This is a genomic window from Rhodococcus sp. TAF43 (genome assembly GCF_052113525.1).
Taxonomy (GTDB): Bacteria; Actinomycetota; Actinomycetes; order Mycobacteriales; family Mycobacteriaceae; genus Prescottella.
The window spans coordinates 1-115343 of sequence record NZ_JBFRDL010000007.1 but is presented as its reverse complement, the minus strand read 5'-3'; the positions used below and the strand labels follow the sequence as shown (position 1 = coordinate 115343).

Sequence of the window (115343 nt, the reverse complement as noted above, 5' to 3'; positions counted from 1 at the left end):
ACCAGTTCGGCCACCACGTCGGCCGCCGCGTCGACGACGTCGGCTGCATCCGCCGCGGCCCCGTCCACGGAGGTCCTGCAGGCGCAGCTCACCACGTTCTTCGATCCCAACGCCGCCGCGACCGCGAAGGCCGCGGTGGTCGAGAACGGTGAGCAGCGCGCCGCACTGCTCGAGCAGCTCAATGGTGTTCTCGCCGGTTACCCGCTGACCGCCGAGGTCAAGGAGGTCACCGTCGAGGGCGGCACCGCGACCGCGGTCACCCAGATCGCCGGACCCCACGGCGGGGCGCCGGTGCCCGTGACCTTCACGCAGAAGGACGGCGCGTGGGTGATCTCGGACGCCAGCACCTGCGAGATCCTCGGCATGGGCAAGGTCAGCTGCAGCTGACCTTCCGGCGGGCTCCCCGCATTCGCTGAAGGGACCCTTCGTGCGCTGACAGCGCACGAAGGGTCCCTTCAGTCGGTTCAGCCCTTGCTGGGGCGGCGCTGCGGCTTGGGTGTCACGGTGCCCTCCGCGAGGCGGCGGGCGGTGACGAGGAACGCGGTGTGGCCCTGCATCCGGTGTTCCGGACGCACCGCGAGGCCGACGACGTGCCACCCACGCACCATCGATTCCCACGAACGCGGCTCGGTCCAGCACTCCTGCTCACGCATCGCCTCGACGACCTTCGACAGCTGGGTCGTGGTCGCGACGTAGACGACGAGCACGCCGCCGGGAACCAGCGCCTTCGACACGGCGGGCAGCACATCCCACGGGGCCAGCATGTCCAGCACGACGCGGTCGACCTTGCCGTCGACGTCGGCGTCGTACTGCGCGAGGTCGGCGATGGTCAGGTCCCAGTTCTCGGGCCGTCCGCCGAAGAAGGTCTCCACGTTCCGCACGGCGTGCTCGGCGTGATCCTCGCGGACCTCGTACGAGATGACCTTGCCGGTCGGCCCGACGGCCCGCAGCAGCGAACACGTCAGCGCGCCCGAGCCCGCCCCGGCCTCGAGGACCCGGGCGCCCGGGAACACATCGCCCTCGTGCACGATCTGCGCGGCGTCCTTGGGGTAGATCACCTGCGCGCCGCGCGGCATCGACAGCACGTAGTCCGTGAGCAGGGGCCGCAACGCCAGGTACGGCGTGCCGTTGGTGGACGTGACGACGGTGCCCTCGTCGGAGCCGATGAGGTTGTCGTGCAGGATGCCGCCGCGGTGCGTGTGGAACTCCTTGCCCGGTTCCAGGACCACCGTGTACTTCCGGCCCTTGGCATCGGTGAGTTGGACGCGGTCACCGACCTGAAAAGGTCCGCTACGTCCCAGTCCGCCTGATGCCATCTCGCGCCCACTCCATTCGTTCGTCCGGCCGACACCGTGTCAGACCCAGCGCATAGCCTGCCAGGTGTGAGCATCACCGTTCCGACGCCCCCTGCCCCCGACGGCCGCGCGGTCGCGCAGTCGCCGGATCGAGGGGCGGTTCGCAGACCGGCGCTGTCACCGTCGCGGGCGAGCGACTTCAAGCAGTGCCCGCTGCTGTACCGCTTCCGCGCGGTCGACCGCATCCCCGAGGCACCGTCGAAGGCACAGGTGAGGGGCACCGTGGTGCACGCGGCTCTCGAATCGCTGTTTGCGCTGCCACGCGCCGATCGGGTGCCGGAGCGGGCGCGCGAGCTGGTGGAACCCGCGTGGGAGCGCATCCTCGAGTCGTCGCCCGATCTCGCCGATCTGGTCGGCCCCGCCGAGCGCGGGCAGTTCCTCACGGAGGCACGGCGGCTCGTGTCCGGGTACTACAAGCTCGAGGATCCCACCCGGTTCGATCCCGAGTCGTGTGAGCTCCGGGTGGAGACCGAGCTCGACGACGGTGTCCTGTTGCGCGGGTTCGTCGATCGCATCGACGTCTCACCGACCGGTCTGCTGCGGGTGGTCGACTACAAGACGGGCCGGGCGCCGTGGGAGATGGGCGAGTCCAAGGCGCTGTTCCAGATGAAGTTCTACGCCCTGGTGCTCATGAGGACGCGCGGCATCGTGCCGGCACAGCTGCAGCTGCTGTATCTGGGCGACGGTCAGGCGCTGACGTACCAGCCGGAGGAGGACGAGCTGCGCCGCTTCGAGCGGACCCTGTCGGCGATCTGGAGGGCCATCCTCGACTCCGGGGCCACCGGTGACTTCCGCCCCAATCCGGGGCGATTGTGTGATTGGTGCAACCATAAGACGCGTTGCCCCGCCTTCGGAGGAACACCGCCCCCGTATCCGGGCTGGCCGGTTCCCGCGGAGGAAAGTTCGGAGTTCGAGGAGACAGTCGAGTGAGTGATCAGGCCTACTACATCCCGTTGGGACGCACCGGAGACGGCGCCGAGCTCTTCGGGTCGACGCCGCTGACGGCGAGCACGTGGGCCGACACGATGCAGCACGGCGCGCCGCCTTCGGCGCTGCTCGTGCGGGCACTCGAGCGCTGCGGCGACCGGCCCGACACCCGCCTGACCCGCGTCGTCGTCGAGATCCTGGGACCGATCCCGATCACCGACATCGAGGTCCGCTCGTGGATCGAGCGTCCCGGCAAGCGCGTCGAGCTCGTCGTCGCGGAACTGTGGGCGGCGGGACCGGACGGGACGGCCCGCGCCGTCGCACGCGGCACCGGCTGGCGCATGGAGACGGTGGCCACCACCGCCGTCGTACACACCGCGGACGCTCCCCTGCGTCCGGTGTCGGAGGCGCACGAGGTCGAGCTGGGTGGCCCGTTCTGGGGCACCGGATTCGTCAAGAGCCTGGAGTGGCGCTGGCTCGCCGAGATCGGCTGCGAGGGACCCGGCCAGATGTGGGCGCGCCCGATTCCCGTTCTGGTCGAGGGCGAGTCGCTCACCCCGATCCAGCGGCTGTTCACGATCGCCGACGTCTCCAACGGTGCCGGTGCCAAGATCGACCCCGCGGAGTGGACGTTCCTCAACACCGACCTGACGGTGCACCTGTTCCGCATCCCCGAGGGTGAGTGGATCGGGCTGTCGTCGGAGACGTCGTACGGGCCCGACGGTGTCGGCATGTGCGCCGGCGTCATCCACGACGAGACCGGCGCGGTCGGCCGCATCAACCAGACCCTGCAGATCCGCGCCCGTTAGACCCGGCAACGCCGACGGCGGTGGCTCCCGGTAACGGGGGCCACCGCCGTCGGCGTTCGGAGCAGCGTCAGAAGGCGCGGCAGGACCGGATGTCGGACGCCAGGATCGCCTTCGCGCCGAGGTCGGCCAGCTCGTCCATGACCGCATTGTGGACCTTGCGGGAGACCATCGCACGCACCGCCACCCAGTTCTCGTCGGCGAGCGGCGAGAGGGTGGGCGACTCGAGACCGGGAGTGACCTTGACCGCCTGCTCGAGCACGGCCTTGGGGCAGTCGTAGTCGAGCATCAGGTACTGCTGGGCGAACACGACGCCCTGCACGCGCGCGATCAGCTGGTTGCGGGCCTTGTCGTTGCCGTCGGAGCCCTGACGTTCGATCAGGACACCCTCGGAGTCGCACAGCGACTCACCGAACGCGACCAGGTTGTGCTGGCGCAGGGTGCGGCCGGAGCCGACGACGTCGGCGATCGCGTCGGCGACACCGAGCTGGATCGAGATCTCCACGGCGCCGTCGAGGCGGATGACGGTGGCGTCGAGGCCGCGGGCGGCGAGGTCGGAGCGCACCAGGTTCGGATACGACGTCGCGATCCGCAGTCCGGCGAGATCCTCGACGGCCCAGTCCTTTCCGGCCGGGGCGGCATAGCGGAAGCTGGAGCGGCCGAAGCCGAGCGCGAGCCGCTCGTGGACGGGTGCGCCCGAATCGAGCGCGAGGTCGCGGCCGGTGATCCCGAGATCGAGTTCACCGGATCCGACGTAGATCGCGATGTCCTTGGGGCGCAGGAAGAAGAACTCGACGTTGTTGGTGGGATCGAGGACCGTCAGGTCACGCGAATCGGTACGGCGACGGTATCCGGCCTCGGCCAGAATCTGGCTGGCGGATTCCGAGAGCGATCCCTTGTTGGGCACTGCTACGCGCAGCATGTGTGGTGGTCCTTCCGAGAGGATGGGTGCAGGGAGACGAGGCCGAATTCAGAGATGACGACGGCGAGCCGTCACAGATGACGACGGCGAGCCGTCACAGATGTCGGTACACGTCTTCGAGCTTCAGACCCTTGCCCACCATCAGGACCTGGACCCAGTAGAGAAGCTGGGAGATTTCTTCGGCGAGGGCTTCGTCGCTCTCGTGTTCGGCGGCGATCCAGACCTCGCCGGCCTCCTCGAGCACCTTCTTGCCCTGCGCATGGACACCAGCGTCCAGCGCAGCAACGGTGCCGGATCCCTCAGGGCGGGAGGCGGCGCGCTCGGTCAGCTCGGCGAACAGGGATTCGAAGGTCTTCACGGGTATCGATTGTCTCACGTGACATCGAACGCCCCGCACTCAGTACTCCAGCGTGCGCCGGCTCTCGAAACGTCTGGGCTCCCCGGTCAGCGGATCGTCGAACTCGAGGCTGCGCGCCAGCAACCGCAGCGGGTCGGTGAAGTCGTTCGGGTCGCGGCGCCGGAACTCGGGATAGAAGTTGTCGCCGACGATCGGAGCGCCCAGCGAATTCAGGTGCAGGCGCAGTTGGTGGGTGCGGCCGGTGCGCGGCCGCAGCCGGTAGCGCGCGAGGTCGCCGCGACGCTCGACCAACTCGATCAGTGTCTCGGAGTTGGGCTCCCCCGGCTCCTCGGACGCGGTGAGTTCGCCGTGCACCTTGCGGATTCGGCTGCGCACGGTGCGTGGGAACTCCCCGTCGGCGAGGGCGGGGGCGATGGCCTCGTACGTCTTGCGCACCCGCTGCTTCTCGAACATCTCCTGGTAGGGCCGGCGCAGCGCCGGATCGGCGGTGCACAGCAGGACACCCGCCGTCATCCGGTCCAGCCGGTGCACCGGCACCAGGTCGGGCAGCCCCAGGTCCCGGCGCAGCCGCACCACGACGGTCTCCCGGATGTGCGCGCCGCGCGGGATGGTCGCGAGGAAGTGCGGCTTGTCGACGACGACCAGCCCGGCGTCGCGGTGCAGCACGTCCACCGCGAATGGCACCGGGACCTCGGGCGCCGGCTCACGATAGAAGTACACGAACCGCGTCGGCTGGTACGGGGTCGTGTGGTCGACGACCCGTCCGTGCTCGTCCACCACCTCGCCCGCGCCGAGGCGGGTGTGCCAGTCCTCCCCGGGATGATGCCCGAGCAGGTAGTCGACGACCGTCACCGACGGCTGCCCGGCCGGCATGCGGATCCGGTCGGGTCCGAGACCGTCCCGGACAGGCAGCGGCGCGCGTGCCATCGTCAGCGACGTCTCACGCGTCGGGAACGCACGTCTCGCACACGAGCGTCAGCTGACGACCGTTGACGTCCGGGTGGTTGCGGTACCGCGACGTGGGTGCGTCGCAGACCGTGCACTTCCCGAGTGTCACAGCGCGATCGGTGAAGTCGAGGTTCATCCGCTTGTCGAAGACGTACAGCGATCCGTCCCACAGGCCCTCGTCGCCGTAGGCCTCGCCGTAGCGGACGATCCCGCCGTCGAGTTGGTAGACCTCCTCGAAGCCCCGGTTGCGCATCAGCGCCGACAGGACCTCGCAGCGCACGCCGCCCGTGCAGTATGTGACGACCGGCTTGGACTTGAGGTGGTCGTAACGCCCGCTGTCGAGTTCGGCGACGAAGTCGCGGGTGGTAGCGACGTCGGGAACCACCGCGTTGCGGAACCGCCCGATCTCCGCCTCGAACGCGTTGCGGCCGTCGAAGAAGACGACGTCGTCGCCGCGACTGCCGACCAACTCGYGCAGCTCGTTCGGCGACAGATGGGTACCGCCGCCCACGACACCGTCGGCGTCGACCTTCAGTTCGTCGGGCGCCCCGAAGGTGACGATCTCGGGTCGGACCTTCACCGACAGCCGCGGGAAGTCGTCACCGGTGCCGTCGGACCACTTGATGTCGGCGCCGGAGAAAGGCGCATACGACCGGGTGCCGCGCACGTACCGCTTGACGTCGGCGATGTCGCCGCCGACGGTGGCGTTGATCCCGTGCTCCGAGATGAGGATCCGGCCCGTGAGGTTGTTCGACGCGGCGAGCGTGTGCTGCCACAACCGAATCGCCTCCGGGTCGGCGAGCGGCGTGAACCGGTAGAACAGAACGATCTTCGGCGTCGCCACGGCTACCCGATCTCCTGCCGGTGCAGCGCGTGCAGGTCCGACTCGGTGAGCCCCTCGAGGGTGGTCCGGAAGATGCGCCGGGGCGATTCCGGGACCGTCGTGAGCGACGGGATCACCAGGACGGTGCAGCCGGCCGCGTCGGCGGCGGCGGCACCGGTGGGCGAATCCTCCACCGCGAGGCAGTCGGCGGGCTCGACACCCAGCAGCTCGGCCGCTCGCAGGTACGGCGCGGGGTCCGGCTTGCCGGCCGGCACCTCGTCGCCGCACACCGAGTGGTCGAAGTGCCCGCGGCCGAGGGTGTCGAGCGCGAACTCGCACAGTTCCCGGTCGGTGTTGGTGACCAGCGCCGACCGCAGCCCAGCCGACCGGACGGTGCGCAGCGCCTGCTGCGCACCGGGACGCCACGGCAGACCGGCAGCGAACAACTCGCCCATCCGGCTGTACAGCCATGCCTTGGCGTCGGCGAGCGCCTCCGGGTGCGGGTCGAGGTCGAGCGACGCGAACACCGTGGTGAGCGCGTTCAGGCTGGACGCCCCGATGGTCGCGAGCCGGGTCTCCTCCGACATCGGGCCACCGAGGTGCAGCGACAACTCCTTGACCCCGATGTCCCACAGGTTCTCGGATTCGAGCAGTGTGCCGTCCATGTCCCACAGGACCGCCCGCAGGGTCCCGACCGATGCCGATCCTGACCGATCAAACATTGAAGTACTTGGCCTCCGGGTGGTGCAGCACGAACGCGTCGGTGGACTGCTCGGGATGCAGCTGGACCTCCTCGGACAGCTCGACGCCGATGCGCTCCGGCTCGAGCATCGCCACGAGCTTGCGGCGGTCCTCGAGGTCGGGGCAGGCGCCGTAGCCGAACGAGTAACGCGCGCCGCGGTATTCGAGCTTGAAGAAGTCCTCGACGTTCGACGGGTCCTGCTCGGCGATGTTGTGTCCGCCCGGCAGGATCAGCTCCTCGCGGACCCGGCGGTGCCAGTACTCGGCGAGCGCCTCGGTGAGCTGGACGCCGATGCCGTGCACCTCGAGGTAGTCGCGGTAGGCGTTGGCCGCGAACAACTCGTTCGCGAAGTCCGCGATGGGCTGGCCCATCGTCACCAGGTTCATCGGCAGCACGTCGACCTGCCCGTCCTTACGCGCGTCCTCACGCGAGCGCACGAAGTCGGCGATGCACAGGAACCGGTCACGCTGCTGACGCGGGAACGTGAACCGGAAGCGTTCGGGTGCATCGGGGTCGGGCGACTCGAGCACGACCACGTCGTCGCCCTCGGAGACCGCCGGGAAGTACCCGTACACGACCGCGGCATGCGCGAGAACGCCCTCGGCGGTGAGCCGGTCCAGCCAGTAGCGAAGGCGCGGACGCCCCTCGGTCTCGACCAACTCCTCGTAGGTCGGTCCGTCGCCGGCGCGCTGCCCGCGCAGACCCCACTGGCCGAGGAACAGTGCGCGCTCGTCGAGCAGTCCCGAGTACTCGGACAGCGAGATGCCCTTGACGATCCGGGTGCCCCAGAACGGCGGTACGGGGACCACGATGTCGTCGGCGACGTCGGAACGCTCCGGCACCTCCACCGGAGTCTCGGACGCCTTGCGCTTCTCCGCGATCCGCTTGGAACGCTCGTGGCGCTCCTTGCGCTCGGCCGCTTTCGCCTTGGCCGCCAACGCCTCCGGGCTGTCCGGGGCCGGGCCCTCGCCGCGCTTGACGGCCATGATCGTGTCCATCAGGTGCAGGCCCTCGAACGCGTCACGCGCGTACGACACCTCACCCTCGTACACCTCCGACAGGTCGTTCTCGACGTACGAGCGCGTCAGCGCCGCACCGCCCAGGAGCACCGGGAACTGCTCGGCGACGCCCCTGGTGTTGAGTTCCTCGAGGTTCTCCTTCATCACGACCGTCGACTTCACCAGCAGACCGGACATGCCGATGACGTCGGCGCGCTTGTCGAGGGCGACGTCGAGGATGGTCGCGATCGGCTGCTTGATGCCGATGTTGACGACCTCGTATCCGTTGTTGGACAGGATGATGTCGACGAGGTTCTTGCCGATGTCGTGGACGTCGCCCTTGACGGTGGCGAGCACGATCCGCCCCTTGCCGTCGTCGCCGGTGGACTCCATGTGCGGCTCGAGGTACGCGACGGCCGCCTTCATGACCTCGGCGGACTGCAGCACGAACGGCAGCTGCATCTGACCGGAGCCGAACAGCTCGCCGACGGTCTTCATACCCGAGAGCAGGGTCTCGTTGATGATCTCGAGCGGCGGACGCTCGATCATCGCGGTGTCGAGGTCGGCCTCGAGGCCGTTGCGCTCACCGTCGACGATCCGACGCTCCAGGCGCTCGAACAGCGGCAGGGCCGCGAGTTCCTCGGCCCGCGACGCACGCGCCGACGCGGCCGAGACCCCCTCGAACAGCTCCATCAGCTTCTGCAGCGGGTCGTATCCCTCGCGGCGACGGTCGTAGACCAGGTCCAGTGCGGTCTCGCGCTGCTCCTCCGGGATCCGCGCCATCGGCAGGATCTTGGAGGCGTGCACGATCGCGGTGTCGAGGCCGGCCTCGGTGCACTCGTGCAGGAACACCGAGTTGAGCACCTGGCGCGCGGCCGGATTGAGGCCGAACGAGATGTTGGAGATGCCGAGCGTGAAGTGGACGTCGGGGTGCCGCCGCTTGATCTCGCGGATCGCCTCGATGGTCTCGATGCCGTCGCGGCGCACCTCCTCCTGACCGGTGGAGATCGGGAACGTCAGCGCGTCGATGATGATGTCCGACTCCGCCAGACCCCACGTCGTGGTGATGTCCTCGATGAGACGCTCGGCGATGCGGACCTTGTGCTCGGCGGTGCGAGCCTGACCCTCCTCGTCGATCGTCAGCGCGACGACGGCCGCGCCGTGCTCCTTGACGAGCCTCATGATCCGCTGGTAGCGCGAGTTCGGACCGTCGCCGTCCTCGTAGTTGACCGAGTTCACGGCACACCGGCCGCCGAGGTGTTCGAGTCCGGCCTGCAGGACGTTCGGCTCGGTGGAGTCCAGCATGATCGGCAGCGTCGACGCCGTCGCCAACCGGCTCGCGAGAGCGGACATGTCGGCGGCGCCGTCACGGCCCACGTAGTCGACGTTGAGGTCGAGCATGTGCGCGCCGTCGCGCGTCTGGTCCTTCGCGATGTCGAGGCACTTCTGGTAATCCTCGGCGATCATCGCCTCACGGAATGCCTTGGAGCCGTTGGAGTTGGTGCGCTCGCCGATCATCAGGATCGACGCATCCTGGTCGAACGGGACGGCCGCGTACAGCGACGACGTACCGTCCTCCGGCTGCGGACTGCGCTGTGCCTTCTCCACCAGACGGACCGCGTCGGCGACCTGACGGATGTGCTCGGGCGTCGTGCCGCAGCAGCCGCCGACGAACGACAGCCCGAACTCGCTGACGAACCCGGACAGCGCGACGGCCAGTTCCTCTGCCGTGAGCGGGTACTCGGCGCCGTTGGGGCCGAGCTGCGGCAGACCCGCGTTCGGCATCACCGACACCGGCAGCGTCGAGTGCCGCGACAGGTGGCGCAGATGCTCGCTCATCTCGGCGGGGCCCGTCGCGCAGTTCAGACCGATCATGTCGATCCCGAGCGGCTCGAGCGCGGTCAGGGCCGCGCCGATCTCGCTGCCCAGCAGCATGGTGCCGGTGGTCTCGACGGTGACGTGGGTGATGATCGGGAGGCGGCGGCCGAGCTTCTCCATCGCATGTTGGCTGCCGATGATCGCGGCCTTCACCTGGAGCAGGTCTTGGCAGGTCTCGATCAGGATTGCGTCCGCGCCACCCTCGATCATGCCGAGCGCCGATTCGGCGTACGCGTCGCGCAGCACCGCGAACGGCGCGTGACCGAGGGTGGGCAGCTTGGTGCCCGGCCCCATCGAGCCGAGCACGAATCGGCCCATGCCGTCGCGGCCGGGCCCCATCTCGTCGGCCACTTCACGGGCGATGCGGGTGCCCCGCTCGGAGAGATCGCGGATGCGGTGGGAGATGTCGTAATCGGCGAGGTTCGGCAGATTGCAGCCGAAGGTGTTGGTTTCGACCGCGTCGGCGCCGGCTTCGAAGTACGCGCGATGGATGTCGCGCAGCACGTCGGGGCGAGTCTCGTTCAGAATCTCGTTGCAGCCCTCGAGGCCGAGGAAGTCGTCGAGAGTCAGATCCGCGGCCTGCAACATCGTGCCCATGGCGCCGTCGCCGATGACAACGCGCTGTTTCAGCGCATCAAGCAGGGCAGAGTGGAATGGTGCAGACATGCCGTCCAGAGTAGTGGGCGGCTCGACGGTGGCTGGTCGTAGGCTGGGTAGGTGAGTTCACCCGAGTTCCCCGACACCACCGAATCGGACGATACCGACGCGGACGTGCCGACCCTGCGCGATCCCGTGTTGATCGCCGCGTTCGAAGGCTGGAACGACGCAGGCGACGCCGCGAGCGGCGCCGTCGAGCATCTCGAGCTCACCTGGGACGCCAAGCCGCTCGCCGAACTCGACTCCGAGGACTACTACGACTACCAGGTGAACCGGCCTATCATCCGGCAGGTCGACGGGGTCACCCGCGAGATCGTGTGGCCCACCACACAGTTGTCACTGTGCTCCCCTCCGGGCAGCGATCGGGACGTGCTGCTGCTGCGCGGCATCGAGCCGAACATGCGCTGGCGCAGCTTCTGCGACGAGTTGCTCGAGTTCGTCGACGAACTCGGCGTGCACACCGTCGTGATCCTGGGTGCGCTGCTCGCCGACACCCCGCACAGCAGGCCGGTTCCGGTGACGGGCACCGCACACAGCGTGGAGGCCGCCGAGCACTTCAACCTGGAGCAGACCCGGTACGAGGGACCGACCGGCATCGCTGGGGTCCTACAGGACGCGTGCGTCAAGGCCGGAGTCCCGGCCGTGTCCTTCTGGGCCGCGGTCCCCCACTACGTGTCCCAGCCGCCCAACCCGAAGGCCACCATCGCGCTGTTGCAACGTGTCGAGGACGTCCTCGACATCGAGGTCCCGCTCGGCGATCTGCCGAACCAGGCGGAGGACTGGGAGGAGTCCATCTCCGAGATGACCCGCGACGACGAGGAGATCGCCGAGTACGTGCGCACCCTCGAGGAGCGCGGCGACGCGGAGACCAACATCTCCGACGCGATCTCGAAGATCGACGGCGACGCGCTGGCCGCGGAGTTCGAGAAGTACCTGCGCCGTCGCGGCCCCGGCCGCTTCGGGGCGTGACCGGGGAGACCGCCCAGGGATTTCGCACGCGGCTTCAGCTATCCGCGCTGTACGCCGGCGGATTCCTGGGCCCGTTCGGCGGTGGCGTCGTCACGTCGATGCTCCCGGAGATCGGCGACGACCTCGGCGTGGATGCGTCGGCCGCCGCGACGTCGTTGACGGCGTATCTGCTGCCGTTCGCTCTGGTCATGCTGGTTTCGGGCACCCTCGGCTCGCGTTGGGGCCGGATGCGCACCGTCCGCATCGCGTACGGGGTCTATCTCGCGGCATCGGTCGCGTGCTTCGCCGCACCCACGTTGGAGTTGTTCCTCGGCGCCCGCGTCCTGCAGGGCTGCGCCAACGCCTTCACCACGCCCCTGCTGCTGGCGACCCTGGCCGCGATGACACCGCAGAACAGACTCGGCCGCGCCCTCGGCGCATTCGGGGCACTCCAGGCCGCCGGGCAGACGAGCGCACCGCTGATCGGTGGTCTCGCCGCGGAAGCGAACTGGCGCCTGGCCTTCCTCGCGATCGCGGTCGTCGCCGGACTGCTCGGCGCGCTCGGCCTGCCCGACGCCGCCCGGAACATCCCGGCCGACACCGGCGCCCGCCTGCGCGATGCACTGCGCCCGGAGGTACTGCGCGTCGGCGTCGTCGCGCTCCTCGGGTGGGGAGCGCTCGGCGGTCTGGGGTTCCTCCTGGCATTCCGGGCCGAGGACGTATTCGGCATGAGCCCGGCCGTCCGGGGCCTGCTGCTGACCGGGTTCGGTGTCGCCGGGATCCTGACGGCCCGTCCCGTCGGATTGCTGATCGACCGCATCGGGGCCCGCCGGACCGTCGTCGTCGGCGCCCTCGCCGGCGCCGCATTGGTCGCGACTGCCGGCACCGTCGGCCTGGCGGCCGTCGCCGCCGTCGCGTGGTTCTTCGCAGGCATCGCATCGCAGTTCCTGCTGGTCGGCGTCAACGCCGCCGTCCTCGGTTCCCAGGGCGGGAACCGCGGCGGTGCGGTTTCGGTGGTGCAGTCGCTGCGGTTCTCGGGTGCCGCCCTCGCGCCGCTCGCGCTCACTCCCCTGTACGCGGTCCACCCGAGCGCGAGTTTCCTGCTCCCGGCACTCCTGCTGGCCGTCCTGCCGCCCCTGTTGATGCCGCGGACGCCGAGGAGCGACTGACCCCGTCCACCCGCGCTCCCCGTCGTTGATGGCGTGCTCCCAAGTCGGCGTCGATCGCGAAGGACGCGCACACGGGTACGGGTTCCGAAATCCCCACGATTCCGTCCTTCACCGACTTCTACGCCCGGGGCCCGCACTGGGCGCGGCCCCACACACCGGTGGCCGCCGTCCGCCAACCAAACAGCCTTTCCTCACCGAAACCATCTCCGCAGCTGCGTCTTTCGTAAACGAAACGCGGCGGTTCGAGTGCTAGCGCCGTCCCACGGCCGGGCCGCCCCCTTCGCTCGGCGCGTCCCGGCCGTCGTGACATTCGGGACCACTCCCCTGGGCTGCTGGACCGCGCCTCCTGTTTCGTGACGGATCTCAGCCGAATGCGAACCGCTGAGAGGACCACGCCCGCACCAATGTTCGAGTGCGGCGAAGGATCGTTCGACGACGTTGCAGGGGCGCCGCACCGTCCCAGCACCCAGTAGAGCCTGGGCGTGCCCGACGCGAGATCTGCCAAGACCCGAGCGCGGGACATCGACCGCGCGCAGACCTGCAGCTTGCTCGACGCCGCATACGCCGACGGTCAGCTCAGTGCCGAGGAGCACGAGTCCCGCACCGCGACGGCGATGCACGCGACGACTCTCGGCGCCCTGAGCGCGCTGACCAAGGACCTGCAAATCCCCGATCATCTCCTCGATGCCGCGACCGCATCCGAGGACCCGGCCGGCCACCCTCACCGCCGTCGCCGCGGCCTTGTTGTCGCTGTGACAGCCGTTGTCGCGATGATCGTGGCTGCCCTCGCCCGCGTGTTGTTCGGTGGGGGGGCACTGACGCCATGGGCGCCGACACCGCATCTCCCGTGTCGAGCAGATCCGACCCGAACGTGGCCGAGCCGATCGACACGCTCACCGCCGACGGCATGCGCGAGTTCCTGCGCCGGTTCGAGCTGAAGTTCGGTGACCTGACCGCCGACGATGTCGATCTGTACAGCAAAGACGCTGTGGTCGCGAGGATGACCCCCCGACAGCCGACCAGCTTGCAGAGGTGGATGTTCACCGGCACCGCCGGGTTCGAGCCGTGGACCCCGCCCTCGATCCGGGATCAGGACCAGGAGACGGTCGATCTCGCTCAGCTCGACGTCGACCGCATCGGCGATCTCATCGAAAACGCCACCAGTCTCGTCCGCCTGCCCAGCGGCCACATCGATCGCGTCGCGATCCGCGCCGACCACTCCCGGCCGGGCGTCACCGAGCCTCGCGTCACGGTGTACGTCGTGGACACCGACGTCGCCAAAGGGAACGTGACAGCGACACTCGGCGGCGAGGTCGTCGACGTCCAGACCGCCTGACAGCCGGGATCGCGCGGCGGGACGTTCCCAGGGATCTCGGTCCCTGGCAGACGATCCGGCAGCGCGACCGCCTACGGCGTGGCAGGCCGCAGTGGCCGCTCGGGCGTGATCCTCCAGCGGACCGGCACGACCGAGCCCGTGCACTTTCGGATTTTCCCTCGATTCCGTCCCGCACCGATCTCTGTCGCGACACGCGCCCCCGATTCCGCTTTTCTTCCGGTTCCGTTGTGCACAGAGTGACTACTGTTGCGGATGTGACCCTGACGGACGTTGCACCGAACCCGCGGCCCGAACGCAGCATCGACATCTATCGGCGCGCCCTGTCCTGGTTGGAGGCGCAACTCCCCCACGGGTGGACGGTGTCGGCGGACCGCCCCCGCTCCCCCGCCGCACCGAATCGACTGCTGATCACGGCACCGGACGGTGAATCCGTGTCCTACGCGATCACCGCATCCAAGGGCGTCCTGAGTGGTGATGTCGCCCGGATCGCGGCCGAACTCTCCGACAGCGACCGCGGATTCGTCTGCGCGCACTACCTCTCCGAACCGGTGCGCCGCCAGCTGGACGGCCACGGTCTGTCGTACGCGGACGCCACCGGGAACCTGAACCTGGTCGCGGACCGGCCGGCGATCTGGGTCCGTAACCGCGGCGCCGACGCCGATCCGTGGCGCGGGCCCGGCCGTCCGTCCGGGGTCCTCACCGGCGAGCCGTCCGAGCGGGTGGTTCGGGCGCTCGCCGATCACGTCGGCGAGATCTCGGTGCCCGAACTGATCAAGCTCTCCGGAGCGTCGACGGGGGCGGCCTACCGGGTGGTCGAGGTCCTCTTCGAACGGGAACTGCTCACCCGTCTGCCCCGAGGCCCCATCACCGACGTTCGCTGGCCGCACATGCTCCGCGCGTGGGCCGCCGACCGCAAACCCTGCGCCACCCGAAGTTTCGCCGCCCCGAACGGGCTCGACGAACTACGCGCGCGGCTCGCGTCGGGCAACGGCGACCCGGCCTATGCGGTGACCGGGATCGGCGCCACCGACTATGCGTCGGCATCGGTGCTCGAGCTCTACGCCGACGACGTCGACGCCTTCGCGGCCGCGCTGGACCTGCGCCCGATCACTGGCGGGGCCGACGTCGTGGTCGCGACGCCGTGGTCGGCAGCGGTTTTCGACCGGATACAGTATCGCGACGGGCTGCGCTGCGTCGCGCCGAGCCACGCGTACGCCGACCTGGTGGCGGGCCCGTTCCGTCATCCCGACGCCGCGGAGTACCAGCTGACCGCGCTCACCGCGGACGAATCCTGGCGCCGGCCCGTGGGGCGCGGCCGGTGACCGGGGCGGTGTGTTCGCTCGCGACCCGAACGACGCCCTAGGCTGTCACGGTGAGCGATTCAGGTGACCCTCGCACGTCCTCCGGCGGTGATTTCGCCGTGCGCGAGGACCGGCTGCGGCTGTTCTCCTTCACGACCGCGGAGAAACGCGCCGAGTACCTGTGGGTGCTCCGCGCCTTCGACCACGCGCGTGCCAACTACGTCGTCCTGTTGCACGCCGGTGAGGTCGCGGAGATCCTGGGTCGGATCTCCGGCGACGACCCGGCCGCAGCGCTGACATCCACCGAGATCACCCCGCTGCTGGAGCAAGTGCACACGTGGGGCGTGCTCGAACGCAGCTACGACGGCAGTCGCGCCTCAACTCTCGCGGAGTACCGGAACCGTCATTTCGTGTACCAGTTCAGTCAGGCCGGCTACCTGGCCTTCCGCGCCGTCGAGGATCTGCTCGGTGCCCGGCTCGAGGATGCGACGCTGTCTCGACTGGCACTGCCGGATCTCCTCGCCGATCTCGAGGAGCTCGCCGAAGCCAACCGTCGCGGCGACGGGGATCTCATCTACCGCAAGCTCGCCCGGCTGGACTCCACGCTCACCGACATGGCGGCACGGGCGGCGCAGTTCTATCTCATGCTCGGCGACCTGGTGCGCACCACCGAGATCACGCCCGAGGCGTTCCTGGCACACAAGGACGCCCTGTTGAGCCACATGCGCGAGTTCAGCTCCGACCTGGCGCGGTACGCACCGAAGCTGCGCGCGGCCATCGAGGCGGTCGAGGCCACCGGCATCGCGTCCCTCATCGCGCGGGCGGCGGCCAGCGACGATCGCGTCTTCCTCTCCCGCGAGGAACGCGAATCCGATTGGAACGCACGCTGGTCGGGCCTGGCCCAGTGGTTCGTCGGGGTGTCGGGTCCCAGCGAGTCGGATCGTCTGAGGGAGGGGACGATGAGCGCGATCGCCGCGGTGTTGTCGCTGTTGCGCCGGGTCACGGAGACCCGGCGGGGCGGCGTGAGCCGCGAGAGTCAGCTGCGGCACCTCGCCGGGTGGTTCGCTGCCACTCCCGACGAGGATTCGGCGCACGCCCTGTTCCAGCTCGTCTTCGACCTCGGACGCCCGCGGCACCTGTCGATGGTGCATCCGGATGCCGACATCATCCCCGACTCGCGGTCGTGGTGGGACGCGACGCCCGTCGAGATCTCGCGCACGCTCGCCGAGACCGGTCGCGCCGCGCAGCCGGGCATGCCGTCGCGGGTCCAGCGCAACGAGGGCAGCATCCGACGACTTCGCGAGGAACAGTTGGCAGCTCAGCGTGCCCGCGCCGTCGCGGCGTCGTCGCTGGCCGCGTCCGGAGCCTACGACCGGGTCCTCGACGCCGACGAGACCGACGTGCTGCTGAGCCTGCTCAATGCCGCGCTCACCGCGCGAGTGCCGGTCAGTGGCACCGTGCCCAGCTCGACGGGGTCGGAGAACGGTGTCCGGCTCACGCTGCGCCCGCACGGCGAGACGACGGTGGTGCAGACCGTCCGTGGCCGGCTGCATCTCGACGGACTGCAGGTGAGCGTGCAGTGAGGTCTCGTTCCGTCTCGCCGCTGGACCTCGACTCGTACCAGCGGGCCGCCCGGGTGATCCTGTCGAATCACCTGGTGACGCAGACGTATCCCGACCGACTCGCGCTGCCGCTGCTGCGGCGGTGGGCCACCGAACTGCGCGACGACCTGCTCGACCTGTTCGGATATCGGCTCGAGGTCACCGAGACCACCGCCCGCCTGTTCACCGTCGCGGACCGACTCGAATCGGGAATCCCGGCACGCACCGCCAACGACCGGACGTTCGACCGGCACCGCTACGCCTACCTCGCCTTGGCGCTCGCGGCGCTCGGCCGGGCCGGCAACCAGATCACCCTGTCGGAGTTGGCCGACCACGTCGCCGCCGAGGCCGCGCAGGTGCCCGGCGTGACGCTGTCCACCGACCGGGCCGCCGACCGCGACGCGTTCGTCGATGCCGTCGGCTGGCTCGCGGCCCGCGGCGCGATCGTCCTCGCCGACGGCGACGCCGGCGGCTGGGCGTCCAATCCCGATGCGGGCGAGGCTCTCTACGACATCGACCGGTCGGTCGTCGTCGCCTTGTTCCGTCCGCCCCGCGCACTCCAGCACCTGACCTCGGTCCGGACGTTGCTCTCGGGTGAGAAGGCACCGCAGGACGACGACCTGATCGGCCTGCGCACCGGAGATCCCCGCGAGACCGCACGGCGGATGCGACGGGCCCTCGTCGAGCGGCCGGTGGTGTACGCGGACGAACTGACCGACGACGAGCGACTGCAGCTCGCGCTGCCCCGCACCGCCGCCGATGTCGAGGAGCTGACCGGACTGGTCGCCGAACGCCGGGCCGAGGGGATCGCGATGATCGACCCGTCGGGCCGCATGTCCGACATCCGGTTCCCGAGCACCGGCACCGTCTCCCAGGTCGCGCTGCTGCTCGCCGGCGAGATGGCCGATCGGGTCCTCGACCTCGACGCGCCCGGTCTCCCGCGCCGCCCGCTGCCCGAGTCGAACCAGCGCGAGGTGATCGCCCGACTCGACGCGGCCATTCCGAGCGCGGGAATCTTCGAGGAGCTCGCCGAGCACATCGATCCTGCCGACCACGACGACGACACCGACGAAGGCGATCGACCCGAGCCGGCGTTGTACTCGATGCTGGACGACGCCTGGATCGCGGCGGCCGTCGACGAGTTGGTGCTGCGCTTCGGGCGCACCTTCGCGGCGCAGTGGCAGGCCGACCGGCAAGGATTGAAGCGCAATGCGATCGCACTGCTCCATCGCCTGCAGTTGATCCGGGTGGTCGACGGTGGTGTCCTGGTGCTGCCGACGATCGCGCGGTTCCGCGGCGTCGTGGTCAACATCCGGGACCGCACCGCCCAGTCCGAGCTGTTCGACGAACCCGTTCCCAGCGAATCCCACGAGAACGCACCCGTAGAGAAGTAGAGGCATCTTTCGCATGGCACACGCGCGCTTCAAGCCGACCCGCGCCGGGATCGTCAACCTGTGGGACTACCGCGACCAGGAGTTCTCGTTCGCGGACGGGCGTCTCGTCCTGCGTGGACCCAACGGTTCGGGCAAGACCAAGGCGCTCGAGGTGCTGTTCCCGTTCGTCTTCGACGGCCGCATCGAGCCGCGCCGCCTGAACCCGTTCGCGGGTGAGGAACGCACGATGAAGTCGAACCTGCTGTATCGAGGCCAGGATTCGGCGCATTCGTACGTGTGGATGGAGTTCGCGCGCGGCTCGCAGGACGACCCGGAGGCCGTCACGGTCGGAATCGGAATGCGCGCGAGCCGCCAGAACGACAAGGTCACCCGCTGGTACTTCGTCGCGGAAGGCCGCGTCGGCGTCGACTTCTCCCTCCTCGGTAGCGACGACCGGCCGCTGACCAAGAAGCAGCTCGCGGAGCAGCTCGGCAGCGACGCCATCACCGACCGTCCTGTCGACTACCGAGCCGCCATCGACGCCCGGCTGTTCGGGCTGGGCACCGAACGCTACGACCAGCTCATCAACCTCATCCTGACCCTGCGCCGCCCGCAGCTGGCCAAGAACCTCGACCCGAAGGGGCTGTCGCAGGCCCTCACCGACGGCCTGCGCCCCCTCGACGAGCAGCTGGTGCTCGAGGCGGCGCGTTCCTTCAGCGACATGGAGGAGGTGAGTCGCGCGCTCGAGGGTCTCGCCGCCGCCGACCAGGCCGCGCACAGCTTCGTGACGGTGTACTCGAAGTACCTGAGCCAGCAGGCCCGTACCGACGTCGAACAGGTCTCCCGGCGCATCGAGTCGGTGGAACGAGCGAAGACCGTGCTGGACGAGGCCGTCGCACTGCAGACGTCCCGGCAGGAGGAGCGGCTGCTCGCCGAGGGTCGGTTCACCGCCGCCGAGCGCGCCCTCGAACAGGGCCGCGCCGACCTCGAGACGCTGCAGCGGTCCGGGGCCTACGAGGGCAAGCAGCAGCTCGACGACCTGGCTGCCGCCGTCGCACAGCTCAAGTTGTCCACCGAGCAGCAGGCCGACAAGGCACGCCGGGCGCAGGCGACGCTCGAGCAGCGCACGGACGAGGCCACGCGGGCATCGGATTCGGTGAAGCGGGCGACTGCCGAGCTGGTGCGCGCCGAGGAGCAGCTGGCCGAGGCCGCCGAGCAGGCCGGCATCGTCTGGAGCCCGCTGCCCGACGGGGCGCGGTCGGACCAGATCACCACCGCGGTCCGTGGACACGCCGAGGAACGCGATGGCGACGTCCGCGCGGTCCGGGCGGCGCTCGCCACGGTCGACAAGGCCGGCACCGAACGAGCGCGGGCCGATCGCGCCGCCGACAAGGGCCGCGAACTGCTCGAGGCGGCGCAGGCGGCGGTCGCCGAGGCCGAGGCCACGGTCGCGTTGGCGCGGGCCGATTGCGCCGCCGCGCTGCGGGCCTGGTGGACCGAGCATTCGGCGGAGTACGCCTCGATCGGGGTGACCGCCGACGTGTTCTCCGCGCTGGACACCGCGCTGTCGCTGGCCGGCGAGGACGACTCCCCCAGCCTCACCACGGTGCTGCACGAGCGGACGCAGTCCGCCCTCGACGACCAGCGCGCGCGGCGGCGGCACGCCGTGACCGAGCAGGCCGCGGCCACCGAACGGATCGCCGCGCTGCGCGCCGACCGCGATCGCGTCGCGGCCGAGAAGGACGATGCCCCTGCGCGATTCGCGTTCCGTACCGGCGATCGGAGCGAGCTGTCCGGGGCCCCGCTGTGGCGGCTGGTGCGCTTCGCGGACGGCGTCGAGCCCGCGGTGGCCGCGGGCGTCGAATCCGCGCTGGCCGCCGCGAACCTGCTCGACGGCTGGGTGTCGGCCGGAGACAGTGCGCAGCCGGACGCCGAATCCGAGCAGTTCCTGGTGCCACTGTCCGAGGCCCTGCGGCCGCAGGGCCCGACCCTGGCCGACGTCCTCGAGGTGGAACCCGATGCCGGAGTCCCGGAGGAGGTGGTGCAGGCGATCATCGAGTCCATCGCGCTCGACGGCGCCGGCGCCGCGAGCGCCGGCGCCGTCGGAGTAGGGGTGGACGGCCGGTTCTGGCAGGGCGTGCAACGCGGCCGCCACGTCAAGGCGGACGCCGAGTACATCGGCACGACCGCACGGAAGCGGCGCCGAGCACAGCGGATCGAGGAGATCGCACAGGAAATCACCGAAACCGAGGCGCGGCGCGACACCGCCCACGCCGAGGAGTCCGAGACGACCGCGCTGCTCGACCGGATCTCGACCGCCGGGAAGTCGCTTCCCCGCACGTCCGGGGTCCTCGCCGCGATCAAGAAGCTCACCGAAGCCGCCGGCGCGCTCCGCAGCCGGTCCGAGTCCACCGCGAGCGCCGGCGAGGAACTCGATCATGCGATCGCGGACCATACCGCCAAGGACAAGGAGCTCCGCGCGGTCGCCGTCGCACATCGCATGTCGCACCAGGCGCGCGACATCGACGCCGTGGCGGCCTCGATCCGGCACTTCGAGAGTCGGGGCGAGCAGCTGCTGCGCTGCCGTCGCGAGCAGGAGAAGGAACTCGAACTCCACCGGGAGGCCGTCGACCGGCTCGAGGAGGCCCGCGGTAACACCGAGGAGTTCGTCGAGGAGGCTGCAGTCGCGGAGGAAAACTACGCGCAGCAGATCTCGCGTCTCGAGACGCTCCGGGAGGCCCTGGGCTCGAGCGCCGAGCAGATCGATGCCGACCTCGAGCAGGTTCGCGCCCGGATCGAGGTCTGCAAGACCGAGCAGCGATCCGCACGCAAGGCCTACGACGCGGCCGTCGAGCAGATCGGCAAGGCCGAGGGCGCCCACAGCGCCGCAATCGAGGCGCTGCGCAGCGCGCTGACCGAGACGCGCACCGATGTCGACCGCCTCGCACCCTATGCGCGACGCGATCTACTCGATCTTCTCGGCGTCGAGGGCTCGCACTCGTGGCCCCAGAGCAGTGCCGCGTGGCTCACAGCCGACCAGCTGGTGTACCGGATCGCGACGGAGGGCGACGTGGAATCGCCGATCCTGCCGCCCGAGGTGGACGCGCTGTACCGCGCGATGGATGCGGCGACCGCCTCGGTGAAGACCAGCGAGAACGCCAAGAAGGCCACCCGCTCGGCGCTCACCGCGGCGCTGCAGGACTTCGACGCCCAGCTCGCGGCGGCCGGACAGGACTATCGCCTGCAGTGGGACGCACCGGACGGTCTGACAGTGGTCCGCGTGCAGGACGACCAGGGCTACTCGTCGATCGGCGAGTTCGCGACCCGGATCGCCGCGGCCCGCCAGGACCAGGAGGTACTGCTCACGGACTCCGAGCGCCGCATCCTCGAGGACGCTCTGCTCACCGGACTGGCACAGCAGATCCACGAGCGCACCGCCGACGCCCGCGACCTGATCGCCCAGATGGGCGCGGAGATGCGCGAGCGGCGCATGTCGTCGGGCAGCACGATCGGCGTGCACTGGGTCCTCGCCGACAACCTCGACGACAGCTCGCGAGCCGTGTCCAAGCTCCTCGACCGGGCCCCGTCGGCCCTGAGCGCCGACGAACTGGCGACCGTCCGGGCGCACTTCGCGGCTCAGGTGCGGATCGCCCGCGCCGCCCATCCCGAGCGGTCGTACCCGGAGATCCTCGCCGCCGCGCTCGACTACCGACGGTGGCGGGTGTTCTCCTTCACACTGATCGGCGGCGACGGCAGCGAGGACCGCCTCACCGTCGCCCGGCACAGCGCACTGTCCGGCGGTGAACAGTCGGTGTCGCTGCACCTGCCGCTGTTCGCCGCGGCACACGTGATGCTCTCGTCGGCCGATCCGCACTCACCGCGCCTGCTCGGCCTGGACGAGGCGTTCGCCGGTGTCGACGACAACGGCCGCAGCGAACTGCTGGGGCTGAGCGTCCAGTTCGACCTGGACCTGTTCATGACCGGATACGACCTGTGGATCACCTACGGCGGTGTGCCGGGGTGCGCACACTACGACCTGGCGCACTCGACCGCCGAGCAGAGCGTCAGCGCCGCGCTGCTGGTGTGGTCCGGCGGCGAACTGCTGGCCGAGCACGACGGCAGTGATCTGGCCCGGGCACTGGGGTCACCGATGCGGCGACGCGTCCCGGCCACCGCGGAGGGCGGCCTCGAATTCGCCGAGGTCTAGTCGGGCGAATGCGGCTCACCGGGCGGGGAGAAGACGAATCCGACCGGTGGCCGTCATCGTCGAATGAACCCTTTACCAGCGAATTATCGGCATGTCCCGTACCGACACGCCGATCGTTTTGTGATCTGCGCCACAACCCGAGCCCAGAGTGACCCTCGCCTCTATGACTTGAACATTCCGTGTAACGGCCTGTTATCTGGTTGTGACATTGCCGTGACCACCGAGTGATCTTCGGTCTCGATCTCGTAGACCACTGCCGATTCTACCGGTGCTCACGCCCGACGTGGCTGCCCCGTTGCAGCCCCAAGCCGGAGCAGAGCCTTGCACACCTCCCCTGAATGCACTTCCGAAAGCACGCCCGACCAGACGACGTCCACCCCACGTAGCCTTATGTCACGAGTCCGCATCGCCGGTCTCGCCACCGCGACCGTCGCCGGACTGTGTGTCGGCAACCTCGCGATCGGACCAATCGCATCCAGCTCAGCAGAGACCCTGCCGACACCGGCCGCAGCGGTGCAGTTCCTCGACACGACCAACCTGCGGAAGGCGCTCGACCTTCCCGAATCGACCTCCGCGGCGGCCCCCGTCGCCCAGGCCCGTGTCATGCCGGCCCTCGGGTCGGCCGATCCGGCCGCGCCGCCTGCACCGGCGGCCGCGCCGGTCGCCCCCCCGGTCGCACCGGCGCCACCCAGCCCCGCATCGGTCACCCTCGACGAGCTCGTGAGCATCGTTCCGCAGGTGGCGCCCGACCAGCTCGCACAGTACGTCGCGCCGCTCAACGAGGCGCTCGCCAAGGCGGGGATCGACACCCCCGTCCGCAAGTCCGCCTTCATTGCCCAGCTCGTCGTCGAGTCCGACTCCTTCCGTACGTTCGAGGAGTACGCCTCGGGCCGCGCCTACGAGGGCCGTGCAGACCTGGGCAACTTCGCGCCCGGCGACGGCGAGCGGTACAAGGGTCGCGGCGCGATCCAGGTGACCGGCCGGCACAACTACCAGAGCGTCAGCGACTACCTCGGCATCGACTTCGTCGCACACCCCGAGTTGATGGCAACGCCGGAGAACGCGTTCGAGACCGCCGCGTGGTACTGGCAGTCCCGCAACCTCAACGCCACGGCGGACACCGCCGGCATCGAGCAGGTCTCGCGGGTCGTCAACGGCGGAACCCACGGCCTGCCGCAGCGCATCGACAGCTTCATGCGGGGACTCGCCGTCCTCCACTGACCCACCCATGAACGAAGCCCTCTTCCGACTACGAACGGGGGCTTCGTTCGTTCCGTGAGTAGGCGCTCCGCCCCCGGGTGGGTAACACCCTCGCTTGAAAGTTCGGTCAACCGAACTCTATAGTGCGTATACGCGAACCGACGTGGTCGGTGCTCGCGGAATGCCCCGGAGAATTCAGCGAGCGGAGTCCAGTGAGCACCGAGACCGACGCATCCGCCGCACGGCGACGCAAGGGCGGCGGTCTCCGCTCCGCCGCCCTGCTCGGGCCGGCGTTCGTCGCCGCCATCGCCTACGTCGACCCCGGCAACGTCGCGGCGAACCTCACCGCGGGCGCGAAGTACGGCTACCTGCTGATCTGGGTGCTGGTCCTCGCGAACGCCATGGCCGTGCTGATCCAGTACCTGTCGGCGAAGCTGGGCCTGGTGACCGGACGGTCGCTGCCCGAGATGCTGGGCCAGCGCCTCCGCAAGGGCAACCGCCGGGCCTTCTGGCTGCAGGCCGAGGTGATGGCGGCGGCCACCGACCTCGCCGAGGTCATCGGCGGCGCCATCGCCCTTCATCTCCTGTTCGGCCTGCCCCTGTTCGTCGGCGGTCTCGTCACCGGCGTGGTCTCGATGGTCATCCTGTCGATCCAGTCCCGCCGTGGACAACGCACGTTCGAATTCGTGGTCATGGGCCTGCTCGCGATCATCACGATAGGGTTCCTCACGGGCCTCGCGTTCACCGATGTGTCGGGCAAGGAGGCCGTCGCCGGACTCGTCCCCCGATTCGAGGGCGCCGAGACCGTCCTCCTCGCGGCGAGCATGCTCGGTGCGACGGTCATGCCGCACGCCATTTACCTGCACTCCGCGCTGGCCCGAGATCGCCACGGCGCCGCCGGACACGGGCCCCGTCTGCGTCGACTGCTGCGTGTGACCCGCTGGGATGTCTCCGGCGCCCTCATCATCGCGGGCGGCGTCAACATCGGCATGCTGCTGCTCGCCGCGTCCGCCCTGCGCGGCGTCCCCGGCACCGACAGCATCGAGGGTGCTCACGCCGCGATCCAGGCGGCGCTGGGCCCCGGTGTCGCGGTGGTGTTCGCGATCGGACTGCTCGCCTCCGGTCTGGCCTCGACCTCGGTGGGGTGCGCTGCCGGATCCGAGATCATGCACGGACTGCTGCACGTGCGGATCCCCGTCCTCACCCGCCGGGTCGTGACGCTCATCCCCGCACTGATCGTGCTCGGGATCGGGGTCGATCCCACGTATGCACTCGTCATCAGTCAAGTCGTGCTGAGCCTGTGCATCCCGTTCGCGCTGGTGCCCCTGGTGCGGATGACGTCGGATCCCGAACTCATGGGGCCCGAGCGCAACGCGTCGGCGACGACCGCGCTCGCCTGGGTGTCCGCGGGTCTGATCATCGCCCTCAACGTGGCCCTGCTGTGGCTCACCGTCACCGGATCCGGCTAGGCCGCGGGCCGCTCACGGCAGCGTCCACACCACCGTCGTCAGGAGCCAGAACACCGCGGCCGCGAGGGTGAGGAAAGCCACCGACACCACGAGGCCGAGAGTGTCGATCCGCCGGTCGGTGTGGTCGCCGGGTTCGAGCCAGAAGTGCAGCGCGCGCGTGACGATCGGCATCACGACCCACGTGAGCAGGCCCACCGACGCGATGTTGCCGATCAGCAGGCTCAACCACAGCGGCGCCGCGGGCCACACCTCGTCGATCGTGATCGTCAGCACCACGACCAGCGGATAGAGACCGACGAGCACCGACATCGCGGTCTTCCAGGACGGCACGGGCGCGACTGCGCCACCGGGAGACGGGAACCACGACCCGTACGGGTTCGGAATGGGTCGCAGGCTGAAGTCCCGGAACTCTCGCCCCTCCGCGAGCAGCGTGGCCCGCTCCGGCGACCCGAGCCAACGGTCCAGGTCGGTCTGCGAGTCGAACGTGAACAGGATCGYCCATTCGTCCTGGACACCCGGGATCGGCGCATGCAGTTCGGAGCCCCGGAACCCCGGGAAGCGCTTCTCGGCCTCGGTGATTCGCCGCTGCCACGACAGGAACTCCTGCTCTCGACCGGGCACCGGCGGATGTGCCACGACGACGGTCACCGTCTCCCGAGCCTCGTCGTCGACGAGCACGTGTTGGGTGGGCTCCCGCTCGAACAGCGGGCCGGCGCGGGAGACGAGGTCGCGGCGGTGTTCGCTGCCCAGCCAACGTTGCAGATTGGCCACCGAGTCGAACCGGTAGACGACCGACCACTCGTGCCCACCGTCCGCGGGCCGGGCGATCTCCGTCCCAAGGAATCCGTCGAATCCTGCTGCCGCCGTGTCGACTTCGTGCTGCCAGCGCCGAAAGTCCGGCTCGCGGCCGGACCGGAGCACGTGGGTGACCACCACGGTCGCCGGGGCGCGACGTGGCGATCCGGCATCCGAGGCGACCATCGCGGTGACGGCTCAGTAGGGGTGCTTGTCGGACTTCTCGGACCACACCGCGTACGCGGCCGCCCCCAGATCCTGACGCACCTGTTCCATCTTGATGGATCGCTCCCCGTACGGACGGGTGAAATCGTCGTACTGGAACGCATCGTCGAACCCGATGGCGGTGGTCGCGGCCAGGTCGCTCGCGAAGTACATCGCGTCCAGGCGGGACCAGTAGATCGCGCTCATGCACATCGGGCACGGAGCACCGCTGGTGTAGATCTCCATCCCCATCAGCATCCGGGCGCGCTCGGGAACACGATCCGGTGAGCCCTCGGGGCGCGGAACCAGTTTCAGCGTCGACTGGTCGAGATGCTCGGCCGCGATGCTCGGAGCCTCGGCATTGAGCACCAGGACCGCCTTGCGGATCGCCTCGATCTCCCCGTGCGCGGTGACGTCACCGGTCAACAGCACCCGGTTCTGACCGCGCGCCACGATCTCACCGTCCTGGGAGATCACCGCGCCGAAGGGGCCACCCCAGTTGTTCGTCACCGACTCGATCGCGAGCCGGCATGCCTCGTTCATGAGTTCGTCTGGTGTCATGGCCGTTTCGCCTCCGGAGCGTCGCAGTACCCCTTCCCACAATTTACCGAGCCGGTGAGCCTCACCACACGACTTCGGCGCCGATCAGGGACGCGAACTGCCCAAATGCGCCGTTCCCGGCACCGCCTCGCGACCGCCGACGACCTGACACCGCAGCGCTCCGGGTGTGTACTGGGTACACCCGCTGCCGATCGAGCCGAGGTGAGCGCAGATGCCGGTCTGGCGATTGCGAGACTTCCAGAACGACGACCTGGATCAGGCGATTCAGGTATGGGACCAGAGCCGGTCCCCCGGGTCCCCCGAGCCCGTCTTCACCCTCGCCGAGGTGATGGCGGCCGCACGTGCCGGTCAACCGGCCGTGGTGGCCGCCGTCGGCGACGAACTCGTCGGCATGGCTGTCGCGCAGGTCCACGGCGAACGCGCGTGGATCCTGCTGGTCGCGCTCGGATCCCGCTGGCGCAACCGCGGCATCGGCAGCGCGCTGCTCGCCAACCTGGAACGTCGGCTGCGCAGCGCCGGCGCCCATCGGATCTCGGCGGTCCTTCCGGAGGCCGCGACCGGGTCCGCCGCGTTCGAACACTCCGGGTACCTCCGCCGCGACGGACTGGTCTACTACGAACTGCTCGAGCCCCTCGGCCCGGACAAGACTCTGCTGAGCGAACTGGGTGGCCGGGTGATGCCGAACGGGTTGTGGCAGACGATGTCCGGAATGGAGGACGTCAAGGCGGTCATCGAGCGGCGGATCGTCTCGCCGCTCGAAAACCCGGACCTTGCAGACCAGTACGGCGTCCAGCCGCCGAAGGCGGTCATCCTCTTCGGCCCGCCCGGTACCGGAAAGACCAGCTTCGCCAAGGCCATCGCGTCCCGGCTGGACTGGCCGTTCGTGGAACTGTTCCCCTCCCGCCTGGCCGCGACGTCCGAGGGCGGCCTGGCGGCGTCGCTACGCGAGGTGTTCGCCGACCTCGCCGAACTCGACGAGGTCGTGGTGTTCATCGACGAGGTCGAGGAGATCGCCAGTGCCCGAACCGGACTCGCCACCAGCCCGGCACACGGCGTCACCAACGAACTCCTCAAGCTGATCCCGGCATTCCGGGAAGCGGAGCGTCGGTTGATGGTGTGCGCGACCAACTCGGTCCATTCACTGGACTCCGCGTTCCTGCGTCCCGGCCGATTCGACTACGTCATCCCCGTCGGACCGCCCGACGCGCCCGCACGCCGCGCCGTGTGGCAGCGCTACCTGGGCGCGTCAGCTGTCCACGTGGACCTCGACCGACTGGTCGAGGCCAGCGAACTGTTCACCCCCGCCGACATCGAGTTCGCCTCCCGGAAGGGCTCGCAGGCCGCGTTCGAACGCGAGGTGTCCGAACGCTCGGGCCGGCCGGCCACCACCGAGGACTACCTCGCGGCGATCGCCGACACCCGGCCGACACTGACCACCGAGATCCTCACCGAGTTCGAGGAGGACCGGGAACGATTCACGCGGCTGTGACCGCGCTCAGCGCAGGTCGACGCCCAGCAGCGCGTCGACCGCCGCCGCGAGTGCGGCCGGCGCGGACTCGTCCGGTCCACCGTGATCGAGTGCCCGGCGGGCCCAGCCGTCGATCGCATCGAGCGCCTTGGGCGTGTCCAGGTCGTCCGCGAGATGCTGCCGCACCCGGGCGATCGTGTCCTCCGCCGAGGGTGCGGACTCGACCACAGCGGCCTTGCGCCACAAATCCAGCCGGGCCTGCGCCTCGGCGAGCACCTGGTCGGTCCACGCCCGGTCGGTCCGGTAGTGGCCCGACAGCAGACCGAGCCGGATCGCGGCCGGATCGACACCCTCACCGCGCAGCTTCGAGACGAACACCAGGTTGCCGCGGCTCTTCGACATCTTCTCGCCGTCGAGCCCGATCATGCCCGTGTGCACGTAGTGGCGCGCGAAACGCTCCGTGCCCGTGGCGGATTCCGCGTGGGCCGCCGAGAACTCGTGGTGCGGGAAGATCAGGTCGCTGCCGCCGCCCTGGACGTCGAAACCGGACCCGATGCGGTTCAGCGCAATTGCGGCGCACTCGATGTGCCAGCCGGGACGGCCTGGACCGAACGGCGACGGCCACGACGGCTCGCCGGGGCGCTGCGCGCGCCACACCAGGGCATCCAGCGGATCCTGCTTGCCCGGGCGGTCGGGGTCGCCGCCACGCTCGGCGAAGAAGTGTTCCATGGTGGCGCGGTCGTAGCCGGACTCGTACCCGAACTGCGCGGTGGCGTCCGCCCGGAAGTACACGTCGGGGTACTCGGGGTCGTCGACGATGTACGCCGCACCGGATGCGACGAACTTCTCGACCAGCTCCACGACCTCGTTGATCGATTCCACCGCGCCGATGTAGTCGCGCGGGGGCAGCACCCGCAGCGCCTCCATGTCCTCACGGAACAGCGCAGTCTCCCGCATGCCGAGCACGATCCAGTCCTCGCCGTCGCGTGCGGCCCGCTCGAACAGCGGGTCGTCGACGTCGGTGACGTTCTGGACGTAGTGCACATCGTGACCGGCGTCCCGCCAGATCCGGTTCACCAGGTCGAACGTCAGATAGGTCGCGGCGTGCCCGAGGTGGGTCGCATCGTACGGCGTGATGCCGCACACGTACATCTTCGCCACCTGACCGGGAGTGACCGGCCGGACTTGCCGGTCCGCGGTGTCGTAGAGCCGGAGGGCCGGGCCCTGACCGGGCACGGACGGGACAGCGGTATCGGACCAAGACTGCATGGGCACGAGCCTAGTGGACCGGTGTTTCCGTACTCGCAGCCGCCGCAGATCGCTGGAATGCTGTTGTAATGAATATATGCTCGTCCTAGGATGGGAGTGTGACCAGGACAAATCCCCGGCGCTACGACTCCCCGTTACGCCAGGAGATGGCCGGGCGAACCCGCGATGCCGTGCTCGCGGCGGCAACACGACTGTTCGTCCAGCGTGGGTGGTCCGGTACGTCGATGCGCGACGTGGCGGCCGAGGCGGGGTGCGCGATCGAGACTGTGTACAGCAGCGTCGGCAACAAACGCGCACTGCTGAAGGTCGCGCTCGACATCGCCGTAGTCGGTGACGACGATCCGGTGCCGCTACTCGACCGCGCCGAGTTCCGCGCCATCGGCCAGGGCGGTCTCGCCGAGCGTGCCGCGGCGACCGGCCGATTCACGGCCTGGATCTTCCGACGGACCGCGCATCTCGACCGCGTTCTGGCTCATGGCGCGTCCAACGACGCCGAACTCGCCGAACTCCTCGCGAAGAACCACGCCGACCACCGTGACTCGGTGGAGGCCCTGGCCACCGCGTTGGCTCGTAGACCAGTGACAGCGACCGAGATCGACGGGCTGACCGCGGTGCTGAGCAACGAGGTCTACCTCCGGCTCACGGATGGGTCCGGATGGTCCGACCAGCACTACGAAACCTGGGTGGCCGAGACCGTCGTCCGGCTGCTCGACCTTTCTGAGGAGTAGCCATCATGAACGCCGGAACAGACCTCGAAGGACCGGCTGACACCCGTGTCATGGGAATCGTGCACTCCGCTCTCCGGCGTGATCTGGCCCGAGCGCGGGACACGCTCACGAGCTGGCCCGCGCCCTTCGATGCGCAACGTATCGCGATCGCGGACCACCTGCTGTGGATGATGAAATTCCTCCATCACCACCACGAATCGGAGGACAACCACCTGTACCCGCTCGTCCGGCTGCGCAACCAGAAGGCGTACCCCCTGCTCGACGAGATGAACGCCGACCACCGGTCCATCGTCCCGGCGATGCAGCGCGTGGAGGAAGTGGCCGGCGCATACCGTGATTCGGCGGAGGCAAAGGATGCCACCGTTGCAGCGATCGACCGGCTGAGCGAGCTGTTGCTGCCGCACCTCGAGCGTGAGGAGCGTCAGATGATGCCGATCGTGTCGGCGACGATCACCGAGGCCGAGTGGCGGGAGTGGGACGAGGAATTCAACATCAAGCCGCTCGGTCCGATCGAGTTGTTCGACGAGGGGTTGTTCATCGTGGACGACGCCGAGCCGGACGACCGGCGGGCCATCGTGCAACTCGTGCCGGCGATCCCGCGCTGGCTGATGCTCCACGTGATGATCAAGCGCTACCGGCGGGCGGCGTTCCGACGGTGGCGATCGGCGGAGTTCTCCCCACTGAAGTCACCACTCGGCGGCCGCCACGAGGTGACGACCTCGGCGTCCCCGGAGGCGGTCTGGAACGTGCTCGCCGACGTGACCCGAGTCCGCGAGTGGAGTCACGAGTGCCACGCCGCACGGTGGCTCGACGGGGTTTCGGCCGCATCGGTCGGCGCGCGGTTCCGGGGCAGCAGCAAGGCCGGATTCGTGCGATGGAGCCGAACGTGCACCGTCACCGAACTCGACGCTCCCCGCCAGATGGTGTGGGTGACAGACGGCGGAATCTACGGCGACAACACCGAATGGCGGTTCGTGCTCGAGCCGACGGATTCGGGAACCCGGATCGTGCAGTCCTATCGAATCATCAACCTGCCGACCTGGTTCGACCGGACGATTTCGCTGACGGTGCCTGCCCACCACGATCGCAGTGACGCACTACAAGGTGACCTGGTTCGGCTGGCACGACTGGCCGATCGGGAGGACGCGTCGCGAATCGGCCCGAACTGAGCGTCGGATACCGCTGGAACCGTCGGAACCGTTGGAACGACTAGAACGCGGGCCAGGGAATGGGCCGGGATCCGACGGGATGTGGCATCACCGGTGCCGCGACCAGCGCCCGCGCACGGTCGCGGAGAGCGTCGACCTCACGGGCCGTGATGTGCCGGGCGAGGACGGCCGGGAACACCTCGCCCTCGAGCCGCTCCGCGAACCCGGCCACGTCGGCCATCAGGTCGTCCCCGATCGGCGAGCCCGCCCAGCCCCACAGGACCGTGCGGAGCTTGTTCTCCTCGTGCAGGCAGATGCCGTGGTCGACGCCGTACACCGACCCGTCGACCCCCTCGAGTGCATGCCCGCCCTTGCGATCGGCGTTGTTGAGCAGGATGTCGAGGACCGCCATCCGCTGCAGCCGGGGATCGTCGGCGTGGATCAACGCCACCTCGGTGCCCTGGACGTCGAGGGCACGCAGCACCTCGAAGAAGCCGGGCGGCACCTCCTCGGGAGGGCAGATGTCCACCAGATCGAGCTGCCCGCCCGACTCGGGGTGACGGTCCGGGGTCTCGACCCACTGCTGCACCATGCCGGGGCCGAACGGACCGTCGCGCAGGATCGTGCGGGGGATCACGCCCCAGCCCAGCTCCTCCGAGATCAGATACGACGCCACCTCGCGGCCCGCGAGCGTGCCGTCCGGGAAGTCCCACAGCGGGCGTTCACCCCGGATCGGCTTGTACACGCAGCGCACCGACCGGCCGTTCGTGGACGCCTCACACACCAGCGTCGCGTTACTCGCGTGGACGATCCGACCGACCAGCGTCAGTTCACCGTCCGCGAGCAGTTCGCGGGCCGCGGGATCCGACGGGTCGATCGACACCGCAGTCAGAGCTCTTCTCCGAACTCGACGGACGAATCGAATCCCGCAATCCGCCGGTATCCGTTGGTGCGAATGCAGACGTGGCCGTCCGCGGTGAGTGGCTCGCCACACAGCGGGCACGGGGCACGACCCGCGGCGACCACGCGCTCGGAGCGCAACGCGAACTCGCGCGCCTGGATCGGGGTGAGGAACACCCGCACGGCGTCGGGGCCCTCCTCCGCATCATCGAGGACGACCGATTCGTCGAACTCCGTCTCGCTGACCGCGAGCAGTTCGACGACGACGGACTCCGCCTCGGCATCCCAGCCGAGGCCCATCGTGCCGACCCGGAACTCGACGTCCAGCGGTGTCAGGAGCGGGCTGAGGTCACCGAGCTCGCCCGCCTCGGGCGGCACCGCGGTACCGAACCGCCGGTGGACCTCCTCGAGCAGGAGACCCATCCGATCGGCGAGCACCTGGACCTGCTGCTTCTCGAGCAGCACGCTCACCACCCGCGCGTCGTGCACGGCCTGGAGATAGAACGACCGGTCGCCGGGTTCGCCGACCGTCCCCGCAACAAATCGATCAGGGGTGCGAAAAACATGTATCGCGCGTGGCATTGCACCTCCTCGAATTCTGCGTACCGCTTCATTATCCGCCCTACTGTCCCAGCGGCCGATCATTGCCGACCTCACCGCCGGGCACCGACTCCTGCGCGTCGTGTTTCCCGCCGCCGGCGCCGTTCAGGCCGGCGAGGTCGCTCCCGGTGTCGTTCATCCGCAGGACGAACGGTCGRGTCGCCGTGTACCGCACGATGCTGATCGATGCCGGCTCGGTGACGATGCGCTGGAATCCGTCGAGGTGGCTGCCCACCGCGTCGGCGAGCACCGACTTGATCACGTCGCCGTGGCTGCAGGCGATCCACACGACGTCCCTGCCGTTCTCCTCGGCCAGGCGCCGGTCGTGTTCTCGCACCGCGGCCACCGCACGGGCCTGGACCTGCGCCAACCCCTCACCGCCGGGAAAGACGGCGGCCGACGCGTGCTGCTGGACCACCCGCCACAGGGGTTCCTCGACAAGGTCCTTCAGGCTCCGGCCGGTCCACTGTCCGTAATCCACCTCGGCCAGTCGCTCGTCGGTCCGCGGCGTCAGCCCCCGGTCGATCGCGAGCGGGGCGACGGTCTGCTCGCACCGCAGCAGCGGCGACTGCACGATCTCCGCGATCGCGACACCCGACAGCCGGTCGATGAGCCCCTTGGCCTGCTCGACCCCGACGTCGTCGAGTGCGACGCCCAGCGAACGACCGGCGAGGGTGCGCGAGGTGTTCGCCGTCGAACGTCCGTGTCGGAGCAGGATCACCGTCATGGGCTACAGCCTAATGGCGTCCCGCTCCGACACCGGTCACGTCGCCGAGACCACGCCGGTCGCGAGCAGTGCCAGCACGACGACACCGAGCACGATGCGGTAGCCGACGAACCAGTACATCGAGTGGTTCACGACGAAGCGGAGCAGCCAGGCGATCGAGGCGTACCCGATGGCGAACGCGATCAACGTCGCCACCAGCAGCTGCGGCCCGGACGCGATCAGCCCCTCCCCCTCCGGCTCGAATGCGTCGGGGAGACTGAACAATCCGGAGGCGACCACCGCGGGGATCGCGAGCAGGAACGAGTAGCGAGCCGCGGCCTCACGGGTGAGGCCGAGGAACAGGCCGGCGCTGATGGTGCCGCCGGAGCGCGAGACGCCGGGGATCAACGCGAGTGCCTGTGCGGAACCCATGATGATGCCGTCCCGGGCGCGCAGGTCCTCGATCGGCCGGGTCTTGCGCCCGTAGTACTCGGCGGCCGCGATCACGAGCGCGAAGACGATCAGCATCGTCGCGATCAGCCACAGGTTCCTTGCGCCGGTGCGGATCTGGTCCTTGAACAGGAAGCCGAGCACACCGACCGGAATGGTGCCGATGATGACGTACCAGCCCATGCGGTAGTCGAGGTCGCCGCGGTGCTCTGCATGGAACAGTCCGCGGAACCAGGCCGCCACGATGCGGCCGATGTCCCGGGCGAAGTACAACAGAACCGCGGCCTCGGTGCCGAGCTGTGTGACCGCGGTGAACGACGCACCGGCGTCGGTGCCGAAGAAGATCTCCGAGACGATCCGCAGGTGGCCCGACGACGAGATCGGCAGGAACTCCGTGAGCCCCTGCACCGCGCCGAGAACGATCGCCTGGAGCCAGGTCATGGCCTCCCCGATCACGCGAGGGACCCCGGGCCACTCGCGTCGAGTGAGGTGCGGCGGATCAGGTTGCGGGCATCCGTATTACACGCGTGTGGTCCAAGTTTCACCGGACAGACGGTACCCGGCGTGGCTGTACTCGGCGCGCCGTGCGCGCTACTAGTGTTCTTCACACCGGCGGGCGTTGTCCTGCCGGTGAAGTCAGCTGAAACATCCGGTGTCGAGACGTGGGCGGTTATGGAATACAGAGCGGTGGGAACGAGCGGTCTGCGCGTGTCGAGGCTCGGGCTGGGGACCCTGCACTGGGGTCGGGATACCGACGGTGACGAAGCTGCGGCACAGCTGTCCGCGTTCGTCGATGCCGGTGGCACCCTCGTCGACACCTCGCCCGCCTACGGCGACGGGAAGGCCCAGCGCCTGCTCGCGGAACTGCTCGATGACGTGGTGCCCCGCGAATACCTGATCCTCGGTGGTAGCGCCGGAATCAATCCGTACGCGCACAACGGGCAGCGCGTGGACTGTTCCCGCCGCGGTCTGCTCGCGCAGCTGGATTCGACACTGCGCGAACTCGGCACCGACCACCTCGACATGTGGCAGGTAGCGACGTGGGATCCGCTGACCCCGGTGGACGAGGTCGCGTCGGCTCTCGACCATGCGGTCAGCAGCGGCCGCGTCCGATATACGGGGGCCCGCGGCTACCTGGGCTGGCAGCTCGCGACCGCGGCGGGCTATCGCGGGCCGGGGCGACTGGTCGCGACCCAGGCCGAGTACTCGCTCCTCGCCCGCGGTGTCGAGGAAGAGCTGCTTCCCGCCGCGGCTCATCACGGCATCGGCGTGTTCGCCGCGGTTCCGCTCGCGGGCGGCGTCCTCACCGRCAAGTACCGGGACGGGATCCCGGCCGATTCGCGCGGCGCGGACGAGCAGCACGCCGCCGAGGTCCGCAGCTACCTCACGGAGTCCTCGGTCCGGGTGGTCGACGCGGTCCTCACCGCGGCCGACGGTCTGGGCACGTCACCGCTCGCGGTGGCACTCGCATGGGCGCGGGACCGGCCCGGTGTCGCGAGCGCGGTGGTCGGCGCACGAGATCTCGCCCAGCTCACCGGCGTGTTGTCCGCCGAGGAGCTCGAGTTGCCGGCGGCGATCGCATCGGCGCTCGACGACGTCAGCGCCTGATCGGTCGAGCGTCCAACTTTCGATTGATTCAGGGTGATTAGTGACGACAACGATCGCGAGGATAGGCTAACCTCGTAGCCGTTGTGTCTGACGAATGTCATCGTGAAGGAGATCACATGGACGTGCTCGACCAGGGTACCGAGGCCGGCGAGCTCGCCGGTTTCGCCGAGCGCATCAAGACCGAGACCGATGCGGCTCACCGCGCCACCGAGCAGTCCCGATTCGTGGGCGATCTCCTCGCCGGCAAGCTCACCAAGGAGGGCTTCGCGGCCCTACTGGCACAGACCTACCTCGTTTACGAGGTGCTCGAGCGCGCCGCCGACACCCACGTCGCCGACCCGATCGCTGCGCCGTTCATCGCTCCCGAGCTCGTCCGCCTGCCGGCCCTCGCGGCCGACCTCGAGTTCCTACTCGGCCCGGCCTGGCGYGACCAGCTGGTCGCGACTCCCGCGACCGCGGCGTACGTCGCGCGCCTCGAAGAGGTCGCCTTCACCTCCCCGGCCGACTTCGTCGCGCACCACTACCTGCGCTACATGGGTGACCTGTCCGGCGGTCAGATCATCCGACGCATGCTCGAGCGCGCGTACGGCTACGAGGTCGACGGCCTGCGGTTCTACATCTTCGACCAGATCGCCAAGCCGAAGGTGTTCAAGGACGAGTACCGCGCCAAGCTCGATCAGGCACCGCTGTCCGCAGACGAGCAGGCACGTTTCATCAGCGAGGTCAACCTCGCGTACGGCCTCAACGGCGGCCTGTTCGCCGATCTCGAGGCCGATATCGATCGCTACCTTGTGAAATGAGATCTGCGCTCTCCCGGCTCCTCGTCGTGGCCGCCTCGGCCGCGACCGTAGTCTCACTCGCGGCCTGCACGTCCGTCGCGACCGACGAAACCGCGCAGCACGGCCAGACCACCGCGGTGGTCGCCGACGCCGATCCACGACCGGTTGCGGACAGCCCGACCCCGCAACTTCCGGTCACGGTGCGCAGTTTCGACGGTGTCGACGTCACGATCAACGATGCCAGCCGGATCGTGACGGCCGACCGATACGGCACCCTGACCGAAACGGTGTTCGCACTGGGTCTCGGTGACAACGTCGTCGGTCGCGACACTGCATCCGGTTTCCCGGCCGCGAAGGACATCCCCAACATCACCCCCGGCGGACAGGCGATGAATGCCGAGGCGATCCTGAACCTGTCCCCGACCGTGATGCTGACCGACACCAGCATCGGCCCCAAGTCGGTACAGGATCAGCTCCGCGCTGCCGGGGTTCCGGTCGTCTACTTCGATCCCACCCGCACCCTCGAAGGTGTGCCGGGGCAGATCACCGCGGTGGCCGCGGCGTTGGGCGTGCCCGCACAGGGAGAGCAGCTCGTCGCACGGACCGAGCAGGAGATCGCCGACGCGAAGGCGTTGGTTCCTGCCGGTTCCGAGGCGCTGAAGATCGCGTTCCTCTACATGCGTGGTCCCTCGATCACGATGCTCGCCGGACCCGGTTCCGGTGCCGACTCGCTGATCGAGGCGCTCGGCGCCACGGACGCGGGCACCGCTTCGGGCCTGACCAGCGAGTTCGTCCCGATCACGAGTGAGGCCATGATCGCGGCGGCACCCGACGTCATGCTGATGATGAGCGGTGGCCTCCAATCCATCGGTGGAGTCGACGGCCTGGAGAAGGTTCCGGGTATCGCGCAGACTCCGGCCGGCCAGAACAAGCGGGTCGTGGACATGTCCGACACCATGCTGCTCAGCTTCGGCTCCAACACCGGCCAGGTGCTGGCGGCGCTGGCCGAGGCGATCTACCACCCCGACGCGGAATGAGTACCTCGGTAGCCAGCCGGCCCCGGGTGCGGCCCGGCACGGTCATCGTCGGGCTGGTAGTCCTGCTGGCCGTGCTGGCCCTCGCGTCGGCCTGCATCGGTCAGGTGCCGACCAGCCCGGCCGAGGTCCTGGGCAGCGTCCTGCACCGCATCGGGCTCGACATCGGACCGATGCCGTCGCATCCCAGCGGCGAGGTGACGCTGTGGCAGGTGCGGTTCCCGCGCGTGATCCTCGCGATCCTCGTCGGCGCGGCGCTCGGCTGCTCGGGAGCCCTCCTGCAGGGCGTGTTCTCCAACCCGCTCGCCGAGCCGGGCGTCATCGGCGTCTCGGCCGGCGCCGCGGTGGGTGCCAGTGCCGCGATCGTGCTGGGCGGCGCATTCACCGCCGGACCGGCCGTCGCGGGCTCCGCCTTCGTGGCGGGACTGATCACGACCACCCTCGTCTACCTCCTCGCCCGTTCCGGCGGCCGAACCGAGGTGGTCACCCTCGTGCTCACCGGCGTCGCGATCAACGCGTTCGCCGGAGGACTCATCGCGTTCTTCACGTTCGTCGCGAGCCCCGCTGCCCGCGACCAGATCGTGTTCTGGCAGATGGGCAGCCTCAACGGCGCCAGCTGGAACGCCGTCGCGATCGTCGCCCCGATGGCGATCGCGGGCATCGCCGCGTCGATGCTGATCGCCCCGAAACTCGACCTGCTCGCCCTCGGCGAGAGCGCGGCGCGGCACCTCGGTGTCGACGTCGAGAAGCTGCGACTGATCGCGATCGTGATCGTCGCGGTGCTGGTGTCGTCGGGCGTCGCGTTCACCGGCATCATCCTGTTCGTCGGCCTCGTCGTACCGCACGTGATGCGCATGCTCGTCGGCCCCGGGCATCGACTACTACTGCCCGCGAGCGTGCTCGGTGGCGCAGTGGTCCTGCTGGCCGCCGACCTCGGCTCCCGCACGCTCGTGGACAACGCCGACCTTCCGCTCGGCATGCTGACCTCGCTCGTGGGTGGACCGTTCTTCTTCTGGCTCCTGCGCCGCACCCGTTCCCGTCAGGGCGGGTGGGCGTGATGGGCTCGATGATCGACCGCACCCGAAGCCTGTTCGGCCGCGCCACCGACGTCCCCGCGCGCACCGAACGCGGCGCCGTGACGATGCGGGCCACCGGGATCAACGTCGAGCGGGGCGGACGCACCGTCCTCGACGGCGTCGATCTCACGGTCCGCTCCGGTGAGGTGCTCGCACTGGTCGGCCCCAACGGCGCCGGCAAGTCCACGCTGCTGGCGGCGCTGTCGGGCGACCAGGCGGTCGCGGCGGGCACCGTCGAACTCGACGGCAAGCCGCTCGGCGACTGGACACCGTCGGACATGTCGCGCCGGCGCGCTGTGTTGCCGCAGCAGCACACCGTGGGGTTCTCGTTCACCGCCCGCCAGGTGGTCACGATGGGGCGCGCGCCGTGGCAGCGCACCGGGCGGGACACCGACGACGACAAGGTCATCGACGAGTGCATGGACATCTGTGACGTCCGACACCTCGCGGACCGGCCGTTCAGCGTCCTCTCGGGCGGCGAGCGTGCGCGCGTCGCACTCGCCCGTGTGCTCGCGCAGGACACCGAGACCGCCCTCCTCGACGAGCCCACCGCGGCCCTCGACCTGGGTCACCAGGAGTCCGTGATGCGCATCGCCCGCGACCGGGCGGCCGACGGTGCCGCCGTTGTCGTCGTGCTCCACGACCTGGGACTGGCCGCGGCGTACGCCGACCGGATCTGCGTCCTCGAGAACGGCCGTGCGGCCGCCGACGGACCACCGGCCGAGGTGCTCACCGAGGAGTTGCTGTCCCGCGTCTACGGCCATCCGGTCGAGGTGTTCAGGCACCCCCGGTCGGGCGCCACGCTGGTGCTCCCGCGCCGGGACGGCACACCGGCCGCCGGGGAGTGAGTGTCGTACGCCTCACGTCCGGGGTGACTCGGATTCCGGCCGGTCCGGTCGATCATGGATGCTAGAAGGCGAGCACACACGCACCACACGGCAGCACTGCTGCAGCATCCGAGGAGCACACCCATGCGAGTACCGGCACCGCGCATCACCGCTTGCACGATTGGGGCTGCCGCGTTGCTGTTGCTCACCGGGTGTTCGTCCGAGAAGAACGCCGACGACCTCAAGACCATCGAACCGGCCACCGCGGCGGTCTCCCCCGCCGGCGCCACCCCCGCCGGTGCGGTGCAGAACCTCGGTCGGCCGATCGACGCGATCACGTTCGACCCCACGTCGAACACCACCGCACTGCTGACCGACGGCAGCAGCAAACTGTTCACCCTGAGCGCCACACCGGACGGCGGTGGCGCGCCCCGCGAGATCCCGATCGACGGTGTCGCCGCGCAGATGACATCGGCCCCCGAGGGCCGACTCCTGCTGCCCATGAACGGCCGCGTGCAGATCGTCGACCTGAAGGCGGGGGGCGTGTCGTCGTCCGTCACCGTCGACGGCGACGCGCGCTCGGCTGTCTTCCTGCCCGACGGCAAGCTCGCGGTGGGCCTGGCCAACGGCCGGATCCAGATCGTCGACCCCTCCGGATCGGTCTCCGAGACGATCTCGGGCCTGGCCTCCGTCGACGCGCTCGCGCTCACCAAGGGCGACCTCAGCGCACTGGATCGCCGCCAGACGTCGCTGACGCAGATCGACCTCGACGACGCGGACCTGGGCCTGGCCCTGCGCGCCGGCGAGGGCGCCACCCAGTTGATCACCGACGAGCACGGCCGGATCCTGGTCACCGACACCGCCGGCAACGAACTGCTGGTGTTCACCACCGACCCGCTGATCATGCGCCAGCGGTACCCCGTCGCGAACGCCCCGTACGGGATCGCCTACGACGAGCGGACCGATCTCGTGTGGGTCACGCTGACCGCCAGCAACAAGGTGGTCGGCTACGATATCTCGACCGGCATCCCCGTCGAGAAGGTCCGCTACGACACCGTCCGCCAGCCCAACTCTGTCGCGGTGGACACCGCCACCGGCACCCTCGTCGTCGGGTCCGCGGTCGGCGACGGACTGCAGACGATCCCGCTCGCGGCGGGGTGATCCACGGTGACGTCCAGGTCGCAGCGGCGCAGCGGGATTCCCCGCGAATGGGAGACGGACTCCGAGGAGTTCGAGTACATTCCGCTGAGCCTGCCCCGTGACGTCACCCGGGTGAGCGCGTCGATGCGACTGGCACTGCAGGCCGAGTTCGGCGGCTGGGAGCTCTCACGCGTCCGCCTGTACACCGACGGCAGCCGTCGGATCCTGCTCCGCCGCCGCAAGACCACCCATCACATTCCGGCACCTGGAATCTAGGGAGATTCGTGTACCACCTGCTTCTGCGTCTGATGTTCCGGATCCCCCCGGAACGCATCCATCACCTCGCGTTCGCCGCGATGCGGGTCGTGACGCGGTTCGCGCCGATCCGTGCACTGGTCGCCAAGGTGCTCGTCGTCGACGATCCGGCACTGCGCACCACGGCGTTCGGCGTCGACTTCCCGGCACCGGTCGGGCTTGCCGCCGGGTTCGACAAGGACGCGACCGGCGTCGACACGTGGGGACCGATGGGCTTCGGCTTCGCCGAGGTGGGCACCGTCACCGCTCAGGCCCAGCCCGGCAATCCCGCGCCGCGCCTGTTCCGTCTGTCCGACGATCGGGCACTGATCAATCGGATGGGCTTCAACAACCACGGCGCCGGCAATGCCGCGAACTACCTGCGGCACCGCCGCGGTGACGTACCGATCGGCGCGAACATCGGCAAGACCAAGATCGTTCCCGCGGAGGAGGCGGCCGGCGACTACACCGCCAGCGCGCGTCTGCTGGGACCGCTCGCCGACTTCCTCGTCGTCAACGTCAGCTCCCCCAACACCCCCGGGCTGCGCGACCTGCAGGCCGTCGAGTCGCTGCGCCCGCTGCTGCAGGCGGTGCTCGACACCGTGCACATCCCGGTGCTCGTGAAGATCGCACCCGACCTGTCCGACGAGGACGTCGACGCCGTCGCCGATCTCGCCGTCGAACTGGGCCTGGCCGGCATCGTCGCCACCAACACCACGATTTCCCGCACGGGCCTGCGCACCCCGCAGTCGCGGATCGAGGAGATCGGCGCGGGCGGCCTGTCCGGCGCCCCCGTCGCGCGGCGTTCGCTCGAGGTGCTGCGCCGTCTGCACGCGCGGGTCGGCGACAGGCTGGTGCTGATCTCGGTGGGCGGCATCGAGACCGTCGATCAGGCCTGGGAACGGATCCTCGCCGGGGCGACCCTGGTCCAGGGCTACACCGGCTTCATCTACGGCGGGCCGTTCTACGCCCACAAGCTGAACAAGGGCCTGGCCCGGAAGGTCCGCGAGGCCGGGTTCCAGTCGATCCGCGACGCGGTGGGTGCCGGCGCCCGCACGTAGTACCCCGGATTCCACGAGCAGGGCCCGTCACCGATCGCGGTGACGGGCCTGCTGTGTGCCGGTCTACTTCTGCTCGTACGTACCGGTGATGACGGCACGCGCGATCGCGTGCGAGAACAGGTTGAAGCCCAGGAATGCCGGCGTCGAGTCGGGTGTGACGTCGAGGTGGTCGACGTCCACCGCATGGACCGCGAACATGTAGCGGTGCGGCCCGTGCCCCTGCGGCGGCGCCGCGCCGAGGAACCGCGACAGACCGCCGTCGTGGTGCAGCGAGACGGCGCCCTCGGGCAGCCCGGAACCGGTCTCGTCGCCCGCATCGGCGCGCAGCGACGTGGTGGTGACGGGGATGTTCGCGACCGCCCAGTGCCAGAAGCCCGACGCCGTCGGAGCGTCCGGGTCGAGCATCGTGATCGCGAAGCTCTTGGTCTCGGGCGGGAACCCGGACCACGACAGCTGCGGCGAGATGTCGTGTCCACCGGCCCCGAAGATCCCGCTGACCTGATCGTTCTTCAGCGGGGCGCCGTCGGTGACGTCGTCGGACGTCAGCGTGAAGGACGGCAGGTCGGGCAGTCCGTCGTACGGATCGTGTGCCATGTGAATCCTCTCCCAGATCTCGGGTACAGCGGGTCAGCTGTGTAGCAGGAAGTGTTCCATCACTCGGGTGCCGAAGTGCAACGCGTCCACCGGCACCCGCTCGTCGACGCCGTGGAACAGCGCCGCGAAGTCCAACTCCGGCGGCAGCCGCAGCGGCGCGAAGCCGAAGCAGCGAATCCCCAGGCGCGCGAACGCTTTTGCGTCGGTGYCCGCCGACAACATGTACGGCACGGTGCGGCCGTTCGGATCGTGCGCGAGCACGGCGTCGTTCATAGCGTCCACCAGGTGGCCGTCGAACGTCGTCTCGTACGAATCGAGCTTGGTGATCCACTCGCGCGTGACGTTCGGCCCGATCAGCTCGTCCACCTCACGCTCGAACGCGGCCTGCCGGCCGGGCAGGACGCGGCAGTCGAACACGGCCTCCGCGGTCTGCGGGATCACATTGGCCTTGTAGCCGGCCTTGAGCATCGTCGGGTTCGCGGTGTCGCGCAGCGTCGCGCCGATGATCCGGGCGATGCTGCCGAGTTTCGCCAGGGTGCCGTCGATGTCGGGCGAGTTCGGGTCGAAGTCGACGCCGGTCTCCTCGGAGAGGACGGTGAGGAACTCCGCGACCGAATCGGACATCACGAGGGGGAAAGTGTGGTTGCCGAGCCGGGAGACCGCGTCGGCGAGGATCGTCACCGCGTTGTCCTCGTGCAGGAACGATCCGTGGCCTGCGGTGGCCTTGGCAGTGAGCCGCATCCAGCCGAGCCCCTTCTCGGCCGTCTCCACGAGATACAGGCGGCGTTCCGTGCCGTCCGCGCGCGGGATGGTCAGCGAGAAGCCGCCCACCTCCCCGACCGCCTCCGTGACGCCCTCGAAGAGATCGGGCCGGTGATCGACCAGCCACTGGCAGCCCCACTTGCCGCCGGCCTCCTCGTCCGCGACGAACGCGAACAGGATGTCCCGCGGCGGCACGGTGCCCTCGGCCTTGAACTGGCGGGCCAACGCCAGCATCATCCCGCACATGTCCTTCATGTCGACCGCGCCACGGCCCCACACGTAACCGTCCTCGACGGCCCCCGAGAACGGGTGCACGCTCCAGTCCGCGGGCTCGGCGGGCACGACGTCGAGGTGGCCGTGCATCATCAGCGTTCCGCGCCCGGGATCCGCACCGCGCAGCCGCGCGAAGACATTGCCCCGCCCGGGGGCACCGGATTCGACGTACTCGGTCTCGTACCCGACCTCCTCGAGCTTGGACTGCACCCACAGGGCGCAGTCCCGCTCGCCCTTGGTGGTCTCGAGTTCGCCGGTGTTGGAGGTGTCGAACCGGATCAGCGCGCTGACGAGGTCGACGACCTCCGATTCGGCGCGACTCACGGGCTGTGGTGAGGACACTGCTTCTTCATGTGATGGCACCTCACTTTCCTACCACCGTCGCAGCGACAGCACGTGCAACCATCGATGCCCGCTTTTGGTCCAAAACCCTCCTCTGACCAGGCGATTTTGGACCTGGCGAAAGATCGGATAATCTTTCCAGGCACCCGGAGAACGGGGCAAAGAGAAAAACAACTGAACAGCTTGCAACAACGAGTCCGAGTGGCGGAATGGCAGACGCGCTAGCTTGAGGTGCTAGTGTCCTATTAACGGACGTGGGGGTTCAAGTCCCCCCTCGGACACTCTGAGTTGAGACAGACGAGAAGATCCCCGGTACCTGGTTTTCCAGGAGCCGGGGATCTTCTCGTTTCTGTGTACTCCTCGGTGCCACTGTCGTTCGGAGCCACTCTCGTTCGGAGCCACCGTCTTTCGATCACTCCGTACACGTTCCCGCGAACTCGTCTCAGTGGCGCATCGCCCCCATCCGCATGCTCGCCCGATCGGCCGTCGCCAGTTCCCGCACCGCGAGGTCCTTCGCACACACCAGCAGCGATCCGAGCGCGCTCGTCCGCGGGAAGGTCAGTTCGGTGTGATTGACGTTGTCGTGGTCGTCGGCGCCGTCATAGACCACTGTCGAGCCACGGGCCAGCCACCGCTTGACGTCCACCACGGTGGGCAGATGCCCCATCGTGCGCAGGTAGAACGACTGCAGCAGCGCCACGACGCCCAGCACGACCGGTGTCGCCTGACTGGCCCCGTACTGGATCGACTCACCGGTGTCGTTGAGGATGCCCGACGAGGTGATCGGCGATCCCGGTGCGAAGGTGTCGGTCGCACACGGGCCACCGACGGTCCGGTGCAGTCGCTGCGTGAACGGCGTGAGGCGGTCGGAGTCCGACGCGAACGCCTTGGCGCCGTCGCGGTAGCGGAAGCTGCCCTCGTCGGCGTCGTACACCGCACCGACGCTGATCGTCTGGCGGAACACCGCCGGGTAGCACATTCCCTGCATGCCGCCGTGTGCGTAGTAGTCGTTGCCGGCCGCCACACAGCAGCACACGCCCTCGTCGGTGAGTTCCTGCAGCAGCGCCCCGATCGCGTCGCCGGGCATGTCGGTGTCCGTCGTGCGGTTGTCGGACGCACCGGTCGCCAGGCACAGCGCCGAGATCCCGAGCGACGCGCGCCGGTCGAGGACCCAGTCCAGTGCGTCGCGGATGTCGGCGAAGCGACCCGTGCCGTCGTTGGCGAGGACCTTGACCGGCACCACCCGCGCGTTCGGTGCGATTCCGGTGTGGATCCGTCCCGCACAGGCGATGCCCGCGACGGAAGTGCCGTGTCCGTTCCCGTCGGTGATCTCGGCGGGATCCCCGCCGTAGTCGGAGGTGAAGTTGCGGCCCGGAACCACTCGTCCCGCGAAATCGACGTGTGTGGAACGCAATCCGGTGTCGAGCACCGCGACGGTGACGCCGGAGCCCGACACGTTGAAGTCGCGTCGCGCCTCGGGTGCGCGTACCAGCAGATCCACCTCGGTCAGTTCCGGAAGAAATGGGCCTTCCTTCTGCAGTGGCGACTCGACCGGCACCACCGATTCCGCGTGCAACATCTCGAATGTGCCGACGGCGGAGGCCGTCGACGCGCCCGATCGGTCCGATCCGGGTTGGCCGGACCCGTTCGACTTGCTCATTGTCCTCACCCTCCTCGAGTGTCATCTCTCGAGCGGGGGACTGCCCCGGGGGCACTCCCCCTGGTACTTCACATGCTCCTCTGACGAGGGCACGGTGTCACCAGCACAGCGGCCGGAAGAGCCCGATCGAGTACTCGGTAGACTGATCCGTCGACCACCCGCACGGGATCACGCACACGCGCACGAGATCAGGACTGAGTTACCTACCGATGGCACAACCGATGACGGGTATCGATCCCGCCGATTTGGACATCTGCATGCGGGTGCTGTCGGAGGCATCCGCGCTCGACGCGGACCACCCCGACTCGGTCGCGCTCCAGCGCGCGGTCGGCAACCTGTTCAAGAAGCTCAAGCGCCGCCGTCGCGTCGAGACGCGGGACGCGGTGTCCGAGGCCGATCGGGCCGTCGTCGCGGCCACCGCCACGGGCTCACCCGACAGGATCGACGACGAGACCGCAGGGATTGCGCTCACCTCCAGCGCCGCCGGCGCGACCGCCGGGACCCTCATCCGCCCGCGGCCGTGCTACATCTGCAAGCAGCGGTACACACAGGTGGATGCGTTCTACCACCAGTTGTGTCCGGAGTGCGCGGCCCGCAGTCACGCCAAGCGTGACGCCCGCACCGATCTCACGGGGCGCCGCGCCCTGTTGACCGGCGGACGCGCCAAGATCGGCATGTACATCGCGCTGCGGTTGCTGCGCGACGGCGCCCACCTGACCATCACGACGCGATTCCCGAACGACGCCATCCGCCGCTTCAAGGCGATGGAGGACAGCGCCGACTGGATCCACCGGTTGCGGGTCGTCGGCATCGACCTGCGCGATCCCGCCCAGGTGGTCGCGCTCGCCGATTCCGTTGCCGCACAGGGTCCGCTGGACATCCTGATCAACAATGCCGCGCAGACGGTCCGCCGCTCCCCCGGCGCCTACAGCGCGCTCGCGGAGGCCGAGTCCGGCGCGCTGCCTGCGGGCGAACTGCCCGACGTCGTGACGTTCGGCAAGACCAGCGAGGCACACCCGGCGGCCCTGGCCGGATCGCTGTCGACGGCGACGCTCGCCTCGGCCGCGAACCTGTCGGCCGCGGAGGTCAGCTCGCTCGCGCTGGTCGCCGGTTCGGCGACACCCGCCCGCATCGAGCGCGGCGTCGCGATCGACGCGGGCGGCCTGCTGCCCGATATCGCGCACACCAACAGCTGGGTGCAGACGGTCGAGGAGGTCGACCCGATCGAGCTTCTCGAGGTGCAGTTGTGCAACTCGGTCGCCCCGTTCATCCTCGTCTCGCGGCTGCGGCCGTCGATGGCGGCGGCGGCGGCGCGGCGCAAGTACGTGGTGAACGTCTCCGCGATGGAGGGCCAGTTCAGCCGCGCATACAAGGGTCCGGGCCACCCGCACACCAACATGGCGAAGGCCGCGCTGAACATGCTCACCCGCACCAGCGCCAAGGAGATGCTCGAGGACGGCATCCTCATGACGGCGGTCGACACCGGCTGGATCACCGACGAGCGCCCGCACTACACGAAACTGCGACTGGCCGACGAGGGCTTCCACGCCCCGCTCGACCTGGTGGACGGCGCGGCGCGTGTGTACGACCCGATCGTGCAGGGTGAGGCGGGCGTCGACCTGTACGGGTGCTTCCTCAAGGACTATCAGACCTCGCCCTGGTAGCCACTCACTCCCACGCACGACCCCGAAACTCGGGCCGACGGGCGCACGTCACACCTGAATCGCGACGTGTGCCACACGGTGCTTCGGCGGCCGAGCGGCGATACTGGACGGGCACTGTTTCACTCGTCTGGGAGGCTCCATGGCCATTGCCGTTGCATACAGCGATACTCCGGAGGGGCGCGTTGCGATGGTGTACGCCGCACGCGAGGCCATGCAGCGTCGCGAGCAGCTCCTGGTGTTGCACATCCTCGACGACGCCGCAGGAGACGGTGACGTCGAGGCAATGCGTGCGTCGGTGCAGACCGTTCTCGACAACGGCGGGGTGGGGGGATCTCCGTGGGAGTTGCGGACGGGCGAGCACAGCGGCGACCGTGTCGGCGCTCTCGTCGACCTGGTCTCCGACAGCGGCGCAGGATTGTTCGTCGCGGGCAGCAAACGGATGTCGCCGATCGGCAAGTTCCTTCTAGAACGGTCGCTGCAGCGCCTACTGCTGGAGGTCGACGTGCCGATCCTCGTCGTCAAGGAACCGCAATAGCACCCAATAGCACCGCAGTAGCACCGCAGGCAGCTCGACCCGCAGTAGCCTGAAAACCGAGTGGTCCCATCCCGACGTCGGGAGGTGTCGCGGTGCTGTATCGATTGTTGGCCGATGCCACGGTGGTGGTCCACCTGGCATTCCTCGGCTATGTCGTGGCCGGCGGCTTCCTCGCGTGGCGGTGGCGCCGCACGATCTGGCTGCACGTCGCCGCGGTCGCCTGGGGTTTCAGCACGGTCCTGGCCGGCCTGGAATGTCCGCTCACGAACCTCGAGAACTGGGCCCGGCAGCGGGCCGGTGACCAGCAGTTGCCGTCCACTGGGTTCATTTCCCACTATCTGACCGGTGTCGTGTATCCCGAGAATGCCGTGGGATTGGTCCGCGGCCTGGTCGCGGCGTGCGTGATCGCGTCGTGGATCGGGTACGTCGTCCTGCGGCGTCATCGCTCGGGGTGGTGGCACGCGCCGGTGTGATGTACGCCGCACAAATCATTACCCACGAGTAGGGTCGTCGGCATGACAGCTGCCCCGCGAACCCGCGATCTCGACGTCGTCGTCTACGGAGCCACCGGCTTCGTCGGCAGGYTGGTGGCCGAGTACCTGAGCGAACATGCGCCCGCCCGCACCCGCATCGGGCTGGCCGGCCGCTCGATCGACCGGCTCGAACGGGTTCGCCGCCAGCTGGGACCGGCCGCTGCCGAGTGGCCCCTGCTGCTGGCCGATGCCGGTGACGACGCTTCTCTCCGCGCCCTCGCCGCCGCCACGCACGTCGTCGCGACGACGGTCGGCCCGTACGCCAAGTACGGTCTGCCGCTCGTCCGGGCCTGCGCGGAGGCCGGCACCGACTATGCCGACCTCAGCGGCGAGACCCTCTTCGCGCGCGACAGCATCGACCTGTACCACGACACCGCCCGCGCGAGCGGCGCGCGGATCGTCCACTCGTGCGGCTTCGACTCGATTCCCTCGGACCTGGGCGTCCACGTCCTGCATCGTCAGGTGGAGGCCGACGGCGCCGGAGAGTTGACCGACACGACGCTGGTCGTGACCTCGATGAGCGGGGGTGCCAGCGGCGGCACGATCGACTCGGTCCGCACCCAACTCGACGTCGTCAAACGCGACGCCACCTTGCGGCGCATCGCCGCGGCGCCGTATTCGCTGAGCCCGGACCGCGCGGCCGAACCGGACCTCGGTCGCCAGTCCGACATGGCGGTCGTCCGCGGGTCGGACATCGCGCCCGGGCTGGAGGGCTGGAAGGCACCGTTCTTCATGGCGTCGGCCAACACCCGCGTCGTGCGCCGCACCAACGCCCTCGCCGATTACGCGTACGGCAAGCAGTTCCGCTACCGCGAGGTGATGAACGTCGGGTCGTCGTTCGCGTCACGGGCGATCGCGGGCGCAGTGGCGGTCGGCATGGGCGCGGCCGTGGCCGGGCTACTGTTTCCGCCGACCCGGTGGCTGCTGGATCGGGTACTGCCGAAGCCCGGCGAGGGGCCGAGCGAGAAGGCCCGGCGCAACGGCCACTTCACGATCGATCTGTACGGCGACACGACGACGGGCGCTCGTTACACGGCCCGTGTCGCCGCCGAGGGCGATCCCGGGTACGCGGCGACGGCGGTGATGTTCGGCGAATCAGCCCTGGCGCTGGCGTTGCAGCGCGACGACCTCCCGGACAGGTCCGGTGTGTTGACGCCGGCGACGGCGCTGGGCGACGTGCTGGTGACGCGACTGCGGGACGCCGGATTGGTCATTCGGGCGCAGCGCGCCTGAGGCTCAGGGGCCGCTCGGCGCCTGAGCCGCGGCCGCACGGCCCGTGAGGTCCGACAGGGCCAGCCGGTGTCGCGGCGGCCTGTCGAGCACCATGGTCCTGGTCACCGTCTGATCCGCCGCCACGTGAAGCAACTCGCCCGGACACAGCGACTCCCAGTCCGGATCCTCGTCCATCTGCTCGGTGGCGACCACCACCGCGGGCAGCGACGCGAGGGCCCCGGACCGGGCGCGGACGGTGCCGGCCGTGCTGGCCTGTTCGAGGTGTCGGCGCCCGCTGGACCCGCCGGGTCGGCGCCGCAGGACCAGCAGGTCGTGCGCATCCGGGTACCGGAACGCCCACAACTCGTCCGCAGTCGCGAGCACGAAGTTCAGCGCGAGCATCCGGAGGTTGTCGGCGATCCACCCGGTCGCCGCCGCGATGCCGGCCGCGACGTCACCGCCGTTCTCGTCGATGCGCCGGGTGATCAGCGCGAAGAACCGCTCCGAGTCGGTCTCGCCCCTGACGAGATCGCGGTAGTCACCGAGTTCGGCCTCGAGCTCGGTCAGGTCCTCGATCACCCCGTTGTGCGCGAACAGTCGTCCCTGCTGCTCGAACGGGTGCGTGTTGACGGCGTCGTTCTCTCCGGTCGTGGCGTACCGCACGTGCGCGACGAACGTCTCCGACTCGCGCTCCCTCGCCTCGCGCGCGAACTGCCGGTCCCGGTACGCCGCGAGGGGTTGCTTCTCGACGCGAGGCAAACCGTCCGCGGTGAACGTGCCGAGGCCGGTACCGTCCGGCATGCGCCTGCTCTGCTCCGCGAGGCTGTCCTCGGCGTCGAGCAGCCAGAAGGTGGCGATGACGCGGTGTGGGGCCGCGGACAGTCCGAACAGTCGACACATGGCCGTCGTCCTCCTCGTCTCGAGGCCGGGTTTCGACCAGTATGAACGGGCACACCCGCGCGGCGTGCCCGTTCTCCCGTCAGAACTCCATACCGGCGTCCGCCCCCATCTGCATCGTGGTGTTCGCCCCGTCGAGGGCCTCGCGGATGATGTCCGCGTGACCCGAATGGTGGGCGGTCTCGCGCAGGATGTGCAGCAGCACGCGGCGGGCACTCCACCACTGACGTTCCGGCGCCCACGGAGCGGTGGGCAACGGCACCTGCAGATCGAGGTCGTCGAGCGACGCAACCACCCGCTCGGTCTCCTCCACCGCCGCCCGGTACTCGGCGAGCAACCCGGAGATCGACTCGCCCTCGGCCATGAAATATGTCTCCATCGCGACCTCCATGTCGAACTCCGCGGTCTCGTCCCGTTCGACGATGTTCCGGACCCAGTTCCGCTCCATCCGCGAGACGTGCTTGATCAGGCCCCCGAGCGTCAGATCGCTGACAGTGCTGCGCGCCCGGGCCTGTTCGTCGTCGATGCCGCGGACGGTGATGAGCAGACTGTTGCGCTGGTCCGCAAGCATCGCGAGGATGTCGGCCTTCTCGCCGGCGGTGGGGGTCGTGGAGTTCCCGGTCATGTCTGTCGCCCTTCGGTCGTGTCGGTGAAGCTCGATGAGAACCACGCTACGAGCAATTACGGACAACTACGGTCCGCAATCTTGGGACGCGGCTCAGGAGTCGCCGCTGCCGGGAGACGGCGCCGCGGGTCGCAGCGCCGACGCTCGGCACGGACCGTACGCTCGCGACAGTGACCACCCACTCGGACGAGTATCTGTCCGCACGGCTGCCCGCGCTCGACCTGGCGCACCTGGCGGTGTCCCGGTTCGCCGCCGCGGCCGACGGACTGAGGGCCGCAGTCGGGCTCCCGGTGTCGCCGTACCGACCCGCTCCGGACCGGATCGCAGCGTCGTTCTCCGGGGACAGGATGTTTCGCCGCGACGGGCAGCCGGTGGAGGGGTTCGCCGAGTTGTCAGGATTCTTCGCGACCGCCGACGGCTGGGTCCGCACGCACGCGAATTATCCGCATCACCGGGCGCGCCTGCTCACGGCGCTGGCACTGCCGGACGACACCACTCGCGCGAGCTTCGCCCGCCGGGTCGCGGAGCTGTCGGCCACCGACATCGAGGACACCGCTGCGGCCGCCGGCGCGATCGCGGTGCGCGTGCGCAGCGAACGGGAGTGGGCGTCGTCGGAGCCCGGAATCGCCGCCGCCGCGGGCGATATGGTGGGCGTCCGAGTCCGCCGCGATCACGGCCCGGCCGCCCCGACTGCAACGCCGTCCGCCCCGCTGTCTGGGGTCCGGGTCCTCGACCTGACCCGCGTCATCGCAGGCCCGGTGGCCTCGCGCTCGCTGGCCCTGCTCGGCGCCGACGTCCTCCGGATCGATCCGCCGCAGCTGCCGGAGATCGAATGGCAGCATCTCGAGAACGGGCAGGGGAAGCGCTCGGCGCTGCTCGACCTGCGGAATCCTCAGGGGCTCGCAACCTTTCGGGATCTGGTGTCGGGCGCAGACGTGCTGCTCACCGGTTACCGGCCGGGCGCCATCGAGGCGCTCGTCGGGGACCTCTCGGAGGTTCGTCCGGGCCTGGTCCGGGGCCGCGTCTGCGCGTGGGGGCACGCCGGGCCGTGGGCGGGGCGTCGCGGATTCGACAGCATCGTCCAGGCAGCGTCGGGCATCGCGTTGATCGAGGGCGACGGCCGACCGGGCCCGCTGCCCGCGCAGGTGCTCGACCACGCGTCGGGGTATCTGCTCGCCGCCGGTGTCCTCGACGCCCTGACCGGGCGCCTCGCCGACGGCGCGGGACGGGACATCGACGTCTCCCTCGCGCGCACCGCCTCATCGCTGCTCGACGCCCCCGGACGCCGGGAGGCCGCTCGGGCCGCCCAACTTCCCGGACCGGACACGGTCGTGAGCCACGGCGGAATCACCACGGCACGACCGGTCCTTGCCGGGTTCGACGACTACCCGTTCCCGGCGAGAACGTGGGGTGCCGACGAACCGCGCTGGTGATCGCGGTCCGCCGCCTGCACGCCGAGCACGATCAGCACCTGCGCGGCGATGTAGGTGAGCATCACCCAGAACCCCTCGACCGGCGGAGAAAACCAGTCCGCGAACGCGCCCAGCGCGATCATGCCGTCAGACACCAGGAACAGTGCGCCGCCGACCGCGACCAACCGGTTCACCCCCGCAGCGAGGATGGCCATCGCACCGAGCGCGGAGCCGTAGAGCAGGGCCGGCACCAGCAGCGGGCCGGCGCCGGGCGCGCACGCCAGGACCAGGAACCCGACCGCGACGAGGTACCCGACGGTCGACCAGCGGCGACGACCCCACACCTCCGCGCGCCCGTACGGCGCGAACGCCGCGATGTAGGCCACCTGTGCCAGCAGGAAGAATCCGACCATCAGCAGGAACGAGAGGTCGCCGTCGGCGAGATCGGGAGCGGTGTCGCCCAGCCACGAGAAGCCCAGCGCGACGAGGGTCAGCACGACCAGTCGACTGCGTCTGGGGGCGGCAGACCCGCCCGTCCCGAGCCACAACGCTCCCGCCAGCACCGGCATCAGGAACCACTGGGTGACGTCTGCGACCCGCTCCCGGTCGACCAATTGCGCCGACAGGTGCACGATCGCCAGCAACCCGAATACCACCCACACGAACCGCACCGCACGCTGCCGAGGAATCACGCCGTCATGCTAGGCGGCCGCATCCGGCCGGACACGAGTTTGTCTCGCATCCAACCGGATTCCGCGAGAATGGGGACGTGACCATACACAGCTACGTCCTCGACGTGACCTGGACAGGCGATCATGTGGTCGCCCCCGAGAACTGCTTCATCGCCCGATCCGTCAATTTCCCGGTCCATCACCGGGAAACCGTCACGGCCGGTTCGCGATGACCCCGCCGACCCGACTGATCGTCGACGTCGACACCGGGATCGACGACTCGGTCGCGCTGCTCTATCTGCTGGCACGGGAGGACGCCGACATCGTCGCGGTCCTGTCGACCGCCGGCAATGTCCCGACCGCGCAGGTCGCGGCCAACAACCTGGCGTGGCTGGACCTGTGCGGGCGCCCCGACATCGAGGTCGCGGTCGGCGCCAACGGCCCCCTGAAGATCCCGCTGCGCACCACCGAGGACACCCACGGCCCGCAGGGCATCGGGTACGCGGTCCTGCCGCCGTCCACTCGGGCCCTGTCCGAGCGTTCCGCCGCGCAGGCGTGGATCGAACTCACCCGCGAGAATCCCGGCGAACTGGTCGGGCTCGTGACCGGTCCCCTCACCAATCTGGCGCTCGCGATCCGCGCCGATCCCGAACTCCCCCAGCGGCTCCGGCGGCTGGTCGTGATGGGTGGGGCCTTCCAGCACCCGGGCAACACCACGCCGGTCGCGGAGTGGAACATCTCGGTCGACCCCGAGGCGGCCGCCGAGGTCTTCGCGGCGTTCTCGTCGGTGCCCGAGGACCGTGCCCCGATCGTCTGCGGCCTCGACGTCACCGAGCGGATCGAGCTACGCCCCGACCATCTGCGTCGGCTGGCCGAGCTCGCCGACAGCACACCGGTCGAGCTCATCGGCTCCGACGACGCCCCGGACGCCCGGTCCACGACGTCGAATCCGATCGTGCGACACCTGTCTGACGCGGTGCGCTTCTACTTCCAGTTCCACCGCGACCACGGACAGGGTTTCATCGCGCACATGCACGATCCGTTCGCCGCCGCCGTCGCGCTCGATCCCACGATCGCCCGCTATCGCGCCGCCACGGTGGACGTGGAAACCGAGGGGCGGATCACCCGCGGGCAGACCGTCGCCGACTGGCACGGATTGTGGGGAAGGTCTCCCAACGCGGCGATCACCTGGGAAACCGACGCGGACGCATTTCTCGACGACTTGATCCTCCGTCTCGCCGCCTTCGCACGCACCGTGACACCCCCGGGGAACCGAACCGACCGGTAGCTCGACACTGGTACGGTTTCGTCGATCTGGAAGAGCGTCCAGTCCGCACAGCGACCGTGCGCTCGACCGGATCGTCAAGTCGGGAAAAGGCGGTTCACGTGGTAAGACAGGCACGCGCTGTGGCAACACGGCAACAGATCATCACCGGAGCGGCTCGAATGTTCGAGCAGTCAGGATTCGAAGGAGCGAGCCTCGGCGACATCGTCGACGGGGCGGGAACCACCAAGGGTGCGCTCTACTTCCACTTCCGGTCCAAGGACGAACTCGCGAGGGTCGTCATAGAGGAGCACCATCGAACGTCGATCGACACGGTCGATGCGATCGCAAACACCGGTGCGGGCTCACTGCGACAACTCGTGATGCTGTGTCACGAGATGGCCCGGCAGATAGTGCACGATCCGATCGTCCGCGCGGGCACGCGGCTGACACTCGAGTTCAGCGGAACTGCGGACGCCCCGGCCCAGCCATACATCGATTGGATCGCGAGCGCGCAGAAACTCATCGAGTCGGGCATCGCCCGGGGTGAGATCCGCGGGACCGTCGATCCTCCCACGCTGGCCCGCTTCATGATCGGGTCGTTCACCGGCGTCCAACTCGTATCCCAGGTCCTGGCACGCCGCAGAGACATCGAGCAACGCATCGACGAGATGTGGGGATACCTGCTGCCGAGCATCGCGACCACCCAGGACGCGGCCGAACTCGCCGAGGTCCGCGTCGCGCGGTGGACACCCCCGGCCGAAGCAGTCACGGCAACAGCGGATCCGTCCGTCGACGTCTGAATCAATTCACACACCGCCCGGGCCCCGCATCGTGATCGGCGATGCGGGGCCCGTGCGGATCACACGTATCGGTGCGACACTCCGGGACATGGAACAACACATCCACTTCGTCACCCTCGCGACGCCCGACCTCGACGCGGCGCGCGCGTTCTACTGCGGCGGACTCGGGTGGGAACCGCTGTTGGACGTGCCTGGGGAGATCATCTTCTTCCAGACCGCGCCGGGGATGGTCCTGGGACTGTTCGACGCGGAGAAGTTCCGTGAGGACATCGGCCGGCCCGGTACCCACGTCGCCACATCGGGGATCACGTTCTCGCACAACGTCGCCGGACCGGAAGCGGTCGATGCACTGGTCGCCGCGGCGGTCCGCGCGGGAGCGTCGTTGATCAAACACCCGCAGCGCGCGGCGTTCGGCGGCTATCACGGACACTTCGCCGACCCCAACGGCGTGATCTGGGAGATCTGCCACAACCCTGGCTGGAGTATCGATTCCGAGGGACGGGTACGGCTGACCACCGACATGTGAGACGGAAACGACGAGGGCTCCACACCGTCGGACGGTGTGGAGCCCTCGTCGTGGTTCCGACTGCGGGACAGCGTTACTCGGCGCCGTCGAATGCCTCGAGGATCCGGTGCGCAGCGAGAGCCGCGGTGAGCGACCCCTCACGAACCTGGTCCTCGACGTCGCCACGAATCTTCTTCACCCGCGCGTTCGAGTCGAGTCGGCGCAACAGCTGGTCGTGCACCATCGACCACGTCCAGTCCACCTGCTGCTGATGCCGCTTACGCTCGAGTTCACCGGCGTCGCCGAGCACCTGGCGGTGCCGGAGCACCTCGTCCCAGAACTTGTCGACGCCGATGTTCTCGAGCGCACTCATCGTCAGCACCGGCGGCTTCCACAACGCGTCGTGCGGATAGATCAACCGGAGTGCACCGGCCAGTTCGCGAGCCGCGACCCGCGCCTCGGTCTCGTGCTTGCCGTCGGCCTTGTTGACGGTGACGATGTCGGCGAGCTCGAGGACACCCTTCTTGATGCCCTGCAACTGGTCACCGGTCCGGGCGAGGGTGAGGAACGTGAACGTGTCGACCATGTTCGCGACCGTCACCTCCGACTGCCCGACACCGACCGTCTCGACGAGAATCACGTCGTAGCCGGCCGCCTCGAGCAGAACCATCGTCTCGCGGGTCGCCTTCGCGACACCGCCGAGGGTGCCCGATGTCGGGGACGGCCGGATGAACGCGTTCGGCTCCACCGACAGGTTCTGCATCCGGGTCTTGTCGCCGAGGATCGAGCCGCCGGTGCGCGTCGAGGACGGGTCGACCGCGAGGACGGCGACCTTGTGCCCCAACGAGATCAGGTGCATCCCGAGCGCTTCGATGGTCGTCGACTTGCCGACACCGGGAACACCCGTGATGCCTACCCGGATCGCGCTTCCGGCGTGCGGGAGCAGGCCCAGCAGCAACTGCTGCGCCTGCTCCCGGTGATCGGCCCGGGTGGACTCGACGAGGGTGATGGCCTTGGACACATCACTTCGCCGGCCCTCCAGGACCGCGTCACCGAGCGCAGCCAGATCGAGCGGCGGACGGCTAGTCGGCGGCAATCGGATCGTGTCCCAACTGCTCCGACAACTTCTGCAACAGACCGATGGCCGCATCCGCCAGGACCGTGCCGGGCGGGAAGATCGCCGCGGCACCGGCCTGGTACAGCTCCTCGAAGTCGCCCGGCGGGATGACGCCGCCGACGACGACCATGATGTCGGGGCGACCCACCGCAGCGAGGGCCTCCCGCAGCGCCGGCACCAGCGTGAGGTGACCGGCGGCGAGGGAGGACACACCGACGATGTGGACGTCGGCGTCGGCCGCCTGCTGGGCGACCTCCTCGGGGGTCTGGAACAGCGGTCCCACGTCGACGTCGAAGCCGAGGTCGGCGAAGCCCGTGGAGATGACCTTCTGGCCGCGGTCGTGGCCGTCCTGGCCCATCTTCGCGACGAGGATGCGGGGACGACGTCCCTCGTCCTCGGCGAACTTCTCGACCAGTTCGATTGCGTTCGAGATGTTGCTCACCTTTCCGGCCTCGTCCCGGTACACACCGCTGATGGTCCGGATCTCGGCCTGGTGGCGCCCGTACACCTTCTCGAGCGCGTCGGAGATCTCGCCGCCGGTCGCCTTGGCGCGGGCGGCGTCGATGGCGAGAGCGAGCAGGTTGTTCTCCATGCCGCCCTCGGTGGACGCCGCGGCGCGGGTGAGCTCCGCGAGAGCCGCCTGGGTGGCGGCCTCGTCACGCTCGGCGCGCAGCTGCTGCAGCTTGGCGATCTGCTCGGCACGCACCTTGGTGTTGTCGACCTTGAGGACCTCGATGCTGTCCGGCTCGTCCGGCACGTACTTGTTGACGCCGACCAGCGGCTGCCGGCCGGAGTCGATGCGGGCCTGGGTGCGGGCCGCGGCCTCCTCGATGCGGAGCTTCGGGATGCCCTCACCGATGGCCTGCGCCATGCCGCCGGCCTCCTCGACCTCGGCGATGTGGGCGCGGGCCCGGTTCGCGAGTTCGTTGGTGAGCCACTCGACGTAGTGCGAGCCACCCCACGGGTCGATCGGACGGACCGTGTTCGACTCCTGCTGGATCAGCAGCTGCGTGTTGCGGGCGATGCGGGCCGAGAAGTCGGTCGGCAGCGCGATCGCCTCGTCGAGCGCGTTGGTGTGGAGCGACTGGGTGTGGCCCTGCGTCGCGGCCATCGCCTCGACACACGTGCGGCCGACGTTGTTGAACACGTCCTGCGCGGTGAGCGACCAGCCGGAGGTCTGCGAGTGGGTACGCAGCGACAACGACTTGGCGTTCTTCGGAGCGAACTTCTCGACCAGCTCGGCCCACAGCAGACGCCCGGCGCGGAGCTTGGCGACCTCCATGAAGAAGTTCATGCCGATCGCCCAGAAGAACGACAGGCGCGGCGCGAACTTGTCGATGTCCATGCCCGCGTCGAGACCGGCGCGGATGTACTCGATGCCGTCGGCGAGCGTGTAGGCCAGCTCCAGGTCGGCGGTCGCACCGGCCTCCTGGATGTGGTAGCCCGAGATGGAGATCGAGTTGAACTTCGGCATCTTCGCCGACGTGTACGCGAAGATGTCGGAGATGATCCGCATCGACGGCTTCGGCGGGTAGATGTAGGTGTTGCGGACCATGAACTCCTTCAGAATGTCGTTCTGAATGGTTCCGGCCAGCTGCTCGGGAGCGACACCCTGCTCCTCGGCCGCCACGACGTACAGCGCCAGGATCGGCAGCACCGCGCCGTTCATGGTCATCGACACCGACACCTGCGACAGGTCGATGCCGTCGAACAGCTGACGCATGTCGAGGATCGAGTCGATCGCCACACCGGCCATGCCGACGTCACCCTGCACGCGCGGGTGATCGGAGTCGTAGCCGCGGTGCGTCGCGAGGTCGAAAGCGACCGACAGGCCCTTCTGACCGGACGCGAGGTTGCGGCGGTAGAACGCGTTCGACTCGGCGGCGGTGGAGAAGCCGGCGTACTGGCGGATGGTCCACGGCTGGTTGACGTACATCGTCGGGTAGGGGCCGCGCAGGAACGGGGCCGCACCCGGGTAGCTGCCCAGCGGGTAGCCGTCGGCCTCGGCGGCGTCCCGGTCGGCCTTGGTGTAGACCGGCTTGACGTCGATGCCCTCGGGCGTCGACCACACCACCTGCTCGGGGGTGTAGTTGTTCGCCGTCGCGAGGTTCTCGATGAGCGCCTCGGTCTGCTCGGAGGTGGGTGCAGCCGGCTTCGGGAACTGCGGGTCCGTCAGCGCGACGTCGGCGAAACTGCCGATGACGTGCTGCACCTCGTTCGTTGTCACTTCGATGCTCCCAGTCACTTGTTGTCGCCGCCGATTGCGTCGAGCAGGCCGGACAGCGCCGTCACTGCATCGATGCGAGCGGTAAGGAATCCGTCGGGACGCTGAGCGCCCTCGACGTCAGCGAAGATCTTCTCGGGACCGGCCAGCAGCACCTGCTCGATGCCGGCCTCCCGCAGTGCGGCCACGGCCGCCGCGCCCTGCTCCGCGTAGCGCTTGTCGGTGCCGCACAGCACCGCGATGCGGGCTCCGGACTCCTTCACCGCCGGTGCGATGCTGCCGTCTCCGGCGTCCAGCGGACCCGGGTTGATCGCCTCGATACCACCGGAGGCCAGGAGGTTGGATGCGAACGTGGACCGTCCGTTGTGCTCGGAGACGGGCCCCAGCGGCGCCAGGAACACCTGAGGCCGTGCGCCGTTCGCCGCGAGGAACGCATCGGAACGATCGCGCAGCGACTCGAACGCCGCGGCGTAGCGGGCCACCGTGGCACCGGCCTCGGCAGCGCCCGCCGGCAGCGGGGCCTCAGCGAGGTTCGGGAACTCGTTGACACCGGTGACGGCGGTCTTGCGGTGCGCGATGTCGGAGTCGCGGGCAGCCTTGGTGGCGGCGATGCGGTCACCGATCACGCCGGAGCCGATCGCCGCGGAGTAGCCGCCGACGGTCTCGATCTGCTGGAAGAACTCCCACGCCTTGGCCGCGATCTCCTCGGTGAGGTCCTCGACGTACCAAGAACCGGCGCCGGGATCGAGCACGCGCCCCAGGTGCGACTCCTCGAGCAGCAGCAGCTGGGTGTTGCGGGCGATGCGCGCCGAGAACGACTTCGACACGCCTGCGGCACCCGCGGGCAGTGCAACGTCGAAGGGCAGCACGGTCACGGAGTCGGCGCCGCCGACACCGGCACCGAACGCGGCGAGCGTCGTGCGGAGCATGTTCACCCACGGATCGCGCTGCGCCATCATCGCGGCGGAGGTGACCGCGTGCTGCACCGCGCCACCGAACTCGGAGGCACCGCACACCTGCGCGACGCGGGCCCACACCTGGCGGCCGGCGCGGAACTTCGCGATGGTCTGGAACTGGTCGTCGGTGGCGGCCAGGCGGAACTCGAGCTGGCCCAGGGCCGCCGAGATCGTCAGACCCGCGTTGGTGAGCGCCCGCAGGTACTCGACGCCGGCCGCGACGGCCGCACCGAGCTCCTCGGCGTCACTCGCACCGGCGTTGTGGAATGCGGTGCCGTCGACGGTGATCGCGCGGATCGACTCGTCGCGGCCGGCCGCGGTCTCGGCGAGCGAGACGGCATCCGACAGCTCGACGCCCGCGGCGCCGGTGAACGCGTCCGTCAGCGGTGACGCACCGAGACCGGCCCGCACCTGGGCGCGGTCGGTGACACCGTCACCGGCGGTGGCGCGCTGGTCGAGCAGGGCGAAGAGCTGCTGTGCCGCGGCGGCGGTGACGGCACCGGCGTCCAGCGTGAGCGGCGCCAGATCCAGCAGCACACCGGTGAGCGCGAGGTCGAGCGCGGCGACGGGAAGGTTCTGGCCGCCGAGCGACAGCCGCACGGCGCTGACGCCGTTCTCGAGGCCGTCGAGGATCGCGCGGTTGACCTCGGCGGCGTTCTGCGTGTCCTGACCGAACTGGGCACTGACCAACCAGCCGGCGTTGACGTCGCGGCTGGCATCGGTGCCACGGACGAACGGGAATTGTCCGGGCAGCGGCGACTCGGGAAGCTCGTCACGTCCGGTGTACAACGGCGAGATCGTCACACCGTCGTAGGTGGTCGTCTCGAGAAGCTTCTGCGGTTCCGGGCCCAGCTCGGCGGCGTCCACTCGACGGGACTTGGCGAGCACGCCGGCCACGGCCTGCTGCCACTCCGAGTAGGCGCGCGCGGCGTCCTCGGCCTCTGAAGCTGGTGACACGGGGCGGCTCCCTCTCACTCTCACGTGCGATCGCTCATGGCGACCGGTCTTCCAATCGGGCAAAACAATCGGGCAAACAAATGGGACGATTGTCGTCCTCTGACCTGTGATGCTAACCGCATCCTCGTGGCCGCTGACGTGAGGACCACCCGACGTTCGTTAGCCTCGGCTCATGAGCGTTGCGAACGTGCTGGAAGAAGGCGTGTCCGTCACTCCCCAGAGGTTGTTCCGGATGCGTCCGCCGCAGCGCCTGGACGGGTTCAACCGGCTCACGATGGACATCGAAGGGCTCGACTCCTGGGCCGCCTCCCCCACCGCCACGCTGGGCATTCTCGTCGACGACATCCTCGGATTCAYGCTGTGGGACCGGCGCGGCGAACGCAGCGGACTGGTGACCGCGGACCTGTCAGTGGATTTCGTCACACCCACCGGGTGGCACGGGCCCGAACTGCACGCCGACGGCCGGGTCGTGGCCGTGACGGCGGACGGTGGCACCAGCTCGACGGAGATCCGCGACAGCGCCGGCACGTTGATCGCGACCGGCACCGCGTGGGGAAACTTCGTGGACGCGGGCACCGATCGCAGCGCGACGGTGGTCCGCCCCCTCGCAACGGCCGCCTCGGTGCCGGCCGCGTCGGTCGCGCCGCTCGTCCGGATCGGTGGCCGGATCGAGCGCGACGGTGAGCATCCGCGGCTGATCGTGCCGCCGAACCAGGCCCTGGCCAACAAGCTCGGCGTGATGCACGGCGGGATCCAGGCCTGCGCGATCGATCTGATCGGCAATGCCGCCGTCAGCGCACCGGATACGCCGATGCACACCGCATCGCTGCGGATCAACTTCTTCCGGCCTTCTCCCGTCGACGCCGACCTCGTCTTCACTGCGGAGGTGATCCGTGCCGGTCGCGCGGTCGCGGTCGCCCGGGTGACGAGCACCGACGCGGACGGACGCGTGTGCGCGGTCGCCACCGTGACGTGCCGCCGGCCGAGTCGATAGCCGGGCAGACCGACGGAAACCAGGTCGAGCGCGGGTATCCTGGCCGATTGTGATTGCGCGACTGAGGGATCCCCGGCTCCTCGCTGCCCTCGTCGGCCTGGCGGTGCTGTTCGTCGCCGCCGCGATGGTGCCGCACCCCTCGATCGACCAGGTCCGGACGTGGTCCGAGTCGGTCGGGCCGATCTTTCCGCTGATCTTCTTCCTCGTGCACGTCGTCGTGACGGTGGCCCCGGTCCCCCGGACCCTGTTCACGATCAGCGCCGGTGTCCTGTTCGGTGCGGCCACCGGCATCGCCGTGACGGTCGCGGCGACCACGATCAGCGCGGTGTTGGCACTGCTGCTGGTGCGTGCAATCGGCCGGGACGCCGTCGCCGCCCACCTCACGCATCCTGCGGTCCGTGCCGTCGACCTCCGCCTGGAACGCCGCGGTTGGCTCGCGGTCGGATCGCTGCGACTGATCGCGCCGATCCCCTTCTCGGTGATCAACTACTGCTGCGGGGTGTCGTCGATCCGCACGCTCCCGTACACGGCCGCCACGATCGTCGGCATCTTGCCCGGCACGGTGGGTGTCGTGCTCCTCGGCGATGCCCTGACCGGCGAGGCGAATCCGGCGATGCTGGTGCTCTCGGCGGTCTGCATCGCGGCGGGCGTCGCGGGGTTGATCCTCGACGCGCGGACTCCGGTATCGCCACCCCCCGAGTCGGTCAAGGATTGAGACTGGACTTCGTAAAGTAAAGCTTTGAAGCTTGATCTTCCGGTTTCAAGCTCTTAGCCTTGCTCTATGTTCGTTCTGACCGTGGATCAACGGGGCAGCCGACGCGACATCGACCGCGTCGGTCCATTGCTCGCCGATCTCGGGAACCGACGCCTGCTCCGCCCGTTCGAACGCACCGCCGGCGACGAGGTCCAGGCCGTCGACGACGACGCTGCCGCCGTGGTCGACCTCGTGCTGGACCTCGTTCGGCGAGGTCATTGGAGCATCGGAATCGGTATCGGGATCGTCGAGGAACCGCTGCCGACCCAGACGCGGGCCGGTCGCGGGCCGGCGTTCGAGGCCGCCCGGGTGGCCGTCGAACGCGCGAAGAAGGCCCCCGGCGGCGTCGCGGTCGAGGCGGCCGACCCGGATGCCGCCGCCGACGCCGACGCGGCACTGACCCTCGTCGCGCTACTCGTCTCGCGCCGCTCCCCACAGGGGCACGCCGCGGTGTCGCTCATGGAACGCGGCCTCACGCAGGCCGAGGCCGCCGCCGCACTCGGCATCAGCAAACAGGCCGTATCCCAGCGACTCACCGCCGCGGGCTGGCAAGCCGAGGTTGCGGGCCGCCGACTGACCGAGCGACTACTCCGGAAGGCCGATCGATGACCGTACTCAGCCTGACCCTGATCGGGGTCGCCGCGCTCGTGGGGACCGTCGCGGGCCGCCTCGCGGCGTCGTCCGCGCACTCCGGGGCGGTCGTCCGGATCGCGCCCGTGGTCGCCGTACTGGCGCTCGGCGGTGCGGCCGTCGCCGCGACGGGCGCGCCCCCGGTCACGGGGTTCGCACTCGCCGCGACCTACGTCCTGACGGTGACGGCCGCCGCTACCGGCGGCGCGCCGATGGTATTGGCGGCCTTCCGGTTCGCCCGCCGCCAGCCCGACGCCGGTCCGGAACCCGACGACGGCCCGCTCCGCGGCGGCCGGGTCATCGGTCTCCTGGAACGGGCCGCAGTCGCCGTTTCGATCCTCGCCGGCTGGCCCGAGGGCATCGCGATCGTCCTCGCGGTGAAGGGCCTCGCCCGCTACCCCGAACTGCGCGAACCGCACGCGTCGGAGCAGTTCATCATCGGCACCTTCACCAGCGTGCTGTGGGCCGTGGCCGCCGCCGGTGTCGGCCGGGCGCTGTTGACCTGAGGCCACAGGCTCCGTCCGAGCAGCGACCTGTCCCGAGGCTTCGCGACAATCGCGCTGCCGTAGCGCCCGCGCCGGCAGCGAAAGGTCAGAGGAAGGTCAGAGGAAGGTCATTGTCGACATTCCACCGAGCTCCCGGTGATTGAATCCCTGCCATGGAGATGATCGATACCGGACGAATCCGGCTCGGGGTGGATCGCCGAGGAGAGGGCCCGCCCGTCGTCCTGATCGGCGGCACGGGAATGCCTCCCGTCGCCTGGGACGTTGCCGGGCTGACCCCAGCCCTCGTCGACCACGGCTTCGATGCCATCGCCTATGCATCTCGGGGCGTCGTACCGAGCGAGGCACCGTCCGCGAGTTGCACGGTCGAGGACCTCGGCGACGATCTGCTGGCCCTCATCGCCACCCTCCATCTCGACCGCCCACCCGCACTGGTCGGCTACTCGCTGGGCAGCTTCACCGCCGAACACCTGCTCGCCACACAGCCGGAGCTCTTCGCCGCCGCAGTCCTCATCGCCGGCCCCGGTCCGACCACGCCCCTCCTGCATGCCGTCGTCAACAGCGAATCGACCCTGATAGATCAACTGGGCGCTCTGCCTGCGGACGTGATGACCATGCAGACCCTCCTGACGGCACTGCCGCCCACAGCACTGGCCACAGCGTCGCCCATGGTCGAACAGTGGGCCGCCATGTCCGCCTATCAGAGTGCGCAGTGGACGTCGAGCGACGGCGAAGTCGCCCAGGCACGTGCGTCTCACGCCTGGCTCCGAGACCACGGCCGGATGGACCGGCTGCCGAAGATCGCCGTTCCGGTTCTTGCCGTCGCCTTCGAGTTCGATCCACTGCTCGGTCCGACCCAGGCCCGAGCGGCAGTGGAACAGATGCCCCTTGCCGAACTGTGCGTCGTCCCCGACGCCGGGCACGGCGGCGTCATGACCCACGCTCACTATGTCGTGCCCCGAGTGGTCGAGTTCCTCGGCACCCACCTCCGATGACGACAATCGCCCCGATGGCCGATGCCGCGACGTGCGTGCGTCGCTCGACAGGCCCGCGGCCGCGTCACCGCGGCACGGCCTACTCCTTGCCGGGAGGCAATTCGCCGGGCTCGTCGGTGCCGCCGAGCAGGTGTTCCTGGGTGAGCGGGCTCTCGACGGGCGTCCGGGCGACGGCCTCCGCCGCACGGACCGCCCGCTCGACGGCCGGGTCGGTCTTGGTCTCGAACCAGCTGGCCACCTCTTCCGAGTCGTCCTCGGGCCGCGGCAGGTCCTCGTCCTCGGTGCGGGTGGGCTCGTAGCGGAAGACACCGTCGTCGCCCGGTGCGCCGAGAGTCTTCGCGAATCCCTTGAGGGCGTCACCGAAGTCGCTCGGGACGAGCCAGACCTTGTTCGCGTCGCCCTGCGCCATCTGCGGCAGCGTCTGCAGGTACTGGTACGCGAGCATCTCGGGGGTGGGCTTGCCCGACTTGATGGCGGCGAACACCTTCTCGATGGACTTGGCCTCGCCCTGCGCCTGCAGGTACTTCGCGGCGCGCTCACCCTGCGCCCGCAGGATCCGGGACTGACGCTCACCCTCGGCCCCGAGGATCGAGGCCTGCTTCGCGCCCTCGGCGGCGAGGATCTGGCTCTGCTTCGCGCCCTCGGCGGTCTTGATCGACGACTCGCGGTGGCCCTCCGCAGTGAGGATCATCGCGCGCTTCTCGCGGTCGGCCTTCATCTGCTTTTCCATCGACTCCTGGATCGACGGCGGCGGATCGATGCTCTTGAGCTCGACCCGCGCGACGCGCAGACCCCAACGTCCGGTGGCCTCGTCGAGGACGCCGCGCAGCTGACCGTTGATCGAGTCGCGCGAGGTCAGCGTCTCCTCGAGGGTCATGCCGCCGACCACGTTGCGGAGGGTGGTGATGGTGAGCTGCTCGACGGCGGCGATGTAGTTGCTGATCTCGTACACCGCGGCCTGCGGGTTGGTCACCTGAAAGTAGACGACCGTGTCGATCGACAGGGTCAGGTTGTCCTGCGTGATGACCGGCTGCGGCGCGAACGACACGACGCGCTCACGCAGATCGACCTTGGCCCGGATCCGGTCGACGAACGGGATCAGGAACGTGAGCTGACCGGACACGGTCTTGACGTAGCGGCCGAGCCGCTCGATCACGGCCGCCTCGGCCTGCGGCACGAGGGCCACCGACTTCGCGACCACTACGACGACGAGTACGACCAGTACCGCCAGAACTATCAGTGCTGCCATGTCTTCTACGGTCCCCTCCACACGACGGCGGTCGCGCCGTCGATCTCCATCACCGTCACAGTCGTGCCCGGCGGATACACCTCGGTGACGTCGAGTGGACGCGCCGTCCACACGTCACCGTCGAGCTTGACCTGCCCGGCGTGCGCCCCGACCTCCTCGAGGACGAGCGCCTGTTTGCCGGCCAGCGCGGCCGCATTGGTCAGTTTGAGCGGTGGAGCTTCGAAGCGCCGCAACAACACCGGGCGCACCCCCAAGACCAGCGCGACCGAGACGACACCGAACACGATCGCGTCGACCCACACCGGGAAGTCGGTCACCGCGCTGAAGCCGGCCGTCGCCAACGCGCCACCGGCGAGCATCAGCAGGAAGAACTCCCCCGCCAACGCCTCCGCAGCCGCCAACAACACCCCCGCCACCAGCCAAATCAGAGCTGCCACGCCACCATCTAACCAGAACTCGGGACGCGGCCGCCGGGACCGCGGACCCGGCTGTGGATCAATCGACGGTGACGAAATCGACAAGCCGCTCGACGGCACCGATCAGCGGGGCCTCGAGATCCCGGAAACTGCTGACCGCGCCGTAGACGCGGCGCCACCCGTCCTGCGGTGTGCCCCAGCCCAGCGCGTCGCACACACCGGTCTTCCAGTCCTGGCCGCGCGGCACCGTCGGCCACGCGTCGATCCCGACCGCCTTGGGTCGCACCGCCTCCCACACGTCGATGTACGGGTGGCCGGTGACCATCACGTGCGGCCCGAGGCCCTGCGTCAGCCGCTCCTCCTTGGAGCCGGTGACCAGATGGTCGACGAGCACACCGACCTTGCGTCCCGGACCCGGCTGGAACTCGACCAACCGGTCCGCGAGGTTGTCGAGCCCCTCCAGATGCTCGACGACGACGCCCTCCACGCGCAGGTCGTGCCCCCAGACCCGCTCGACGAGCGCGGCGTCGTGGACGCCCTCCACCCAGATCCGGCTGGGCAGCGCGGTGCGGGCCCGCAGGCCCTCGACCCGCGTCGAACCGGACGCCGAACGCTGCGCCGCCGCGTTCTGTTGCTGCTGCGGCGCGGGACGGACGAGGGTGACGTGCCGACCGTCGATGAGGAACGCGGCCTCGCGCATCGCGAACAGCCGGGTGCGCCGGGCACCGTCCTCGAGTCGGACGAAGTCGCCGTCGTAGGTGCGTTCGAAGCCGACGACGGCCCCGCAGAATCCGGTCGACGCGTCCTCGACCACCAGGTCCCGTTCCGCCGCCACCTTCGGGATCGAGGGCTTCCGGGTCCGGGGGTGGCCGGCGTAGATGTCGCCGTACTTGTTGCTCGCGTTCACGGCACTTCACGCTATGCGAGCAAGGCATGCGCGCGCCGGTCGCCACGCCGTCCTATGCTCGTTAACCGTGAGTTCCCCCAGCGCGACGCTGACCGTGTGGGCCGGTTCCTGGCTCGCCGGCGACAGCGCCCCCGACGACGTGATCGACGCCCTGCACCAGTGGGCGCCGATGCACATCGTCGGCGCCTCCGACGCCGCAACCGCGCAGTCGACCGGGCTCGACTGGCCGGGCGTTCAGGACGGCGCGGGGCCGCTCCTGCTGCGCATCGTGCGACAGGGCACCGCGCCCGCGGGGGCCGAGGTGCGTCTCGTCCTACCGGCACCGGGTGACGTGCGCGGCCTGCCCGCCGGCACCGGCTTCGCGCGGGCGGCGCTCGACGCCGGCGAGGGCGTGATCGTCGGCGAGACCGGGCATCCGGGAACCGGCCTCGTGCCCGTGATCGAGGGACCGGACGTGCTGCGGTGGACGGTCTTTCCGATAGCGACGGTGCCGCCGGCGGCCGACTACACGGGACTGGGCGAGGCCGAGTACGCGATGCGCGAGGCCATCCGCGGCGCCGCCGACGCACTGCTGCGCCTGTCGTCGGTGCAGACCGGCCGCGCCGACGGCGATCCCCGCCGGCGCATCGCCGAGGCGCTCGACGACCGCGCGCACCATCGGTACCCCGACGCGATCCCGACGCGGGCGTTGCGCATCCTCGACTCCGCCGACCAGGTGGCCACGATTCTCGCTGTCGCCGAGGACGATTCACCCACCGAGGCACCGTCGGCGTCCAGCGCCGCCGCCCGCGAGGAACTGTTGCGCCCACTGTGGGCCGCGGTCCGTTCGGCCCGGGTGGCCGCGGTGTCCGCGTGCGCGGGGTCGGCACACCGGGCCTGACCGCTCCGAGACGGCCCCGAGACGGCTCAGTCGTCGCGGTGGTTCATCACGATGTGCCGGTCGATCCGCACGTGCTCGTCGAGGGTGGGGTATCGCAGGCCGGTGTCGCGACCGTAGTCGTGGTGCCGCAGCCAGGCGTACACGTCGCCCCACAGCCAGATGCCGCCGGAGACGGTGTTGAACGGCACCGGGAACGGGGTTCCCTTCTGCCGCACGCCGCGCACCCACTGCCCCACCGCCTGGCGGGTGACCCCGGCACGGTCGGCGACGTCCTGCCGGGTCACGAGATCCGGATGGGTGCGCAGCGGACGCACCCCCCGCGCCGCCAACTGGTCCACCAGGCTCATGCCGGCGGTCGCGCAGCGCATGCCCTCGGTCGTCACCGTCAGCAGCTGCAGCCCCGAACGGTCGTCGACGCGGCCGCCGAACTCCTCCGCGATCGTCGCCTCCCGCGAAAGTGTCAGCAGCGGAACGATGAACGAGAATTCGAAGCGGTGATAGAGGGTGTCGTGCACCCGCCCAACATAGCCCTCCACATCCCGCGTTTCCATTCGGAAACGCGCCTGCGGGTCCGGCGTCAGCGACCCGTCGGACGACGCGCCGGCGCGCAGCACTCGGTGGCGCAGGGCAGCCCGTCCACGGTGGCGCCCAGCAGCGGCTCCCGTCCGAGCCGAGCCGGCACCGTGCCGGTTCGCCGCTCCTCGACCAGCGCGCGCACCATCCGAGCGAAACGCGGATCGGTGCCCGGCGTCGCGACCCGGACGAACTCGATGCCCAGTTCCGCGGCCTTGTCGCGGGCCTCGGTGTCGAGGTCCCACACCACCTCCAAGTGGTCGGACACGAACCCGACCGGGCACACGATCACCGCCGGGGCACCCGCGGCGGCCACCGTGTCGAGGTGATCGCAGATGTCGGGGTCGAGCCACGGCACCTGCGGCGGACCGGACCGCGACTGCCACACCAGGTCGAAGTCGTCGACGCCGACGGCCTCCGCACACAGGCGGGCCGCCTCGGCGACCTGCCGGCTGTAGAGATGCCCGCCCTCGGCCGGGGGCCCGGCGGCGGCATCGGCGGCGATCGGAACCGAGTGCGCCGTGAACACCAGCCGCGCGCGTTCCCGCACGTTCCCCGAAAGCTGCTGTCGCGCAACGCGGATCGCGTCGGCGAAGGCCCCGATCAGGAGCGGATGGTCGTAGTACTGCCGCAGCTTCGCGAGCGTCGGAGCGTCGGCGCCGACCGCCGCACGGGCCCGGACGATGTCCTCGTGGTACTGCCGGCAGCCGGAGTACCCGCCCCAGGCCGACGTCGGGAACACCAGCGCGGTGCGGACACCGTCGTCACGCATGCGTGCGACGGTGTCCTCCACCATCGGGTGCCAGTTGCGGTTGCCGAAGTACACCGGCAGATCGATCCCGGCGACGCGCAGATCCGCCTCGACGCGCTCGATGATGTCGCGGTTGAGCGCGTTGATCGGCGACACCCCGCCGAAGTGCATGTAGTGCTCGGCGACGGCGTCGAGTCGCTCGGGCGGGATCCCCCGGCCCCGGGTCACGTTCTCGAGGAACGGCCGCACGTCCTCGGGCTTCTCGGGCCCCCCGAACGAGAGCACGAGTAGTGCGTCGAACTCCGTGTCCTGCTGACCGCTCATGCCCTCATTCTCGTCCGTCGCCGAAACACCGCCGTGGACGGGTCAGCCGACCACCGCGTGGAAGCCGCCGTCGACGTAGATGATCGACGCGGTGGTGCCGGGCAGCCAGTCCGAGAGCACCGTGCACACGCTCTTGGCGACGGGGGTCGGGTCGTCGACGTCCCATCCGATCGGCGCGGCACTGTCCCACGCGGTGTTCAGCTTGTTCAGCTCCGCTCCGGCGCCCGTCGCGTCGCCGGCGATGGCCTTCGCCGCCAGCGTCTTGACCGGCCCTGCCGCAACGAGATTGGAGCGGATGCCGCGCACGCCGACCTCCTTGGCGACGTACCGGTTGACCGCCTCGAGCGTGGCCTTGGACACACCCATCCAGTTGTAGAACGGCATCGCACGGGACGGATCGAAGTCCATGCCGACGATGGACGCGTTGTCGTTGAGGACCGGTAGCAGCGCCTTGGCAAGCGAGGCGTACGAGTACGCGGAGATCTCCATCGCCTTGGAGATGTCCGACCACGGTGCGTCCAGGAACGGGGCACCCAGACCCGAGCGCGGCGAGAAGGCGATGGAGTGCACGACCCCGTCGATGCCCTCGGGCGCCAACTCCCGGACCCGGTCGGCGAGCGTCGCGAGATGCTCGTCGTCCTGGACGTTCAGCTCGACGGCCGGCGGCACCGGCTCCGGCAGACGCTGCGCGATGCGATCGATCAGCCGGAGCCGGTCGAACCCGGTGATGATCACCTTCGCGCCCTGCTCCTGCGCCACCTTCGCGACGTGGAACGCGATGGATGCGTCGGTGATGATTCCGGTGACGAGAATGGTCTTGCCCGCGAGCAGTCCGCCCATGTTGCTTCTCCTGTAGATGAAAGTCTGTGGGTGCGTGATGTTTCGGGAGGGCCTAGTGGCCCATGCCCATGCCGCCGTCGACCGGGATCACGGCACCGGAGACATACGCGGAGTCCTCGGAGGCGAGGAAGCTGACCACCGCGGCGACGTCCTCGGCCTTGCCCAGGCGCTGCAGCGGGATGAACTTCTTGGCGGTGTCGCGCAGGTCCTCCGACAGTTCCGCGGTCATGTCGGTCTCGATGAAGCCCGGTGCCACCACGTTCGCGGTGATCGACCGCGACCCCAGTTCACGGGTGATCGACCGCGCCATGCCGATGACGCCGGCCTTCGACGCCGCGTAGTTRATCTGGCCTGCCTGGCCGGCGAGGCCGACGACCGAGCCCAGGAAGATCATCCGTCCCCAACGGGCGCGCAGCATCGCCCGATTGGCGCGCTTGGCGCATCGGAAGGCGCCGGTCAGATTGGAGTCGATGACGCGCGAGAACTGCTCCTCGTCCATCCGCATGAGAAGCGTGTCGTCGGTGATGCCCGCGTTGGCGACCAGGACCTCGACCGGACCCTGATGCTCCTCGACCTCCTTGAACGCACGGTCGATCGACTCCGCGTCCGTCACATCGCACTTGACGCCGAACAGGCCCTCCGGCACACCCGACCCGCGGTGAGTGACGGCAACCTTGTGCCCGTCCTCCAGAAGGCGCTGCGCGACGGCCAGGCCGATGCCGCGGTTGCCTCCGGTCACGAGCACGGAACGGGACGGGGAGCTGGATTTCGACATGCGATCAACCTATCTGTTCGGTTGCCGGTTTCGGGCGGAGGTGGACGAATTCGACGTAACGGACCAGATCAGGGCAGGCGCTGCCGCAGCACGAGTGCCGTCGCGAGTCCCGCCGCGCTGAAGAGCACGCCGAGGACGAGCCAGGGTCGACTGGCGTCGCCGCGGGCGTTCTCGAAACCGATCTGCTCCTCGAGCGTGTCGTACACGTCGCGTAGTTCCTCGAGGCTGGACGCGGTGAAGAAGTTGCCGCCCGAGAGGTCCGCGATCTCCCGCAGCGAGGGATCGTCCACCGGCACCGGGATGCGGTCGCCCTCGATCTCGACGGTGCCGTAGCTCGTACCGAACGAGATCGTGGAGATCGGCACGCCCTTGTCCTTCGCCTGCCGGGCCGCGGTGAACCCACCGCGCGGGTCGTCGGGGCTCTCCGGCACGGTCTGCTTGCCGTCCGAGAGCAGCACGATGCGGGCGGGCGGCGCCTGCTCGCTGCCGCCGAGAACCGCTGCGAGCGTGTCGATCGACTGCAGCGAGGTGAAGATCGCCTCACCGGTCGCGGTCCGTTCGCTGAGCTTCAGGTTGTCGATCGCGGCCTTGGTCTCGTCGCGATTCGGCGTCGGCGACACCAGAACCGATGCGGTGCCCGCGAACGCGACCAACCCGAGGTTGATCCCCGGAGTCAGGCCGTCGGCGAACGACTTCGCCGCCTCCTGCGCGGCCGCGAGACGACTCGGCTCGACGTCGGTGGCCTTCATCGACAGCGACACGTCGATCACCAGCACCACCGTCGCGCGGTTCCGCGGGACCCGCTTGTCGGCGGTCGGCCCGGCGAGCGCGACGGTCAGGAAGACCAGCCCGACGAGCATCAGGGCGATCGGGATGTGCCGGGTCCGGTTCGGCCGGTTGGGTGCGACCTTCTCGAGCAGCTCCATGTTCGCGAAGCGCAACACGTGCTTCTGGCGGCGACGCTGAATGACGACGTAGCCCGCGGCCAACCCCGCCACGACCACCAGGAACAACAACCACCAGGGAGAAGCGAACTGCGACAGGCTCATCCGCGCGCCGCCCGGGTCCCGGGAGCGCCGTAGCTGTGCCGACGGGAGGTGACGAACCGCACGACATCGGCGATCCAGTCCCGATCGGTACTCAAGCTCAGTCGTGGTGCCCCGCAGCGTCGCAGCGCGGCCTCCACGTCGTCGCGATGCGACTGCGCGGCGCGCGCGAAGTCGGCGCGCAACCGGGGTGTCGTCGAGAACTCCCGCGTCCGACCCGATTCGGGGTCGAACAGCACGACGTCGCCCGCGTCGGGCAGCGCCGTATCGCGCGGGTCGAGTACCTCGACGCCGAGCAGTTCGTGCCGGCCGGACAGGGCGCGCAGCGAGCGCTCCCAGTCGATCGGCCCCAGGAAATCGCTGATGACCACGGCGAGACCGCGTCGGCGCTCCGGGCGGCGGAGCGACTCGAGCGCGCCGCGCAGGTCGCCGCGGACACCGTCGGCGGCGTGCGGGGTGGACGCGATGCGCCGGAGCATCGCCTGCGCGTGGACGCGGCCCCCACGCGCCGGAATCCGCACCGTCCGATCCCCGGTGGCGACGATGGCACCGATCCGGTTCCCGCTGCCGCCGGCGAGGTAGGTGATGGCCGTGGCCGCGGCCACCGCGAGGTCGCGCTTCTCGCACCCGACGGTTCCGAAGTCCAGACTCGACGACAGGTCGACCACGAGCCACGTCTCGAGCTCCCGGTCGGCGACCGTCTGCCGGACGTGCGGATGGGTGGTGCGGGCGGTCACCGACCAATCCATCTGGCGCACATCGTCACCGGGTTGGTACTCGCGGGCGTCGCCCGGTTCGGAGCCCGGACCGGGGATCAGACCGAGGTGATCGCCGTGAAGCACCCCGTCCAGGCGTCGGCGGACGGTCAGTTCGAGGGTCCGCAGGGCGGCGGTCAGTTCCGGGTCGCGCAGCGATCCGGAGCGGAACGACGGCACTGCTCCCGCGCGACGGGTCACTGTTGCTGCGTGCCCGACGAGGACAGGTGCGCGGGCTCGAACGCCGGCGGTGCCACCGGCGCAACCGGCTGGGCGCCGACCTGCGGCAGCCCGACGGTCTGCAGCACCCGGGTGATCACGTCGTCCGGCGACACCTCGTCGGCGAGCGCGTCGTACGACAGAACCAGACGGTGGCGCAACACATCCGGAATGACTTCGAGCACGTCCTGCGGGACGACGTAGTCGCGTCCGCGGAGCAGCGCCAGGGCGCGGGACGCGGAGATGATGCCGAGCGTCGCGCGCGGCGACGCCCCGTAGGCGATCCAACCGGCGACGTCGTCGAGGCCGAACTGTCGAGGCGTGCGCGTCGCGGCGATCACACGGACCACATAGTCGACCAGCGCGTGGTGGACGAACACGGTGCTCGCGACCTTCTGCAGTCGGACGAGTTCGTGCGCGTCGAGAACCTGATGCGGCTCCGGAGCGGCGACGCCCATCCGGTAGACGATCTCGCGCTCCTCCTCCACCGACGGGTAGTCGACGAGCACCTTGAACAGGAAGCGGTCGCGCTGGGCTTCCGGCAACGGATAGACGCCCTCGTTCTCGATCGGGTTCTGCGTCGCCATCACCAGGAACGGCTCGGGCATCGGATACGTCTTGCCGCCGATCGACACGTGGCGTTCGGCCATGACCTCGAGCAGCGCCGACTGCACCTTCGCGGGTGCGCGGTTGATCTCGTCGGCGAGCAGGAAGTTCGCCACGACCGGGCCGAGCTCGGTGTCGAACTGCTCGCGGCCCTGCCGGTAGATGCGGGTACCGATCAGGTCGGTGGGCACGAGGTCCGGGGTGAACTGCACGCGGGAGAACGATCCGCCGACGACCTTCGCGAACGTCTCCACGGCCAGCGTCTTCGCGACGCCCGGAACGCCCTCGAGCAGCACGTGCCCCTTGGCCAGCACGCCGACGAGCATGCGCTCGACCAGGCGGTCCTGCCCGACGATGACTCGCTTGACCTCGTAGATCGCCCGCTCGAGGGTGTGCACGTCACGAGCGAGATCGGACGCCGGCGCCCCCGCGCTCGCGTGCGCTCCCTCCGAGCCGGACCCAGCTACCGCGCCGTCACGTGAGGTCACCAAGAATCCCCGCTTCCACCTAGATCGTTCTCATCGACTCGACTGTCCGCTCAACTATTCCAGGTGTCACCCGTTCCCCGCACGCAGGCGAGGTGACCTAGGACACCATACGGACAGCGTAGGGCGTCATCCCGTCCCACCGCACCGGCGAGACCTTCACGATCGACCCGGACTGCGGCGCCTCGAGCATCTGCCCGTCGCCGAGGTAGAGGGCGACGTGCTGACTCGCGTTCGGGCCGTAGAAGATCATGTCGCCACGACGCATGTCCGACGACGCCACCTGGGTGCCCGCCGTGTACTGATATCCGGTGTAGTGCGGCAAGGAGATTCCGACACCGGCGAACGCGTAGATCATCAGTCCCGAGCAGTCGAATCCGACCTTGTCGAAGTCGCCGAAGCTGTCGGCGACGCCGCCGTCGCGGATGCCCAGTGTCGGGCCGCTGGCGTTCCCGCCACCCCACGCGTACGGGACGCCCAGCTGCGACATGCCGCGGTCGATCACCGTCTCGATCGCCGCGCTCCCGGTGACGGCCGGAGACATCGGGCGAGGCTGGGACTGGGCCGGTGGCGTCCAGCCGGAGTCCCCGTCGTCGATCTGGGTGTGTGGGCGCTCACCGTCCGCCAGCTGGGCCGCCCGCTCGTTCGCCGCGCGATCCTCCGCGGCCCGCCGCGCGGCCTCGGCGGCGGCAGCAGCGGCGGCGGCAGCGGCTGCTTCCTCCGCCTGCCGCTGGTTGTCCCAGTTGATGTACGCCTCGCGCTGGCCCTGCAGTCCGGCAACGTTGCTCCGGGCGGCGTCGAGCTGCGCCTGGGCCGAATTGCGGTCGGCCTCGATCCGAGCCTTCCGGGTGGCCTGTTCCTCGAGCGCACTCCGGGCCGAGACGATCGCCTGTTCCGCCTCCGCCTTCTTCGACTCGGCCTCGCTTGCCGCGGCGTCCGCGCGCTGCTTGGCCTCGCGGGCGGCGGAGTCCCGGTTGGCCTGCTCGGTCCGCGCCCGCTGCAGGTTCTCGAGAACCGCCCTCTGGCTCCCCGACAGCACCCGCATGATCTGGGCGCGGTCCAGGATGTCGTCGGGCCCCTCGGCACCGAAGTACGACGACAGCGACGCGACGTTGCGCCCCTTGGTGTAACTCGACACCGCGTAGTCGGTGAACCGCTTCTGGGCCTGCTCGATCTGCGTTCCGGCGTCACGAAGGGCCTGCTGGCTCTGCGCCACCATGCCGCCCGCGGCATCCGCGGCGTCCCGAGCGCTCTGCAGGTCGACGAGGGCGCGATTGACGTCCTCGCGCTTGATCGCGACCTCGTCGTCGAGCCGCGACAACTCCTGGTTCGCGGTGGCCACTCGGTTGATGAGGTCACCCACCTGGACGACGCCCTCCGAGACCTGCGCGTTGCCGCTCTGGATCTCGGCATCGGACGGATTGGGCGGTGGCGGCGGCACGGCGGCCGCGATGCCCGGTGTCCCCGCTACCAGCGCGCCGACGATGCTCACACCCAACACGACTCGGGCGAACCGTGAACGCGTCCGCGAGAAGCCCGGACGTCGCACGCCACCGCGTGAACTCCTAGAACCCCTCCGCCTCACAACACCCTCCCTAAGGCTGTGACCGGGCCGGCGGCTTGTCCGACCCGTGCGGGGAGGTACGCCGACGGCACCGCCGGCGACGCGCAGATCGCGTGACGGCACAACGGTCACGCGAATCGTCACATCACTCTCGCGACACTTCTTCCCCAAAAAGTGCCATTGGCACCGTACGACACTTTGCGCTCTCTGGTGAACTCTTGTCACAAATGACGTGGACGTAATTCGACCTGGGGAAATGGCGCGAATACGCCGAATCGACGGCCCTCGCGCAGGTACGGGCGGTCGGGACGGTGGGTGGGAGTTCGGGCGGCGAACGCCGGGCGTCAGCGGGCGGCGCTGTCCCCGTCGGAATCGGCATCGGCGCCCACGGCCGGACCGGACGGGGCAGACGCGGGGGCGGGTCCACGGCGCGACTTCGCGAAGTAGGAGACCCCGCCCACCAGCACCACCACCAGCACCAGGAGGGCGGTGACGAGGCCCCACGGCGTACCGGGCTCGGTGATCTCGTCGACGAAGTTGTTCGCCGACTCGACGGGGTTACCGGTGTACGTGCGGTCCTGCGCACCCTCGAGCACGACCCGGCTCACGGTGTCGCTGTAGGTGCCGGGCGCCGACGGTCCGAGCACCAGCACCGTGCCGCCCTCGGTCTGCCCCACCTCGGTCGCGAGGTCCCGCAACTGCTCGGATCGGCCCGGATCCTTGTCCACGACAACGACACTGAGCTTGATCCCGTGCTCCTCGGCGCGGATCACGACGTCGCGCAGACCCTCCACGTCCGATGCGGGCGCCGAGACTCCGTCGTCCGCGAGGTCCGCGAGCACCGAGTCGACGGAGACGCCATCGGGAATGGTGGCGACGAGCGGGAGCAGGGCATGCGCGATAGGAGCAGACATCTCTCATCCGGGTTCGGTGACGAAGGGCAAGCGTGCACTGCACAGTACGTGACGGCCCGCCGCCGAGACCGCCTCGTCCGTTGCGCCCGCGCGCCGACTGCGTGAGGATTGGACCGACGCGAGCAGGCCCGTCAGCCTCGGCCGGAACTCGGCAAGACCCTGCAGTCTCACAGGACAAGCGTACTGTTAGACTCGTTTGGAGACGCCCGCGGAACTGTCGGGTTCGGTCCGCCGACCGAATCGGGCCCTGTTCGCGTGCCTCGCTTCAGCCGTCGACACAGCCCCGTCGACGGCGAACCTCAAAGACGAGTGGAGCTGACGTGACCACCAGTATTGATTCGTTCGGCGCCAAGGGAACGCTCGAGGTCGGAGACAACTCGTACGAGATCTTCCGCCTCGCGTCCGTCCCCGGCACCGAGAAGCTGCCCTACGCACTGAAGGTTCTCGCCGAGAACCTGCTGCGCACCGAGGACGGTGCCAACATCACCGCCGATCACATTCGCGCCATCGCGAACTGGGACCCCTCGGCGCAGCCGAGCGTCGAGATCCAGTTCACCCCCGCGCGCGTGATCATGCAGGACTTCACCGGCGTGCCCTGTGTCGTCGACCTCGCCACCATGCGTGAGGCCGTCACCGCCCTCGGCGGCGACCCGAACAAGGTCAACCCGCTCTCCCCGGCCGACATGGTCATCGACCACTCGGTGATCCTCGACGTCTTCGGCCGCGCCGACGCTCTCGAGCGCAACGTCGACCTCGAGTACCAGCGCAACGGCGAGCGTTACCAATTCCTGCGCTGGGGCCAGGGCGCGTTCGACGACTTCAAGGTCGTCCCCCCGGGCATGGGCATCGTGCACCAGGTCAACATCGAGTACCTGGCACCCACCGTCATGACCCGCAACGGTCAGGCATACCCCGACACCTGCGTCGGCACCGACTCGCACACCACGATGGTCAACGGCCTGGGCGTGCTGGGCTGGGGCGTCGGTGGCATCGAGGCCGAGGCTGCCATGCTCGGCCAGCCGGTCTCCATGCTGATCCCGCGCGTCGTCGGCTTCAAGCTGACCGGTGAGATCAAGCCCGGCGTGACCGCGACCGACGTCGTGCTCACCGTCACCGACATGCTGCGCAAGCACGGCGTGGTCGGCAAGTTCGTCGAGTTCTACGGTGCGGGCGTCGCCGAGGTGCCGCTGGCCAACCGCGCGACCCTGGGCAACATGAGCCCCGAGTTCGGTTCCACCGCAGCGATCTTCCCGATCGACGGCGAGACCATCAACTACCTGCGTCTGACCGGACGTTCCGAGGAGCAGCTCGCGCTCGTCGAGGCGTACGCCAAGGAGCAGGGCATGTGGCACGACGCGGACCACGAGCCCGCGTACTCCGAGTACCTCGAGCTGGACCTGTCGACGGTCGTGCCGTCGATCGCCGGCCCGAAGCGTCCGCAGGACCGCATCCTGCTGTCGGAGTCGAAGGACGCGTTCCGTCGCGACATCGTCACCTACGTCACCAACGGTGCCGAGGCTGCGCACTCCGCACTCGACGAGGCCGTCGAAGAGTCCTTCCCGGCGTCCGACCCGGCCTCGACGGCCGGTGTCTCCGACGTCGCCTCGGTGATTCCGTCGGCCGCCAACGGTTCGCACGGACGCCCGAGCAAGCCGGTGACGGTGAAGACCGAGCGCGGCGAGTTCGTTCTCGACCACGGCGCCGTCGCGGTCGCCGGCATCACGTCCTGCACCAACACCTCCAACCCGTCGGTCATGCTCGGCGCCGCTCTGCTCGCCCGCAACGCGGTCGAGAAGGGCCTCGAGACCAAGCCGTGGGTCAAGACCAACATGGCGCCCGGCTCGCAGGTCGTCTCCGACTACTACGAGAAGGCCGGCCTGTGGCCGTACCTCGAGAAGCTCGGCTTCTACCTCGGTGGCTACGGCTGCACCACGTGCATCGGTAACACCGGTCCGCTGCCGGAGGAGATCTCCAAGGCGATCAACGAGCACGACCTGTCGGTCACCGCGGTGCTCTCCGGCAACCGCAACTTCGAGGGTCGCATCTCCCCCGACGTCAAGATGAACTACCTGGCGTCACCGCCGCTCGTCATCGCGTACGCGCTGGCCGGCACCATGGACTTCGACTTCGAGACCGACGCGCTGGGTCAGGACCAGGACGGCAACGACGTCTTCCTGAAGGACATCTGGCCGTCCGCGCAGGAGATCGACGACACCATCAAGTCGGCCATCAGCCAGGACATGTTCCGCAAGTCCTACGCCACGGTCTTCGCAGGCGACGAGCGCTGGCAGAACCTGGCCACCCCGGAGGGCGATACCTTCGCGTGGGACGAGAAGTCGACCTACGTCCGCAAGGCGCCGTACTTCGACGGCATGACGATGGATCCGGCTCCGGTCACCGACATCTCGGGCGCCCGCGTGCTCGCGCTGCTCGGCGACTCGGTCACCACCGACCACATCAGCCCGGCCGGCCCGATCAAGCCCGGTACCCCGGCCGCGCAGTACCTCGATGCCAACGGTGTCGAGCGCAAGGACTACAACTCCCTGGGCTCGCGTCGCGGCAACCACGAGGTGATGATCCGCGGCACGTTCGCGAACATCCGGCTGCGCAACCAGCTCCTCGACGACGTCTCGGGCGGCTACACCCGCGACTTCACCCTCGAGGGTGGCCCGCAGGCGTTCATCTACGACGCGTCGCAGAACTACCAGGCCGCCGGCATCCCGCTGGTCGTGCTGGGCGGCAAGGAGTACGGCTCCGGTTCGTCGCGCGACTGGGCCGCCAAGGGCACCAGCCTGCTCGGCGTCAAGGCCGTCATCGTCGAATCCTTCGAGCGCATCCACCGCTCCAACCTCATCGGCATGGGCGTCGTCCCGCTGCAGTTCCCGGCCGGTGAGTCGGCAGGCTCGCTGGGCCTGGACGGCACCGAGACCTTCGACATCGCGGGCGTCGCGAAGCTGAACGAGGGCGTCACCCCGGAGACGGTCAAGGTCACCGCGACCAAGGCGGATGGGTCTCGTACAGAGTTTGATGCGGTCGTCCGCATCGACACCCCCGGTGAGGCGGACTACTACCGCAACGGCGGCATCCTGCAGTACGTGCTGCGCAACATGATCCGGGGCTAGTCACCTGATCGTGTGATCCCGGTTCCCCGGGATCACTCAGCGCGTTGACGGCGGGCTCGGGACGTCAGTCTCGGGCCCGCCGTTGCAGTTTCGTACGAAAGGATGTCGGCTGTGCCCAAGGTCAGTGAAGACCATCTCGCGGCGCGGCGGAGCCAGATTCTGGACGGGGCCCGCCAGTGCTTCGCGCAGTACGGCTACGACGGCGCCACCGTGCGCCGGCTCGAGGAAACCACCGGGCTCTCGCGCGGTGCGATCTTCCACCACTTCAAGGACAAGGACGGACTGTTCCTCGCCCTTGCCCACGAGGACGCCAAACGCATGGCCGACGTCGTCGCCGAGGGCGGTCTGGTCCAGGTGATGCGCGACATGCTCGCGTCCCCCGAGCAGTTCGACTGGCTCGGCACCCGACTCGAGATCGCCCGACGGCTGCGCACCGACCCCGAGTTCGCCCGGGACTGGACCCAGCGCAGCGCCGAACTCACCGAGGCCACCGTCCGCCGCCTCGAACGGCAGAAGTCGGCCGGACGCCTGCGCGACGACCTGCCTACCGACGTTTTGCTCGACTACCTCGACCTGGTGCTCGACGGTCTCATCGCCCGAATCGCCTCCGGCCACGGCGGCGAGAACCTCTCGGCCGTGCTCGATCTCGTCGAGGAATCGGTGCGTCGCAGAGATACCTGAACCGACTCGTCCCTTCATCAGCTGCGGGCGTTCGCGCGTAACCGGCCCGCCGCCGGCCGAGATCGAGTGATACTGCGTCATGGCTACTGATCGCCGACCGCGGCACAACTGGGGAACGGCCGGCAATGGGCACGGGCTACTCGTGGTCTTGGACCAGTCCGGGAGTTGCAATGCGTGACGTGAAGGAGTTGGCCCGCGCCGAGCGGACCCAACTCGCGACTCTCCTGCATTCACTCACCCCACAGCAATGGCAGACGCCATCGTTGTGCGCGGGCTGGAGCGTCCGCGACGTCGTTGCCCACATGCTGAGCTACGAAGAGATGGGCCCCGGCGGGGTGGCGAGCAGGTTCGCTCGCGGTTGGTTGCGATTCGACCGCGCCAACGCGATCGGGCTGGACGACTTCGCAGAGCACAGCCCACACCAACTGCTCGACTTACTGGATCGCAGCCTGCAGCCCCGAGGACTCACCACCGCATTCGGGAGCCGAATCGCGCTCGTCGACGGCATGATCCACCAGCAGGACATTCGTCGGCCGCTCGGCCTCCCCCGGGATATCCCCGCCGAGGCGCTCGTGCCCGCTCTCGACTTCGCGCGCATCGCGCCCCCGATAGGCGCACACCGACGGATCCGGGGCCTTCGATTGGCGGCAACAGACCTGGATTGGACCGCGGGAAGCGGACCTGAAGTCCGCGGCCCCGGCGAGGCCCTGCTCATGTCCATCGCCGGACGCGGCGATGTCGCGAACGAGCTCGAGGGCCCCGGCCTGGCGACGCTGCGAGTACGGCTCGGCGGTTCCTCATCCGGCCGCCCACCGGCAAACGTCTAGCGGGCCATTCCTGGATGGACGTCGGCGTTGTGTGTGGGTGGCGACCCGGCGGGGATCCGTAGGCATCCGTGTCGAATGGAAACGGCGGCCTCCCCGCGGAGTCCAGTTACAGCCTCGCGCGACGACGTAGCGGTGGCGCACCGAACAAGAACCATGCTTCAGGAAATGGTAACGGGACCCGTCGTTCCGGTGACTGTCCACTGTCCGGCGATGCGCTCGAGGACGTAGGTGAGCCCGATTCCGCAATCGATGCCACACCATAGTCGTACGCCGGCGTGGGCCCTCCCGTCGTCCTGTCGCTGCGTCGGATCGAGCTCGATGATGACTCCGTCGTTCTCGACGCCAGTCAAGCCTTGTCTTCCGACATCTGCCCGCTGATCAGGGCTTGCAACGAACTCGACAGAGGGAAGATCGCCGGACTGTGCGGTGATGTCGTTCTTCAGGTCGGTGTCGAACTGCGAACCGTCGACGACGTAGACGTACCCGACCGGCGACGGCGATCTCGCGAAGGGATTGTCGACGAGAACCAGTTGGTGCAGCGCAGCGGAGTAGAGCTGAGATTCCTCACTCGGCGGCGAGGATACGGGCGAGTCGAGCCCATCACCGCCCGTACCGGTGCTCGCGCAACCGGCCACGGCGGCAGCGAGCAGCAAGGACGCAGCTACAGCCCGCATACGCATGATTCGGACAGTACATACCGCGGACCTTCAAGCTGGCGATTTTCCGTGATACCGCAAGCCCTCGCCGGACGGCAGAATCTCGCGGACCGGCCGATCGAAACTCGAATCCCTGTTGGGTCCGGCTGGGCGGATTCCACCAGAAGCTCCCCGATCCGGCAACAGCCTGGTCAAACAGTCTTCTTACGCCGGTTCGGCCCACCGCGCCGCCGCAGTGTCACGTCCGCCTCGACGAGCACGTTGTGGATGAACCCGTACGAGCGGCCGGTCTGTTCGGCGAGGGTGCGGATGCTTGCACCGGCTTCGTACTGGGCTYTCAGTTCGTCGCGGAGTTTGTCACGCGATTCCCCGGTGATTCGGGCCCCCCGGGAAACCCCGCCGGAAACCCCGCCGATCCCCGTGCTCTCCGCCATGACATCCTCCGGTCAGCTGAGCGAGCCCCGGTTTCCAGGCTAGATCACCGATCGACGCGTGATCAACAAACCGAAAACTCGCTCAGCCAGCGGGGATGGGACGAATCAGGCGAGCTGGATGAGTTCGAGGTACTCCTGGGACCAGTGATCTTCCTGCCCATCAGGCAGCAGGATGACCCGCTCCGGGTTCAGTGCCTCGGCGGCGCCCGGATCGTGCGTGACGAGGACGACGGCACCCTTGTAGCTGCGCAGCGCGTCGAGCACCTGCTCGCGCGAGATCGGGTCGAGGTTGTTGGTCGGCTCGTCGAGCAGCAGCACATTCGCCGCCGACGACACCAGCCCGGCCAGCGCCAGACGCGTCTTCTCACCACCGGACAGCGTGCCGGCCGGCTGCTCGAGCTGCGGCCCGGTGAACATGAACGCGCCGAGCAGGGAACGCAGTTCCTGCTCCCCGGTGTCGGGGGCGGCGTGGCGGATGTTCTCCCACACGGTCGCGTCGTCGTCGAGGGTGTCGTGTTCCTGCGCGAAGTAACCGATCTTCAGCCCGTGACCGGGCACCAGCTCGCCCGCATTGGGCGTTTCGGTGCCCGCCAGGATGCGCAGCAGCGTCGTCTTGCCGGCGCCGTTGAGCCCGAGCACGACCACCCGGCTGCCACGGTCGATCGCCAGATCGACACCGGCGAAGATCTCCAAGGAGCCGTACATCTTGGTCAGGTTCTCGGCCATCAGCGGTGTCTTGCCGCAGGTGGCGGGCTCCGGGAAGCGGATGTGCGCGACCTTGTCGTCCACCCGTACCTCGTCGCGCGGGCGTCGAGGTACTTCTTCCAGCCCATGTTGTAGATGTCGGCCTCGCCGCGCACGGCGTCGAGGAACCACACCCGGTTCACGACGTCGTTGAGCAGGTCCACGTCGTGACTGATCACGATCAGGCCGCCGTCGTGGTTCTGCAGGAAMCCGCGCARCCACGTGATCGAGTCGGCGTCGAGGTGGTTGGTGGGCTCGTCGAGCAGCAGCGTGGTGTTCGACTTGCCGCCCGAGCCGTCCGAGGCGGCGAACAGGATCCGSGCSAGYTCCACGCGGCGGCGCTGACCACCGGAGAGGGTGCGCAGCGGCTGCTCCAGGATGCGATCCGCCAGCCCGAGGCTGTTGCAGATGCGGGCCGCCTCGGACTCGGCCACATACCCGCCGAGGGCGGAGAACCGGTCCTCGAGCGAACCGTACTTGCGCACGGCCTTGTCACGGACCGCGTCGTCGACGGCCTCGGCCATGATGGTCTGCTGCTTCTCCATCTTGCGCATGATCTCGTCGAGACCCCGCGCCGACAGCACCCGGTCCTTCGCGAGGACGTCGAGGTTGCCCTCCTTCGGGTCCTGCGGCAGGTACCCCAACTCGCCGCTGCGGATCACCGCACCCGCGTAGGGTTCGCCCTCACCGGCCAGGATGCGCAGGGTGGTCGTCTTCCCGGCACCGTTGCGCCCCACCAGACCGATCCGGTCCCCGGCCTGCACACGCAACGCCGAACCCGGGGCAGACAACAGCGTCCGCACACCGGCACGAACTTCGAGGTCGGTGGCGGTAATCAAGCAAAACTCCCTAGGTGAGAAAAGGCGGGACGGCCCCGAAGCGCACGCACTGCGCCATTCGGACGTCATCGTGCCCGCGATAGAGCACAAGAACCACCGATTTTACCGTGACGCGGGATTGTCGCCACACCGCGGTGCAGTGAGTCGGCTAACGTTCGGCTCCATGACACGTGCGAACGATCTGCAGGGACGCAACGCCCTCGTCACCGGCGCCAGCCGAGGAATCGGCAAGGCCATCGCCGCGGAACTGCTGGGGCGCGGCGCCAACGTCGTGGTGACCGCGCGCAAACCCGAACCGCTCGAGGAAGCGGCCGCGGACCTGCGCGCCCTCGGGCACGCCGGCAAGGTCATCGCGATCGTCGGGAACTCCGGCGACGCCGACGCCCGCACCGAGGCCGTCGCCCGCACGGTGAGCGACCTCGGATCGATCGACATCCTGATCAACAACACCGGCATCAACCCGGTCTACGGCGCGCTGATGGACGCCGACCTCGACGCCGTCCGCAAGATCTTCGACGTCAATGTCGTCGCCGCCCTCGGCTACGTCCAGGAGGTGTACCGGGCCTGGATGGGCGAGCACGGTGGCGCGGTCGTGAACCTCGCGAGCGTCGCCGGCATCCGCTCGACCGGCGTCATCGCCGCGTACGGCGCCTCGAAGGCCGCGCTGATCCGGCTCACCGAGGAACTCGCGTGGCAGCTCGGGCCGAAGATCCGGGTCAACGCCGTCGCCCCCGGCGTGGTGAAGACCAAGTTCGCGGCGGCCCTCGTGTCGGCCGGCGAGGATCAGGCGTCGTCGGTCTACCCGATGAAGCGGCTGGGAACCCCGGAGGACGTCGCCGGCCTGGTCGGTTTCCTCGTCTCCGACGATGCCGCCTGGATCACCGGCGAGACCGTCCGCGTCGACGGCGGACTGCTCGCGACGGGCGGGCTCTGATCCCTACGTTCTCCGCCGATGTCGCGGTGGTGGGCCTCGGTCCCGCCGGCCGCGCCCTCGCCCACCGCGCCGCCGCCGCCGGGCTGCGGGTGGTGGGTGTCGACCCGACGCCCGACCGACCGTGGACGCCCACCTACGCGGCCTGGGTCGACGAACTGCCGTCCTGGCTGGATTCGTCGGTGTTGCGTGCCCGGGTGTCCCGACCCCGGGTGTGGACGACGCGCGAACGGAGCCTCGACCGCGCGTACGCCGTGCTCGACAACTCCGCCCTGCATGCGCGGCTCGGATTCGATCGCGTCGTTCGCGGGGTAGCGGCCGAGATCGGCCCCGGCACGGTCACGTTGCGCGACGGCACGGAGATCCGCGCGGCACGGGTGATCGATTCGCGCGGCCTGCGCCCCGATCCGGCGCTGGCGGAGCAGACCGCGTTCGGGATCGTGGTGTCCGAGGAGGTCGCGGCCCCCGCGATGGCCGGGGCCTACGGCTGGTTCATGGACTGGCGCCGCGATAACGGCACCGCGCCGGACGATCCGGCGTCGTTCCTCTATGCCGTCCCCCTCGGTGCCGACCGGGTGCTGCTCGAGGAGACCTGTCTCGTGGGACGGCCCGGGTTGCCGCTCGACTCGCTGCGCACGCGACTCGAGACCCGGCTGCGTAACCGCGGCGTCGAACTGCCCGCCGCCGCGCCGGCCGAACGGGTGCGCTTTCCCGTGGAGGCTCCACGCGGTGGGTCCGCGGTGGCCGCGTTCGGTGCCCGAGCAGGACTGGTCCACCCGGGCACCGGCTACAGCGTGGCGGCGTCCCTGTGCGCGGTCGACGACGTGGTCACCGCGCTCACCACCGGCAGGGACCCCACAAAAGCACTGTGGCCGTTACCCACCCGAGCCGTCCGAACCCTGCGCGAGGTGGGGTTGCGGGCGCTGCTGAGCCTCGATCCGGCATGCACCGCCGCGTTCTTCGAGGCCTTCTTCGCCCTGCCGGTGGACCGGCAGCGGGCCTACCTGTCCGGACGTGATCAACCCGCGGCCATCGCCGCGGCGATGTGGGAGATCTTCCGGAAGGCACCGCCGCCGATCCGTCGGACGCTGGCGGCAGCCGGCGTCCGACGGTCGTGACTCAGGACCCGAGCGAGCCCGTCGGGATCCACGACGGCAGCCGGCCGAGGGAACCGGTCACGGTCGGCGCAGCCTTGGGCAGCGGGGCGCCGTCGAGGTCGGCGGGCTGGGCGATGCCCAGGTTGTCGAGGACCGTGGGAGCGACGTCGGCGATCGTGTACTCGTCGTCGGCGACGCCGGCCTGGTAGCCCGCACCGCACGCGATCACGAACGTCGTTGCTTCCTCGGCACTCTGGCCGCCGTGGCCGCCGTTCGGCTTGTGGCCGTGGTCGGAGGTGACGATGATCGTCCACTTCTCGCCGGTGACGTTGCTGCGCGCGTCGACCGCGTCGACGATCTTGCCGACCTCGGCGTCGACGCGCTCGAGGGCCGGCGCGTACTCCGATCCGACGGTGCCCGAGGAGTGTCCGGCGCCATCCACCTGGTCGAGTTGGGTGAAGACGAAATCCGGACCATTGGAGGCGATCTCCGCGGCGACGGCAGTCGCGGTGGCCGCGTCGGCCGCGGCCTCGCTGCCGGCACCCGGGGTCGTCACGACGACGTCGGCCTTGGGCGTGCCCGATCCGGCGATGGTGGCGATGCCGCCCCTGGTCGAGATCGAGGCGGTGCGCAGTTCGGGCTTCACCTGCTCGATGCGGGTGAAGGCCGTCGGGTACCGGTCGTAGCGCGAGCCGTTGAACGAGTTGTCGACCACACCGTGCTTGGTGTGCCACACGCCGGTGAGGATCGTCGACCACGACGGACCGGAGATCGTCGGGTGACCGAGGATCGACGACTGCCCGCTGGTGCCCTCGGCGATCAGCCGATGCAGGTTGGGGGTGTTCGCGTCCTTGACGTAGTCATCGTGCCGTCGAGTCCGATGACGACGGTCTTGGTGACCGACGGCGTGGGCGCGGCGCTCGCGGTACCCGCTGCGCCGACGACACCGGCCGCGACGGCACCGGCGGCGAGGAGGAGGGACAGGGCCTTGGGGGATGTGATGTTGTTAGTCACAACGAACAGCCTGAATCGGACTAGACCAATTCTCCCGACGCCGGACGGACTGTTCGTCCACTGTTCGACGGGCGTTCGCCGCCGACGCCGCGACGACACCTGCCTGTCGGTCCGACGTCGCCGAAATGTCTCGAGATGGTGATGATCTTCTCGGCGGAGCCGACACCGTGCCCCGATCTGGGCAATAGTGGGTTCCATGCGATCAATCTGGAAGGGTTCCATCGCGTTCGGGCTGGTCAACGTGCCGGTCAAGGTGTACTCCGCGACGGAGGACCACGACATCCGCTTCCATCAGGTCCACGCCAAGGACGGCGGACGGATCAAGTACAACCGGGTGTGCAGTGAATGCGGCCAGACGGTGCAGTTCGCGGACATCGACAAGGCCTACGACTCCGACGACGGCGATCGCGTCATCCTCACCGACGAGGACTTCGAGAAGCTGCCGGCGGCCGAGCAACACGAGATCCCGGTGTTGCAGTTCGTGCCCACCGACCAGATCGATCCGATCCTGTTCGAGAAGAGCTACTACCTCGAGCCGGACTCGGCCACACCGAAGGCGTACGTGCTGCTGGCGAAGACACTCGCGAAGACCGATCGCACCGCACTGGTGCACTTCACCCTCCGCCAGAAGACCCGACTGGCGGCACTGCGGGAACGGGACGGGGTGCTGGTGATCCAGACACTGCTGTGGCCCGACGAGGTCCGCGCGGCCGCATTCCCATCCCTCGACGACGCCGAGGACCCGAAGGCCAAGGAACTGAAGATGGCCGGCACGCTCGTCGAGAGCATGGCCGAGGACTTCGACCCCACCGAGTTCACCGACGACTACCAGATCCAGCTCCGCCAACTCCTGGACGACGCGATCGCCAGCGGTGGCAAGAAGGTCATCCCCGCCGCCGAACGGGCCGAGGCAGGCGGCGAGGACGCCGAGGTGGTCGACCTGGTCGCGGCCCTGCAGCGCAGTCTCGAGGCGGCCGGCGAGGACGTCAAGCCCTCACCCGCGAAGAAGGCGGGCCGCAAGCGGGCCTGACGCGTCAGTCGGCGAACGCGTCCAGATAGCGCCGCGTCATCGCACGCTGCACGAGACGTGCCACCGGGTCGCCGACGCGGGTGAACCAGCGGCCGGGACGCGAGAACGCGGTGATCGTCGCGACCACCGCGCCGTCGGCGTGGCGTTCGACGCAGAACCGCTCCTCCCCCGACTCGGGATGACCGGTCAGCGTGCCGTACGCGAATCCGCGACGGTCGGGCTCGTCGACGACGTAGATCACGCGGCACGGGATCGTGAAGCCGAACCACCGCAACTCGACGGTGGTGCCGGGCACCGCGATCGGCGACTCGGCCTCCACCCGTAGGCCTGCACGCCGGTGGACGTCCCAGCCCATCAACGCGTCGGACGCGGCGAGGAAGGCATCCTCGCCGCGTCCGATGGCGGTCGATTCCCGCAGGTGTCGGTAGCCGGCCGGCAGCTCTCCGGCGGTGGCACCGACCTCGCGGTAGGTCAGTCCCCGGGAATCCCGGGCCAACCCGCTAGACCGTGAAGCCGAGCGCGCGCAGCTGCTCGCGTCCGTCCTCGGTGATCTTGTCCGGGCCCCACGGCGGCATCCAGACCCAGTTGATCCGCAGCTCGTCGCACAGGCTGCTGTTCACCAGGGCGCGCTTGGACTGCTCCTCGATGACGTCGGTCAGCGGGCAGGCCGCGGAGGTCAGCGTCATGTCGAGTAGGACGACGTCGATGCCGTTCTCGTCGATCTCCTTGAAGTCGTAGACCAGGCCGAGGTCGACGACATTGATACCGAGTTCGGGGTCGACGACGTCACGCATCGCCTCCTCGAGCTCGTCGAGGCGCTCCGGGGTGAGCGATGCGCCGTACTCGGCACCGCTCTCGGCCTCGGTCGCCGCGTTCTCGGGCTGGGCCTGCTCGGCCTGCGTCTCGGTCATGATGTCTGTCCTCCGGTTCGAGCAAGGTCGTCTTCGGGATTGCCGTCGACTATTCGAACAACGGCGTCCTTGAAAGCCATCCATCCCAGCAGCGCGCACTTCACGCGCGCCGGGTACTTCGACACGCCGCTGAACGCGATGCCGTCGCCGAGCACGTCCTCGTCACCCTCGACGGTGCCCCGACTGCTCACCATCTCGCTGAACGCGTCGACCGTGCGCAGCGCCTCATCGAGGGGCATACCCACGATCTGGTCGAACATCACCGACGTCGACGCCTGGCTGATCGAGCAGCCCTGGCCGTCGTAGGAGATGTCTGCGACGACGGGCCGGCCGTCCTCACCCTCCGACAGGTGCGCGCGCAGCGTGATCTCGTCACCGCACGTCGGGTTCACGTGGTGCACCTCGGCGCCGAACGGATCGCGCAGACCGCGACCCAACGGGTGCTTGTAGTGGTCCAGGATCACTTCCTGGTACATCTGCTCCAGACGCACGCTCAGGCTCCTCCGCCGACACCGAAGAAGTCCTGCGCCCGCCGGATACCGGCGATCAGCGCATCGACCTCGTCGAGGGTGTTGTACAGCGCGAACGACGCCCGCGCGGTGGCGGCGATGCCGAACCGCTGGTGCATCGGCCACGCGCAGTGATGGCCGACGCGGACGGCCACGCCGTCGTCGTCGAGGACCTGGCCCAGGTCGTGGGCGTGGATCCCGTCGACGAGGAACGACACGGCAGAGCCGCGGTCGATTCCGTCCGTCGGGCCGACGATGCGGACGCCGGGAATCCCGGCGAGCCCTGCGAGCGCTGCGGTGACGAGCTGATGCTCGTGTGCCGCGATGGCATCCATGCCGATGTCCTCGAGGTACTTCACGGCGGCACCGAGCCCGACCACCTGCGACGTCATCGGCACACCGGCCTCGAAGCGCTGCGGCGGGGGCGCGTACGTGCTGCCCTCCATCGTCACGGTCTCGATCATCGAGCCGCCCGTGATGAACGGCGGCATCGACGCCAGCAGCGCGCGCTTGCCGTAGAGGACGCCGACGCCGGACGGGCCGAGCATCTTGTGTCCCGAGAACGCCGCGAAATCGACGTCGAGAGCGTGGAAGTCGACGGCGATGTGCGGCACGGACTGGCATGCGTCGAGCACCGTCAGCGCGCCCACGGCCTGCGCCCGCCGGACCAGCTCGGTCACCGGCGAGATCGCACCGGTCACGTTCGACTGGTGCGTGAACGCGACGACCTTGACCTTGTCGGTCAGCTCGAGCGAGTCCAGGTCGATGCGCCCGTCGTCGGTGATGCCGTACCAGCGCAGCGTCGCGCCCGTGCGGCGCGCAAGCTCCTGCCACGGAACGAGATTCGCGTGATGCTCGAGCTCGGTCACGACGATCTCGTCGCCCGGGCCGACGACCCGGGAGAACCGGTCGTCACCGAACACGTGCGCAACCAGGTTGAGCGACTCGGTGGCGTTCTTGGTGAACACCAGCTCGTCCGCGTCGGCGCCGACGAACGACGCGATTGCACTGCGGGCACCCTCGTACGCGTCGGTGGCCTCCTCGGCCAGCTGGTGCGCACCGCGGTGCACCGCGGCGTTGCACGTGGTGAGGAAGTGCCGCTCGGCGTCGAGCACCTGGACCGGACGCTGCGACGTGGCACCGGAGTCCAGGTACACCAAGGGCTTTCCGTCGCGCACGGTACGTCCCAGGATCGGGAAGTCTTCCCGGATCCTGGTGACGTCCAGCGCTGCCGCCGTGGTGGTCATCCGAACTACGCCTCTGCCCCGGACGCTGCAGCCTGGGTGAACCGCACGTAGCCGTTGGTCTCGAGCTCGTCGGCGAGCTCGGCGCCACCGGACTCGACGATGCGGCCGTTCACGAACACGTGCACGAACTCGGGCTCGATGTAGCGCAGGATCCGCGTGTAGTGCGTGATCAGCAGGATGCCGCCGTTCTCACGCTCCTTGTAGCGGTTGACGCCCTCGGAGACGACGCGCAGCGCGTCGACGTCCAGGCCGGAGTCGGTCTCGTCGAGGATCGCGATCCTCGGCTTGAGCAGACCCAGCTGCAGGATCTCGTGGCGCTTCTTCTCGCCACCCGAGAAGCCCTCGTTGACGCTGCGCTCGGCGAACGCGGGATCGATCTCGAGCTCGACCATCGCCTCCTTGGCCTCCTTGACCCAGTGGCGCAGCTTGGGGGCCTCGCCACGGACCGCGGTGGCAGCGGTGCGCAGGAAGTTCGACATCGACACGCCCGGAACCTCGACCGGGTACTGCATGGCCAGGAAGAGACCGGCGCGGGCGCGCTCGTCGACGCTCATCTCCAGGACGTTCTCACCGTTGAGGGTGATCGAACCGGAGGTCACCTCGTACTTGGGGTGGCCGGCGATCGCATACGACAGGGTGGACTTGCCGGAGCCGTTGGGGCCCATGATCGCGTGGGTCTCACCCGAGCGGACGGTGAGGTTCACGCCCTTGAGGATGTTGATCGGCTCGGCGTTCTCGTCCGAGCTGGCGACGTTGACGTGCAGGTCCTTGATTTCGAGAACCGAGTTTTCAGGGGTAGACATTCGATTTCCTCTGGGAAGTATCGGCGGAAAGCTGGAGGCGGGCCCGGATCAGGCGCCGACGGCGGCGAGTTCGGCCTCGACCGCGGCCTCGAGGCGCTCGCGCACCTCGGGAACGGCGATGCGGTTGATGATCTCGTGGAAGAAACCACGCACCACCAGTCGCCTCGCCTGGTCCTCGGGAATACCCCGGGCGCGCAGGTAGAACAGCTGCTCGTCGTCGAAACGTCCGGTCGCGCTGGCGTGTCCGGCGCCCACGATCTCGCCGGTCTCGATCTCGAGGTTCGGCACGGAGTCGGCGCGCGCGCCGTCGGTGAGCACCAGGTTGCGGTTGAGCTCGAACGTGTCGGTGCCCTCGGCCTCGGCACGAATCAGCACGTCGCCGATCCACACGGTGTGTGCGTCGGGCTTACCGGAGGCCGGATCGCCCTGCAGCGCACCCTTGTACACGACATTCGACTTGCAGTGCGGCTGCGAGTGGTCCACCAGCAGGCGCTGCTCGAAGTGCTGACCGGCGTCGGCGAAGTAGAGGCCGAGCAGCTCGGCRTCGCCGCCGGGGCCCGCGTACTTGACCGTCGGCGTGATCCGGACGAGGTCGCCGCCCAGGCTCACCGAGGTGTGCCGCAGCACCGCGTCCCGGCCGAGCATCGCGTGGTGGGCCGCCGCGTGCACCGCGTCGTCCTCCCAGTCCTGGACCGCGACGACGGTCAGCGACGAGCCGTCGCCGAGCACGAACTCGACGTTCTCCGCGTAGGTTCCGCTGCCCTTCTGATCGAGGACGACGGTCGCCTTCGCGAAGGTCTCGAGGCGGATCTGCAGGTGACCGAACGCCACCTGGCCCTCACCGGGTCCGGTGACGACGATGTTGATCGGCTCCGCCACCTCGGTCTCGCGACCGACGGTCACGACGGTCGCCGTCTCGAACGACGAGTACGCCTGCGCGGCGACTCGATCGAACGGGACGCCGCCCTGGCCGAGGCGGGCATCGTCACGGCCGACGGTCTCGACGGTGACGTCGCCACCGGTGACCTCGACAGCGGCCGAGCCGGATGCGACGGCGGTGCCGTCGTGCAGACCCCGCAGCCGGCGCAGCGGGGTGAACCGCCACGCCTCGTCGCGTCCGGCGGGCACCTCGAACGCATTCACGTCGAACGAGGTGAAGACCTCACCCTTGTTGGTTGCGGGGGCGACGTTCTCGCCGGCCACCGCACCCTGTACTCCCGTCACGGGGGTGCTCACTAGCCCACCGCCCCTTCCATCTGCAGTTCGATCAGGCGGTTGAGCTCGAGGGCGTACTCCATCGGCAGCTCCTTGGCGATGGGCTCGACGAACCCTCGCACCACCATGGCCATCGCCTCGTCCTCGGTCAGACCGCGGCTCATGAGGTAGAACAACTGGTCGTCGCTGACCTTCGACACCGTCGCCTCGTGGCCCATCGTCACGTCGTCCTCGCGGACGTCGACGTACGGGTACGTGTCGGAACGGCTGATCTGGTCGACCAGCAGGGCGTCACACTTGACGGTCGCCTTCGACCCGTGCGCACCCTTGTTGACCTGGACCAGGCCGCGGTAGGACGCGCGGCCGCCGCCGCGGGCGACGGACTTGCTGACGATCGTCGACGACGTGTGCGGCGCCAGGTGCAGCATCTTCGCACCCGTGTCCTGGTGCTGGCCCTCGCCGGCGAACGCGACGGAGAGAACCTCGCCGCGGGCGTGCTCGCCCATCATCCACACGGCCGGGTACTTCATCGTGACCTTGGAGCCGATGTTGCCGTCGATCCACTCCATGGATCCGCCGGCCTCGACCTTGGTGCGCTTGGTCACCAGGTTGTAGACGTTGTTCGACCAGTTCTGGATCGTCGTGTAGCGGCAGTGGCCGCCCTTCTTGACGATGATCTCGACGACCGCGGAGTGCAGCGAGTCGGACTTGTAGATCGGGGCCGTGCAGCCCTCGACGTAGTGCACCGAGGCGCCCTCGTCGACGATGATCAGCGTCCGCTCGAACTGACCCATGTTCTCGGTGTTGATCCGGAAGTAGGCCTGCAGCGGGATGTCGACCTTGACACCCGGCGGGACGTAGATGAACGAGCCACCGGACCAGACGGCGGTGTTCAGCGCGGAGAACTTGTTGTCGCCGGCCGGAATGACCGAGCCGAAGTACTCCTGGAAGATCTCCGGGTGCTCGCGCAGACCGGTGTCGGTGTCGAGGAAGATCACGCCCTGAGCCTCGAGATCCTCACGGATCTGGTGGTAGACCACCTCGGACTCGTACTGCGCGGCGACGCCGGCGACCAGGCGCTGCTTCTCCGCCTCCGGGATGCCCAGCTTGTCGTACGTGTTCTTGATGTCCTCGGGCAGGTCTTCCCAGCTCTCGGCCTGCTTCTCGGTGGACCGCACGAAGTACTTGATGTTGTCGAAATCGATGCCGTCGAGGTTCGAACCCCAGTGCGGCATGGGCTTCTTGTCGAAGGTCTTGAGCGCCTTGAGGCGGATGTCGAGCATCCACTCGGGCTCGTTCTTCTTCGATGAGATGTCCCGCACGACGGCCTCGGACAGACCTCGCTGTGCACTGGCACCGGCGGCGTCGGAGTCCGACCAGCCGTAGCCGTAATTGCCCAGCGAGGCGATCGTCTCTTCCTGCGTCAGTGGCGCCTCGGGTGTCACCTGGTCTGATGTGACGGTCATGCGAGCTCCTTCCGGAGTCTTGGTACGTACCGGTGAGAGCTGGACACCGGCAGGGAGAAAATCGAGATCATCTATTCGGTCGTTCGGGGTAACGCGAGCGGGACATGCGTGGTGCAGGCGCAGTCCCCGTTGGCGATGGTCGCCAACCTCTGCACGTGTCGGCCGAGCAAGGCGGCGAACGCGGCCCGTTCCGCCTCGCACAGTTCGGGGAACTCCTCGGCCACGTGCGAGACCGGGCAGTGGTGCTGGCAGATCTGCACCCCGTTGCCGACCGGACGGATCGAGGCGGCGAACCCGGCCGAGGTGAACGCCTCCGCGATCTCCTCGGCGGTGGACTCCACCTCCTCCGGCYTGTCCTCGGTCACCGGCGCGACGTCGCCGACGATGGACTGCACCCGACGTCGGGCGAAGTCCTCGATGGCCGCGTCGCCACCGATCTCCCGCAACTGCCGCATCGCGGCACCGGCGAGGTCGTCGTACGTGTGGCCGAGCTTGCCCCGACCCGCTGCGGTGATCTGGAACAGCTTCGCGGGACGGCCACGACCACGCTGCCGCCAACTGGCGGCACTCGCGGCTTGCGCCTCACCCGCATCGATGAGCGCATCCAGATGCCGTCGGACACCGGCCGCACTGAGACCGAGTCGCACGCCGATGTCGGTGGCCGAGATCGGCCCCTCCTCGACGAGCAATTGAACGACCGCCGCGCGAGTGTGTCCTTCGTGTGCACCGGCAACGGACACCGTGGAACCAGCGGAGGACGACGCAGTCACGTGAGCTGCGCTTTCTCCACTCGAACGTCGAGCCGCTTCCGATTTCACAACACCAGTGTGACGGAATTAGGCCCAGCGGTCCACGAAGGGTTGCCTGTGTAACGGGCGCCACACCGATTCGGCCGGGTCGTCGATCCGCCGTGACCGAAGTCCCCCGCCCGCCCCGCTACGCTGCACCGTGTGCCGCAGACCGAGATGGACAACGAGTCGGACGCCCCGGCCCGATCTCGGGCCGAGCGGGCGACGACCTTCGCCAAGCGCGCGCTCGGGATCGACGGGCGTTCCCCCCGCCCGTCGGTAGGCGACGCCCTCCACGGCGACGAACCGGAGTCGCCAGGTCTCAACGCCCGCGAGAACCGCCAACTGCACCACATCCGACTCTTCGGTGCGACCGGCGCAGTATTGATGGCCGTCGGCGCGCTGGGCGCGGGAGCGCAACCTGTTCTGCAGAACCCGGTCCAGGGCCTGCGGATCCTCGGCCTGCCGGCACGTATGCCGAGCGCGACCCTGAGCATGGCGATGACGGGCACCGTCATGGTGGTGCTGGCCTGGCTGCTGCTCGGCCGATTTGCGGTCGGAAACATCCGCGGCGGCCGAGCGCCCCGACAGCTCAGCCGGTCGCAACTCGACCGCACCCTTCTATTGTGGGTGATTCCCCTCACAGTCGCTCCGCCGATGTTCAGCCGCGACGTGTACTCCTACCTCGCGCAGAGTGAGATCACCGCCCGCGGCCTCGATCCGTACGAGATCGGACCGGCCGGGGCACTCGGCGTCGATCACGTCCTCACCCGGACCGTGCCGAACATCTGGCGTGAGACGCCGGCGCCCTACGGTCCCCTGTTCCTCTGGATGGGACGCGGAATCACCTACCTGACCGGCGACAACATCGTGGCCGGGATCTTCCTGCACCGCATTCTCGCGCTCGCCGGTGTCGCGCTGATCGTGTGGGCGCTGCCCCGCCTCGCCCGCCGCTGCGGCGTCTCCGCTGTGAGCGCGTTGTGGCTGGGCGCGGCGAACCCACTGGTGCTGTTCCACCTGGTCGCCGGCATCCACAACGAGGCTCTCATGATCGGCCTGATGCTGGCCGGCGTCGAGGTGGCCCTGCGTGCTGTCGACAGCGTCCAACCGATCCGGGGCCGGGTCCTGCTCCTCCTGCTCGCGGGCGCGACGCTGATCGTGTTGTCCTCGACGATCAAGATTCCGTCGCTGCTGGCACTCGGTTTCGTCGGCATGGCCCTGGCCCGGCGGTGGGGCGGCAACCTCAAGGCACTGGTGTCCGCTGCGGCCATCCTCGGCGCGGTGACCATCGCGGTGACGGTGTTCGTCAGCGTCGCGAGCGGACTGGGCATGGGCTGGACCCAGACGCTCGGCACCGCAACGGAGGTGCGCAGCTGGATGTCGATCCCGACGTTGCTCGGACTGGGAACCGGTCTCGCGGGCGTCCTGCTCGGCCTCGGCGACCACACCACCGCTGTGCTCAGCCTCACACGACCGATCGCGTCGCTGATCGCCGCCTTCATCACGGTCCGCATGCTGATCGCCGTCCTAGTCGGACGAATCCATCCGGTGGGGGCGCTCGGCGTCTCGCTGGGCGCGATCRTCCTGCTCTTCCCCGTGGTGCAGCCCTGGTACCTGCTGTGGGCGGTGATCCCGCTGGCCGCGTGGGCCACCCGGCCCATCTTCCGTATCCCCGCGATCGCCTTCTCGTCGTTCGTCAGCGTGATCTTGATGCCCAACGGCGCCGAGTACGAGCCGTTCATGATCGTCCAGGCCGCCATCGCGACCGCGGTGACGAGCATCGCCCTGATCGTCCTGACACGGAATCAGCTGTTGTGGCGGGCGCAGCCCGGACCGCCGGCTCAGACTGATCCGGCCGGGGCTTAGGCTGGTTCCTCGTGATTGTCAGAGCGTCGAACACGACGTCCAACAGGGGCGGTCCCGCCGTGCGACTCGAGGGCGTGGTCAAGTCGTTCGGCGACCTGCGCGCGGTCGACGGACTCGACCTCACGCTCGAGTCCGCGCAGGTACTTGCCCTGCTCGGCCCCAACGGCGCCGGCAAGACCACGACCGTCGAAATGTGCGAGGGCTTCGTCTCCCCCGATGCCGGGTCGGTGCGCGTCCTCGGTCTCGACCCCATCGCCGACTCGGCCGCCCTGCGCCCGCGGATCGGCGTCATGCTCCAGGGCGGCGGCGCCTACCCCGGATCGAAGGCCGGGGAGATGCTCGACCTCGTGGCGTCATACTCGGCCGACCCGCTCGATCCCGAGTGGCTCCTGAAGAGCCTCGGATTGCAGGACGCGCGCCGGACGCCGTACCGACGACTGTCCGGTGGCCAGCAGCAGCGCCTCGCGCTCGCATGCGCACTCGTCGGGCGCCCCGAGCTGGTGTTCCTCGACGAACCGACCGCCGGCCTGGACGCGCAGGCCCGTCTGCTGGTGTGGGAGCTGATCGACGCCCTGCGCCGCGACGGCGTCAGCGTCCTGCTGACCACGCACCTGATGGACGAGGCCGAGGAACTGGCCGACGAACTGGTCATCATCGACCACGGGCAGATCGTCGCGTCCGGTACACCGTCCGAGGTCACCCGGACCGGGGCCGAGGGCCAGCTGAGCCTCGTCGCGCCGCCCGGTCTCGACCTCGAGCGTCTGCGCGCCGTCCTGCCTGCCGACTACCAGGCCCTCGAGCGCACTCCCGGCAACTACGCGGTGCGCGGCACCATCGATCCGCACATCGTCGCGGCGGTCACGTCGTGGTGTGCCGGACAGGACGCGCTCGCCACGGAGATCCGGGTGGACCAGCGCCGACTCGAGGACGTCTTCCTCGAACTCACCGGACGGGACCTGAGGGGATGAGCGTGACGCACCACGACCGCCTGGCCGACAACCGATTCGCCGACGGTACCTTCACGCCGCGCCCGCAGCCGGCGCCCGCGGCCCGCATGCTCGCCGCACAGACCCGGCTCGAGCTCACGCTGCTGCTGCGCAACGGCGAGCAGTTGCTCATCACGATGTTCATCCCGATCACCCTGCTGATCGGTCTGACTCTTCTCCCCGTCGGCGACTTCGGCGACGACCGCGTCGACACCATCGTCCCGGCCGTGATGATGGTCGCGATCATGTCGACGGCGTTCACGGGGCAGGCGATCGCGGTCGGCTTCGACCGGCGCTACGGCGCGCTGAAACGACTCGGGGCCACTCCCCTGCCGCGCTGGGGCATCATCGCGGGCAAGAGCGCGGCTGTCGTCATCGTCGTCGCGATGCAGTCCCTCCTGCTCGGAGCCATCGGCTTCGCCCTGGGCTGGCGGCCCGAGGTGCTCGGACTGCTCCTCGGCGGCGTCGTCATCGCGCTCGGCACGGTCACGTTCGCGGCGCTCGGCCTGTTGCTCGGCGGCACGCTGCGCGCCGAGATCGTTCTCGCCCTCGCCAACATCCTGTGGTTCGTGATGGCCGGTGTCGGCAGCGTCATCTTCGCCGATCAACTGCACAGTGGTGTCCGGATCGGCGCGCAGCTCATCCCGTCTGGGGCGCTGGCGCAGGCCCTCGAGGACGCGACCACGGGCAGCATCAACGTCATGTGCGTGGCAGTGCTGGCGGTGTGGGCGGCGGTGGCCGGTTTCGTCGCGACCCGCACCTTCAAGTTCACCTGACACGAGTATTCGTGCATTCGGCTCGTGTCGGGCGAAACGCTCCCGGCACCGACCGTCCGGTACCACAATGACCGTCGTGACTGCTTCCCTGATCACCGGACTCCGTCGTACCTCGATCGCCGCGTGCGGCGCACTCGCTCTGGCCCTGGCCCCGGTGACCGCGGATGCGGCCCCCGGGTGGGGGCCCCTCGCACCGGCCAACCCGTATCTGGGCCCCGACGGGACCTCCACCATGCACGGGGACGCCGGATCGTCGGACGCGACGCGGCTGGCCGGCCCGGGCGCCGGCGCGGTCTCGATCGCGCAGTACCCGCTCGCGTCGGCCTGCCCGACGCTGCTGCAGGGCTCCGACGGCCTGGGCGTCGCACTGTGCACGACGATGCTGGGCCGGACGCCCACCGTGCACCTGCTCGATCCGACCGCGTCGACGTTCCCGGTGGGTGGCACGCTGGCCCAGTTGGAGCTGGCCAGGGGCAGCCTGCTCGGCGGGGTGTACGCCTACCTGGATTCGGACGACCGCCTCGTGGTGGTCGACGGCAGCCGTCACCTGCTGCGGGTGGGCCACGCCCAGGACCCGGACGGCACCTGGACGCTCACGGTCGACTCGAGCACCGATCTGACGTCGGCGATTCCCGACGGCGACAACGTCACCGGACTCGCGCCCGACTGGGCCGGCAACGTGTGGTTCGCGACGGGCAACGGTGTCGTGGGCACGGTCGACCACACCGGCACCGCCCGCACCGTGCCCCTACCGGCGGGCGAACAGGTGCAGAACAGCATCTCGACGTCACCGACGGGCACCTCGGTCGCGTCCACCCACGCCACCTACCAGTTCACCGCCGGACCGGACTCGCAGCCGCAACTCGAGTGGCGGCAGGAGTACGACCGGGGGTCGGCGCGCAAGCCCGGCCAGCTCAGCTGGGGCACGGGTTCGACACCCACTTACTTCGGGCCCGCCACCGGATCCGAGTACGTCACGATCGTCGACAACGCCGACGGCCAGGTGAACCTGCTGGTCTACCGGTCCGACACCGGCGCCGAGATCTGCAAGGAACCGGTCCTGCCTCCGGGCGACGACGGCGGCAGCTTGTCGGGCAGCACCGGCAGCCTGAGCGGGAGCGCCACCGGGAGCACCGGATCGGGCAGCGGCAGCGAGAACTCCCCCATCGGCATCGGGCGCTCGGTGTTCGTCGCGAGCACCTATGGCTACCCGTACCCGACGGTCCCGGACGGCGCGGGCGAGGCGGTTCCCGCGTCGGCGCCGTTCCGCGGCGGGATGACGCGCGTGGACGTCGACACCGACGGCGAGGGCTGCAGCACCGTATGGCAGAACGAGGTCCGCAGTTCGGCGGTGCCGCACCTGTCCACGGCGGACGGCAACATCTACACGATGGTCCGGCAGGGACTGGACGCGACGACGCCGCTCGACGGCTTCGCCTACGCGGTGATCGACCCCGACACCGGCGCGGTGAAGACCACCAGGACGATCACCGGCACCATGCTCGGGGACACCCTGCAGATGTCGGCGCTGATCACCGAGGACGGCCGGTACATGCAGGGCACGATCTCGGGGATCGTGTCGGTCAACCCGGACGGCGGCGGCTCGAGCGGCTCGGGATCGTCGGGGTCGTGATCCCCGCGGTCGCCGGGCACCGGGCCCGGGTCGACGACACCCCGGCCGAGCCGGGCCCAACTACACCGCGTAGTGGAAGGCCCTCTACCATCGGGTTGTGCTGTATCGCGGGTTTGTGAGCCTGGTCAACCGTCTACCGCTGCCGTCGCTTGCGGTCCAGAAGTGGATCGCGATCGCGGTGATCGTGACGCAGGGCGGCATCGCGGTCACCGGATCGGTGGTCCGCGTGACGGCATCCGGCCTCGGATGCACCACCTGGCCGCAGTGCTACCCGGGCAGTTTCGTCCCGACCGGTGATTCGACGGCGCCCTGGTTCCACCAGACCATCGAGTTCGGTAACCGCCTGCTCACGTTCCTGGTGATCGCGACCGCCGCCGCGGTGGTCCTCGCGGTCACGCGCGCGGCGCGGCGGCGCGAGGTGCTCGTGTACGCGTGGCTGATGCCGCTGTCGACCGTCGCGCAGGCGGTGCTCGGCGGGATCACGGTGCTCACCGGGCTGCTCTGGTGGACGGTGGCGCTGCACCTGCTGGTGTCGATGGCAATGGTGTGGCTGTCGGTGATGCTGTACCACAAGATCGACCAACCGGACGACGGCGTCGAGGTCACCACCCTGCCCAAGCAGCTGAGCTGGCTGACCGCCCTCACCGGCGTCGCGCTGGCCGGCACGTTGGTGGCGGGAACGATGGTGACCGGTGCCGGCCCGCACGCCGGTGACAAGAACCCGGAGCGCACGGTCGAACGTCTGGACCTCGACATCACCAACCTGGTGCACCTGCATGCCGAGTTGCTCGTCGGCTACCTGGCGCTGCTGATCGGCCTGGGCTTCGGCCTGTACGCAGTCGGGGCGAGCGCCGAGGTGAAGCTGCGCCTGAAGGTCGTGATCGCGCTGGTCGTCGCACAGGCGTGCGTCGGACTCGTGCAGTTCTGGACGCACGTGCCGGCCGTGCTGGTGACGATCCACGTGGCGCTCGCCGGTGCGTGCACCGCCGCGACCGCTGCCCTGTACGCGGCGGGCCGGATCCGCGAGCCGGTGGCCGACCGCGCCGAAGCCGAAACTGTCGCGTCGGCCTGACGCCGCGTCACCACAACGAACGACGAAGGCCGGGTCCCCGCGACTACCGCGGGGACCCGGCCTTCTCAGGTGTCAGCGCTCGTTGCGAGCCTTCGGGAATCGCGTCTGGTGGGCCACCCAGCCCGCCATCTTCGCGAAATGACCCTTGCGCGGGGTCACGACACTGGTGAGGGCGCGGTCCCACTCGGAGACCGTGATCTCGTCGAACGAAGCCACGACGGCGTTGGCGATCGCGACCGTGTCGACCACCTGGTCGCCGAGGATGCCGTCGGCGCCGACGAGGGTGATGCGCACGCCCGCGCGACCCACCGGCTGGATGACCGCGCTCGCGGATCCACCGTGCTCGGACAGGAACTTGCGGATCGCGGCGACCGTGCCCGAGGGCAGGACCGGGGCCGCAGCGGTGCTCTGGGTATCGGTGCTCATGGGGCCAGACTACTGTGCGGTAGCCGAACGACCGTCACGACCTTCCGGTACCGCACGGCGTGAGCCGGTGTAGAACAAAGAGCATGCGTGCAATCGTGGTGTCCCAGTTCGGCGGTCCGGAGGTTCTCGTCCCCACAGAGGTGCCCGATCCGGAGATCGGCCCCGGTGACCTGCTGGTTGCCACGGAGGCGATCGGCATCAACTTCATCGACACGTACTTCCGCACCGGAACCTATGCCCGCGACGTCCCATACGTGCCCGGCGACGAGGGGTCCGGCGTGGTCCTCGAGGTCGGGTCCGACGTCACCGACTTCGCGGTGGGCGACCGCGTCGCGTGGGCGGCCGCGGCCGCCGGCTACGCGGAGAAGGTCGCGGTGCCCGCCGCGGTGGCGGTGAAGGTGCCCGCCGGCGTGGCTCCCGAGTTCGCGGCGTCGGCGCTGCTGCAGGGCATGACCGCGCACTACCTGATCGAGTCGGCGTTTCCCGCGCAGGCCGGGGACACCGTCCTCGTGCACGCCGGAGCCGGCGGGGTGGGCCTGCTGCTCACCCAGATGGCCGCCGCGAAGGACGTCAAGGTCATCACGACGGTGTCGAGCGACGAGAAGGAATCGCTGTCGCGCGAGGCCGGCGCGTGGCGGGTCCTACGGTACGGTGCCGGGCTCGCGGACCAGGTTCGTGAGCTCACCGGCGGCGAAGGGGTCGCCGCCGTGTACGACGGCGTCGGCAAGGACACGTTCGACGCGAGTCTCGCGTCGTTGCGGATCCGCGGCACCCTCGTGCTGTTCGGGGCCGCCAGCGGACCCGTCGCGCCCTTCGACCTGCAGCGTCTGAACTCCTCCGGATCGCTGTACGTCACCCGCCCCACGCTCGCGCACTACGTGCGGAATCGGGAAGAGCTGACGTGGCGCGCCGGTGCGGTACTGGACGCCATCGCCGCCGGGACATTGAAACTGCGCGTGGGCGGCACATATCCCCTCGCGGACGCCGCGCAGGCGCACCGGGACCTCGAGGGACGCCGGACCATCGGGTCGATCGTGCTGGTGCCCTAGCAAGCCCGTCGAACGACGGAGGCTGTCGAACGGCGAGGGCCCCGGTCGTCGAAACGACCAGGGCCCTCGCCGAGAGTTCGTCAGAAGTAACTGGCGATGGTGTTCCAGCCGAGCACGGAGTCGACGGCGAGTCCGCAGCACACGACCGCGAGGTAGTTGTTGGACTGCAGGAACAGCTTGAGCGGCTTGATCGGGGTGCCGCCGCGCACGCTGTTGTACAGCTGGTGAGCGACGAACAGGAACCACGCGCCGGCCAGCAGGGTGACGCCCGCGTAGATCCAGCCGGCCGCCGGGACCAGCGCCAGCGACGCGAGGACCGTCGCCCACGTGTAGATCACGATCTGCTTGGTGACGTGTTCCTCGGACGCGATGACCGGGAGCATCGGGACACCGGCAGCCTTGTAGTCCTCCTTGTAGCGCATCGCGAGCGCCCAGGTGTGCGGCGGCGTCCAGAAGAAGATGATCAGGAACAGGACGACCGGCTCCCAGCTCAGCGATCCGGTGACCGCGGCCCAGCCGACCATGACCGGCATGCAGCCGGCGGCGCCGCCCCAGATCACGTTCTGCCACGTCCGGCGCTTGAGCACCATCGTGTAGACGAGCACGTAGAAGGCGATGGTGAGAACCACGAGGAACCCGGCGAGCAGGTTGGCGCGCCACCACAGCCACAGGAACGAGGCGACACCGAGCGTCATGCCGAACACGAAAGCGTGCCGGGTCGGGACGGCCTGACGTGCGAGGGGACGCAGCGCCGTCCGCTTCATCACCTTGTCGATGTCGGCGTCGACGACGCAGTTGAGCGAGTTGGCGCTCGCCGCGCCCATCCATCCACCGAACAGCGTGCTGATGATGAGGACGAGATCGATGTGGCCGCGGTCCGCGAGCAGCATCGCCGGAATCGTGGCGACGAGCAGCAGCTCGATCACCCGCGGCTTCGTCAATGCGATGTACGCCAGAATCGTCGCCGAAACGCGGCCCCACAGCGTGGTGGTGTCCCGCGCAGTCTTCGATTCGGATGCGGCGGCGGGGCTGCCGAAGCCATGTCCGCTCGGCCGATGCCCTGTACGCACGCTATCTCCTTGCCCCACGCGACTACATCCTCGCTTGCTACTGCACTACTACAAACGATGGTAGACGCCGCAAACCTGCGAACCGAATCGACCCGAATGGGGAGGCACAACTAGGCTGGAGGCGCACAAGAGGCCCGCTAACGCCCACAGCTCCCTCCGGCTCCACGTACAACCATGTCAGGAGACATCTGCCCGTGTCGATCACAGACGAGATCCGCGTCCTCACGCAACCGGTCCACCCTGCCGATTGGACCGACCTGGACACCAAGGCCGTCGACACCGTCCGAGTCCTCGCCGCGGACGCCGTCCAGAAGGTCGGCAACGGCCACCCGGGCACCGCGATGAGCCTCGCACCTCTCGCCTACACCATGTTCCAGCGGGTGTTGCGCCACGATCCGAAGAACCCGGAATGGGTGGGTCGCGACCGCTTCGTCCTGTCCTGCGGCCACAGCAGCCTGACGCTGTACCTGCAGCTGTACTTGTCGGGTTACGGACTCGAGCTGTCCGACATCGAGGCACTGCGCACGTGGGGCTCGCTGACCCCGGGCCACCCGGAGTACGGCCACACGGTCGGCGTCGAGATGACCACCGGGCCGCTCGGCCAGGGCCTGGCGTCCTCGGTCGGCATGGCGATGGCCGCCCGCCGCGAGCGCGGCCTGTTCGATCCGGACGCCGCGGCCGGCGCCAGCCCGTTCGACCACTACGTCTACGTGATCGCCTCCGACGGTGACATGGAGGAAGGCGTCACGTCGGAGGCGTCGTCGATCGCCGGTGTCCAGCAGTTGGGCAACCTCGTCGTCTTCTACGACGACAACAAGATCTCGATCGAACACGACACCGCGATCGCCCTCGGCGAGGACGTCGCCAAGCGCTACGAGGCGTACGGCTGGCATGTGCAGACCGTCGAGGGCGGCGAGAACGTCTCCGCGATCCTCGACGCTGTCGAGGCCGCCAAGGCGGTCACCGACAAGCCGTCGATCATCCTGCTCCGCACGATCATCGGCTACCCGGCGCCGACCATGATGAACACCGGCGACGTGCACGGTGCCGCTCTGGGCGCCGAAGAGGTCGCCGGCGTCAAGCGGGCCCTCGGATTCGACCCGGAGAAGAGCTTCGACGTCGATCCGGCCGCGCTCGCGCACGCCCGTGAGGTCCTGGATCGAGGCGCCGCGGCACACGCACAGTGGCAGGCCGACTTCGACGCGTGGGCCGCTCGCGAGCCCGAGCGCAAGGCGCTGTTCGACCGCCTCCACGCCGGCGAGTTCCCCGAGGGCTGGACCGACAACCTGCCGACGTGGGACGCGGACGCCAAGGGCGTCGCCACCCGCAAGGCGTCGGGCAAGACCCTCAACGCGCTGGGCCCGATCCTGCCGGAGCTGTGGGGCGGCTCGGCCGACCTCGCCGGCAGCAACAACACCACGATCGACGGTTCCGACTCGTTCGGTCCGACGTCGATCTCCACCAAGGACTGGAACGCGCAGCCCTACGGCCGGACGCTGCACTTCGGCATCCGCGAGCACGCGATGGGCTCGATCCTCAACGGCATCGTGCTGCACGGACCCACCCGCGCCTACGGCGGCACGTTCCTCGTGTTCAGCGACTACATGCGTCCCGCGGTCCGACTGGCGTCGCTGATGAAGACGCCGGCGATCTACGTGTGGACGCACGACTCCATCGGTCTCGGCGAGGACGGCCCCACGCACCAGCCGATCGAGCACCTGGCCGCGCTGCGTGCGATCCCGAACATGTCCGTGATCCGTCCGGGTGACGCGAACGAGACCGCGCAGGCCTGGAAGGCCGCGCTCGAACACAAGACCGGCCCCACCGCCCTGGCCCTGACCCGTCAGGACATCCCGGTCCTCGAGGGCACCCGCGACAAGGCCGCCGAGGGCGTCGCCCGTGGCGCGTACATCCTGGCCGAGGCGTCGACGGGCACCCCCGAGGTGATCCTGCTGGGTACCGGTTCGGAGCTGCAGCTGGCCGTCGCCGCCCGCGAGGTGCTCGAAGCCGACGGCATCGCCACCCGCGTCGTGTCGGTCCCCTGCCTCGACTGGTTCGAGCAGCAGGACCAGGCCTACCGCGACGCGGTGCTGCCGCCGGCGGTGCGGGCCCGCGTCTCCGTCGAGGCCGGTATCGCGATGCCGTGGTACAAGTTCATCAGCAGTGACGGCGAGGCCGTGTCGATCGAGCACTACGGCGCTTCCGCCGACTACAAGACGCTGTTCCGCGAGTTCGGCTTCACGGCCGAGGCGGTCACCGATGCGGCTCGCCGCACCCTCGCACGTGTGAAGGGATGAATCACCATGACTGACACCGCAACCCAGAATGCAAACCTCGCGGCGCTGTCCGCGGCGGGTGTGTCCGTGTGGCTCGACGATCTGTCGCGCACGCGGCTCGAGACCGGCAACCTCGCGGAGCTGATCGCGACCCGCAGCGTCGTCGGCGTCACTACCAACCCGACGATCTTCCAGGGCGCCCTCACCAAGGGCGAGGCGTACGACGCGCAGCTGCGCGAGCTCGCGAAGAACGGCGCCGACGTCGACGAGACCGTCCGCGCGCTCACCACGGACGACGTCCGGGCAGCGTGCGAGGTGCTGGCCCCGCAGGCCGAGGCCTCCGACGGTGTCGACGGCCGGGTGTCGATCGAGGTCGATCCGCGACTGGCACACGAGACCGACGCGACGGTGGCGCAGGCCATCGAACTGTGGAAGCTCGTCGACCGCGACAACCTGCTGATCAAGATCCCGGCCACCAAGGCGGGTCTGCCCGCGATCACCCGGGTGATCGCGGAGGGCATCAGCGTCAACGTCACGCTGATCTTCTCGGTCGAGCGCTACGAGGCCGTCATCGACGCGTACCTCGCGGGCCTCGAGGCCGCGAAGTCCGCCGGACACGATCTGTCGAAGATCCACTCGGTCGCGTCGTTCTTCGTCTCCCGCGTGGACAGCGAGATCGACGGACAGCTCGAGAAGATCAGCTCGGACGCGGCGCTCGCACTGCGCGGCAAGGCCGGTTTGGCCAACGCCCGCCTCGCGTACGCCTCGTACCAGCAGGTGTTCGAGGGCGGGTCGCGCTGGGAGGCGCTGGCCGCCGCCGGCGCCCGCGTGCAGCGTCCGCTGTGGGCCTCGACCGGTGTGAAGAATCCCGACTACTCGGACACGCTGTACGTCACCGAGCTCGTCGCCCCTCACACGGTCAACACGATGCCGGAGAAGACCATGGAAGCGGTCGCCGATCACGGCGTCGTCTCCGGGGACACCATCTCGGGCACCGCCGCGGCGTCGCAGGCCGTCTTCGACCAGCTCGCCGCCGTCGGTATCGACATCCCCGCGGTGTTCGACAAGCTCGAGACGGAGGGCGTGGACAAGTTCGAGGTCTCGTGGAACGAGCTCCTCGACGCGATCTCGGAGCAGCTCACCGCTGCTCGAGAGAGCTGACCCCGTGAGCGGACCCGCGGCGGACGGTTGGACCAACCCACTTCGGGACAGCAGGGACCGGCGACTGCCTCGCATCGCCGGCCCCTGTGGCCTGGTGATCTTCGGTGTCACCGGCGATTTGGCTCGCAAGAAGCTGATGCCCGCGGTCTACGACCTCGCCAACAGAGGCCTCCTGCCGCCCGGGTTCGCTCTGGTCGGGTTCGCCCGGCGTGACTGGGTGGACCAGGATTTCGCCCAGGTCGTGCACGACGCCGTGCGCGAGCACGCCCGCACACCGTTCAGCGAGGACGTGTGGGAGCAGCTCGCGAAGGGCATTCGCTTCGTGCAGGGCAGCTTCGACGACGCCGAGGCCTTCACGAACCTCTCGAACACCCTCGACGCCCTGGACCGTGAACGCGGCACCCGCGGCAATCACGCTTTCTACCTGTCGATTCCGCCCGCCCAGTTCCCCACGGTGTGCGAACAGCTGTCGACGTCGGGTCTGGCCAAGTCCGCCGACGGGCAGTGGCGCCGGGTGGTCATCGAGAAGCCGTTCGGGCACGACCTCGAGAGCGCGCAGGAACTCAATGCGGTGGTGAACAACGTGTTCCCGGAGGACACGGTGTTCCGCATCGATCACTACCTGGGCAAGGAGACGGTCCAGAACATCCTGGCGCTGCGGTTCGCGAACCAGTTGTTCGACCCGATCTGGAACGCGCACTACGTCGACCACGTGCAGATCACGATGGCCGAGGACATCGGTCTCGGGGGGCGCGCCGGGTACTACGACGGTATCGGCGCCGCACGGGACGTCATCCAGAACCACCTGCTGCAGCTGCTGGCGTTCACCGCGATGGAGGAGCCGATCAGCTTCGAACCGTCCGAGCTGCAGGCCGAGAAGATCAAGGTGCTCTCCGCGACCCGCCTCGCCGAGCCCCTCGACGAGACCACCGCACGCGGTCAGTACGCCGGTGGGTGGCAGGGCGGACGCAAGGTCGTCGGCCTCCTCGAGGAGGAGGGATTCGCGAAGGACTCCACCACCGAGACCTACGCGGCGATCACCCTCGAGGTGGACACCCGCCGCTGGGCCGGGGTGCCGTTCTACCTGCGTACGGGAAAACGGCTGGGCCGCAGGGTCACCGAGATCGCCGTCGTGTTCAAGCGGGCCCCGCATCTGCCGTTCGACGCGACCATGACCGAGGACCTCGGCCAGAACGCCCTCGTGATCCGGGTCCAGCCCGACGAGGGCGTCACCATGCGGTTCGGCTCCAAGGTGCCGGGATCGAGCATGGAGGTCCGGGACGTCAACATGGACTTCAGCTATGGACAGGCGTTCACCGAGTCCTCCCCGGAGGCCTACGAGCGGCTGATCCTCGATGTCCTGCTGGGCGAGCCGTCCCTGTTCCCCGTCAACGCCGAGGTCGAGTTGTCGTGGAAGATCCTCGACCCGGTCCTCGAACACTGGGCGAAGCAGGGCAAGCCCGAGCCCTACGAGGCAGGCACGTGGGGTCCGCCGTCGGCGCAGGAAATGATGCGCCGCACCGGTCGTGAATGGAGAAGGCCGTGATCATCGAGCTGCCGGGAACCACCACCGGAGCGATCAACAAGAAGCTCGTCGAGCTCCGCGAGTCCGGCGGCGCCGTCACGTTGGGCCGCGTCCTGACGCTGGTCGTGTGCACCCGGGACAGCAAGAACTCCGAGGACGTCATCGACGCCGCGAACGAGGCCAGCCGGGAGCATCCCTGCCGCGTCATCGTGGTGGCGCGCGGATCCCGCTCGGAGGAGACACATCTCGACGCCGAGATCCGGGTCGGCGGCGACGCCGGCGCCTCCGAGGTCGTGGTGCTGCGGGTGTACGGAGAGCTTGCCGACCACGAGGCGAGTGTCGTCGTCCCGTTCCTGCTGCCCGACACCCCCGTCGTCGCGTGGTGGCCCGAAGACGCCCCCACCGTGCCGGCACTGGATCCGGTGGGTCGCCTGGCGATCCGCCGCATCACCGACGCCACCGGCGCCGAGGACCCGACATCGACGATCAAGAGCCGGCTCGGGTCGTACACCGCCGGGGACACCGACCTGGCGTGGAGCCGGGTCACGTACTGGCGCGCGCTGCTGACCTCCGCCCTCGACCAGCCGCCGCACGAGCGCATCGTCTCGGCGACGGTGTCGGGTCTGGCCACCGAACCGGCCCTCGACGTGCTCGCGGGCTGGCTGGCCGATCGCATCGACGGCCCGGTCCGCCGGCAGACCGGTGATCTGTTCGTCGAGCTGAAGCTCGCGAACGACACCATCTCGATCAGCCGCCCGCAGGCCGAGACGACCGCGACGCTGAGCCGGACCGGTCAGCCCGACGCCCTGGTGGCGCTGGCCCGGCGCGAGACCCGCGACTGCCTCGCCGAGGAACTGCGCCGACTGGACCCGGACGAGATCTACGAGGCCGCCCTGACCGGACTGTCGAAGGTGGAATATGTCTGACGTGAATGCACAGCAGGAGATCCAGCGGTACCCGGACACCGACGCACTGGTGCAGGCTGCGGCCACGCGGTTCGTCGACGCCGTCGTCGCGGCGCAGCGCGAGCGCGGGTCGGCATCGGTGGTCCTCACCGGAGGCGGCACCGGCATCGCACTGCTCGAGCACGTCCGCAAGAACCCGGGTGCGATCGACTGGTCGGCGCTCGACGTGTTCTTCGGCGACGAACGCTTCCTGCCCTCGGGTGATCCCGAGCGCAACGAGGTGCAGGCACACCAGGCCCTGCTCGACCACGTCCCGGTCGACCAGTCCCGGGTGCACGTGGTGGCGGCATCGGACGGCGCGTACAACAGCGATCCGGTCACCGCGGCGGCCGCGTACGCCGAGGTGCTCGATGCGTTCGGGTCCGATCGCACCGGCCCGTTGTTCGACATCCACCTGCTGGGTATGGGCGGTGAGGGACATATCAATTCGCTGTTCCCCCACACCGATGCGGTCCGCGAGAGTAAGCAGCTGGTCGTCGCCGTCACCGACTCCCCCAAGCCGCCGGCGGTCCGCGTGACGCTCACGCTGCCGGCGCTGCAGTCGGCGCGCGAGGTGTGGCTCATCGTCTCGGGCGAGGCGAAGGCCGACGCGGTCGCCGCCGCGATCGGAGGCGCATCCGCCGAGGAGATCCCGGCCGCGGGTGCTCGGGGGATCGAGAAGACCGTGTGGCTGCTCGACGAGACCGCGGCGGGCGCACTGCCCCGCGCCTGACCTCGACGTCCGTCATTCCGGCTGGTCGTCGACGGGCCGGACCGACTGCGGAGGTTCACCGGTGTCGGCCACGATCGGTCGTGGCCGACATCCGGTCGACAGCAGTCCACCGCTGCGCGGCCCGGCCGACGCGCGCAATGTCGGCCGCCGATACGTGGCTCCCCTCGGGCACCGATCCATTCGCCCACTCCCTCCGCCGCCGTTCCCCTTTTTCGAATCCGTTCGCTCTGTAGGACGCGACGAATCGTCGAACGGTTCCCTCGCCGCCGCCGGCCGGGTCCCGGCGCTACTATTCCGTCGTGAACCGCACCGAGTACCTGTCGGAACTGGCGACCGTCCTCGGCCGCTACACGGAGACTGCCGCGCAGCGGATTTCGGAGATTCTCGACGCCTGCCCCACCGAGGCGACCGCCCTGTGGTTCGACGTGTTCCCCGATCAGGACGGGGAGGGAACCTTCGATGTGTGGGCGCGATTCGACGGCCCGGACGCCTTCGTGCTGAACCGGCCGATCGACGACCACCGCCACCTGTTCGGGGTGGTCCACACCGAGGACGGACTCGACCCCGACGTTCCGCTCTGGCCCACCCGCAACACGCCCTTCTGCATCCAGGACACGGTGGTCGACGCCGCCGCGACCTGGCTCACGACGTTGTGGTCCCGGGTCGGTGAGGGTCGCTCGAGGGTGCCCTGGCACATCGAGGGCGACGACGGCTACGGAACCATCACCCCGCTGCTGTTCACCCCGCCGACCGGGTAGGGACCGCGGCGTACGGGGCCCTGCACCCCAGAGCGTGTCTCCTGAAGAGAGACGGTCGGATCGGAGCACCTGGCTGCGACTCCTCGCCGAACAGGAGACGAACCCCAGCCCCCGTGAGCAACTCGGTTGGCCCGCAATGATCAACTTGGGTCGCCCAGTTCCCGAGGCGGTCGAGTTCACCTCCAGGCCCCCGTGATTCACTCTGTACCGAGATGTCGCCGGCGAAGGGCTGCCGGTCGAACGTATGGGGAGACGAACATGCAGTTGGTGCAGCGATCCAAGAGGATCCTCGAGGCGCACCTGACCGGCGACACTATCCGCGCACTGAGCGGATCGATGATCGCCTACGACGGCAAGGTCACGTTCAAGTCCGCCGGATTCGGTGGCGGCGACGGGGTGCTCGCAGCGCTGAAACAACGCACCACCGGCGAGGGTTTGTCGCTGATGGAGTGCACCGGCACCGGCACCGTCTATCTCGCGCACGACGCCGCAGATCTCACCCTCATCGAAATGGCGGGCGAGACGCTGCAGGTCGAATCCGAACAGTTACTGGCACTGACCGGGAACCTACGCACCGCCGTGTCATTCACCGGACTGCGCGGAGCGATGAGCGGCCAGGGCCTGTTCACCACCACGGTCACCGGCACCGGCCAGGTCGCATTGATGTCCCACGGCGGTCCTCTCGTCCACCTCGAGGTGGCCCCGCAGCACCCACTGGTCGTCGACCCCGATGCGTTCGTGTGCGCTCGCGGTCAACTCACCCAGTCGTTCGTCACCGATGCGTCCTGGCGGACCGCGGTGGGCCAGGGCAACGGTGAGGCGTTCTCCCTGAAGTGGGACGGCACAGGCGTGGTGTCGATCCAACCGGCCGAACGCTGATCCGTCACAGCGGAGACAGGGAGCAACGGATGTTCACACAGGTCAACGACAAAGTTGTCACCGTGGATCTGGGCCGGACAGGGCCCGTGGTGGCGCGCCGCGGCGCGATGCTGTTCTACACCGGGCAGGTGCAGTTCACCCCGCACCACGTCCCGGGTCTCGGGGGCGGTGGCGGGCTCGGGGCCATGGCCGGCCGAATGCTCCACGGCGAGCACGAGGCGACGATGCTCGCGCAGGGAACCGGCTCCGTGCACTACGGGTTCCGCGGAATCGAAACCCACATCGTCGACGTTTCGGCCGCGGGGCAACTGCGAGTCGAAGCCTCCCGTCTGCTGGCCTACACGAGCGGGTTGCAGGTCTCGGTCGTCTCCGCAGCCGCCCCGTCCAGTGGTGGGGGCGGCGGATTGCGGGGGACGCTGCGTGGCGCCGCCGCAGGAGTGGCCACCGGGCAAGGCATGTCGACCACACAGCTCTCCGGGCACGGTTTCGCGGTGGTCCTCGGTCACGGCGGATTTCTGGAACTCCAGGTCACCCCCGATCGGCCGGTGATGGTCGATCCGCAGGCCTACGTCGCAGCCCTCGGGTCGGTGACGACGACATTGAAGTCCGGAATGAGCTGGCGCAACGTCGCCCGCAGCGGCGGGGAGAACATACAACTCGAGTGCACCGGTCACGGTGTGGTGTTGGTCCAGGCATCGGAGGAGAAACTGTGAGCACGGTCTGGAATCCGGCGACGCTGCCCGGCAACGACAACATCCCAGGCAACCACTACACGTTCACCGTGGATCTGCAGCACCCGTGGTTCATGTCCAAGGGCGCGATGATCGCCTACTACGGGCAGATGACGTTCACCTCGCTCCAGCACAGTTTGCAGGGCCACATGCTGCAGATGGTCGCCCAGCAGTTCTCCGCTCCCCTGCACCTGCACGACTTCGTCGTCGCCGACGGACAGGGCAAGCTGATCCTCGGCGACCGCGGCTACGACATCAACTCCTACGACCTCGATGACGGCAACCTGACCATTCGAGCCGCGAACCTTCTGGCGTTCGAGCCCGCCCTGGCGCTCAACCAATCGATCGTTCCGGGCTTTGTGACGCTGATCGGCACCGGCAAGTTCCTCGCGTCATCGAACGGGCCGGTCATGTTCGTCGAGCCACCGGTGCGGGTGGACCCGGAAGCGCTTGTCGGGTGGGCGGACTGCCCGTCGCCGAGCCACCACTTCGACCAAGCGTGGGTGACCGGGTTCGTGCAGGCCGCCGCGCGCCGCGTCGGCGTGCAGTCGGGCGAGGAACGGCAATACGACTTCACCGGCGCCGGCACCGTGTTGGTGCAGTCCAGCGAGAAGGTCATCAACGATCAGTCGCTGGTTCGTAGCATCCTCGGCATGCTGCCGGGGGTCTCCTCGCCAGGACTGCATCAGATCAACCAGGAGATCAGCAGCCAGCTGGGAAGCCAGCATTGACGACATCGGTGATCGGTGTCGGGATTCGGCACGAGCCGCATGGTGCCCGAGCGGTGGGGTCATATGCTTCGCGGCGATGAGCCAGTCACGCAACAGCATCCGCCAGAGGGTCCGCCCGGGCTCCTCCTCCTGCCGAAAGGACTGACCGACCCGTGACCGCCCTGACCCGAGGCGCCAATACCAGCGTCGCCACCACTGCCACCACGATCGGAGTGACCGGAACCTCTCCCGGCAGCGTCGACCTGTTCGTGTTCCAACTCGACGAGCGTCGCAAGGTCCGCAGCGACGAGGACCTGGTGTTCTTCAACAACCCGACCTCCCCGGAGGGTGCAGTCACCCTCGTGGCCCAGGGGCAGGTGCGACTCGATCTCGCGGCGATYCCCGCGGGAATCGAGCGGATCGCGATAGCGGTGTCGGTCGACGAAACCGTAACCGGCCCACTGTCGGCGGTGCCCGCGCTGGCGGTTGCCGTGACCCAACCTGGCGGGACGACCGTCACCGCGGCTGCGGAGGGACTGACCACCGAGCGCTCCGCGGTGCTGCTCGAGGTGTACCGCCGGAACGGGGCATGGAAGGTTCGCAACGTCTCCGCCGGATGGAACGACGGCCTGGTCGCATTGGTCACCGAGCATGGCGTCGCCGTTGACGACACACCGGCACAACCCACCACCTCCATCTCCGTACCTGCTGTCACGGCAACCGCGCCGACCCCACCTGCGGGGGTGGCGACGGTGGACGCAGACGGGGTTCGCACGGTTCCGGCTGAGGCGAAGCTGTCGCTGGAGAAGCGACAGAAGCTGGACCTGCGCAAGAAGGAGGTCGCGAAGGTCCTGCTCGCCAACGGCGCCCGAGACTACGTCGGTCGGGTGATCCTGGTGATCGACAAGACCGGATCGATGAGCCGGCGCTACTCTGACGGCGAGGTGCAGGAGACTGTGCGCCGCATGGTCCCGGTGGCCACGCAGCTCGACGCCGACGGACAGCTCGAGGCATACCTGTACGGCGTCAATTTCGCCAAGCTCCCCGACGTGACAGTCGACCGCGCCGACCAGTGGATCGACGAGTACATCCATCTGCAAGGGGTACACGGCGGTATCGACTACGACAACGAGATCGGTGGCTTCAACGACGAGATCCCCATCATGACTGAGGTTCTCGCCGGCTTGGACGAGAACACCACCGTACCGACGCTGATCCTGTTCTTCACCGATGGCGGATTCAGCAAACGCTCTGCCATCGAAAAGCTGATGCGCCGGGCATCAGCTCGGCCGGCGTTCTGGCAGTTCATCGGGATCGGCCGAAGCAGCTTCGGTGTGCTCGAGAAGCTCGACACAATGTCCGGTCGGAAAGTCGACAATGCGGGATTCTTCTCCGTGAACAAAGTCGACGCGCTCTCCGATGCGGAGCTGTACCGACTCCTGTTGTCGGAGTATCCAGATTGGCTGCGCGCCGCCCGCGCCGCGCACATCTTGCGCTGACACCGGGCCGCAGGGAGACACGCACTAGCCGAGCGCGGTCCGCAGCGCCGCGCCCAGTTCCGGCGATGAGCTCATCGGCAGCG

110 protein-coding genes, 1 tRNA gene and 1 pseudogene (1 of these 112 running past the window's edge) are annotated in these 115343 nt (G+C 69.0%); 62 read left to right on the top strand and 50 right to left on the bottom strand.

Annotated elements, in window-relative coordinates; translation table 11 throughout:
- Nucleotides 1–387, top strand: partial view of a nuclear transport factor 2 family protein gene (locus AB4Z09_RS07575; RefSeq protein WP_114723087.1) — the 3' portion only. 108 nt of this gene lie to the left of the window's left edge; 387 of the gene's 495 nt are visible here — the last part of the coding sequence; its start codon lies beyond the left edge, outside the window; the stop codon is at nucleotides 385–387.
- Between the two features lie 77 nt (nucleotides 388–464).
- On the opposite strand, the gene AB4Z09_RS07570 is transcribed toward AB4Z09_RS07575, so the two are convergent.
- Nucleotides 465–1316 (bottom strand): tRNA (adenine-N1)-methyltransferase, encoded by an 852-nt coding sequence (locus tag AB4Z09_RS07570; RefSeq protein ID WP_114723086.1) that lies wholly within the window; start codon nucleotides 1314–1316, stop codon nucleotides 465–467.
- A gap of 153 nt (nucleotides 1317–1469) precedes the next feature.
- Between AB4Z09_RS07570 and AB4Z09_RS07565 the strand changes: the two genes are divergently transcribed.
- Nucleotides 1470–2285: a RecB family exonuclease gene (locus tag AB4Z09_RS07565; RefSeq protein ID WP_442239477.1), complete on the top strand. Its 816-nt coding sequence runs from the start codon at nucleotides 1470–1472 to the stop codon at nucleotides 2283–2285.
- Nucleotides 2282–3091 (top strand): thioesterase family protein, encoded by an 810-nt coding sequence (locus AB4Z09_RS07560; RefSeq protein ID WP_442239459.1) that lies wholly within the window; start codon nucleotides 2282–2284, stop codon nucleotides 3089–3091. The genes AB4Z09_RS07565 and AB4Z09_RS07560 overlap by 4 nt, the downstream gene beginning before the upstream one ends.
- A gap of 67 nt (nucleotides 3092–3158) precedes the next feature.
- On the opposite strand, the gene hisG is transcribed toward AB4Z09_RS07560, so the two are convergent.
- From hisG to metH, 6 genes are all read right to left on the bottom strand, one after another.
- Complete coding sequence (hisG, locus tag AB4Z09_RS07555) at nucleotides 3159–4010, bottom strand: ATP phosphoribosyltransferase (protein WP_442239458.1); 852 nt, start codon at nucleotides 4008–4010, stop codon at nucleotides 3159–3161.
- Nucleotides 4011–4104: 94 nt separating this feature from the next.
- Nucleotides 4105–4386 (bottom strand): phosphoribosyl-ATP diphosphatase, encoded by a 282-nt coding sequence (locus tag AB4Z09_RS07550; RefSeq protein WP_174910124.1) that lies wholly within the window; start codon nucleotides 4384–4386, stop codon nucleotides 4105–4107.
- Between the two features lie 21 nt (nucleotides 4387–4407).
- Nucleotides 4408–5295 carry a pseudouridine synthase gene (locus AB4Z09_RS07545; RefSeq protein WP_442239457.1) on the bottom strand — a complete coding sequence of 296 codons (888 nt, stop codon included), beginning with the start codon at nucleotides 5293–5295 and terminating at the stop codon, nucleotides 4408–4410.
- A gap of 13 nt (nucleotides 5296–5308) precedes the next feature.
- A complete protein-coding gene (gene trhO / locus AB4Z09_RS07540; protein WP_442239456.1) occupies nucleotides 5309–6160 on the bottom strand; it encodes an oxygen-dependent tRNA uridine(34) hydroxylase TrhO in 852 nt (283 codons plus the stop codon).
- A gap of 2 nt (nucleotides 6161–6162) precedes the next feature.
- Entirely contained in the window at nucleotides 6163–6861 is a 699-nt protein-coding gene (locus AB4Z09_RS07535) for an HAD family hydrolase (protein WP_174910119.1), read from the bottom strand.
- Complete coding sequence (gene metH, locus AB4Z09_RS07530; RefSeq protein ID WP_442239455.1) at nucleotides 6854–10423, bottom strand: methionine synthase; 3570 nt, start codon at nucleotides 10421–10423, stop codon at nucleotides 6854–6856. The genes AB4Z09_RS07535 and metH overlap by 8 nt, the downstream gene beginning before the upstream one ends.
- Nucleotides 10424–10474: 51 nt before the next feature.
- Here metH and AB4Z09_RS07525 point away from each other — a divergent pair, with 51 nt between their 5' ends.
- The 10 genes from AB4Z09_RS07525 to AB4Z09_RS07480 all read left to right on the top strand — a co-directional run bounded on the left by AB4Z09_RS07525 (nucleotide 10475) and on the right by AB4Z09_RS07480 (nucleotide 25018).
- A complete protein-coding gene (locus AB4Z09_RS07525) occupies nucleotides 10475–11383 on the top strand; it encodes a PAC2 family protein (protein ID WP_174910115.1) in 909 nt (302 codons plus the stop codon).
- Nucleotides 11380–12531, top strand: coding sequence for an MFS transporter (locus AB4Z09_RS07520; protein WP_114723076.1), 1152 nt, complete (start codon nucleotides 11380–11382; stop codon nucleotides 12529–12531). The genes AB4Z09_RS07525 and AB4Z09_RS07520 overlap by 4 nt, the downstream gene beginning before the upstream one ends.
- Nucleotides 12532–13013: 482 nt before the next feature.
- Nucleotides 13014–13469 carry a DUF1707 SHOCT-like domain-containing protein gene (locus tag AB4Z09_RS07515; RefSeq protein WP_442239454.1) on the top strand — a complete coding sequence of 152 codons (456 nt, stop codon included), beginning with the start codon at nucleotides 13014–13016 and terminating at the stop codon, nucleotides 13467–13469.
- Nucleotides 13379–13867, top strand: coding sequence for a hypothetical protein (locus tag AB4Z09_RS07510; RefSeq protein WP_442239478.1), 489 nt, complete (start codon nucleotides 13379–13381; stop codon nucleotides 13865–13867). Before AB4Z09_RS07515 ends, AB4Z09_RS07510 begins: the two co-directional genes overlap by 91 nt.
- A gap of 254 nt (nucleotides 13868–14121) precedes the next feature.
- Nucleotides 14122–15189: a hypothetical protein gene (locus tag AB4Z09_RS07505; RefSeq protein WP_442239453.1), complete on the top strand. Its 1068-nt coding sequence runs from the start codon at nucleotides 14122–14124 to the stop codon at nucleotides 15187–15189.
- 113 nt (nucleotides 15190–15302) lie between these two features.
- On the top strand, nucleotides 15303–16751 hold the full coding sequence (locus AB4Z09_RS07500) for a TIGR02677 family protein (protein ID WP_442239476.1): 1449 nt from the start codon (nucleotides 15303–15305) through the stop codon (nucleotides 16749–16751).
- Nucleotides 16748–18163 (top strand): TIGR02678 family protein, encoded by a 1416-nt coding sequence (locus tag AB4Z09_RS07495; protein ID WP_174910107.1) that lies wholly within the window; start codon nucleotides 16748–16750, stop codon nucleotides 18161–18163. Before AB4Z09_RS07500 ends, AB4Z09_RS07495 begins: the two co-directional genes overlap by 4 nt.
- A 13-nt stretch (nucleotides 18164–18176) precedes the next feature.
- Nucleotides 18177–22349 (top strand): TIGR02680 family protein, encoded by a 4173-nt coding sequence (locus AB4Z09_RS07490; protein ID WP_174910105.1) that lies wholly within the window; start codon nucleotides 18177–18179, stop codon nucleotides 22347–22349.
- Between the two features lie 390 nt (nucleotides 22350–22739).
- Entirely contained in the window at nucleotides 22740–23570 is an 831-nt protein-coding gene (locus AB4Z09_RS07485; protein ID WP_254622921.1) for a glycoside hydrolase family 19 protein, read from the top strand.
- Between the two features lie 191 nt (nucleotides 23571–23761).
- Nucleotides 23762–25018: an Nramp family divalent metal transporter gene (locus AB4Z09_RS07480; protein WP_174910101.1), complete on the top strand. Its 1257-nt coding sequence runs from the start codon at nucleotides 23762–23764 to the stop codon at nucleotides 25016–25018.
- A gap of 12 nt (nucleotides 25019–25030) precedes the next feature.
- On the opposite strand, the gene AB4Z09_RS07475 is transcribed toward AB4Z09_RS07480, so the two are convergent.
- Together AB4Z09_RS07475 and AB4Z09_RS07470 are read right to left on the bottom strand one after the other, a co-directional pair.
- Nucleotides 25031–25999: an antibiotic biosynthesis monooxygenase gene (locus tag AB4Z09_RS07475; protein ID WP_442239452.1), complete on the bottom strand. Its 969-nt coding sequence runs from the start codon at nucleotides 25997–25999 to the stop codon at nucleotides 25031–25033.
- 12 nt (nucleotides 26000–26011) lie between these two features.
- Entirely contained in the window at nucleotides 26012–26578 is a 567-nt protein-coding gene (locus AB4Z09_RS07470) for a nucleoside deaminase (RefSeq protein WP_174910097.1), read from the bottom strand.
- A 211-nt stretch (nucleotides 26579–26789) separates the two neighbouring features.
- On the opposite strand from AB4Z09_RS07470, the gene AB4Z09_RS07465 reads away from it, so the two are divergent.
- Nucleotides 26790–28067 (top strand): ATP-binding protein, encoded by a 1278-nt coding sequence (locus tag AB4Z09_RS07465; protein WP_174910095.1) that lies wholly within the window; start codon nucleotides 26790–26792, stop codon nucleotides 28065–28067.
- Nucleotides 28068–28073: 6 nt separating this feature from the next.
- Here the strand turns inward: AB4Z09_RS07465 and mshC are convergent, their stop codons facing one another.
- Nucleotides 28074–29315, bottom strand: coding sequence for a cysteine--1-D-myo-inosityl 2-amino-2-deoxy-alpha-D-glucopyranoside ligase (mshC, locus tag AB4Z09_RS07460; protein WP_174910093.1), 1242 nt, complete (start codon nucleotides 29313–29315; stop codon nucleotides 28074–28076).
- 98 nt (nucleotides 29316–29413) lie between these two features.
- Between mshC and AB4Z09_RS07455 the strand changes: the two genes are divergently transcribed.
- Both AB4Z09_RS07455 and AB4Z09_RS07450 read left to right on the top strand, forming a co-directional pair.
- Nucleotides 29414–30043: a TetR/AcrR family transcriptional regulator gene (locus AB4Z09_RS07455; RefSeq protein ID WP_442239451.1), complete on the top strand. Its 630-nt coding sequence runs from the start codon at nucleotides 29414–29416 to the stop codon at nucleotides 30041–30043.
- Nucleotides 30044–30048: 5 nt separating this feature from the next.
- Entirely contained in the window at nucleotides 30049–31212 is a 1164-nt protein-coding gene (locus tag AB4Z09_RS07450; RefSeq protein ID WP_442239450.1) for a hemerythrin domain-containing protein, read from the top strand.
- Nucleotides 31213–31252: 40 nt separating this feature from the next.
- Here the strand turns inward: AB4Z09_RS07450 and AB4Z09_RS07445 are convergent, their stop codons facing one another.
- Genes AB4Z09_RS07445 through AB4Z09_RS07430 form a run of 4 tightly spaced genes read right to left on the bottom strand, consistent with a single transcriptional unit; the run spans nucleotide 31253 to nucleotide 34300 of the window.
- Nucleotides 31253–32074, bottom strand: coding sequence for an SCO1664 family protein (locus tag AB4Z09_RS07445; RefSeq protein ID WP_174910088.1), 822 nt, complete (start codon nucleotides 32072–32074; stop codon nucleotides 31253–31255).
- A 5-nt stretch (nucleotides 32075–32079) separates the two neighbouring features.
- Nucleotides 32080–32673: a DUF3090 domain-containing protein gene (locus AB4Z09_RS07440; RefSeq protein WP_114723061.1), complete on the bottom strand. Its 594-nt coding sequence runs from the start codon at nucleotides 32671–32673 to the stop codon at nucleotides 32080–32082.
- A 40-nt stretch (nucleotides 32674–32713) separates the two neighbouring features.
- Complete coding sequence (locus AB4Z09_RS07435) at nucleotides 32714–33418, bottom strand: histidine phosphatase family protein (protein ID WP_442239449.1); 705 nt, start codon at nucleotides 33416–33418, stop codon at nucleotides 32714–32716.
- A gap of 36 nt (nucleotides 33419–33454) precedes the next feature.
- Nucleotides 33455–34300, bottom strand: a complete 846-nt coding sequence (locus AB4Z09_RS07430) for an undecaprenyl-diphosphate phosphatase (RefSeq protein WP_174914681.1) — start codon at nucleotides 34298–34300, stop codon at nucleotides 33455–33457.
- A 219-nt stretch (nucleotides 34301–34519) separates the two neighbouring features.
- On the opposite strand from AB4Z09_RS07430, the gene AB4Z09_RS07425 reads away from it, so the two are divergent.
- The 8 genes from AB4Z09_RS07425 (at nucleotide 34520) to AB4Z09_RS07390 (ending at nucleotide 41666) form a co-directional block, all read left to right on the top strand.
- Entirely contained in the window at nucleotides 34520–35455 is a 936-nt protein-coding gene (locus AB4Z09_RS07425; RefSeq protein WP_442239448.1) for an aldo/keto reductase, read from the top strand.
- 116 nt (nucleotides 35456–35571) lie between these two features.
- Nucleotides 35572–36255, top strand: coding sequence for a biliverdin-producing heme oxygenase (locus tag AB4Z09_RS07420; protein WP_174910083.1), 684 nt, complete (start codon nucleotides 35572–35574; stop codon nucleotides 36253–36255).
- Nucleotides 36252–37271 carry a heme/hemin ABC transporter substrate-binding protein gene (locus AB4Z09_RS07415; RefSeq protein ID WP_174910081.1) on the top strand — a complete coding sequence of 340 codons (1020 nt, stop codon included), beginning with the start codon at nucleotides 36252–36254 and terminating at the stop codon, nucleotides 37269–37271. The genes AB4Z09_RS07420 and AB4Z09_RS07415 overlap by 4 nt, the downstream gene beginning before the upstream one ends.
- The gene (locus AB4Z09_RS07410) at nucleotides 37268–38326 is read left to right on the top strand and encodes a FecCD family ABC transporter permease (RefSeq protein WP_174910079.1); all 1059 of its coding nucleotides are present in this window, start codon (nucleotides 37268–37270) and stop codon (nucleotides 38324–38326) included. Before AB4Z09_RS07415 ends, AB4Z09_RS07410 begins: the two co-directional genes overlap by 4 nt.
- The gene (locus AB4Z09_RS07405) at nucleotides 38326–39192 is read left to right on the top strand and encodes a heme ABC transporter ATP-binding protein (RefSeq protein ID WP_174910077.1); all 867 of its coding nucleotides are present in this window, start codon (nucleotides 38326–38328) and stop codon (nucleotides 39190–39192) included. Before AB4Z09_RS07410 ends, AB4Z09_RS07405 begins: the two co-directional genes overlap by 1 nt.
- A gap of 123 nt (nucleotides 39193–39315) precedes the next feature.
- Nucleotides 39316–40332: a hypothetical protein gene (locus tag AB4Z09_RS07400; RefSeq protein ID WP_174910075.1), complete on the top strand. Its 1017-nt coding sequence runs from the start codon at nucleotides 39316–39318 to the stop codon at nucleotides 40330–40332.
- A 6-nt stretch (nucleotides 40333–40338) separates the two neighbouring features.
- On the top strand, nucleotides 40339–40587 hold the full coding sequence (locus AB4Z09_RS07395; RefSeq protein ID WP_174910073.1) for a DUF5703 family protein: 249 nt from the start codon (nucleotides 40339–40341) through the stop codon (nucleotides 40585–40587).
- An 8-nt stretch (nucleotides 40588–40595) separates the two neighbouring features.
- Nucleotides 40596–41666 (top strand): quinone-dependent dihydroorotate dehydrogenase, encoded by a 1071-nt coding sequence (locus AB4Z09_RS07390; protein WP_174910071.1) that lies wholly within the window; start codon nucleotides 40596–40598, stop codon nucleotides 41664–41666.
- 63 nt (nucleotides 41667–41729) lie between these two features.
- Here AB4Z09_RS07390 and AB4Z09_RS07385 read toward each other — a convergent pair whose 3' ends face one another.
- Both AB4Z09_RS07385 and AB4Z09_RS07380 read right to left on the bottom strand, forming a co-directional pair.
- Complete coding sequence (locus tag AB4Z09_RS07385; RefSeq protein ID WP_174910069.1) at nucleotides 41730–42260, bottom strand: YbhB/YbcL family Raf kinase inhibitor-like protein; 531 nt, start codon at nucleotides 42258–42260, stop codon at nucleotides 41730–41732.
- A 33-nt stretch (nucleotides 42261–42293) separates the two neighbouring features.
- Nucleotides 42294–43619, bottom strand: a complete 1326-nt coding sequence (locus AB4Z09_RS07380; protein WP_442239447.1) for a M20/M25/M40 family metallo-hydrolase — start codon at nucleotides 43617–43619, stop codon at nucleotides 42294–42296.
- Between the two features lie 213 nt (nucleotides 43620–43832).
- Between AB4Z09_RS07380 and AB4Z09_RS07375 the strand changes: the two genes are divergently transcribed.
- A tRNA-Leu gene (locus AB4Z09_RS07375) sits at nucleotides 43833–43918 on the top strand.
- 161 nt (nucleotides 43919–44079) lie between these two features.
- Here AB4Z09_RS07375 and AB4Z09_RS07370 read toward each other — a convergent pair.
- Complete coding sequence (locus tag AB4Z09_RS07370; protein WP_114723050.1) at nucleotides 44080–45297, bottom strand: S8 family peptidase; 1218 nt, start codon at nucleotides 45295–45297, stop codon at nucleotides 44080–44082.
- 209 nt (nucleotides 45298–45506) lie between these two features.
- On the opposite strand from AB4Z09_RS07370, the gene AB4Z09_RS07365 reads away from it, so the two are divergent.
- The 4 genes from AB4Z09_RS07365 to AB4Z09_RS07350 all read left to right on the top strand — a co-directional run bounded on the left by AB4Z09_RS07365 (nucleotide 45507) and on the right by AB4Z09_RS07350 (nucleotide 49262).
- Nucleotides 45507–46961: an SDR family oxidoreductase gene (locus tag AB4Z09_RS07365; RefSeq protein WP_114723049.1), complete on the top strand. Its 1455-nt coding sequence runs from the start codon at nucleotides 45507–45509 to the stop codon at nucleotides 46959–46961.
- A 139-nt stretch (nucleotides 46962–47100) separates the two neighbouring features.
- The gene (locus AB4Z09_RS07360) at nucleotides 47101–47496 is read left to right on the top strand and encodes a universal stress protein (protein ID WP_114723048.1); all 396 of its coding nucleotides are present in this window, start codon (nucleotides 47101–47103) and stop codon (nucleotides 47494–47496) included.
- A 92-nt stretch (nucleotides 47497–47588) separates the two neighbouring features.
- The gene (locus AB4Z09_RS07355) at nucleotides 47589–47969 is read left to right on the top strand and encodes a DUF2784 domain-containing protein (protein ID WP_174910063.1); all 381 of its coding nucleotides are present in this window, start codon (nucleotides 47589–47591) and stop codon (nucleotides 47967–47969) included.
- 42 nt (nucleotides 47970–48011) lie between these two features.
- Nucleotides 48012–49262: a saccharopine dehydrogenase family protein gene (locus tag AB4Z09_RS07350; RefSeq protein ID WP_174910061.1), complete on the top strand. Its 1251-nt coding sequence runs from the start codon at nucleotides 48012–48014 to the stop codon at nucleotides 49260–49262.
- Between the two features lie 3 nt (nucleotides 49263–49265).
- Here AB4Z09_RS07350 and AB4Z09_RS07345 read toward each other — a convergent pair whose 3' ends face one another.
- A complete protein-coding gene (locus AB4Z09_RS07345) occupies nucleotides 49266–50141 on the bottom strand; it encodes a class II glutamine amidotransferase (protein ID WP_114723045.1) in 876 nt (291 codons plus the stop codon).
- A 79-nt stretch (nucleotides 50142–50220) separates the two neighbouring features.
- Nucleotides 50221–50763 (bottom strand): DinB family protein, encoded by a 543-nt coding sequence (locus AB4Z09_RS07340; protein ID WP_114723044.1) that lies wholly within the window; start codon nucleotides 50761–50763, stop codon nucleotides 50221–50223.
- A 170-nt stretch (nucleotides 50764–50933) separates the two neighbouring features.
- On the opposite strand from AB4Z09_RS07340, the gene AB4Z09_RS07335 reads away from it, so the two are divergent.
- Nucleotides 50934–52196, top strand: a complete 1263-nt coding sequence (locus AB4Z09_RS07335) for a CoA transferase (protein WP_254622919.1) — start codon at nucleotides 50934–50936, stop codon at nucleotides 52194–52196.
- Here the strand turns inward: AB4Z09_RS07335 and AB4Z09_RS07330 are convergent.
- Nucleotides 52148–52867 (bottom strand): lysoplasmalogenase, encoded by a 720-nt coding sequence (locus tag AB4Z09_RS07330; protein WP_442239446.1) that lies wholly within the window; start codon nucleotides 52865–52867, stop codon nucleotides 52148–52150. The genes AB4Z09_RS07335 and AB4Z09_RS07330 overlap by 49 nt on opposite strands.
- 77 nt (nucleotides 52868–52944) lie before the next feature.
- Between AB4Z09_RS07330 and AB4Z09_RS07325 the strand changes: the two genes are divergently transcribed.
- The 4 genes from AB4Z09_RS07325 (at nucleotide 52945) to AB4Z09_RS07310 (ending at nucleotide 55439) form a co-directional block, all read left to right on the top strand.
- The gene (locus AB4Z09_RS07325) at nucleotides 52945–53079 is read left to right on the top strand and encodes a hypothetical protein (RefSeq protein ID WP_302675485.1); all 135 of its coding nucleotides are present in this window, start codon (nucleotides 52945–52947) and stop codon (nucleotides 53077–53079) included.
- Nucleotides 53076–54134, top strand: a complete 1059-nt coding sequence (locus AB4Z09_RS07320) for a nucleoside hydrolase (protein ID WP_174910057.1) — start codon at nucleotides 53076–53078, stop codon at nucleotides 54132–54134. The genes AB4Z09_RS07325 and AB4Z09_RS07320 overlap by 4 nt, the downstream gene beginning before the upstream one ends.
- A gap of 98 nt (nucleotides 54135–54232) precedes the next feature.
- Nucleotides 54233–54913 carry a ScbR family autoregulator-binding transcription factor gene (locus AB4Z09_RS07315; RefSeq protein ID WP_174910055.1) on the top strand — a complete coding sequence of 227 codons (681 nt, stop codon included), beginning with the start codon at nucleotides 54233–54235 and terminating at the stop codon, nucleotides 54911–54913.
- 88 nt (nucleotides 54914–55001) lie between these two features.
- Entirely contained in the window at nucleotides 55002–55439 is a 438-nt protein-coding gene (locus AB4Z09_RS07310; RefSeq protein ID WP_114723041.1) for a VOC family protein, read from the top strand.
- Nucleotides 55440–55512: 73 nt separating this feature from the next.
- Here the strand turns inward: AB4Z09_RS07310 and meaB are convergent, their stop codons facing one another.
- Genes meaB through mutA form a run of 3 tightly spaced genes read right to left on the bottom strand, consistent with a single transcriptional unit; the run spans nucleotide 55513 to nucleotide 60672 of the window.
- The gene (meaB, locus tag AB4Z09_RS07305; RefSeq protein WP_254622918.1) at nucleotides 55513–56514 is read right to left on the bottom strand and encodes a methylmalonyl Co-A mutase-associated GTPase MeaB; all 1002 of its coding nucleotides are present in this window, start codon (nucleotides 56512–56514) and stop codon (nucleotides 55513–55515) included.
- Entirely contained in the window at nucleotides 56501–58762 is a 2262-nt protein-coding gene (gene scpA, locus AB4Z09_RS07300; protein WP_174910051.1) for a methylmalonyl-CoA mutase, read from the bottom strand. The genes meaB and scpA overlap by 14 nt, the downstream gene beginning before the upstream one ends.
- 14 nt (nucleotides 58763–58776) lie before the next feature.
- The gene (mutA, locus tag AB4Z09_RS07295) at nucleotides 58777–60672 is read right to left on the bottom strand and encodes a methylmalonyl-CoA mutase small subunit (protein ID WP_442239445.1); all 1896 of its coding nucleotides are present in this window, start codon (nucleotides 60670–60672) and stop codon (nucleotides 58777–58779) included.
- Nucleotides 60673–60844: 172 nt separating this feature from the next.
- Here mutA and AB4Z09_RS07290 point away from each other — a divergent pair, with 172 nt between their 5' ends.
- The 5 genes from AB4Z09_RS07290 (at nucleotide 60845) to AB4Z09_RS07270 (ending at nucleotide 64548) form a co-directional block, all read left to right on the top strand.
- Nucleotides 60845–61666, top strand: a complete 822-nt coding sequence (locus AB4Z09_RS07290; protein ID WP_442239444.1) for a PaaI family thioesterase — start codon at nucleotides 60845–60847, stop codon at nucleotides 61664–61666.
- Nucleotides 61667–61715: 49 nt separating this feature from the next.
- Nucleotides 61716–62381, top strand: coding sequence for a TVP38/TMEM64 family protein (locus tag AB4Z09_RS07285; RefSeq protein WP_442239443.1), 666 nt, complete (start codon nucleotides 61716–61718; stop codon nucleotides 62379–62381).
- A gap of 66 nt (nucleotides 62382–62447) precedes the next feature.
- Nucleotides 62448–63029, top strand: coding sequence for a hypothetical protein (locus AB4Z09_RS07280; protein WP_114723037.1), 582 nt, complete (start codon nucleotides 62448–62450; stop codon nucleotides 63027–63029).
- Complete coding sequence (locus AB4Z09_RS07275; protein WP_442239442.1) at nucleotides 63026–63556, top strand: hypothetical protein; 531 nt, start codon at nucleotides 63026–63028, stop codon at nucleotides 63554–63556. Before AB4Z09_RS07280 ends, AB4Z09_RS07275 begins: the two co-directional genes overlap by 4 nt.
- Nucleotides 63557–63708: 152 nt before the next feature.
- Complete coding sequence (locus tag AB4Z09_RS07270) at nucleotides 63709–64548, top strand: alpha/beta fold hydrolase (RefSeq protein ID WP_442239441.1); 840 nt, start codon at nucleotides 63709–63711, stop codon at nucleotides 64546–64548.
- Between the two features lie 79 nt (nucleotides 64549–64627).
- On the opposite strand, the gene AB4Z09_RS07265 is transcribed toward AB4Z09_RS07270, so the two are convergent.
- The 3 genes from AB4Z09_RS07265 to AB4Z09_RS07255 are packed head-to-tail and all read right to left on the bottom strand — an operon-like array spanning nucleotide 64628 to nucleotide 67120.
- Entirely contained in the window at nucleotides 64628–65797 is a 1170-nt protein-coding gene (locus tag AB4Z09_RS07265) for an SPFH domain-containing protein (RefSeq protein WP_114723138.1), read from the bottom strand.
- A 5-nt stretch (nucleotides 65798–65802) separates the two neighbouring features.
- Entirely contained in the window at nucleotides 65803–66234 is a 432-nt protein-coding gene (locus AB4Z09_RS07260) for an NfeD family protein (protein ID WP_114723034.1), read from the bottom strand.
- A 58-nt stretch (nucleotides 66235–66292) separates the two neighbouring features.
- Nucleotides 66293–67120 carry a DUF3097 domain-containing protein gene (locus tag AB4Z09_RS07255; protein ID WP_442239440.1) on the bottom strand — a complete coding sequence of 276 codons (828 nt, stop codon included), beginning with the start codon at nucleotides 67118–67120 and terminating at the stop codon, nucleotides 66293–66295.
- Between the two features lie 67 nt (nucleotides 67121–67187).
- Here AB4Z09_RS07255 and AB4Z09_RS07250 point away from each other — a divergent pair, with 67 nt between their 5' ends.
- The gene (locus AB4Z09_RS07250; RefSeq protein WP_442239439.1) at nucleotides 67188–68000 is read left to right on the top strand and encodes a hypothetical protein; all 813 of its coding nucleotides are present in this window, start codon (nucleotides 67188–67190) and stop codon (nucleotides 67998–68000) included.
- A 26-nt stretch (nucleotides 68001–68026) separates the two neighbouring features.
- Here AB4Z09_RS07250 and AB4Z09_RS07245 read toward each other — a convergent pair whose 3' ends face one another.
- The 9 genes from AB4Z09_RS07245 to AB4Z09_RS07205 all read right to left on the bottom strand — a co-directional run bounded on the left by AB4Z09_RS07245 (nucleotide 68027) and on the right by AB4Z09_RS07205 (nucleotide 76852).
- A complete protein-coding gene (locus tag AB4Z09_RS07245) occupies nucleotides 68027–68515 on the bottom strand; it encodes a helix-turn-helix domain-containing protein (RefSeq protein WP_254622917.1) in 489 nt (162 codons plus the stop codon).
- A 62-nt stretch (nucleotides 68516–68577) separates the two neighbouring features.
- Nucleotides 68578–69648: a ferrochelatase gene (locus tag AB4Z09_RS07240; RefSeq protein ID WP_442239438.1), complete on the bottom strand. Its 1071-nt coding sequence runs from the start codon at nucleotides 69646–69648 to the stop codon at nucleotides 68578–68580.
- Between the two features lie 42 nt (nucleotides 69649–69690).
- Nucleotides 69691–70488 carry an NADH-dependent enoyl-ACP reductase InhA gene (gene inhA, locus AB4Z09_RS07235; protein ID WP_442239437.1) on the bottom strand — a complete coding sequence of 266 codons (798 nt, stop codon included), beginning with the start codon at nucleotides 70486–70488 and terminating at the stop codon, nucleotides 69691–69693.
- 52 nt (nucleotides 70489–70540) lie between these two features.
- Complete coding sequence (fabG1, locus tag AB4Z09_RS07230) at nucleotides 70541–71263, bottom strand: 3-oxoacyl-ACP reductase FabG1 (protein ID WP_114723029.1); 723 nt, start codon at nucleotides 71261–71263, stop codon at nucleotides 70541–70543.
- A gap of 68 nt (nucleotides 71264–71331) precedes the next feature.
- Nucleotides 71332–72312 (bottom strand): VWA domain-containing protein, encoded by a 981-nt coding sequence (locus tag AB4Z09_RS07225; RefSeq protein WP_442239436.1) that lies wholly within the window; start codon nucleotides 72310–72312, stop codon nucleotides 71332–71334.
- Nucleotides 72309–73265, bottom strand: coding sequence for a DUF58 domain-containing protein (locus AB4Z09_RS07220; RefSeq protein WP_442239435.1), 957 nt, complete (start codon nucleotides 73263–73265; stop codon nucleotides 72309–72311). Before AB4Z09_RS07220 ends, AB4Z09_RS07225 begins: the two co-directional genes overlap by 4 nt.
- Nucleotides 73262–74377, bottom strand: a complete 1116-nt coding sequence (locus AB4Z09_RS07215) for an AAA family ATPase (RefSeq protein WP_114723026.1) — start codon at nucleotides 74375–74377, stop codon at nucleotides 73262–73264. Before AB4Z09_RS07215 ends, AB4Z09_RS07220 begins: the two co-directional genes overlap by 4 nt.
- 97 nt (nucleotides 74378–74474) lie before the next feature.
- On the bottom strand, nucleotides 74475–75923 hold the full coding sequence (locus tag AB4Z09_RS07210) for an NlpC/P60 family protein (RefSeq protein ID WP_442239434.1): 1449 nt from the start codon (nucleotides 75921–75923) through the stop codon (nucleotides 74475–74477).
- A gap of 359 nt (nucleotides 75924–76282) precedes the next feature.
- Nucleotides 76283–76852 (bottom strand): Rv1476 family membrane protein, encoded by a 570-nt coding sequence (locus tag AB4Z09_RS07205; RefSeq protein WP_442239433.1) that lies wholly within the window; start codon nucleotides 76850–76852, stop codon nucleotides 76283–76285.
- A 320-nt stretch (nucleotides 76853–77172) separates the two neighbouring features.
- On the opposite strand from AB4Z09_RS07205, the gene acnA reads away from it, so the two are divergent.
- From acnA to AB4Z09_RS07190, 3 genes are all read left to right on the top strand, one after another.
- Nucleotides 77173–79974, top strand: a complete 2802-nt coding sequence (gene acnA, locus AB4Z09_RS07200) for an aconitate hydratase AcnA (RefSeq protein WP_442239432.1) — start codon at nucleotides 77173–77175, stop codon at nucleotides 79972–79974.
- A 111-nt stretch (nucleotides 79975–80085) separates the two neighbouring features.
- Nucleotides 80086–80655 carry a TetR/AcrR family transcriptional regulator gene (locus tag AB4Z09_RS07195; protein WP_174910025.1) on the top strand — a complete coding sequence of 190 codons (570 nt, stop codon included), beginning with the start codon at nucleotides 80086–80088 and terminating at the stop codon, nucleotides 80653–80655.
- A gap of 170 nt (nucleotides 80656–80825) precedes the next feature.
- Nucleotides 80826–81482, top strand: a complete 657-nt coding sequence (locus AB4Z09_RS07190; protein ID WP_442239431.1) for a maleylpyruvate isomerase family mycothiol-dependent enzyme — start codon at nucleotides 80826–80828, stop codon at nucleotides 81480–81482.
- Between the two features lie 158 nt (nucleotides 81483–81640).
- On the opposite strand, the gene AB4Z09_RS07185 is transcribed toward AB4Z09_RS07190, so the two are convergent.
- The 3 genes and pseudogenes from AB4Z09_RS07185 to AB4Z09_RS07175 form a co-directional block, all read right to left on the bottom strand.
- Nucleotides 81641–82162, bottom strand: coding sequence for a hypothetical protein (locus tag AB4Z09_RS07185; protein ID WP_442239430.1), 522 nt, complete (start codon nucleotides 82160–82162; stop codon nucleotides 81641–81643).
- A gap of 167 nt (nucleotides 82163–82329) precedes the next feature.
- Complete coding sequence (locus AB4Z09_RS07180) at nucleotides 82330–82572, bottom strand: helix-turn-helix domain-containing protein (protein WP_442239429.1); 243 nt, start codon at nucleotides 82570–82572, stop codon at nucleotides 82330–82332.
- Nucleotides 82573–82677: 105 nt separating this feature from the next.
- Nucleotides 82678–84155, bottom strand: a pseudogene (locus tag AB4Z09_RS07175) (ABC-F family ATP-binding cassette domain-containing protein).
- Between the two features lie 163 nt (nucleotides 84156–84318).
- Here AB4Z09_RS07175 and AB4Z09_RS07170 point away from each other — a divergent pair.
- Nucleotides 84319–85089 (top strand): SDR family oxidoreductase, encoded by a 771-nt coding sequence (locus tag AB4Z09_RS07170; RefSeq protein WP_442239428.1) that lies wholly within the window; start codon nucleotides 84319–84321, stop codon nucleotides 85087–85089.
- A 29-nt stretch (nucleotides 85090–85118) separates the two neighbouring features.
- The gene (locus tag AB4Z09_RS07165; RefSeq protein WP_442239427.1) at nucleotides 85119–86204 is read left to right on the top strand and encodes a lycopene cyclase family protein; all 1086 of its coding nucleotides are present in this window, start codon (nucleotides 85119–85121) and stop codon (nucleotides 86202–86204) included.
- 1 nt (nucleotide 86205) lies between these two features.
- Here AB4Z09_RS07165 and AB4Z09_RS07160 read toward each other — a convergent pair whose 3' ends face one another.
- The gene (locus tag AB4Z09_RS07160) at nucleotides 86206–87003 is read right to left on the bottom strand and encodes an alkaline phosphatase family protein (protein WP_442239475.1); all 798 of its coding nucleotides are present in this window, start codon (nucleotides 87001–87003) and stop codon (nucleotides 86206–86208) included.
- A complete protein-coding gene (locus AB4Z09_RS07155) occupies nucleotides 87003–87197 on the bottom strand; it encodes a hypothetical protein (RefSeq protein ID WP_442239426.1) in 195 nt (64 codons plus the stop codon). Before AB4Z09_RS07155 ends, AB4Z09_RS07160 begins: the two co-directional genes overlap by 1 nt.
- A 196-nt stretch (nucleotides 87198–87393) precedes the next feature.
- Between AB4Z09_RS07155 and ku the strand changes: the two genes are divergently transcribed.
- Nucleotides 87394–88227 (top strand): non-homologous end joining protein Ku, encoded by an 834-nt coding sequence (gene ku, locus AB4Z09_RS07150; protein ID WP_442239425.1) that lies wholly within the window; start codon nucleotides 87394–87396, stop codon nucleotides 88225–88227.
- A gap of 4 nt (nucleotides 88228–88231) precedes the next feature.
- On the opposite strand, the gene AB4Z09_RS07145 is transcribed toward ku, so the two are convergent.
- From AB4Z09_RS07145 to AB4Z09_RS07110, 8 genes are all read right to left on the bottom strand, one after another.
- The gene (locus AB4Z09_RS07145) at nucleotides 88232–88723 is read right to left on the bottom strand and encodes a DUF1990 domain-containing protein (protein ID WP_442239424.1); all 492 of its coding nucleotides are present in this window, start codon (nucleotides 88721–88723) and stop codon (nucleotides 88232–88234) included.
- Nucleotides 88724–88727: 4 nt separating this feature from the next.
- Nucleotides 88728–89138: a metal-sulfur cluster assembly factor gene (locus tag AB4Z09_RS07140; protein ID WP_114722739.1), complete on the bottom strand. Its 411-nt coding sequence runs from the start codon at nucleotides 89136–89138 to the stop codon at nucleotides 88728–88730.
- Nucleotides 89135–89629: a Fe-S cluster assembly sulfur transfer protein SufU gene (gene sufU, locus AB4Z09_RS07135; protein ID WP_114722738.1), complete on the bottom strand. Its 495-nt coding sequence runs from the start codon at nucleotides 89627–89629 to the stop codon at nucleotides 89135–89137. Before sufU ends, AB4Z09_RS07140 begins: the two co-directional genes overlap by 4 nt.
- Nucleotides 89630–89631: 2 nt before the next feature.
- Nucleotides 89632–90894 carry a cysteine desulfurase gene (locus AB4Z09_RS07130; RefSeq protein WP_442239423.1) on the bottom strand — a complete coding sequence of 421 codons (1263 nt, stop codon included), beginning with the start codon at nucleotides 90892–90894 and terminating at the stop codon, nucleotides 89632–89634.
- A 5-nt stretch (nucleotides 90895–90899) separates the two neighbouring features.
- Nucleotides 90900–91697: a Fe-S cluster assembly ATPase SufC gene (gene sufC, locus AB4Z09_RS07125; RefSeq protein ID WP_114722736.1), complete on the bottom strand. Its 798-nt coding sequence runs from the start codon at nucleotides 91695–91697 to the stop codon at nucleotides 90900–90902.
- Between the two features lie 48 nt (nucleotides 91698–91745).
- Entirely contained in the window at nucleotides 91746–92933 is a 1188-nt protein-coding gene (gene sufD / locus AB4Z09_RS07120) for a Fe-S cluster assembly protein SufD (RefSeq protein WP_174910011.1), read from the bottom strand.
- Entirely contained in the window at nucleotides 92933–94378 is a 1446-nt protein-coding gene (gene sufB, locus AB4Z09_RS07115) for a Fe-S cluster assembly protein SufB (protein ID WP_114722734.1), read from the bottom strand. The genes sufD and sufB overlap by 1 nt, the downstream gene beginning before the upstream one ends.
- Before the next feature lie 71 nt (nucleotides 94379–94449).
- Entirely contained in the window at nucleotides 94450–95148 is a 699-nt protein-coding gene (locus AB4Z09_RS07110) for a helix-turn-helix transcriptional regulator (RefSeq protein ID WP_442239422.1), read from the bottom strand.
- 195 nt (nucleotides 95149–95343) lie between these two features.
- Between AB4Z09_RS07110 and mptB the strand changes: the two genes are divergently transcribed.
- The 5 genes from mptB (at nucleotide 95344) to AB4Z09_RS07085 (ending at nucleotide 101499) form a co-directional block, all read left to right on the top strand.
- Nucleotides 95344–97032: a polyprenol phosphomannose-dependent alpha 1,6 mannosyltransferase MptB gene (mptB, locus tag AB4Z09_RS07105; protein WP_442239474.1), complete on the top strand. Its 1689-nt coding sequence runs from the start codon at nucleotides 95344–95346 to the stop codon at nucleotides 97030–97032.
- A gap of 14 nt (nucleotides 97033–97046) precedes the next feature.
- Nucleotides 97047–98000 (top strand): ABC transporter ATP-binding protein, encoded by a 954-nt coding sequence (locus tag AB4Z09_RS07100; RefSeq protein WP_114722758.1) that lies wholly within the window; start codon nucleotides 97047–97049, stop codon nucleotides 97998–98000.
- Nucleotides 97997–98794: an ABC transporter permease gene (locus tag AB4Z09_RS07095; protein ID WP_174910005.1), complete on the top strand. Its 798-nt coding sequence runs from the start codon at nucleotides 97997–97999 to the stop codon at nucleotides 98792–98794. Before AB4Z09_RS07100 ends, AB4Z09_RS07095 begins: the two co-directional genes overlap by 4 nt.
- A gap of 67 nt (nucleotides 98795–98861) precedes the next feature.
- Nucleotides 98862–100427: a hypothetical protein gene (locus AB4Z09_RS07090; RefSeq protein ID WP_442239421.1), complete on the top strand. Its 1566-nt coding sequence runs from the start codon at nucleotides 98862–98864 to the stop codon at nucleotides 100425–100427.
- A gap of 97 nt (nucleotides 100428–100524) precedes the next feature.
- The gene (locus AB4Z09_RS07085; protein ID WP_174910002.1) at nucleotides 100525–101499 is read left to right on the top strand and encodes a COX15/CtaA family protein; all 975 of its coding nucleotides are present in this window, start codon (nucleotides 100525–100527) and stop codon (nucleotides 101497–101499) included.
- A 72-nt stretch (nucleotides 101500–101571) separates the two neighbouring features.
- On the opposite strand, the gene AB4Z09_RS07080 is transcribed toward AB4Z09_RS07085, so the two are convergent.
- A complete protein-coding gene (locus tag AB4Z09_RS07080) occupies nucleotides 101572–101925 on the bottom strand; it encodes a hypothetical protein (protein ID WP_114722729.1) in 354 nt (117 codons plus the stop codon).
- Nucleotides 101926–102008: 83 nt separating this feature from the next.
- Between AB4Z09_RS07080 and AB4Z09_RS07075 the strand changes: the two genes are divergently transcribed.
- Nucleotides 102009–102974 carry a quinone oxidoreductase family protein gene (locus AB4Z09_RS07075; protein ID WP_114722728.1) on the top strand — a complete coding sequence of 322 codons (966 nt, stop codon included), beginning with the start codon at nucleotides 102009–102011 and terminating at the stop codon, nucleotides 102972–102974.
- Nucleotides 102975–103054: 80 nt separating this feature from the next.
- Here AB4Z09_RS07075 and AB4Z09_RS07070 read toward each other — a convergent pair whose 3' ends face one another.
- Nucleotides 103055–104044 (bottom strand): heme o synthase, encoded by a 990-nt coding sequence (locus AB4Z09_RS07070; RefSeq protein ID WP_174909998.1) that lies wholly within the window; start codon nucleotides 104042–104044, stop codon nucleotides 103055–103057.
- A 194-nt stretch (nucleotides 104045–104238) separates the two neighbouring features.
- On the opposite strand from AB4Z09_RS07070, the gene tkt reads away from it, so the two are divergent.
- From tkt to AB4Z09_RS07020, 10 genes are all read left to right on the top strand, one after another.
- On the top strand, nucleotides 104239–106341 hold the full coding sequence (gene tkt / locus AB4Z09_RS07065; protein WP_442239420.1) for a transketolase: 2103 nt from the start codon (nucleotides 104239–104241) through the stop codon (nucleotides 106339–106341).
- A 6-nt stretch (nucleotides 106342–106347) separates the two neighbouring features.
- Nucleotides 106348–107481 (top strand): transaldolase, encoded by a 1134-nt coding sequence (gene tal, locus AB4Z09_RS07060; RefSeq protein WP_174909994.1) that lies wholly within the window; start codon nucleotides 106348–106350, stop codon nucleotides 107479–107481.
- 4 nt (nucleotides 107482–107485) lie between these two features.
- Entirely contained in the window at nucleotides 107486–109027 is a 1542-nt protein-coding gene (zwf, locus tag AB4Z09_RS07055; RefSeq protein WP_174909992.1) for a glucose-6-phosphate dehydrogenase, read from the top strand.
- Nucleotides 109024–109932 (top strand): glucose-6-phosphate dehydrogenase assembly protein OpcA, encoded by a 909-nt coding sequence (gene opcA, locus AB4Z09_RS07050; protein ID WP_368077042.1) that lies wholly within the window; start codon nucleotides 109024–109026, stop codon nucleotides 109930–109932. The genes zwf and opcA overlap by 4 nt, the downstream gene beginning before the upstream one ends.
- A complete protein-coding gene (gene pgl, locus AB4Z09_RS07045) occupies nucleotides 109925–110683 on the top strand; it encodes a 6-phosphogluconolactonase (protein ID WP_114722722.1) in 759 nt (252 codons plus the stop codon). The genes opcA and pgl overlap by 8 nt, the downstream gene beginning before the upstream one ends.
- A gap of 299 nt (nucleotides 110684–110982) precedes the next feature.
- Complete coding sequence (locus AB4Z09_RS07040) at nucleotides 110983–111441, top strand: DUF6389 family protein (protein ID WP_442239419.1); 459 nt, start codon at nucleotides 110983–110985, stop codon at nucleotides 111439–111441.
- A 258-nt stretch (nucleotides 111442–111699) separates the two neighbouring features.
- Nucleotides 111700–112320, top strand: coding sequence for an AIM24 family protein (locus tag AB4Z09_RS07035; RefSeq protein WP_114722720.1), 621 nt, complete (start codon nucleotides 111700–111702; stop codon nucleotides 112318–112320).
- A gap of 29 nt (nucleotides 112321–112349) precedes the next feature.
- Entirely contained in the window at nucleotides 112350–113033 is a 684-nt protein-coding gene (locus AB4Z09_RS07030; protein ID WP_442239418.1) for an AIM24 family protein, read from the top strand.
- Nucleotides 113030–113782: an AIM24 family protein gene (locus tag AB4Z09_RS07025; RefSeq protein ID WP_442239417.1), complete on the top strand. Its 753-nt coding sequence runs from the start codon at nucleotides 113030–113032 to the stop codon at nucleotides 113780–113782. The genes AB4Z09_RS07030 and AB4Z09_RS07025 overlap by 4 nt, the downstream gene beginning before the upstream one ends.
- 152 nt (nucleotides 113783–113934) lie before the next feature.
- Nucleotides 113935–115260 (top strand): vWA domain-containing protein, encoded by a 1326-nt coding sequence (locus AB4Z09_RS07020; RefSeq protein ID WP_442239416.1) that lies wholly within the window; start codon nucleotides 113935–113937, stop codon nucleotides 115258–115260.
- The last annotated feature ends 83 nt before the right edge of the window (nucleotides 115261–115343 follow it).

Coding starts and splice junctions, on each gene's coding strand:
- AB4Z09_RS07570 (WP_114723086.1), bottom strand. CDS start 1,316: ATGGCATCAGGCGGACTGGGACGTAGCGGACCTTTTCAGGTCGGTGAC.
- hisG (WP_442239458.1), bottom strand. CDS start 4,010: ATGCTGCGCGTAGCAGTGCCCAACAAGGGATCGCTCTCGGAATCCGCC.
- AB4Z09_RS07545 (WP_442239457.1), bottom strand. CDS start 5,295: ATGGCACGCGCGCCGCTGCCTGTCCGGGACGGTCTCGGACCCGACCGG.
- AB4Z09_RS07535 (WP_174910119.1), bottom strand. CDS start 6,861: ATGTTTGATCGGTCAGGATCGGCATCGGTCGGGACCCTGCGGGCGGTC.
- metH (WP_442239455.1), bottom strand. CDS start 10,423: ATGTCTGCACCATTCCACTCTGCCCTGCTTGATGCGCTGAAACAGCGC.
- AB4Z09_RS07490 (WP_174910105.1), top strand. CDS start 18,177: ATGGCACACGCGCGCTTCAAGCCGACCCGCGCCGGGATCGTCAACCTG.
- AB4Z09_RS07485 (WP_254622921.1), top strand. CDS start 22,740: ATGTCACGAGTCCGCATCGCCGGTCTCGCCACCGCGACCGTCGCCGGA.
- AB4Z09_RS07470 (WP_174910097.1), bottom strand. CDS start 26,578: ATGACACCAGACGAACTCATGAACGAGGCATGCCGGCTCGCGATCGAG.
- AB4Z09_RS07465 (WP_174910095.1), top strand. CDS start 26,790: ATGCCGGTCTGGCGATTGCGAGACTTCCAGAACGACGACCTGGATCAG.
- mshC (WP_174910093.1), bottom strand. CDS start 29,315: ATGCAGTCTTGGTCCGATACCGCTGTCCCGTCCGTGCCCGGTCAGGGC.
- AB4Z09_RS07450 (WP_442239450.1), top strand. CDS start 30,049: ATGAACGCCGGAACAGACCTCGAAGGACCGGCTGACACCCGTGTCATG.
- AB4Z09_RS07440 (WP_114723061.1), bottom strand. CDS start 32,673: ATGCCACGCGCGATACATGTTTTTCGCACCCCTGATCGATTTGTTGCG.
- AB4Z09_RS07415 (WP_174910081.1), top strand. CDS start 36,252: ATGAGATCTGCGCTCTCCCGGCTCCTCGTCGTGGCCGCCTCGGCCGCG.
- AB4Z09_RS07410 (WP_174910079.1), top strand. CDS start 37,268: ATGAGTACCTCGGTAGCCAGCCGGCCCCGGGTGCGGCCCGGCACGGTC.
- AB4Z09_RS07405 (WP_174910077.1), top strand. CDS start 38,326: ATGGGCTCGATGATCGACCGCACCCGAAGCCTGTTCGGCCGCGCCACC.
- AB4Z09_RS07400 (WP_174910075.1), top strand. CDS start 39,316: ATGCGAGTACCGGCACCGCGCATCACCGCTTGCACGATTGGGGCTGCC.
- AB4Z09_RS07385 (WP_174910069.1), bottom strand. CDS start 42,260: ATGGCACACGATCCGTACGACGGACTGCCCGACCTGCCGTCCTTCACG.
- AB4Z09_RS07370 (WP_114723050.1), bottom strand. CDS start 45,297: ATGAGCAAGTCGAACGGGTCCGGCCAACCCGGATCGGACCGATCGGGC.
- AB4Z09_RS07365 (WP_114723049.1), top strand. CDS start 45,507: ATGGCACAACCGATGACGGGTATCGATCCCGCCGATTTGGACATCTGC.
- AB4Z09_RS07360 (WP_114723048.1), top strand. CDS start 47,101: ATGGCCATTGCCGTTGCATACAGCGATACTCCGGAGGGGCGCGTTGCG.
- AB4Z09_RS07345 (WP_114723045.1), bottom strand. CDS start 50,141: ATGTGTCGACTGTTCGGACTGTCCGCGGCCCCACACCGCGTCATCGCC.
- AB4Z09_RS07340 (WP_114723044.1), bottom strand. CDS start 50,763: ATGACCGGGAACTCCACGACCCCCACCGCCGGCGAGAAGGCCGACATC.
- AB4Z09_RS07320 (WP_174910057.1), top strand. CDS start 53,076: ATGACCCCGCCGACCCGACTGATCGTCGACGTCGACACCGGGATCGAC.
- AB4Z09_RS07310 (WP_114723041.1), top strand. CDS start 55,002: ATGGAACAACACATCCACTTCGTCACCCTCGCGACGCCCGACCTCGAC.
- AB4Z09_RS07280 (WP_114723037.1), top strand. CDS start 62,448: ATGTTCGTTCTGACCGTGGATCAACGGGGCAGCCGACGCGACATCGAC.
- AB4Z09_RS07275 (WP_442239442.1), top strand. CDS start 63,026: ATGACCGTACTCAGCCTGACCCTGATCGGGGTCGCCGCGCTCGTGGGG.
- AB4Z09_RS07270 (WP_442239441.1), top strand. CDS start 63,709: ATGGAGATGATCGATACCGGACGAATCCGGCTCGGGGTGGATCGCCGA.
- AB4Z09_RS07265 (WP_114723138.1), bottom strand. CDS start 65,797: ATGGCAGCACTGATAGTTCTGGCGGTACTGGTCGTACTCGTCGTCGTA.
- AB4Z09_RS07240 (WP_442239438.1), bottom strand. CDS start 69,648: ATGAGCGGTCAGCAGGACACGGAGTTCGACGCACTACTCGTGCTCTCG.
- inhA (WP_442239437.1), bottom strand. CDS start 70,488: ATGGGCGGACTGCTCGCGGGCAAGACCATTCTCGTCACCGGAATCATC.
- AB4Z09_RS07225 (WP_442239436.1), bottom strand. CDS start 72,312: ATGAGCCTGTCGCAGTTCGCTTCTCCCTGGTGGTTGTTGTTCCTGGTG.
- AB4Z09_RS07205 (WP_442239433.1), bottom strand. CDS start 76,852: ATGTCTGCTCCTATCGCGCATGCCCTGCTCCCGCTCGTCGCCACCATT.
- AB4Z09_RS07190 (WP_442239431.1), top strand. CDS start 80,826: ATGCGTGACGTGAAGGAGTTGGCCCGCGCCGAGCGGACCCAACTCGCG.
- AB4Z09_RS07185 (WP_442239430.1), bottom strand. CDS start 82,162: ATGCGTATGCGGGCTGTAGCTGCGTCCTTGCTGCTCGCTGCCGCCGTG.
- AB4Z09_RS07170 (WP_442239428.1), top strand. CDS start 84,319: ATGACACGTGCGAACGATCTGCAGGGACGCAACGCCCTCGTCACCGGC.
- ku (WP_442239425.1), top strand. CDS start 87,394: ATGCGATCAATCTGGAAGGGTTCCATCGCGTTCGGGCTGGTCAACGTG.
- AB4Z09_RS07140 (WP_114722739.1), bottom strand. CDS start 89,138: ATGACCGAGACGCAGGCCGAGCAGGCCCAGCCCGAGAACGCGGCGACC.
- AB4Z09_RS07130 (WP_442239423.1), bottom strand. CDS start 90,894: ATGACCACCACGGCGGCAGCGCTGGACGTCACCAGGATCCGGGAAGAC.
- sufC (WP_114722736.1), bottom strand. CDS start 91,697: ATGTCTACCCCTGAAAACTCGGTTCTCGAAATCAAGGACCTGCACGTC.
- sufB (WP_114722734.1), bottom strand. CDS start 94,378: ATGACCGTCACATCAGACCAGGTGACACCCGAGGCGCCACTGACGCAG.
- AB4Z09_RS07095 (WP_174910005.1), top strand. CDS start 97,997: ATGAGCGTGACGCACCACGACCGCCTGGCCGACAACCGATTCGCCGAC.
- AB4Z09_RS07090 (WP_442239421.1), top strand. CDS start 98,862: ATGACCGTCGTGACTGCTTCCCTGATCACCGGACTCCGTCGTACCTCG.
- AB4Z09_RS07080 (WP_114722729.1), bottom strand. CDS start 101,925: ATGAGCACCGATACCCAGAGCACCGCTGCGGCCCCGGTCCTGCCCTCG.
- AB4Z09_RS07075 (WP_114722728.1), top strand. CDS start 102,009: ATGCGTGCAATCGTGGTGTCCCAGTTCGGCGGTCCGGAGGTTCTCGTC.
- tal (WP_174909994.1), top strand. CDS start 106,348: ATGACTGACACCGCAACCCAGAATGCAAACCTCGCGGCGCTGTCCGCG.
- pgl (WP_114722722.1), top strand. CDS start 109,925: ATGTCTGACGTGAATGCACAGCAGGAGATCCAGCGGTACCCGGACACC.
- AB4Z09_RS07035 (WP_114722720.1), top strand. CDS start 111,700: ATGCAGTTGGTGCAGCGATCCAAGAGGATCCTCGAGGCGCACCTGACC.
- AB4Z09_RS07030 (WP_442239418.1), top strand. CDS start 112,350: ATGTTCACACAGGTCAACGACAAAGTTGTCACCGTGGATCTGGGCCGG.